This window comes from Olleya aquimaris, assembly GCF_003259525.1.
GTDB classification, from domain to species: domain Bacteria; phylum Bacteroidota; class Bacteroidia; order Flavobacteriales; family Flavobacteriaceae; genus Olleya; species Olleya aquimaris.
In genome coordinates, this window is record NZ_QLLO01000005.1 from 57,672 (window position 1) to 173,014 (window position 115,343).

A 115,343-nucleotide genomic window follows, 5' to 3' on the forward strand; every position below is an offset into this window, starting at 1 on the left:
CACATGGCTTAGGATACTTTTTTACAAAATCGCTTACTAACATAAAAGATCCATTTAAAATACCTACAAAAACAGGTACTTCATCTCCTAAATCTTTTGCTACTTGATCAGCCATTTTGGACACAGCAGCATCAATCTCTTCTTCAGAAATAAATGGCTTAAATTGTTTGTCGTGAAGCGTAATAGTTTGCATTTGATAATTTTAAAGCGCAAATATAACCAATTACAAGCGCTTATTAGATATTTGAATTCGATTTTTAGGTGCTATTTTGGTTTTAAAATGTATTTTTGTTGCTAACAAGTTTTGTGACTAATGAATTATTTTTCTTCTGATTTTAAATTAGGTATACTTGGTGGTGGCCAATTAGGTAAAATGCTACTATATAATACCAGAAAATTTGATATTTACACCTGCGTCTTAGACAATAGTAACGAAGCTCCAAGCCGATTGGCATGTAACAAATTTGTTAAAGGCGATTTAATGGATTTTGATACGGTGTATAATTTTGGAAAACAAGTAGATGTTTTAACCATAGAAATTGAAAACGTCAATGTGCAAGCACTTGAAAAACTTGAAAAAGAAGGAGTAAAAGTTTATCCATCTGCTAAAACTTTACGTGGTATTCAAAACAAAGCCACACAAAAATTATTTTATTTAGACCACAATTTACCGACTGCTCCTTTTAGCAGATTTGCATATTTATCCGAAATTGAAGACGCTATTGATAATGGTGGTTTAAGCTTACCTTTTGTTTGGAAAGCTGCACAATTTGGTTATGATGGTAATGGTGTAAAAATAGTTAGACAACTATCTGATTTAAACGATTTGCCTAAAGGCGAATGTATTGCAGAACAACTTATTCCTTTTAAAAATGAGTTAGCAGTCATAGTGGCTAGAAGCAGTAGAGGAGAAACCAAAACTTATCCTGTTGTCGAAATGGAATTTCACCCTGAAGCCAATCAAGTAGAATATGTCATTTGTCCTGCTAGAATTAGTCCAGAAGTGGCTAAAAAAGCACAAGAAGTAGCTTTAAAAACATCTGAAGCATACAATCATATTGGGTTGTTAGCAGTAGAATTATTTCAAACGGAAGACGACCAAATTTTAATAAACGAAGTTGCTCCTAGACCACATAATTCTGGTCATCAAACTATTGAAGCAAGTTACACCTCTCAATTTGAACAACACATTAGAGCCATTTTAGGGTTACCCTTAGGAAACACCCAAAATAAAGTTGGCGGAATTATGGTAAATCTTGTAGGTGCAGAAAATCATACAGGTCCAGTTAAATATGAAAACATAGAAACCATAATGGCAATGGAAGGTGTAACACCACATATTTATGGTAAAAAGGAAACACGTCCATTTAGAAAAATGGGACATGTCACTATAGTGAATGAAAATTTAGATACAGCAAGACAAATTGCTGAAGAGGTAAAAAATAGTATTAAAGTAATAAGTCAATAAAATGAGTAAAGTAGCAGTAATCATGGGAAGTATTAGCGACATGCCAGTCATGCAAGACGCTATAGATATTTTAAAAGGTTTTGATATTGAAGTAGAAGTTGATATTGTATCTGCACATCGTACTCCAGAAAAATTATTCGACTTTAGTAAAAACGCACATAAACGCGATATTAAAGTTATTGTTGCTGGTGCTGGTGGTGCAGCTCATTTACCAGGAATGGTAGCATCATTAAGCCCACTTCCAGTAATAGGTGTACCTGTAAAAAGTAGTAATTCTATTGATGGTTGGGACTCTGTATTATCAATATTACAAATGCCTGGAGGTGTACCAGTTGCTACGGTTGCATTAAACGGAGCAAAAAATGCTGGCATTTTAGCTGCTCAAATTATAGGCACATCAGACACCTGTGTTTTAGACAAAATTTTAGCGTACAAAGAAGGCTTAAAACTTAAAGTTGAAGCTGCTGCAAAAGATTTAAAATAGTAATTATTATAAATTAAGAAAGCCCCAACACAGTTGAGGCTTTCAATCGCTATTAATCTTTCTATATATGAGGTATTCTCACATCAAAAAAACTGATACAAATTTCTTAATTAGATATTTATTTTGGTTTTTTAAAGAATGGAAAATATTTTAATTCGACAAAAAGCATAAAAAATCGACAAAATACATAATTAGTAACGAAAAAAGCCCCAAACCAAAGTTTGAGGCTTCCATCGCTATTATTGTTCTATTATATGAGTACTATACTCACATCAAAAAAACAGTTGCAAAAACGTTACTTTTAAAATAAAACTATATCTGTAACTGTCGAATAATTTGAATATTAGATAAAGTGCAAAGTATTTTCGATTAAAAGCAATATTAAATACAAAAAAAGCCTCAGAAAATTCTGAGGCTTTTTATCGCTATTAATCAATAATTTTTAAGTGAGTAACCAACTCACGGGAAAAAATCACCACAAAAATAATCATTTAAATAATTAATATGCAATTAAAATGCTAATTTTAACACCAAAAAATTACTATAACGTTATAATGAACCCACTATTTAAGAATTTTACTACAGAATTTAACACAGCACCTTTTCAATCTATTAAAAATGAAGACTTTAAGCCTGCTATTTTAGAACTTATTAAACAAACTAAAATAGAAATTGACACTATAGTTTGTAATTCTGAGCCTCCAACATTTAAAAACACCATCGAAGCTTTAGAGTTTTCTGGACAACAATTGGATCGAGTGACAAGCATTTTTTTTAATTTAAATTCTGCAGAAACTAATGATGACTTACAAAAAATTGCTCAAGAAGTCTCTCCTATTCTAACCGAATTTGGTAATGATATCACCTTAAATGAAGGTTTATTTAAACGTGTTAAACATGTTTATGACAATAAAAACATGTTTAATTTAAACACAGAACAAAACACGTTATTAGAAAAAAAATACAAAAGTTTCACCAGAAATGGTGCTTACTTACCAGATAATAAAAAACAACAACTAAGAGAAATAGATAAGCAATTAGCCACTTTAAAATTAAAGTTTGGCGAAAATATTTTGGCTGAAACCAATAATTTTGAAATGCTAATAACAGACGAAGCTGACTTGTCTGGATTACCTGAAGGCGCTATAGAAGCTGCAAAACAATTAGCTGAATCTAAAAACAAAGAAGGTTGGTTAATCACCTTAGACTATCCTAGTTATATACCTTTTATGACCTATGCAGATAATAGAGCATTACGTAAAAAATTAGCATTAGCATTTGGAAGTAAAGGATTTAATAACGATACATTAGACAATCAAGACAACGTATTACAAATAGCAAATCTAAGATTTCAAAGAGCCCAATTGTTAGGGTATAAAACACATGCTCATTTTGTTCTGGAAGAGCGTATGGCAGAAACACCAGAAAAGGTTACCTCGTTTTTAAATGAGTTATTGGAAAAAGCAAAACCAGCAGCAGAACGCGAGTTTGCAACTCTTCAAAATTTTGCTAAAAAACTAGATGGTATCGAGCAATTAGAGAAATGGGATTCGGCTTACTATTCTGAAAAATTGAAGCAAAAGTTATTCAATTTAGATGACGAAAAATTAAAACCTTATTTTCAGCTAGAAAAAGTAATTGATGGTGCTTTTCAAGTGGCCAACAAATTATTTGGACTTCAGTTTAAAAGCATTGACACGATTGATAAATATCATGAAGATGTCATGACTTATCAGGTTTTAGACGACAATAATAAACTTGTTTCTATATTCTATGCAGACTTTTTTCCAAGACCAGGAAAACGTAATGGTGCTTGGATGACCTCCTTTAAACCACAATACATTAAAGATGGAATTGAAGAACGTCCACACGTATCTATAGTCTGTAACTTTACTAAACCCACAAAAAGCAAACCGTCTTTATTAACCTTTAATGAGGTAACCACTTTGTTTCATGAGTTTGGACATGCACTTCATGGGATGCTTGCCAATACAACCTATCCTAGTTTGTCCGGAACTAGTGTCTATTGGGATTTTGTTGAGTTACCAAGTCAAGTGTTAGAAAATTGGTGTTATGAGAAAGAAGCGTTAGAGTTATTTGCAAAACACTATAAAACTAATGAAGTAATACCAATGGAATTAGTAGAAAAAATAAAAGAAAGCGCAAGCTTCCATGAAGGTATGCAAACCTTACGTCAAATTAGTTTTGGACTTTTAGATATGAGTTGGCATGGTACTAATCCGACAAATATAAAAGACGTTAAGGCTCATGAAACAGAAGCGTTTAAAAATACACGTCTTTATCCTGAAGTTAAAGAAAACTGTATGAGTACTGCTTTTGCACATATCTTTCAGGGTGGTTATTCGTCTGGATATTACAGCTATAAATGGGCAGAAGTCTTAGATGCAGATGCGTTTGAATATTTTAAAGAACAGGGTATTTTTAACAAAACAGTAGCGTCAAAATTTAAAGACCATGTCTTATCACAAGGTGGAACAGACAACCCAATGGAACTTTACAAGCGTTTTAGAGGTCAAGAACCTAAACCAGAAGCGTTGCTAAAACGTGCTGGATTAATTAAGTAAATCATGTATTAATTCTATTTTACTATTTTTATAGTGAAAAAGAAAAACACAAATAGGTATGCCCAACCATAAAATTAATCCAAACCAATGGATAGATTTGTATAGCGACTACCTCTTTAATTACACGATTACGCGTGTAAATGACAGAGCAAAAGCACAAGATCTAATCTCCGAAACTTTTTTAGCTGGTTTAAATAGCATGAAAAATTTTAAAGGAGAAGCAAGCGAACGCACATGGTTAGTGTCTATATTAAAACGAAAAATTATTGATCACTACCGTAAAACTAATTCTAACAAAGGAAAAGCCGAAGTTAGAATGTCTTACAACAGTGATTCTGAAACAGAAGGCGATTGGTTAGAACAACGCGTTGCAGATCCTTTTGATAAAACTGCAGAAGACCAAATAGAAAACACAGAGTTAGCTGATGCTATAAATGAATGTTTGTCAAAACTCCCCAAAAAACAAGCAAAAATATTTGAAATGAAAACCATTTTAAATTATGAAACAGAAACAATTTGTAATGAATTAGAAATTACAGCGTCTAATCTTTGGGTAATCATTCACAGAGCACGTGTAGCTATGGCAAGTTGTTTAGAAAAAAACTGGTTTTAATTATGATGAGTAAATTTATGATGTCTTGTGAGGAATCAAGACATATCTGCGATAAAGCACAATACCAAGAAGCTTCTACTTGGGAAAAAATTAAATTTAAGTGCCATCTATTTATTTGTAAAGTGTGTAAACAGCACACCATTACTAATTCTAAATTGACATTATTAATAGATAAAATCAAGACTAGCACCTTAACTTCTAGTGAAAAAGAACAATTAAAATCTTCTTTTAATAAAGAGCTACAAAATCATCAATAACAGCCAAAAAACAGGGACAGCTTCAACCCAAAACGTTGTAAAATAAGCGCTTCTTTTTTGATTAGAAAACATCAAAAAAAGTGCTAAAACAACACAAACTACTAATTGTACTATTAGATAATTGGTTTGGGTTTCGTCTTTAAAAAACTCAATTAAATAAAAAATTAATAATAAGATTAAGCCTAAAGATTTAGTATGCTTCACTCCTATTTTTTGAGGAATTGTTGCCAATTTCAAACTGTCATAACGCAAATCTCTAATCTCAAAAGGTAACATTAGTATAATGACTAGTGTAAAATTTTGCAATAGTGTTAAAACAGCATCTGCATGAATAAGCACCTCATTATTTATTAAAGGTAACGCAACTGTTACTCCACTCCACACCAAAGCAATAACATATACTTTTAAACCACTAATATCCCTTAGGTTTTGCTGCGTATCTAGATACCAATTTTTAGGTAAAAAGGGTATAGCATACAAAAAGGTAATTACGCCAAATCCTGCAATAACTAAAAGTGTTTTCAATTGTAATGTAGAAGCGTAGTAACACATTAACACAAAGCATAGCAATGAAAATACTTGTATAATCTTTAACCACTTTGCTAAACTACGATGGTGCCATTTAGCTATTCCAAAATACTTCACAAAATTGTAGCCAGTTATAGTTGCATAAAAATTAAAATACAATATGTTTTCATCGTAATTAATGTTGAACTTTTTTAAAGTAATCCAACTTAATGCATAGACAGCTAAAGCAACGTGAATACTGCTATTTATATAAAAATCTAAAAGCTGTTTAATAACCTTCATTAAACAAAAATAATTAATCTGTTAATAAAGCAGTCGTTTCGTTGAAAACTTTCAATTTTTAACAAAATATTACTATTAGTTTTCGTTAATTTTGCAATCATTAAAAAAGCCACTTTAATTCATGTTTTTTAATATTTAAATTAAAAAACTAACACCACATTTTAAATGAATACAAACGCTTTCGCATTACGACACATTGGTCCAAGAGAAGACGACCAAAAACAAATGCTTAAAACCATTGGAGCAGATAGTATAGAGCAATTAATCTACGAAACTATTCCAGATGATATTAGATTAAAAAAAGACTTAGATTTAGACGAAGCTATGAGTGAACAAGAGTACTTGGTTTACTTAAATGATGTCGCTAAAAAAAATAAAGTCTATAAAACTTATATTGGTTTAGGTTATCATCCAACCATATTACCTGCAGTTATACAACGTAACATTTTAGAAAACCCAGGTTGGTACACAGCTTATACACCTTACCAAGCAGAGATAGCTCAAGGACGTTTAGAGGCACTTCTAAACTTTCAAACCATGGTAACAGACCTAACAGGTATGGAGTTAGCAAATGCATCTTTGTTAGACGAAAGCACAGCTGCAGCAGAAGCCTTAAGTTTGCTATTTGCAGTTAGAGAGCGAGACCAGAAAAAAGCAGGAATCAATAAGTTTTTTGTTTCAGAAAACATTTTACCACAAACACTATCTTTATTACAAACTAGAGCTAATCCAATAGGCATTGAATTAGTCATTGGTAATGAAGAAACCTTTGATTTTTCAACTGAATTTTTTGGAGCTATCCTTCAATATCCAGGAAAAAACGGTCAAGTTACAGATATCAAATCTTTTATAGAGAAAGCTAATAGTAACAATATTAAAGTAGCAGTAGCAGCAGATATTTTAAGCTTAGTAAAATTAGAAGCGCCAGGTAAATTTGGTGCAGATGTAGTTGTTGGTACTACACAACGCTTTGGAATACCAATGGGTTATGGTGGACCACATGCAGCTTATTTTGCAACTAAAGAAGCTTACAAACGTGATATTCCAGGTCGTATTATTGGTGTAACTAAAGATGCAAATGGGAACAGAGCGTTACGTATGGCTTTACAAACGCGAGAGCAACACATCAAACGCGATAAAGCAACTTCTAATATCTGTACAGCTCAGGTTTTACTGGCTGTTATGGCTGGTATGTATGCAGTGTATCATGGTCCAAAAGGATTACAAAACATAGCAGACAAAGTACATAATTGCGCAACTACACTAGCAAAAGCATTGGAACAATTAGGGTTTAAACAAATTAACACCTCATATTTTGATACGTTACAAATCAAAACTGATGCTAAAACAATAAAAAAGGTTGCTAAACAGAAAAAAGTAAACTTTTTCTATCCAGACGCTGAAACCGTAACTATTGCTTTAAATGAAACTACTTCTGTTAGAGATTTAAATTATATCATTTCTATTTTTGCTGAAGTTGCCAATAAAGAAGCACAAACAATTACGTCTATTACTGAAGACACTGCTATAGATAAAACCTTAGAAAGAACAACAGACTTTTTAACTCTTGACGTCTTTAATACCCATCATTCTGAAACTGAATTGATGCGTTACATTAAAAAACTAGAGCGTAAAGATTTATCGTTAAACCACTCTATGATTTCTCTTGGATCATGTACCATGAAACTTAATGCTGCAGCAGAAATGTTGCCATTAAGTTGGTTTAAATGGGGAAACATTCATCCTTTTGCTCCTTTAAAACAAGCTAGAGGATATGCTCAAATATTAAAAGAACTAGAAGACCAATTAACCGAAATAACAGGTTTTGCAGCAACCTCTTTACAGCCAAATTCTGGAGCACAAGGTGAGTTTGCAGGACTAATGGTGATAAAAGCGTATCACGAATCTAGAGGAGACCATCACAGAAACATTTGTTTAATACCTAGTTCTGCTCATGGTACTAATCCAGCTAGTGCAGTTATGGCTGGTATGAAAGTGGTGGTGACAAAATCTACAGAAGAAGGAAATATTGATGTAGACGATTTACGTGAAAAAGCAGAATTACACAAAGAGAATTTATCTGCTTTAATGGTAACATATCCATCAACGCATGGTGTATATGAAGCGTCTATAAAAGAAATTACACAAATCATTCACGATTGTGGTGGACAAGTGTATATGGATGGTGCCAATATGAATGCTCAAGTAGGGTTAACCAATCCAGGAAATATTGGTGCAGATGTTTGCCATTTAAATTTACATAAAACCTTTGCCATTCCTCATGGAGGAGGTGGTCCTGGAGTAGGCCCAATATGTGTCGCTAAACAACTAGTTCCATTTTTACCAGGCAATCCAATTGTTAAAACTGGAGGCGAAAAAGCAATTACAGCAATCTCTGCAGCTCCTTTTGGAAGCGCATTAGCTTGCTTAATTTCTTATGGATATATTAAAATGCTTGGTGCAGAAGGTTTAAAAAAATCGACTGAAATCGCCATTTTAAATGCCAATTACATCAAGCACAGATTACAAGGTGCATTTGAAACGCTATACTCTGGAGAACGTGGTCGTGCAGCACATGAAATGATTATAGATTGTCGTCCATTTAAAGCCCATGGGATTGAAGTAGTAGATATCGCAAAACGATTAATGGATTATGGTTTTCATGCACCAACTGTTTCTTTTCCAGTAGCAGGAACAATGATGATTGAACCTACTGAAAGCGAAAGTAAAGCAGAAATGGATCGTTTTTGTGATGCTATGATTTCTATTAGAAAAGAAATTGATGCAGCAACAAAAGATGACGATAATAATCCATTAAAAAATGCACCACATACTTTAGCAATGTTAACATCAGACGAATGGTTACTACCTTATTCTAGAGAAAAAGCAGCCTATCCATTAGACTATGTTGCTGACAACAAGTTTTGGCCTTCTGTACGTCGTGTAGATGATGCTTTTGGAGACAGAAACCTAATATGTACTTGTGCTCCTATTGAGGAATATATGGAAGCATAAAACAATCTGAACATCGTATTTTTTTATCAATACAAATTGCCTTTAATTTTTTACTGCTTATCTTAGCAAAGTAAACAAATTAAAGGCAATTTCTTTTTTTATGAATATCAAGATTACAGGAACAGGAAGCTATATACCAAAGGGAATCGAAAAGAATGAAGACTTTTACAGTCATGAATTTTTAAATGCGGACGGAAGCACTATAAATCATCCAAATGAAGTTATTGTTGAGAAGTTTAAAGCAATTACAGGAATTAGTGAACGTCGTTATGCAGATAAGCAATTAACCTCATCTGATTTAGGTTTTTTAGCTGCTCAAAAAGCTATTGAAGATGCCAAAATCGATCCTGAAACTATAGATTATATTATTTGTGCACACAACTTTGGTGATGTAAAATCAGATACTATACAAACCGATGTGTTACCATGTTTAGCGTCTAGAGTAAAACACAGTTTACGCATAAAAAACCCTAAATGTGTTGCTTATGATATCTTATTTGGTTGTCCTGGTTGGGTGGAAGGTGTTATACAAGCTCAGGCATTTATTAAAGCTGGAATGGCCAAAAGATGCTTAGTAATTGGTAGTGAAACCTTATCTAGAGTTGTTGATAAACACGATAGAGATAGTATGATTTACAGTGATGGTGCTGGAGCAACTATTGTAGAAGCAACAGACGAAGAAGGTGGTATTTTAGCTCACAATACTGCAAGTTTCACCTTTGATGAAGCCTATTATTTATTCTTCGGAAAATCTAATAATCAAGACTTAGAAAAAGACACAAGATATATTAAAATGCATGGTCGTAAAATCTACGAGTTTGCGTTAAATAATGTACCATTAGCCATGAAAGAGTGCTTGGACAGTAGTGGTGTTGACATCAAAGATGTTAAAAAAATATTGATCCATCAAGCCAACGAAAAAATGGATGAAGCCATTATAAAACGTTTTTATCGTTTATATAAAACTCCAGAACCAGAAGGTGTTATGCCAATGAGTATTCATAAATTGGGTAATAGCTCTGTAGCAACAGTCCCTACATTGTTTGATTTAATTAGAAATAATAAATTAGAGAATCAGCACATAGAAAAAGGAGATGTTATTATATTTGCTAGCGTTGGTGGAGGAATGCACATTAACGCTATAGTTTATAAATACTAATCCGCTTACGCGGAAAGACTAAGATGTACGAACAAACATTTCCGCATAAAAGATTTAAACTCACTTATCAGTTTTTAGAAAAACATATCTCAAAATCTGAATCTATTTTAGATTTAGGAGTAGATAACCCTTTTTCTAAAATTATGAAAAATCAAGGGTATACTGTTGAAAACACTAATGGTGAAGATTTAGATGTGGATACCTCAACTATAAAAAATTCTGATGCAACTGTTGTTACTGCTTTTGAAATTTTTGAACACCTCCTCTCCCCTTTTACCGTTTTACAAAGTATACAAGCAAATAAATTAGTAATTAGTGTTCCGCTTAAATTATGGTTTGCTTCAGCTTACAGAAGTAAATCCGATAAATGGGATAGACATTACCACGAGTTTGAAGATTGGCAATTAGAATGGTTACTTGAAAAAACAGGTTGGAAAATTATTGATAAACAACAATGGACTAACCCAGTAAAAAAACTGGGAGTTAGACCTCTTCTAAGATGGTTTACACCAAGGTATTTTATTGTTTATGCGGAAAGAATTTCAAATAAATAATTTATGAGATTCTCAATTATCATACCTGCACATAACGAAGCTTCTTCCTTAGGATTAACCTTACAATCTTTAGTGGATCAAACGTTACTCCCTTATGAGATTGTTGTGGTTAATGATAATTCTACAGATAATACTCAAAATATCGTAGAAGACTTTCAGCAAAAATTTGATTTTATAAAATTAGTTAATGTTACGTCTTCAAATAAACACTTACCTGGCACCAAAATAATTAATGCTTTTTACAAAGGTTTCGGTGTTTTAAAAAACGACTACGATGTGATTTGTAAATTTGATGCAGACTTAATTTTTCCAAAACAGTATTTAGAAACGTTAGCTTTTCATTTTAATACCAATAAAAACATTGGGATGGTTGCTGGTTACTGCTACATTCAAAAAAATAACCAATGGGTTTTAGAGGATATTACCAGTAAAGACCATATTAGAGGTGCTTTAAAAGCTTATAGAAAAGACTGTTTTGAGGCTATTGGCCAATTAAAAAAGTCGATGGGTTGGGATACTGTGGACGAGCTACTTGCTAAATATAATAATTGGGACATTGTGTTGGATGAGTCTTTACATGTCAAGCATCTTAAACCAACTGGCATCAGTTATAACAAATCTGCTAAATACTTACAAGGCGAAGCCATGTATAAAATGCGATATGGTTTTATATTGACACTAATTACTGCTATTAAATTGGGTTTAAAAAAGAACAGCTTTAGGTATTTTAAAGATTATGTTATTGGTTATTATAAAGCTGTTTTAAACAAACCTAAACAAGTTGTAACTGTTGAGGAAGGTAGATTTATTAGACGTTTGCGTTGGAAAGGTATTAAAGAGAAATTATTTTAAAACAATTAGATTCCTCCTTGTTCCTCGTTCGGAATGACATAAAACCTAAATTAGGTTATTAAAAACTCCAGTTTTTGTAGTCGCTTGAGGCTTCCAATTTATTTTCAATTGCATCATCTAATTCTGAGAAAAAATCTATTCCTGTTAATCTTTCAATAGTATCTACAGAAGTCACAAATTTGTAAAGTGGCAATTCAGAATCTTGATAATCCATCAAAAAAGCAATCATTTTAGTTTTACCAGTATTGTTATCTATTAACACTTTATAAAACTGGTTTGGTACTGCTACTTTTTCTTCTCCTATTGTTTTTAAATTCCCTTTTAAAACACCTCCAGAAATCACAAATACACCATCATACTTACTTGCCCAATAGCGTGTTTTTTGTTCTAGCCTATTCCATATTCCTGCATTAAATTCGTGTTTTTGAGGAGAGATATTACTAGTTAAAAACGTTTCGTCATGCGCTGCTTGACTATATTTTCTGTCACCTGCAGGACATAAATGTCCACGATCATAACCTGATTGTTTGTAATTACGCCAATGTGCTGCACCTGTTTTTACTGCTTCATCTATTTCAAAATAAGGACGCTTAAAATTAGCGTTACTTAAATGAGATTTTTTAAGCTCATAAGCCACCCATTCTGCTTGCTCATGAGGTTCGCTATAACTTAAACTATAACCTTCATGGTGCACAATTTGACCTGTGGTACTAGTTGGCAAAAAGTATTCGTTGGTATTTACTTTTACAGTTGTACCACCAGCAACTACCTCTATTTTTTCTTTTTCAATTAAATAGTCTTTAATTAGATAGGTCCCAATTATTACAACTGCAGTAAGTATAGAATACTTTGTTTTGTTTGACATTTTGATTTACTTTAAACTCTCTAAACTAGATTTTAAAGTTTCAATCTTAGCCAAAGCGTCTGCCTCCTTCTTCTTTTCGGAAGCTACAACTTGTTCTGGTGCACCAGCCACAAAACGCTCGTTAGACAGCTTTTTTTGTACTGATTTTAAGAAGCCTTCAGTATAATTTAACTCTTCGGTGAGTTTTTTAATTTCTGCTTCCACATCAATTGCACCATCCATAGGTATAAAATACTCGTTAGATTTTACTCTAAACGTCAATGCGCCTTCCACAGGTTCATTAACGTAATCAATAGCTTCAAGGTTACCTAGTTTTGCTATAATGGTATCAAATGTAGTTGTTGTATTTTCATTATTTATAACAGAAAATCCTATAGCATCTTTAAACGCTATGTTTTTTTCTTTTCTAACGGTTCTGATACCAGAAATAACTTCTGAAGCAAATTCAAACTGCGTGATTAAGTCTTTATTAATTGGCTTTACTTCTGGCCATTTAGCAATAATCAAGGCGTCTTCTGGAGTTCTTTCAGAAATATATTGCCATATATCTTCTGTTAAGAATGGCATAAATGGATGTAGTATTTTTAAGTTATCCTCAAAAATGGCCATCACTTTATTATATGTTGTTGCATCAATAGGTTGTTGATAGGCTGGTTTTACAATTTCGAGTAACCATCCACAAAAATCGTCATAAATTAATTTATAAATAGCCATTAACGCATCACTCAACCTGTATTTACTAAAGTGATCTTCTATTTCTACCAATACCGTATTAAACTTAGCTTCGTACCAATCTATTGCTATTTTACTAGAATTAGGTTGCTCGATCGTTTCACTAACTTCCCAAAGGTTGGTTAATTTAAAGGCATTCCATATTTTGTTTCCAAACCCTTTTCCTTGTTGACATAAGGCTTCGTCAAACATTAAATCGTTACCAGCAGCACTACTTAACAGTAATCCAACACGTACTCCATCTGCACTATAATCTTCTATTAATTTTAACGCATCTGGTGAGTTCCCTAAAGATTTACTCATTTTTCTGCGTTGCTTATCGCGAACTAACCCAGTTAAGTATACATTATTAAAAGGTCTTTCATTTTTATATTCGTAACCTGCAATAATCATACGTGCTACCCAAAAGAATAAAATGTCTGGACCAGTTACTAGGTCGTTTGTTGGATAATAGTATTTTATGTCTTTGTTTTCTGGATTACGTATACCATCAAACACAGACATAGGCCATAACCAAGAAGAGAACCATGTATCTAAAGCGTCAGTATCCTGACGCAAATCTTCTTTTGTTAGAGACTTCTCGACTGCGCTCGAAGTGACATTAAGTTTCTTATTTGCTTTAACAACAGCTTCCTCAATATTTTCTGCAACTACAAAATCCTCTTTCCCATCTCCATAATAGTAGGCAGGAATTTGTTGCCCCCAAAGTAATTGACGTGAGATATTCCAATCTCTGATATTTTCCATCCAATGACGATAGGTGTTCTCGAACTTCTTAGGAAACAATTTAATTTCTGAATCGTCGCCTAAAACAGCTTCTATTGCTGGTTTAACCAATTCTTCCATTTTTAAGAACCATTGGTCGCTTAATCTTGGTTCGATAACTGCTTTAGTACGTTCTGATGTACCCACTTTATTAATGTGTGTTTCGGTTTTAACCAATGCACCTATAGCTTCTAGCTCTTTAGAAACATTTTTTCTAGCCACAAAGCGATCTTGACCTTCAAACTGTAATCCGTAGCTATTTAAGCTAGCATCTTCATTAAAAATATCAATTACGTCAAGTTTGTGTCTATCACCTAAAACTTTATCATTTTCATCATGAGCAGGTGTTACTTTTAAACAACCTGTACCAAATTCGACATCAACATAATCATCTTCTATGATTGGAATCACTCGATTGCAAATAGGTACAATTGCCTTTTTTCCACGTAAGTGAGCAAAGCGCTCATCTTCTGGATTAATACAAATAGCTGTATCACCAAAAATAGTTTCAGGACGTGTGGTTGCAATAGTTAGCACATCCTCAATACCTTCAATTTTATAATTTATATAATAAAGGTTTCCTTGACGTTCTTCATGGATAACTTCTTCGTCAGATAACGTGGTTTTAGCTTCAGGATCCCAATTTACCATGCGGTAACCTCTGTATATCAATCCTTTTTCATATAAATCGATAAACACCTTAATTACAGCTTCTGACATATCGTCATCCATTGTAAATTTTGTTCGGTCCCAATCGCAAGAACAGCCTAATTTTTTTAATTGCTCAAGGATTACGCCTCCATATTCTTCTGTCCATTCCCATGCGTGTGCTAAAAACTGGTCTCGTGTCAGATCATTTTTATCTATACCTTGCTCTTTTAATTTAGCAACAACCTTAGCTTCTGTAGCAATAGAGGCATGGTCTGTTCCTGGAACCCAACACGCATTTTTACCTTGCAATCGTGCACGACGTATTAATACATCTTGTATGGTATTGTTTAACATGTGTCCCATATGCAAGACTCCTGTTACGTTTGGTGGCGGAATAACAATGGTGTAAGGCTCTCTGTGGTCTGGCTCTGAATGAAAATAGTTGTGTGTCATCCAGTAGTCATACCACTTGTTTTCTACTTGTTGCGCATCATATTTAGATGGAATTTGCATACTTTGGAATAGTTTTTGAAATATAGTTTACAAAAGTACTTATATTTCTGTTTTTGTGAAATTTTATAGATGAATAATGTACAGTTAAATATGTTATAAGTATTTGCAAGAGTGCATTACATCTAATAATTTTGCAGGAGGAATAAAAAGTAATTAAATTTACGAACCATTAAAATAGATATAAAATGAAAAAATTATTTACAATATTATTTATCGGATTGATTAGTCTATCTGTAAATGCTCAAGAAAAAGTAGCTAAAATTGAGTTTAAAGAAACAACGATAGATTACGGAGTTATTGAAAAAGGCGCTGATGGTGTTAGAACATTTGTATTTACTAATACTGGAGACGCACCTTTAATTATATCTAAAGTTAGTTCTAGCTGTGGTTGTACAGTGCCAAAAAAGCCTGAAGCACCAATTATGCCAGGAGAAACAGGAGAAATTGAGGTAAAATACGACACTAATCGTGTGATGCCTATTAGAAAAACTATTACTGTTTTATCTAACGCAGACACACCAACAGTTTCATTAAAGATTAAAGGAGAAGTTATTGACCCTTCAAAAACTAGTGTCTTAGAGAAAAAGTCTAAAAGTGTGATGGAAACTAAAAAAAGTTAACACCACAACTACTTATACTAAAAGCCGAAAACTAACAGTTTTCGGCTTTTTTATTTGATAGGAGATTGTAATAAAAATTCAAATTTCATGGTTTTCCCATTTCTATCCACTAGTAATTTAATTTTGGTTCCTTCTTTTTGGTAAAAATGTCCTACTAAATTCTTTAAAGTCATATCCTGAGTACCATTTCCATTAATTCTATAAATAATGTCTCCCTTTTGAAGACCTGCTAAATCTGCAGGAGAATCTTTAATGATATTATAAATAACATAAGAAGGCTTTATAGTATACTTGTAAGCATTAGCAATAACACTTTTAACTTCTAATTCTGAAGTGGCTTTATTTTGATTTATAGTGGCGACATTATTGGACATATCAATTTCCATAACTAACCTAACGCCATCATGCTCGACCTGCAAACCACTTTTATTATAGCTGAATTTTTTATTAAAAAAATGATTAGGTTTTAAGGTAAGTTTAGAATTTGTATAGTCTATAATACTATTAAATCGTTTTAAGATTTCTCCTCCCAAGGTACCATCTCTATCTTTAAATTTTTTAACTGAAGCTATTGTGACAGAGTCTGGAAAAGCTGCTTTTGGATTTTCTAACATAAATCGTTTTAGTTTTAAAGCGTCTATTTTGGTGCGTTTACCATATACATTACCGCTTAAACCAGAACCTAAAAAATCGTAAAAATAATTTTTAGAGAGCGTTAAATTTTTTTCAGCATCCTCAAATAACCAAATGGCATCACTACTTCCTGTATCTATTAACATTTTTACAGAAATCTCATGACCATCAGTTAATACTTCTGCATTAACATAGGGTTTGTTGTTATTAAATTCTAGATTAAAAGTTTCGCATTTTTTGCAGTCTTTATAGCTATATTTATCTGGTTTGTGTAGTCTAATAAATCTGTTAGAATAATTAATTTCAACTATAAAATCTTTAAACAAATCATAACCAATAATTCCATCTATAGCAATTCCTAATTTAGGCGCAAAATTGACACTTGGATCAAAAATTGCAAAAAATGTTTGATCTGTATTTACAGCATTTCCAATTTTAAATGTGTTATGACTGGATCGTAATGCATCAATATAATCTCCATCACCTAAGCCTTTTAATTTTATTTTTTCTGCATGTAATACTTTTAAAGAGTCTGATGCTTTTAAAAAATTAAAAACTATTGGCTTACTAACACCTGTATCTAAAAGAAATTTAAGTGGTAACCCATTAATTTCAACTGGAATAATTATAACATTATTGACTAGCTCAAAACGAATTTTTTGAGAGGTAACACCTTTATCTAACACATAAATACTTTGTGCTTTAGAGAAAAAGCAACAGATTAAGAATAGAAAGAAACTTAATTTAAGTAAACGCATTCATACTTATAAAAATGATGTCTGTTATCAATTTACAAATCTTTTAGGTTTTACCATTCTTAAAAGGTAATTTTTAAAGAAACTTTACAATTATTTTTTGCAAATTTGTACCCTAAACTATTTATAATGCCAAAAATCTCTCAAAAAGGGCAACAAATGCCCCAATCTCCAATACGAAAATTAGTCCCTTTTGCAGAAAAAGCCTATAAAATGGGCAAAACTGTGTATCATTTAAATATTGGACAACCAGATATTAAAACACCACAATTAGCATTAGATGCAGTTAAATTACATGGCTTAGATATATTAGCTTATACTAGGTCTGAAGGTTCTGAAGAATACAGAAAAAAAATCGCAGCCTATTACGCTAAAAATGAAATACAAGTTAATCACGATAATATTATAGTTACTACTGGTGGTAGCGAAGCTTTATTATTTGCTTTTGGAAGTATTATGGATGTGGATGATGAAGTAATTATACCAGAACCTTTTTATGCAAACTATAACGGTTTTTCAACCGCATCTGGTGTTAAAGTCGTTCCGGTAATATCTAAAATTGAAGATAATTTTGCATTACCTCCAATAGAGGAATTTGAAAAATTAATCACACCTAAAACTAAAGCAATTTTAATTTGCAACCCAGGAAATCCTACGGGTTACTTATATTCTAAAGAAGAAATTAAAAAACTAGCAGATATTGTAAAAAAACATGATTTGTTTTTAATAGCAGATGAAGTATATCGCGAGTTTGCTTACGATGGTGCAAAACACTACTCCATTTTACAAGAAGCAGGTTTAGATAATCATGCTATAGTTATTGATTCTGTTTCTAAACGTTACAGCATGTGTGGTGCTAGAATTGGATGTTTAGTATCTAAAAACAATGAGGTTATTGCAACTGCTTTAAAATTTGCACAAGCACGACTGAGTCCTCCAACTTTAGCACAAATTGCTAGCGAAGCAGCATTAGAAACCCCTCAAAGTTATTTTGATGATGTCATTGAAGAATATGTAGAAAGGCGTAATGTGCTAATAGAAGAATTAAACAAAATTGAAGGTGTGCAAGTAGCCAATCCTAAAGGTGCGTTTTATTGCATAGCACAATTACCTGTTAAAAATAGTGATGCGTTTGCACAATGGTTATTAGAATCTTTTGATGTGGATGGAGAAACTGTTATGGTAGCTCCTGCAGCAGGTTTTTACAGCACACCAGGAGTAGGCTTAAACCAAATACGTATAGCTTATGTATTAAACAAAAAAAGCCTAATAAAAGCTGTAAATATAATTAAGGAAGCACTAAAAGTGTATCAAGATTAGTGCCTGTTTTAAATAACATATCACTTAAGCCTTACAATACCTTTGGTATAGATGTCAAAGCGAAGCATTTTATTTCGGTTAACTCTGTAGACGAGTTAAAAGACCTCTATGCTTCAAATAAATATCCAAATAAATTTATACTTGGTGGAGGTAGCAATATGTTATTGACAAAAAATGTAGAGGCATTAGTAATTCATATAAACTTAAAAGGAAAATCAATAGTTTCTAAAACTGATCATGAAGTTTTAATTGAATGTCAAGCTGGCGAAAACTGGCATGATTTTGTTCTTTGGACATTAAAAAACAACTATGGTGGATTAGAAAACCTATCCTTAATACCAGGAAATGTTGGTACAAGTCCTATACAAAATATAGGTGCATATGGTGTAGAGTTGAAAGACACCTTTTATTCATGCAATGCCATAAATTTAGACACCTTAAAAGAAGAAACTTTTTATAATAAGGATTGTAAATTTGACTATCGCAACTCTATTTTTAAACAAGAAGCTAAAGGACTATATATTATTACAAGTGTAACCTTTAGATTAAGCACAAAAAATCATGTTTTGCATACTAACTACGGAGCTATTTCTACTGAGTTAGAAAACATGAATATTAAAAACCCTACCATACAAGACATTTCTAAAGCAGTAATCGCTATTCGCGAGAGCAAATTGCCAAACCCTAAAGAGATTGGTAATTCTGGTAGCTTCTTTAAAAATCCTGTTATTTCTGTTTCAGAATTTAAAAAGCTACAGCAAAACTTTCCAGAGGTGCCACATTATGTTGTATCTGAAAATGCTATTAAAGTACCAGCTGGTTGGCTAATAGAAACTGCAGGTTTTAAGGGTAAAACTTTTGGGAATTATGGCGTGCACAAAAAGCAGGCATTGGTATTAGTAAATTATGGTGGCGCTAGTGGACATGATATTTTAAAACTTTCAAAATTAATTCAAAACACTATTTATCGTATCTTTAAAATTACTATCGAAGCAGAAGTCAATATTTTTTAATTAAAATAATAACTTTGGTTTAAATTAGTTAAACTAACAACTATATCAATTAACTTGGAATTTTCTTTAGAACAACATATTGTAAGACATCTAAAAAATGGCGACAAACAAGCCATTACTTTATTATACGAGAATTATTCTGATGCATTATATGGAGTAATTAAAAAGGTGATTTCTGATGATGACTTAGCGCAAGATGTACTGCAAGAGACCTTGATTAAAGTTTGGAAAAAAGGAAAAAGCTACAACCCAGACAAAGCAAAATTATTTACTTGGCTATATCGTATTGCTTATAACTCTGCAATAGATAAAATTAGATCTGTAAACAATAAATCTAATAAAGAAATCCAAATTGAAGAATCTAACGTATATAAACTGACAACCAATAGTTTAAATGAGGATGTTTTAGATATAAAAAAGCATTTAAACACATTAGATTTAAAGTATCAGGTAGTTATTAATGCGCTCTTTTTTGAAGGAATGACGCAACAAGAAGCGAGCGAAGAATTAGATATACCCTTAGGTACAATAAAATCAAGATTAAAAATTGCGTTACGTGAATTGAAAAAGATTTACAACCCTTAATTGTAAAAGTGATGAATGATAAAATAAATACATTTTTAAACTCTGGCTTATTAAATAAGTACTTAATAGGTCAAACCTCAGCTTCTGAAACATTAGAGGTTGAACATTATATTTCTGAATATCCAGAAATAAAAAAAGCTTACGAAACGCTACAAGATAAACTAGAATTTACCGCTCAACTTAATGGTGTTAAAGCACCTAAGTCTGTTTTAAATTCAGTATTAGAAGCAATAGATGATAAACCAGTTATAGCACTTAAACCAAAACGCTCTAAAAAATGGTATAGTTATGCAGTTGCTGCTAGTGTAGCAGCACTACTATTTGCCGGAAGTTCTGCATACCTATTTAATCAGAATCAAAAATTATCTGATGAAAACCAAGTAATTGCTGATGAAATTTTTGACTTAAGAAGCGATATAGCAAATAATAACAATACATTAAATCAGTTATTAGAACAGTTTAAACAACTTAATAATCCAGAAACTGAAAAATACATATTAAAAGGAAATAGAAGAGCTAAAAATCTTAAAACAGTAGCTTATATTAATCCTAAAGAGAAAAAATCCATGATTGATGTGGTTTCTTTGCCACAACTACCTGATAATAAGGTATATCAAATATGGGCAGAGTTACAAGATAAAATGGTAAGCCTAGGTGTTTTAAGTGAAGCAGATAGACGCTTACAAGAGATACCTTATACAGAAGATGCTTTAGGTTTAAGTATCTCTATAGAACCAAAAGGCGGAAGTCAAATTAGATCTAATGACACTCCAGTTGCAGAGATTTCGTTAAAACTTAATGATTAATCATTGTTTAAAAGTTTTTCATCTCTACATTTCATTTACTAAAATCCATAATTTTTTTCTTTAAAAATTAGTATCTTTGCAGTATAAAAAAAGGAACTTATTTTGAAACTTTTATTACTTACTTTAGGTCTTTTAGCACTAGGTTTTGCAGGAATTGCAATTAAAATATGGGCTAAAAAAGACGGTAAATTTGCTGGCACATGTGCAAGTCAGAACCCAATGTTAAATACAGAGGGAGAATCTTGTGGTTTTTGTGGTAAAACTCCAGACCAGTTTGATAGTTGTAACGAAACTCAACATTCTTAATACATGCTTATACTTGAAGTATTGTTCTACAGTTTTGTAATTGTAGTAGTTATTCAAGTATTGTACTATGGTGTACTTTTTGGAAGCTTTGCTTTTTCTAAAAGTGAAAATACCACCAATAAATCTTTGCCAATTTCTGTAATTATTTGCGCTAAAAATGAAGCAGAAAACATAAAAAAAATTCTTCCGTACTTATTAAAACAAGACTATCCAACTTTTGAAATTGTTTTAATAAATGATTCCTCTAATGACAACACTTTAGAAGTCTTTGAAACATTTGCTACAAAACACTATAATATCAAAATTGTTGATGTTAAAAATATAGAAGCTTTCTGGGGAAATAAAAAATATGCCTTATCGCTTGGTATTAAAGCAGCAAAATACAATAACCTACTATTCACAGATGCAGATTGTCAACCAATATCTAATCAATGGATAAAAGAAATGAGCAGTCATTTTTCTAATAAAAACACTATAGTTTTAGGTTATGGCGCTTACAATAAAATAAAAAACTCGTTACTAAATTCACTAATACGGTTTGAAACCCTTTTAACAGCAACTCAATATTTTTCTTATGCTAAAATTGGACTTCCATATATGGGAGTAGGACGTAATTTAGCGTACCACAGAGATGAGTTTTTTAAAACCAATGGTTTTATAAAACATATGAAAATAAGATCTGGAGACGATGATTTATTTATTAATGAAGCCGCAAATGCTAAAAACACTTCCATTTGTTACTCTAAAAATAGTTTTACAACCTCTTTTCCAAAAACAACTTACAAAGATTGGTATAAACAAAAACGCAGACATATCTCTACAGCTAACCATTATAAGTTTAAACATCGCTTTTTGTTGGCCACTTTTTATATTACACAAGTGTTATTTTGGCTGTTAGGTATCACTTTATTAATAACAACTTTTTTATGGCCTTTTGTTTTAGGCTTAATTATATTAAGGTTTTTAATCCAATATCTAAGTTTAGGATTTTCTGCTAAAAAACTAAATGAACTTGACACCATTTTACTACTTCCCATTTTAGAAATTATATTGATTGTATTACAATTTAGTATCTTTATAACCAACCAAATTTCAAAACCAAATTATTGGAAATAGAAGAAGCCATAAAAAGAGCAAAACAAAACGATCAAAAAGCGTTTAATTATCTGCTCCATAATTATTGGGACAAAGTGTATGGGTTTCAGTTAAAACGTATTCAAAACGAAAACGATGCTGAAGATATTACCATTCAAACCTTCTCTAAAGCGTTTGACAAAATAGACACCTATGACAGTAAATACGCCTTTAATACGTGGTTAATTACCATTTCTAAAAACATCCATATAGATATTGTTAGAAAAGAAAAAAACTCTATTAAACAGGCTATTTCAAAATCTGATGACAATGAAGTTTATCAAGTTTTAGACGAAACCCCTTCTGTTGAAGACAAACTAATTACAGAACAAAATCTAGCCAAATTATTACGAGATATTAAAAAACTTAAACCTCATTATCAGGAGGTTATTAATTTAAGATATTTCCAAGAGTTAAGCTACAAAGACATTTCTGAAGAACTTAATGAACCCATAAATAACATTAAAGTCAAGTTGCTTCGTGCTAAAAAACTATTAGCAGAAATAATTCAAAAAAAGTAATGCTAACCTCAATAAAAAAATTAGGTCCAGGTTTATTATTTGCTGGTGCTGCAATTGGCGTCTCACATTTGGTACAATCTACACGTGCAGGTGCTGATTTTGGTTTGGGACTACTTTGGGCTTTATTGTTGGTTAATTGCTTTAAATTTCCTTTTTTTCAGTTTGGACCTAGATATGCTTCTGCAACTGGAGAAAGCCTTTTAGAGGGTTATAAAAAGCTGGGTAAACCTGTTTTATTTGCTTATTTTATTTTAACATTTGCTACTATGTTTACCATTCAAACAGCGGTTACAATTGTAACTGCAGGTTTGGCTTCTACCCTATTTGGAGATTTTATTACGGTTAAAGGATGGACAATCATTATTCTAGTCATCTGCTTAGTTATTTTATTTTTTGGTCGCTATAAACTATTGGATAGACTTATTAAAATTATAATAGTTACCTTATCCATAAGTACAATTTTAGCAGTTATATTCGCATTTACTAATAATAAAACTGAGATATCATTTCTTCAAATTTTACCAAAAAACACATTAGAATTAACATTTTTAATCACATTTATGGGTTGGATGCCTGCACCTTTAGATATTTCTGTTTGGCATTCCCTTTGGACTATTGAAAAACAAAAAGACAATACAAACCTTACTCCACAATCGGCTTTATTAGATTTTAATATTGGTTACATTACAACCATTATTTTGGGTATTGGATTTGTACTATTAGGTTACTTAGTCATGTTTAATAGTGGTGAGACCTTTAGTGATTCTGCTGGACAATTTTCTAACCAATTAATCACCATGTACACCAACAACTTAGGCGAATGGACCTATATAATAATTGGTATTGCTGCTTTTACCACTATGTTTAGTACAACATTGACTACGCTAGACGCATCACCAAGAGCCATGCACAAATCGTTAGAACTTATAACCAATAAAACATTTAGTAAAGGCTATTTGTTTTGGATACTGCTTCTAACCTTTGGCACAATATTTATCTTTTTTGTATTAGCTTCAGAAATGGGATTACTAATAAAAATAGCCACAATTTTATCGTTTTTAACTGCTCCTTTTTACGCCATAGTCAATTATATTTTAATTAGTGGAAAACATACACCAAAAGATTGGAGACCATCAAAAGGTCTTCATATTTTAAGTATTAGTGGTATTATCTTCTTAATTGGTTTTAGCATTTGGTTTTTAAAAACTTTATAGAATACTTCGTATCTTTGTCATCAGAAAATGGCATCTATGAATAACGACACAGCATCTGTAATCTTACCTTCAGAAAGACAACCAAAACCTAAATGGTTACGTGTAAAATTACCAACTGGTAAAAAATATACCGAGCTAAGAGGATTAGTTGATAAATACAAATTAAATACCATTTGTACCTCTGGAAGCTGCCCAAATATGGGAGAATGTTGGGGAGAAGGTACTGCTACCTTTATGATTTTAGGAAACGTTTGCACCAGATCTTGTGGATTTTGTGGTGTAAAAACTGGTCGTCCAGAAGATGTCGATTGGGACGAACCAGAAAAAGTGGCTCGATCTATTAAAATCATGGGAATCAAGCACGCAGTTTTAACTAGTGTAGATAGAGACGATTTAAAAGATATGGGCAGCATTATGTGGGCAGAAACCGTTAAGGCTGTTAGAAGAATGAATCCAGAAACAACTCTTGAAACCTTAATACCAGATTTTCAGGGTGTAGAGATGCATATTGACCGCATTATTGATGTGGCACCAGAAGTTGTGTCACATAACATTGAAACCGTAAAACGCTTAACTAGAGAAGTCCGCATCCAAGCTAAATACGAACGTAGTATGGGTGTTTTAAAATATTTAAAACAAAAAGGACAACGCAGAACTAAATCTGGAATCATGCTTGGTTTAGGTGAAGAACGAGAAGAAGTTATACAAACACTTCACGATTTACGAGAAAACGATGTAGATGTAGTGACCATAGGTCAATATTTACAACCTAGTAAAAAACACTTACCTGTAAAACGCTTTGTTTTACCAGACGAGTTTAAAGAATATGAGGAAATTGGACTAAAACTTGGTTTTAGACATGTAGAAAGTAGTGCATTAGTACGTTCTTCTTATAAAGCTCAAAAACACATTAATTAATATGATTACTGTTGCAATCAACGGTTTTGGTCGTATTGGAAGACGTGTTTTTAGATTACTTCATAACAACAAACACATAAAAGTAGTGGCAATTAATGATTTAGCAGACGCTAAAACATTAAGTCATCTATTAAAATACGACAGTATACATGGTGTCTTTCCTGCTACCATAACTTCTAAAGCACAAACTATTATAGTAGATAATAATGAAGTGCCATTATTAAATTGTAATCATCCCAAACATTGTAATTGGAGTGCTTATTCACCAGATTTTGTTATTGAAGCTACAGGAAAATTTAAATCTAAATCAGAGCTTCTCTTTCATATTAAAAATGGAGCAAAACGTGTTATTTTAAGCGTTCCACCTATTGAAGATGATATTAAAACTATAGTTTTAGGGGTTAATCAAGATGAGCTTGATGGTACAGAAGCAATCATTTCTAACGCTTCCTGTACAACTAATAATGCAGCTCCTATGATTGATATTATTAATGAGTTGTGTGGAATAAACCAAGCCTACATTACAACAATCCACTCCTACACCACAGATCAAAGCCTACATGATCAACCACATAGAGATTTAAGACGTGCTAGAGCAGCAGGACAAAGTATTGTTCCTACTACAACAGGAGCAGCAAAAGCGTTAACTAAAATTTTTCCTGACCTATCAAATGTTATTGGTGGATGTGGCATTAGAGTACCTGTAGCTAATGGATCGTTAACAGATATTACCTTTAATGTTAAGCATACAGTAGATATTAACACTATTAATGAAGCCTTTAAAAAGGCATCTCATGGAAAATTTAAAGGTATTTTAGAATATACAGAAGACCCAATTGTATCTATAGATATAGTCGGAAATACTCATTCTTGTATATTTGATTCGCAAATGACTTCGGTAATTGGAAACATGGTAAAAATTATAGGTTGGTACGATAATGAAACAGGATATTCTTGTAGAATAATTGACCTTTTATACAATTTATCGGAAAAAAAGCAACTTTTATCGGATAAATAACTATATTTGTCGTTATAAATGTAAATAATGAAGTCCCTAATAATTAAGTTATCCTTCTGCTTAGTTACTTGTTTACTAGGTTTTAACCTACATGCTCAAGAACTTTCAGAGAAAGAAAAGGAAATCATTCAAGGCAAAATTAATTATAATATTAGTTTAGCCCAGAAAAACATTGATTCTAATGAGTTCTACAAAGCACAAAGCGATTTAGACGAAGCTCTTAAGCTTGCCAATCAAATAAATGACAATAAAAGTATAGGTTTAATTTACTCTAAAATTGGTAAAATTGAATTTATTACCGAAGAACATACAGAAGCCTTAAAAACTTTAATAAAAGCTGTTGAAAAACAGCGTTTTGCTAAAGACAATATTAACATTGCCGAAACCTACAAAACCATTGGTAATGTGTATATGAGCAAAAAAGACTACAACAGGGCTTTAGATTATTTTAATTCTGCAGAACGTTTATTTGAAAATGAAGATTTACACGACTATGAAGCTGAGACAATCCTTCATAAAGGAGAGGCATATTTCAAACTTGAAAAATACGAAGAAGCTCAATCAGAATATGAAACTGCTATTAGCTTAGCAAAACGCTATCAGAATACTAAAATCTTAAGTAGTGCTTATATAAGTCTTGGTATAACTCAAGCTAAACTAGGTCTTTTAACACTTGCAGAAAACACAGCTATACAAGGTCTTGACCTTGCAAAGCAAAATAATTACGCTAACGTTATTAATACTGCGTATGCAGCACTTAGTGATATTTATACCGAAAAAAGAGATTTTAAAATTGCCAATGATTACCTAAAAAAGCACATCAAGCTTAACGATTCACTATTACAAGTAAAACGAAGCTACCTTTCGCCAGAAAAAAGATTGGATAAGCTATACAGTAACCCAATAGAGTATCAAAAAGAAAAAGAAGCCGATTTAGAAAAAGAAGCAAGTTCTACCTGGTTAGAAAAATTAACTACCATTTTAAGTATAGCTTTAATTACCATTCTGTCTTTACTAACACTCTCTCTATACAAAAACAATAATATTAGATTAAAATCTAATAATATTTTGCATAAAAAAAATGCAGAATTAACTATTGCAATGGAAAAAGCAGAATTAGCTACTAAAACTAAGGCTAACTTTTTATCTACAGTAACACACGAGCTTAGAACTCCGCTATATGCTGTAACGGGATTGACAAATATGCTTTTAGAAGAAAATCCAAAACCAGAGCAAGTACAACATTTAAAATCGTTAAAATTTTCAGGAGATTATTTATTGACGTTTATTAACGATATCCTTCAAATTAATAAAATTGAAGCTAATAAAGTAGATATTGAACCTGAAGTATTTAATTTAAAAAAGAAAGCCGAAAATGTTATTTCAGCTTTAAACAATTCTGCTTTAGATAATAACATACAACTACATTTAGAGTATGACAAAGATTTACCAACTAACTTTAATGCAGATCAATTAAAAATATCTCAAATACTTATAAACCTAATTGGTAACTCGATTAAATTTACAAAAGATGGAGATATTTGGGTAAGAATTAAAAAACTAAATCAAGTTGGAGATAATTTTGAAATCCGATTTGAAGTAGAAGACAATGGTATTGGAATTAGCGAAGAAAAGCAACAAAACATGTTTGAAAGCTTCTCTCAAGGATCCATACAAATTAACAGAAAATATGGTGGTACTGGTTTAGGACTTTCTATTGTCAAAGGATTAATTGATATTTTAAAAGGAAAAATTTATATGAAAAGTGAGCTAGGTAAAGGCACAACGTTTTTCTTTGAAATACCAATGAAAAAGAGTAATGAAATTATAGTCGAGAAAAAAGCTAATTACTTTAATGAAGTAGACGAATTGGAATTAAGTAACATAAAAATATTAGTCGTTGAGGATAATAAAATTAATCAAATGATTACCAAAAAAATCCTTAATAAAATGAAGCTATATTGTGATGTAGTTGATAATGGTGAAGAAGCAGTAGATAAAGTTAAAACCATCAATTATGATGTTGTTTTAATGGATATCCACATGCCAGGAATTAGCGGAATTGAGGCAACAAAAATTATCAGAACTTTTGATAAAGAGCTAACCATTTTTGCATTAACAGCAGTTACCATTGAAGATAAAATGCAAGAGTTTGAAGATGCTGGTTTTACAGATATTATTCCAAAACCATTCAAACAAGAAGACTTTGAGAAAAAGTTATTTAATGCTTTAATGCTAAATGAAAAAACCAATGCTACAGCTTAGCAAAAGAGGTTACTTCACTATTAAATTGTTTTGCATTATCTATCTCTAATTGTATTGGAAGGTAATACAACTTACCTTTTAAAGCAGGCTTATCTTTTAGTCGCATATAATCCTTTTCTGTAGTAACAATACAATCAAAAGTTGATAAATAATCGATTTCTTTGATGCTAAAAGCATGGTGATCTTTAAACTTTATATGCTCAAAATTAAGCGCATTGCCTTTTAAAAAATCAATTAAAGGTTTAGGGTTTGCAATCCCAGTTACTAGCTTAAAATCCTTTAAATCTGTTAGTTTGATGGTGTTATATTCAGAAACCACTTCATCACTATAAGCAATAGTACTAAAAAACACCTGCTGATGGTCTAGTGGTTGTATTTCTGCTATAATGCTTTGTTTTTCAGTTGCACTTAAATCTATTGGACACTTAGTTACAACAATTAAATCTGCGCGTTTAGCACCACTTTTAGGTTCACGCAAATTTCCAGTTGGTAGTACAATATCTCTTGTATATAAATTGGTATAAGTGGTTAATAAAATATTTAATCCTGCTTTTACTTTTCTATGCTGAAAGGCATCATCTAACAAAATTACTTCAGGCTTCGTGTTAGTATCTAATAATTTACTTATCCCTTCTTGCCTATTGGCATCAACTGCAACTAGAATGTCTTCAGAAAATTTATGGTAAAACTGATATGGTTCATCACCCAAAATTTCAGCATTTACGTTAGCATCTGCCAATATAAACCCTTCACTTTTTCTACCATAACCTCTACTTAATGTTGCTAATGTAGTTTTGTCTTTTAATACTCTAATTAAATATTCTACCATAGGTGTTTTTCCGGTACCTCCAGCACTTAAATTACCAACACAAATTACAGGAAAATCATATTGTTTAGACTGTTTCCAACCTTTGTCGTACATTACATTTCTTATCCAAGTCACGATATAGTAAATGGGTACAATTGGGAATAAAATAATGCGTAATAATTTCATTTTAGTTAGTTATATAAAAAAGCTTCCTTTCATTTTATAAAATGAAATATAGCCAACTTTAACAGTAACGAAAGTAAATATTTTATATTTGTTTTAAATAATAAAGACAGAAAAGTATGTTGGTAAAAGACCTGATTAATCATATTCAAGACATTGCTCCACTTAATTATGCAGAAGATTTTGATAATGTAGGATTACTTGTTGGTGATAACAATAGTAAGGTTACAGGCGTTTTAGTAACACTAGATACTTTAGAAGAAGTTGTTGATGAAGCTATAGCTAAAAACTGCAACTTTATTTTAAGCTTCCATCCTATTATTTTTAAAGGCTTAAAAAGTATAACAGGTAAAAATTATGTCGAGCGTACTGTACTAAAAGCCATAAAAAACAACATTGCTATTTATGCTATCCATACTGCATTAGACAATCATATAAGTGGTGTAAATGCAATGATTTGCAATCAACTTAATCTTAAAAACCAACGTATTTTAATTCCACAACAACAAACCATAAAAAAATTGGTGACCTATGTTCCAAAAAAAGAGGCCAAAACATTAAGAGAAGCCTTATTTAATGTAGGCGCAGGTGACATTGGCAATTATAGTAATTGTAGTTTTAATATGGATGGAACAGGAACATTTAAAGCTAACGACAATGCCAATCCTACTTTAGGTAAAAAAGGCGAAACGCATGTTGAAGAAGAAATACAACTTAGTGTCATTTTTGCTAAACATTTAGAGTCTAAAATATTAAAAACCCTGTTTGAAACACATTCTTACGAAGAAGTTGCTTACGAGGTAACAACCCTAGAAAACACCAACCAAACTATTGGTATGGGTATGATTGCAGAATTGGAACAACCACAACCAGAAACCGAATTTTTAAACTATCTAAAAGAAAAAATGAAGGTGTCGCACATTAGACACTCTCAATTTTTAAATAAACCTATTAAAAAAGTAGCAGTTTTAGGTGGCTCTGGAAGTTTTGCCATAAACGCTGCAAAAGCAGCAGGAGCGGATGTTTTTGTGACCTCAGATTTAAAATATCACGATTTTTTTACTGCAGAAAACACTATACTTTTAGCAGATATAGGACATTATGAAAGCGAACAGTTCACAAAAAATGGTTTAGTAGCCTTACTTACAAAAAAAATTCCTAATTTTGCAATCGTTTTATCAAACACAAATACCAATCCTGTTAAGTATTTTTAAAATATGGCAAAGACAAAAGAAGCAACAGTAGAAGAACGTCTAAGAGCGTTATACGACCTACAATTAATAGACTCTAGAATTGACGAAATTAGAAGTGTAAGAGGTGAATTACCACTAGAGGTTAGCGATTTAGAAGACGAAGTTGCAGGATTAAAAACTAGATTAGAAAAACTAGAAGATAGTTTAAGCGCTGTAGATTCAGAAATTAGCTCTAAAAAAAATTTGATTGAAGAATCTAAAGCATTAATCAAAAAATACTCTGAGCAACAAAAAAATGTTAGAAATAACAGAGAGTTTAACTCGTTAACCAAAGAGATCGAATATCAAGAACTTGAAATTGAGTTAGCTGAAAAACACATCAGAGAATTTAAAGCGCAAATCGAACAGAAAAAAGAAGTTATCGCTCAAACTAAAGAGCATAACAAAGAGCGTGAAACGCATTTAAAACATAAGAAAAGCGAATTAGACGCTATCTTAAAAGAAACTGAAAAAGAAGAAAAAGCGCTTATTGAAAAGTCTGAAGACTACAAGAAAAAAATTGAAGAGCGTTTAGTAAAAGCTTACAACAGAATTAGAACTAATGTAAAAAACGGATTAGCAGTAGTACCAATTGAAAGAGGTGCATCTGGAGGTTCTTATTTTACTATTCCACCACAAGTACAAATGGAAATTGCTGCTCGCAAAAAAATTATTACAGATGAGCACAGTGGACGTATCTTAGTGGATGCAGCTTTAGCTGATGAGCAACGTGCAAAAATGGAAAAAATGTTTGCTAAATTATCTTAAGCACATTTAATACTATATAAAAAAGCCTTTACTATGTAAAGGCTTTTTTTTTTGCTCATATCTAAACATTTAAGATATATTTATAACATTTCAAATTAAGGTTTTCTAATTTTAAACGTCTATTAGAAAAAGAAAACATAGTTATGAAAAAATTAATACCACTTATCACCTTGTTGTTTTTGTTTAGTTGCAATAACCACGCACAAACTAATCCTAAACAAGAGGCAGTTAAAACTGCAAAACCAATAGAAGTCCCTTTAGAAGACGGAAAAGCCAAAGCTTATTTTGCAAGTGGTTGTTTTTGGTGTGTCGAAGCTGTATATGAAAGTGTAAAAGGTGTGGACCAAGTTATTAATGGTTACTCTGGTGGACATACAAAAAACCCAACATACGAGAGTAGTAATACAGGTACAACTGGTCATGCTGAAGCTGTAGAAGTTATTTACGACCCAGAAGTTGTAAGTTTTGAAACCTTAGTTGATGTTTATTTTGCATCACAAAATCCAGCACAAGTAAATGGTCAAGGTCCAGACAGAGGTAGCCAATATCGTTCTATTATTTTTTATCAAAACGAAGCTCAAAAAAACATTATAGAGTCTAAGAAAAAAGCTTTAGCTAAAAAATTAGATATTACAATTGCAGCAGAAATCTATCCGTTTCAAAAGTTTTGGATAGCAGAAGATTACCATCAAGATTACGAAAAATTACATCCAGACAATCCTTATATACAAAACGTATCCATACCTAGGTTAAATAAATTTAAAGCGAAAATGCCTGAGGTGTTAAAAGACGATCATTAAATCTTAGTCGCTTTTATCTCAAAAATTAAAGGATACAATTTATCTTTAGTAGCGTACATTCCAGATTTGGTTTCAACTAAATCTGGTAATACGTTATATGGACTTTCATCATATTCATTTAAATAATCAATATGTAATCCAGCTTCAATTAAAGCATTAATTACTTCACTTAAACCATGATTCCAACCATATTCTTTGGTTATCATTTTAGAGTTGGTATCTGCATAAGTCCCTTCATATTCTTCATAAATAACCTCGTTTTGCATATAACCATATTTCATAATAGGCTTGCCTTCTAAGTAATCAAACATCCAAACAATGGGATGAAATTCTGCTAAATAAAAAACACCTCCTTTTTTTAGTTTTTCTGCAATCATTTTTCCCCAAGGTTTTAAATCTGGCAACCATCCAATTACACCATAACTACTAAAAACAATATCAAATACCTGTTTTACATGCTCTGACGTATCCAAAACATTACAACACACAAACTTTGCATCCTGGTGCAACTCTGTATTTAATGTTTTAGCAAGTTTAATACCTTCATTGCTTAAATCTACACCTACGCACTTAGCGCCTAGTCGGCTCCAACTTAATGTGTCTTGACCAAAATGACATTGCAAATGCAAAAGTGATTTTCCGGATACGTCTCCAAGCGCCTTCAATTCATAAGTCATTAAAGAGTTTTTCCCTTTTTTAAAAGCCTCTAAATCATACATATCACTTTTGGCATGCACCTTCACTTTATCATTCCAAGTTGCTTTATTAGCTTCAAAAAAATCTTTATTAGATAACATAACTATATTTTGATGTGTAAGATAAAATTTCTTTTCTAATGTTTTATACCTTTACTAAAATTCAGAATTATGAAAAACCAACTACTTACTGCACTTATAATATGTTCTTTAATTTCTTGTAAAAATAATGCAGAAAAAAAATCACAATCTGTTCAACTCACTACAGCAGAAAAGATAGCAAAAGCTCACGGGATTGACCATTGGGCTAATGTTAGTCAACTTAATTTTACATTTAATGTAGATAGAGATACTGTTCATTTTGAACGCTCATGGATTTGGAAACCCAAAACCCAAGACGTTACTTTAATAACATCAACTGATACAATTAGCTTTAACAGAACAAAATTAGATAGCACATCAATAAAAGCTGACCAAGGTTTTATAAACGACAAATATTGGCTTTTAGCTCCTTTTCAATTGGTTTGGGATAGCGGAACAACTATAACAGATTCTATAAATAGTATGGCACCAATTAGTAAAGCGACTTTAAATAAACTAACCATAACTTATGGTAATGATGGTGGTTATACACCAGGTGATGCTTACGATTTTTTCTATGACGACAACTATAAAATTAAAGAATGGATTTTTAGAAAAGGTAATACGCAAGAACCGTCCATGATAACAACTTTTGAAAATTATGAAGAGTTTAATGGCATAAACATAGCAAAAGACCACAAAAAACCAGATGGTAACTGGAAACTTTATTTTACAAATATTTCAATAAAAACAGAATAGCAAACATCTAAAACTAGGGTTTGACTCGTATATATAATAATTCCGCTTTACGCGACAACATAAACTTTGAAAGGGCTTCGTAAACCAAAAATACGAAGCCCTTTTTTTGTAAATATTAGAACTTTCTTACTAACCTAATTATTCTTATTTTTGTTGGACACCGTAAAACAAATTCACCTTGACCAACTTTAAATTAGGTTTAGATTTTGCTAAACAATTAGATAAAAACGATTCGCTAGCTAGTTTTCGTCATCAATTTCATATTCCTAAAGACCAACATGGTAATGACGTAATATATTTATGCGGAAACTCATTAGGATTACAACCTAAAATAACTAAAGACTATATTAATCAAGAGCTTGAAGATTGGGCAAATTTGGGTGTAGAAGGTCATACAGAAGGTAAAAACCCATGGTTACATTATCACGAGTTTTTAACAGAAACTATGGCTAACATTGTTGGCGCTAAATCTTCTGAAGTTGTAGTGATGAATTCCTTAACAGCCAACCTTCATTTTATGATGGTAAGCTTTTATCAACCAACACCAAAACGTTACAAAATTCTAATTGAAGCTGATGCTTTTCCTAGTGATAAGTATGCAGTAGAATCTCAGCTACGTCATCATGGATTTGATGACAAAGAAGGTTTAATCCTTTGGAAAGCAAGAGAAGGTGAAGAATTAGCTAATTACGACGATTTAGAAGCCATTTTAAAAGAACAAGGTGACGAGATTGCTCTAATTATGATTGGTGGAGTTAATTATTACACAGGTCAATTTTTTGATCTTAAACGCATTACAGAATTAGGTCACAAACATGGATGTGTTGTTGGTTTTGATTGTGCTCATGGTGCAGGAAACGTTGCATTAAATTTACACGATTCAGGCGCAGACTTTGCAGTTTGGTGTAGTTACAAGTATTTAAATTCTGGTCCAGGTAGTTTATCTGGTGCTTTTGTACATAATCGTCATGCTAACCGTAAAGATTTAAACCGATTTACAGGTTGGTGGTCTCACAATAAACAAACACGTTTTAAAATGCGTGACGAGTTTGACCAACTTCCAGGAGCCGAAGGTTGGCAACTCTCCAATCCACCAATATTATCTATGGCTGCCATAAGAGCATCTCTTGATGTTTTTAAAGATGCTGGATTTGAAAATTTATTACATAAATCAAAACAATTAACTGGTTATTTCGAGTTTTTAATTAACAAGTTAAACCATTCAGACATTAAAATAATAACACCAAGTAACCCATCAGAACGTGGTTGTCAACTCTCTATCCAAGTTAAAAATGCAAACCGTAGTTTACACGATAAATTAACAGAAGCTGGAGTGATTAGCGATTGGAGAGAACCAGACGTAATTAGATGTGCTCCTGTACCATTATACAACTCTTTTGAAGATGTTTATAATATGGTTGAACGGTTAAAAGACATTTTATAAATAATGAGCAAACAACAAAACATACTAATTATTGGTGCAGGACTTTGCGGAAGCTTACTCGCTTTAAGACTTGGTCAAAGAGGTTACAACGTAACCGTTTACGAGATGCGTCCAGACCTCAGAAAAACAGATATTTCTGCTGGTCGATCTATTAATTTAGCGTTTTCAGACAGAGGTAATAAAGCCATGAAATTAGTAGGTATCGAAGACAAAGTTAAAGCCTTGTGCATACCTATGAATGGACGTATGATTCATGATAAAGAAGGCAATACGTTTCTGTCTAATTATAGTGGTCGTGATCATGAATACATCAATTCTATATCTCGCGAGGGACTTAACTCGTTATTATTAGACGAAGCCGAAAAACATAACAATGTTACCATTCATTTTAATAAAAAATGTAAGTCTGTAGATTTTGAAAACACAACAGCACTATTTCAGGATTATAATACCAAAAAGGAATTTATAGAAGATGCAGATTGCATCATCGCTACAGATGGAGCAGGTTCTGCGTTGAGAAAAAGCTATTATTTAGGTAAAAAATTCTTATTTAGTTTTTCTCAAAATTATCTAAACCATGGTTATAAAGAATTAAGTATACTTCCAACCAAAACGGGTGATTATAAAACTTACAAAAATGCTTTACATATTTGGCCAAGAGGCGATTTTATGGTCATTGCATTACCAAATTTAGATGGTAGTTTTACAGTAACTTTATTTTTAAGTTATGACGAAGGCGAATACAATTTTAATAATTTAACCACACCAGAACGGGTTACTGAGTTTTTTCAAAAAGAGTTTCCAGATGCTTTAACATTGATGCCAAATCTTGTTGATGACTTTTTTAAAAACCCAACAGCTCCTTTAGGTACTGTAAAATGTTCTCCTTGGCATTATAAAGGTAACACCTTACTAATGGGTGATTCAGCACACGCAATTGTCCCATTTTATGGACAAGGTATGAATGCTTCTTTTGAGGACGTTGTCGAGTTTGATGCTGTTCTAGACAAACATGAAGGTAATTGGGAAACGGTCTTTTCAGAATATGAAAAAACAAGAAAAAAAGATACCGATGCTATTGCAGATTTAGCTATAGATAACTTTCATGAAATGAAAGATCATGTTGGACAAGAAATTTTTCAAGAAAAACGGAAAATTGAAATGGCTCTTGAAAAAGAATTTCCAAATGAATATTCTTCTAAATATAGTTTAGTAACTTTCAATGAGCATATTGGATACCGTGAAGCCATGCTACGTGGTCGTGCACAAGACAAAGCCATTTTAAATATGTTGTCTGATGGAATTATTAAACCCTCAGATAATTTAAAAGATATTTTAAACAAAGTAAAATTAGAAACCGAAGCCATTCTTGAAGACGACAGAATTGCTGGGTTGAAATAGTTAACAGTTAGTAAATATGTAACTAACTTAGGACAAACAAAAATTAAAAAAATTGAATGTCCCAAATCAATTCGCAGAATTGATAGCCAAGGCGAAGAATAGATGCAGAAAAGCTCCGAAAGACAGGAGAACGCAGTTCGACGCGGAGTTTTCAAATTGGTTTTCAGTTTGTAAAAACTGAAAAAATCCTTGGCTTGGATGTCCTTTTTTGATTCGTTTTTTGGACAAGCAAAAAATGAATAAAATTAAAAAAAGATAAAAATATGAGTAACGTTAAACCAAGAGGAGCCTATCCACATGTAAAACAAGTTGGCGATTTCATTTTCGTTTCAGGAACCAGTTCTCGAAGAGCAGATAACAGTATTGCTGGAGTAGATATTATTGACGAGATGGGAACTAAAAAACTAAACGCTTACACACAAACGCAAGAAGTTTTAAAAAACATAGATACCAATCTTAAAAAAGTTGGCGCTAGTTTAAAAGACGTTGTAGATGTTACTTCCTTTTTAGTAAACATGAATGACTTTGCAGATTACAATAAAGCATACGCCGAATTTTTTGACAAAGAAACAGGACCAACCAGAACCACAGTTGCTGTGCACCAATTACCTCATCCAGATTTAGTGGTTGAGATTAAAGTGATGGCTTATGTTGGAAATTAATCACTAAATTTAGGTCTCCTCGAGCGCAGTCGATAGGTCAATTAATAGGTCTTAACTGGACTCGACCAGACAAAAAATCATGAACATCAAAAACTACATAAACGGAAATTTCCACAATCCCATTGAAGACCAATGGATAGATAACTACAATCCATCAAATGGTGAAGTTTACGGACAAATTCCAAATTCGACAAAAGCAGATGTAGAAAACGCCTACATCGCTGCAAAATCTGCTTTCCCTGTATGGTCACAAACCACATTAGAAGAACGTAGTAGAATATTAATAAAGATTTCAGAGTTATTAGAAACCAATTTACAACGTTTTGCTGAAGCAGAAAGTAAAGACAATGGTAAACCAATAAGCTTAGCAAAAGCTGTAGATATACCTAGAGCAGCCAGTAATTTTCGTTTTTTTGGAAATGCCATTACACAATTTGCTAGCGAAAGTCACGAAAGTGTTGGACAACAAGCAGTAAATTATACTTTACGACAACCTATTGGTGTTGTTGGTTGTATTTCTCCTTGGAATTTGCCACTCTATTTATTTACATGGAAAATAGCACCAGCAATTGCAGCAGGTAATTGCGTGGTAGCAAAACCCAGTGAAGTCACTCCATTTACAGCTTATTTACTAGGCGAAATCTGTAACGAAGCAGGTTTACCAAAAGGTGTTTTAAATATTGTTCATGGTTTAGGAACAACTACTGGACAAGCTATAATTGAACATGAAGATATAAAAGCGATTAGCTTTACAGGAGGAACAGCAACAGGAGCACATATTGCTAAGATTGCAGCTCCACTATTTAAAAAACTATCTTTAGAATTAGGTGGGAAAAACCCAAATATCATCTTTGCAGATTGCGATTATGATGATATGTTAGACACTACTGTACGTTCATCTTTTGCTAATCAAGGTCAGATTTGTCTTTGTGGAAGTCGCATTTTTGTCGAAGCATCTATTTATGAAAAATTTAAAAAAGATTTTGTAGCTAAAGTTAGAGCATTAAAAGTTGGTCATCCATCTGAAGCCTCAACAAATATTGGAGCTTTAGTCTCAAAACCACACTTAGAAAAAGTAAAAGAATATATAAATATCGCTAAAGCAGAAAACGGGACCGTTTTATGTGGCGGAAATGAAGTCACTGTAAAAGGTTATGAAAATGGATATTATTTGGAACCAACTGTTATTGAAGTACAAAGTGATGACTGTAGAGTCAATCAAGAAGAAATTTTTGGACCAGTGGTTACCATCATGCCATTTAAAACAGAAGACCAAGTCTTACAAATGGCAAACAAAGTAAAGTATGGATTATCTGCTACGTTATGGACAAACGATCTTAAACGTACCATGCGTATGAGCAACCAACTACAAGCTGGAATAGTTTGGGTTAACACTTGGATGATGCGCGATTTACGTACGCCTTTTGGTGGTGTAAAAGCTAGTGGTGTTGGTCGCGAGGGTGGATTTGAAGCATTACGCTTTTTTACGGAAGCTAAAAATGTTTGTATAAAATACTAATTCCTGCGCAGGCAGGAATATTATATATTTAAAGTAACTGTCTCCTCGAGCGCAGTCGAGAGGTTAATTATGAAATCATATTTTGTTTACATATTACAATGTTCAGACAACCTAACTTATACTGGTGTAACTACAAACTTGGCTGAATGCAGAAACACAACCCATTCAAAATATAATCAAGAAAACTAAATAGGTCTCGACTAGGCTCGACCCAACAAAGAACTAATATCTTATGAACTTAAACTTAAACAACAAATACGCATTAGTTTGTGGTAGCACAGCAGGAATAGGTAAAGCAACTGCTTTAGCTTTAGCTGAAGAAGGTGTACAAGTAACACTTATTGCCAGAAACGAAGACAAGTTAAAAGCAACCTTAGCAGAATTACCTCAACATAGAAATCATGACTATATAGTTGCTGATTTCTCAAATCCTTCAGACTTAAAAACTAAGGTTTCAGAATATATTGCTAACAATCATGGGTTTCATGTACTAGTAAATAATACAGGAGGTCCAAAAGGAGGACCTGTCTTTTCTGCAGACTTAGAAGAATTTGAAAGTGCATTTACACAACATTTAAAATGCAATCATGTATTAGCTCAATCGGTTGTTCCGTTTATGAAACAAGAAGGTTATGGTCGTATAATTAATGTCATTTCAACCTCTGTAAAACAACCCTTAGATGGACTAGGCGTCAGTAATACTATTCGTGGTGCAGTTGCTAACTGGAGTAAGACTTTAGCTAATGAGTTGGGGCAATTTGGCATTACAGTTAATAACGTATTACCAGGAGCAACAGGAACAGAACGATTAACAGAAATTATTAAAAATAAGTCTGCTAAAACAGGAAACTCTGAAGAAGAAGCTGCTAATGCTATGAAAAATGCTGTACCAGCAAAACGTTTTGCAAAACCAGAAGAGTTAGCAGATGCCATCACTTTTTTAGCTAGTGAACGTGCAAGCTACATTAACGGAATTAATCTTCCTGTTGATGGCGGAAGAACAAAAAGTTTGTAACTTTATACAATGACACAATTTAAAATATTTTAACCATGAGTAAATTATTTCCGCCAATAAATTTTAAAGAATGGATTGAAGAAAACAGACACCTTTTAAAACCACCTGTTGGTAATAAAGTGGTCTGGAAAGATGGTGATTTTATTGTCATGGTTGTTGGTGGTCCAAATAGCAGAAAAGATTATCATTACAATGAGACTCCTGAGTTTTTCTATCAAGTAGAAGGTGATATCGTATTAAAAGTTATTGATAATGGTACTCCAAAAGACATTCATATAAAAGAAGGAGACATTTTTTTGCTACCTCCTAAAGTACCACATTCACCACAACGTGGAGCAAATACTGTTGGATTAGTGATTGAATATCCAAGAGAAAAAGGTGTACAAGATGCTTTGCTTTGGTTTTGCGAAAATTGTACAACCAAGTTATATGAAGAAGATTTCACCCTAGATAATATAGAAACAGATATGCCTAAAATATTTGATAAATATTATGGTGACAACGATAAACGTACTTGCCCAAATTGTGGAGAAGTCATGCAACCACCAAAAAAAGTACAGGTAGAATAAAATTAAAGTCGTCATTAATAGGACGTATGACGAAGTAATCGCTTTATAAAAAGATTGCCACGCCAAAAGGCTCGCAATGACAGTAAATATGGAAAAACGTAAATTAAGAATAAACGGTCACTCTCACCTCCTTCCCTATCCTGAGGAAATCCCTCAGTTTATGAAGGACAAAGGTATTTTTTGGGTAGATAAAGATCGAAAATTTATGCTTCAAAAAGATTGGAATAGACCAATTACAGATTCCTCTTTCTTTTTAAATGAAAAGTTAGCATGGATGGAGCGTTTCAATATTGACCATGCAGTCGTTTTAAACTTGTCTCAACTATATGGTAATGGTTTGCGCGTAGAAGAAATGAAGCAAGCCTTACGTTTTCAAAACGATTTTAATGCTAAAGTACAACGCGAAAACCCTAGTAAATTTACTTGCGGATTTGTAGTACATCCTGGTTTTGTACGTGGTGCTTGCTGGGAAATTGAGCGTTGTGTAGAAGAACTAGGTATGCAACTATTGTGCTTACCTACACACTATATGGATACCATTGGGACTTGGCGTTGTATTTTTGATGAAGAAAACGAACCTATTTTTGAATTAGCTAACAAGTATAATTTAGCTGTAGAAATCCATCCTTACGATGGCGAAAAATTTATAAAATTAGAAAACACGTCTTGGCGTTTTCATCTTATTTGGATGTTAGCACAATGTGCAGATGCATATCATTTTTTAACACTAAATGGTTACCAAGATAAATATCCAAATATGCGTACGTGTTTTGCCCATGGTGGACAATTAGCACAAATTAACTTAGGACGACGTATTCAAGGGTTTGATGGACGACCTGACTTGTTTGAAGGTAAAAGTCACCCAAGAAAAGCTGTGGGACATAAAAATATCTTTTTTGATACCTTAGTCCATGACACAGGTGGATTAGAGCTATTGATTAGAAATCAAACCTCTAAACAAGTGTTAATGGGATTAGACGATCCATATCCTTTAGGAGAAATGGAAAGTGAAAAACAATCCTCTTATCCTGGAAAAATACTTGATTTAGCAATGGAACGAAAAATTATAACCGAAACTGAACGCGATGCAATCTGGGAAGATAATGTGATCCAATGGTTGTGTGGTGATGATCAAGCTGCTAAAGACAAACTTGTAAAACGGATTATAGGATAATTTAAGGTCTCCTCGAGCGCAGTCGAGAGGTTTAAAAGAAATAATATTTTATTAAATGTACTTTTTACCAGAAAAATTAGACGAGTATGTTGTTGCGCACTCACAAGAAGAGCCAGAGTTATTGCAGCAACTAACAAGAGAAACCTACCAAAAAATATTACAACCAATTATGCTATCTGGACCATATCAAGGTCGAGTGTTAAGCATGATTTCTAAATTAATAAGACCAAAAACTATTCTAGAATTAGGGACTTTTACAGGTTACGCTACATTGTGTTTAGCAGAAGGTCTGCAATCTGAAGGCGAGATACATACCATTGATGTTAATGAAGAATTAATCGATTTTCAGCGTAAATATTTTGATCAATCTGGTTTTGGATCTCAAATACATCAGCATTTAGGGTCTGCAATAGATATTATTCCTACGCTTAATAACACTTTTGATTTGGTTTTTATAGATGCAGACAAGCCTAATTATGTTAATTATTTTCATTTAATTATCGATAAATTAAATCCTGGTGGTATCATCTTGTCTGACAATGTATTGTGGCACGGAAAAGTTATTGAACCAGTAGATAAAAAGGATATCTCAACACAAGCGGTATTAGAATTTAATACACTTTTAAAAAATGACAAACGTATTGAAACTGTTGTTTTACCTATACGTGATGGGTTAACGATAAGCCGAAAAAAATAAACCTAAGTAATTAAAATACTTAAAAGTTTAAACTAGATTTTATAACATAAAAAAAGCGATTTGAATGTCAAATCGCTTTTTTACTATAATTAATTAAATTAATCTGCAAGCAGTTCTAATTTTGTAATGGTTAGATATTCTAACTCTTCATCTTCGTCTTCATCAGTTTCAATTATTTCTACCGATGCTTCGTAAGTTATCTTAAAGACTTTACCAACGTTTTCATCAGAATCCAAATCGAAGTTTTCAAATACGTCTTCTGCTAAATAGTTAAAAATCATTTTTTCTTTACCCTTTTTTGTGGTAATAGTAAAAGCGTAGTTGGTATCTTCTAAGCCATCATACACACCTGTAACTGTTGTTTGTGTTGGGTTGGTGGTAAAAGAACTTAAGGTTGCACTTAAACATGCGATTGCAAGTATGATTAATTTTGATTTCATAATCTTAAATTGTTTTAAAAAAGTAAATAGGTAAATGTTGTGTTTCCGGAAGTTTACCACCTCAAGTCCGAAACTGCTTTTAGTGTTGTAATTGTTACAACCACACGTGGTCTAGTATGCTTTATATACGTTTACTTTACGGGTTTAGATTACGTCATCTTTGTGTTAAAAATCGTCGTCTTGTTCTTCTGAAGGTTCTATAGGATCTTGTACAGCATCTGGATCGTCATCTTCAAAATCTTCATAATCATCTTCGTCATAGTTTTCCATTGTTTTAACCAGTTTAGTGCTGACTTTTACTAAATATTTAGTATCATCAGTGGTTACTTCTACTGCTTCAATCAATTCATTTTTAGCATTTCTAAATTCAATGATATGATCTTCATCATAACCATCTGGATATTTATCGACTAAAAGTTTTAAAATTTCTGGTGTTAATTTTTTAAAATCAACAATGACGCGTTTTAAGTTGTCAGGTTTTTTCATTTTCAATAGTTTATTTTTTATTTACTCTAATAACATCGTAAAAATCTTTTCTTCGGTCTTTTAAATTTTTAACTGCTCCAAACGTATGTAACTCGCGTAACAAACTTAAATCTACGTCTGCAACTAAAATCATTTCTGTATTTGTGGTTGCTTCTGCTTTAATTCCATTACTTGGGAATGAAAAATCGCATGGTGTAAATACTGCAGATTGTGCGTATTGGATATCCATGTTATTTACATTAGGCAAGTTACCAACGCTTCCAGCAATTGCTACATAACATTCATTTTCTATAGCTCTTGCTTGAGCGCACAAACGCACACGAGAATAGCCATTTTGGGTGTCTGTTAAAAATGGGACAAATAGGATGTCCATCCCTTCGTCTGACAATAAACGTGAGAGTTCTGGAAATTCTGAATCATAACAGATTAAAATGCCTATTTTACCTGCATCTGTCTGGAAAGTTTGTAGTTTATTACCTTTTTGCATTCCCCAAACTTTAGCTTCATCTGGAGTGACATGAATTTTCTCATAACGTTCTAAACTACCATCTCTACGACATAAATAACCAACATTATACAACTTGTTATCAATAACTTCTGGCATGCTTCCTGTTATGATATTTATGTTGTACGATATGGATAACTGCTGCATTTTTTCAACAATTTCTTTAGTGTATTTTGCTAACTCTCTAATCGCATCAGGCTCGTGCAAATGGTTAAACTTAGCCATTAAAGGCGCGTTAAAAAACTCTGGAAACAACGCAAAATCTGAACGATAAGCTGCTACACTATCTACAAAATACTCGACTTGTTGCATTAACTCTTCTAGGCTATGGTACGTTCGCATTTGCCACTGTATAAGACCTAAACGCACTACCGTTTTTACAGTACTTGCTTTTTTACTTTGCTTGGTATAATAAATATTATCCCATTCCATTAACACTGCATACTCGTTAGACGCTGTATCACCTTCTAAATAGCCTTTTATAACTCTTAATGGGTGAAAGTCGTTAGAGATTTGAAAATTTAAAACAGGGTCATGGATTTCTTTACGCTTTACTTTTTCAATGTATTCTTTAGGCGATAATTTGTCTTGATATTTATGAAAATTTGGCATTCTTCCACCAAAGACAATACCTTTTAAGTTTAACTCTTCGCAAACTTCTTTTCTGTAATCATAAAGACGTCTTCCTAATCTTAACCCTCTGTATTCTGGTTTGATAAACACATCTATACCATACAGCACATCACCATTAGGGTCGTGATTTTTAAAATCGTCACCTTCAATAATATCTGCATAGGTGTGGTTGTCCTCAATCTTATCGTAATTAACAATTAAGGACAAGGCGCATCCCGCGATATTGCCATCAATTTTAATAACCACTTGACCTTTTGGGAAAATAGAGGTCAAACGCTCTATGTGATGTTTTTTCCAATACGAATTAAGCACACCTCCATAAGACTCTAAAGTAGCCGATTTAAGCTCTTCATAATCACTTACAGTTAAGTATTTTAATTCGATATTTTCAATTTTCTGCTCTTCCATTACAAGCCTAATATATAAGCAAATATTAAGGGTGCAACAATAGTTGCGTCACTTTCTACAATAAACTTAGGTGTGTCAATATCCAGTTTTCCCCAAGTAATTTTCTCGTTAGGGACTGCACCAGAATACGATCCGTAACTAGTTGTTGAGTCGCTAATTTGACAGAAATAACTCCAAAACGGAGTATCTGTACGTTCCATATCTTGGTACAACATAGGTACTACACAAATTGGAAAATCTCCAGCAATACCACCTCCTATTTGAAAAAATCCGATACCATTAGCCGAGTTTTCTGTGTACCAATCTGCTAAAAAGGTCATGTATTCTATACCAGATTTCATAGTGCTTGCTTTAAGCTCGCCTTTTAACACGTAGCTTGCAAAAATATTACCCATAGTACTGTCTTCCCATCCAGGACAAACAATTGGTAAGTTTTTTTCTGCTGCAGCATACATCCATGAGTCTTTTAAATCTATTTCATAATACTGTTCTAGCACACCTGATAACAACATTTTGTACATATACTCATGTGGTAAATAGCGTTCGCCTTTTGCTTCAGCTTCTTTCCAAATTTTTTCGATGTGTTGTTGTAAACGTCTAAATGCTTCTTCTTCTGGAATACACGTATCTGTTACACGATTTAATCCTTTTTCTAATAAGTCCCATTCTTCTTGAGGTGTTAAATCACGATAGTTTGGTACACGCTTGTAGTGTGAATGTGCCACTAAATTCATGATATCCTCCTCCAAGTTTGCTCCTGTACAAGAAATAATATGGACTTTATCCTGACGGATCATCTCTGCAAAACTTTTCCCTAATTCTGCAGTACTCATAGCACCTGCTAAGGACACTAACATTTTGGCACCTTTGTTTAATTGGTCTTCGTACCCTTTTGCTGCATCTACTAAAGCTGCTGCATTAAAGTGCAAATAATGGTGTTGTATAAATTGTGAAATTGGTCCTTTAGTACTCATCGTCGTCGTTAAATTTAGAACTGTTGTTTTTTTGTTTGGTGCTATCGTAAGTGTTATCGTATTCGTCTTCTGCTTCTTCATTCATAAACTTATAGCTTAGCATTTTATAATATAATTTTGCTGCTAAAAAGTCTGAAGACTTATCTATTTTGTTTGGGCATAATTCAACTATATCAAAACCTACCACGTTTTTTTCTTCAAATACTTGTTTTAAAAACTCTAAGGTTTCATACCATAATAATCCACCTGGTTCTGGTGTCCCAGTACTTGGCATAATAGATGGATCAAAAGCGTCTAAATCTATAGTAATAAATACGTTATCTGTCATTTGGTCTACAGCACTGTCCATCCAAGTATCGTCCAAAGCCATTTCGTGAGCGAAGTATGTTTTCTCTTCGTCCATTACGGTTTTTTCTATAACATCCATAGAACGAATTCCCACTTGAATTAAATTTGTGGTTTGGCTAGCTTCGTACATCGCACACGCATGATTGCACGTAGAGCCTTCATACGTTTTACGTAAATCTGCATGCGCATCTAATTGCAATACAGTTAGGCTAGGAAACATCTCGTTAAACGCACGAATAGTCCCAATTGATACAGAATGTTCTCCACCAAAAATAGTGACAAACTTATTTTTTTTGATGTACTTTTTAGTGGCTTGGTGTACAGCGTCTACCATTGCTTCTGGCGAAGTATTTTCTGTTACAGCATCTGCTAAAAACACACCTTGTTTATACACTTCGGTATCTGTTTCGATATCATATAACTCCATGTTTGCAGACGCGTCCAAAAAGGCTTCTGGTCCTTTATCTGCACCTTTTTGCCATGTACTAGTACCATCATATGGTACAGGAATTAAAACTACTTTTGCTTGTTCTAATTTTGCTAATTCTTCTGGAATTCCAGCATATGTTTTAGTTTGCATAACCTAAAATTTTAAGTAAGTCTTCACTTTTTTGTTGTTCTTTAAATACTGTTTTAGTGATGTTGCCATCTTTGTCTTTGTCTATTAATATGTGTTTTGGACTAGGTATTAAGCAATGTTGCAATCCTCCAAATCCACCTATAGTTTCTTGATAAGCTCCTGTGTTAAAAAAGCCTATATACAATGGTTTTTCTTTGTTGTATTTTGGTAAATAAATAGCATTCATGTGTTGCTCGCTATTATAATAATCGTCACTATCGCAAGTCAAACCGCCAAGTAACACACGCTCGTAACTATCAAACCATCTATTTATGGGTAACATAATAAAACGTTTGTTAATTGCCCAAGTATCTGGTAATGTGGTAATAAACGACGAGTTTATCATGTTCCATTTTTCGCGATCGTTTTGTTGTTTTTGGTATAACACCTCGTAAATTGCTCCTCCACTTTCGCCTACTGTAAAACTACCAAATTCTGTAAAAATGTTTGGGACGTCTACTTCTTCTTCGTCACAGGTCTGTTTAATTTGATTAATGATTTCGTCTATCATATATTCATAATCAAACTCAAAAGCTAACGAGTTTTTAATAGGAAATCCACCACCAATATTTAAACTATCTAAGCTTGGACAAATCTTTTTTAAGCTGATGTATACTTTTAAACATTTTAATAACTCGTTCCAATAGTAAGCATTATCTCTAATTCCAGTATTGATAAAAAAGTGAAGCATCTTTAGCTCTACTTTTGGATTGTCCTTAATTTGATTTTTATAAAAAGGGACAATATTTTTATAACCAATACCTAATCTAGAGGTGTAAAACTCAAATTTTGGTTCTTCTTCTGAAGCGATACGTATACCAACTTTAAATTTACCTTTAATTTCTTCTGACAGTAAATTTATTTCTTCATAATTATCAATAATAGGAATACAGTTTTTTTGTCCATTATTAATAAGCCTAGCAATGTTTGTTATGTATTGTTCGCGTTTAAAACCGTTACTTATTACATACGTATCATTGGTAATCTTCCCTTCTTTTTTTAGGTTTTCAACAATGTCTATATCAAATGCAGAAGAGGTTTCTATATGAATATCATTTTTTAAAGCTTCGTTTAGAACATGTTTAAAATGAGAGCTTTTTGTACAATAACAGTAATTATATTTTCCGTTATAATCATGCTTTTTTATGGCATCATTAAACCATGTTTTAGCACGTTGTATGTTATTTGATATTTGTGGTAGGTAAGTGAATTTTAAAGGTGCACCATACTCTTCCACCAACTCCATTAAATCTATGTCATGAAATTCTAGCGTTTTGTCCTCAAGTTTAAATTCTGGTTGAGGAAAATCAAACGTTTGACTGATTAAGTCTATGTATTTTGTGTTCATTAAATGTTGTTAGAATAATTATTACTTAAATATAAAACATAATTTGTAGTTATGTTGAATCTGAAAATAATTGTTCTATCAAATTTGAATTCTAAGGTCATAAGTAGGCATAAAGCCATACTGATGCTGACTAGCATATATCGTAGTGAAAGCGGAAGTTAGCTTTAAAATTCGGTTGCTTAATCTGTAAGCTGCTTTTGAATATGACTTCCTAATTTTCAAAAGCCCGAACATAGAAACAGAGTTCAAAGTGTTCAGCTAAATACAATACAAATGAACTACTTTTTTTTGAATTCCAAACTTTTTTTTAAAAAAATTTAATGTTTTTAAATATTTATTTCAAACAACTAACATTCAGTACTTTGTAATAAAAAAAGCGTCTTTATTTACAAGTAAATAAAAACGCTTTAAAGAAAACTAAATGCTGGTTTAATCTAAATCTACTCTAATCCCTAAGGATATATTGTTTTGCTCTACAGCTTGATTTTTAAATATTGGTGACAAATCGTATTTAGCATACAAGCTTAAATCTCCTACTCCAACATAGGCGCTTAAGCCATACACAAACGTATTGGTGTTGTATCCACGTTTTATTTTTTGCTTAACGCGTTCTCCATCTTCTTCATAAACCAGCTTTTGTTGAGATCTTAATGCAACTCCTGCATAACCACCTAGTCCTATTTTAAATTTATCATGATTAAAATATCGCACGCGACCATCTTTGTACTCTTTTTTATTCCATGGACCAAACTCAAAATGCACAGGTACGACTAAATTTGTAGTTCTAAATTTTGCTTTTTTTAAATCTGAAGGAAATGTCTCTAACGTAGTAACATTATCAATTTGTTGAAAGAATTGATTGTCTTTAATATCTAATTTATTCCATTGAAACGAAAACCCATATTTAAAACGTAGTGCGTTAGAATTTTCAAACACTCTAGTATTCCATAACCAACCCAACTCTACAAAACCAGATCCACCTAATTTGTAAGGTGAGTCGTCTAAGCTAACACCATCAATAATAGCGTTATTAAAACCCATTGCAAAGACCAATTGGTTAGAAGTTCTAATGTCATATTTTGGAGGATTTCGACTTGCTTTTACACCTAATATTTCTCTATCTCCTTCTCCAATTTTAATGGATACCACTGTTTTAGAATCGTCACCAAACTCTTCGTTATTACGTTTGTTAAATTCTAATCTGTTGGCTGCTATTGCAATACGGTTTTCAATATTTAAAGCACGTTTTTCTGCAGCGTCTTGTTTTAATTGTTCTGCTTCTTCAAAGGTGATTTGATCTTGTTCTAGCCTGTCGTTTATGGCTTCAATTTCTAATTTTAAAGCATCGCGCTCGTCTGTTTTAATTTGTTCTTTAATGGCTTCTAACTCTTTGTTTATGTTGTTTTCTTGAGCACTAACTTGGCTAACTACAACTAAAAAGAATAAATACGCTAAGTGTTTTGTAATGGTTTGCATAACTGTTTGTTTTTTAATGATTATTAATAATTACGCTCTGCTACTGTAGATTTTAAAGTTTCAAAGCCTGATTTTACAGCATGAAACAATCTATTTTTTAGAGATTTTTCAGAAGTTATCTCTACTTCTTCCAGTAGCGCATTGGCGTCTATTTTTTCTACTTGATATTGGTTATTATTAGCTTTAACCTCTGTGTAAGCTTCTTCTAACAGTAAAGTAGCTTCTTTAGTGGTTCTGTTTTGACTTGTAACAACAGTGTTAACTACTTCTTCTTTAAAAGGAACGATAACCTCTTTATTTTGAATGTTTGGAGTCTCGTTATTAGAAGAGTTAATTTTTTGATTTGTTTTATAAACTTTTTTAATGTTAGCTATTCGTGTTTTTTTGTTAACTGTTTTTACATCTTCTTTTTTAACATCAACTTGTTTTACTACAATTGGATTATTTTTAATGGCATTTGTGGTATTAGGTGTTGATATTTCTTGATTAACTTCGTTTACTATTGATTGAGTTTGACTATTATTTTTTGAAATATAAACAGCTAAACACACGCCTAAAAAAGTAGCTGCAATCCCTAACCACCAAAATGAGTATTTACTTTTAGTTTCTTGTGCTTTCAATGCAGTGTCTAATTGGCTCCAAGCCTTTTGGCTAGGCGCAATTGTACGACCCTCTAAGGTGTCTTTTAATTGCTTTTCAAATTTATTTGGTGCCATATTCTTTGGTATTAATTGTATTAATGTTGTTTTGCAAAAGTTTTCTAGCTTTAAATAGTTGTGATTTTGATGTGCCTTCACTAATATTTAAAAGTGTTGCAATTTCTGCATGCTTATATCCTTCAATTGCATACATAACAAAAACCATTTTGTAACCTTCTGGTAAATTATCTATGAGTTGTTGTAATTGAGCAACATCATATTGTTGAGCGGTTTCGTTTTGGATGTCGACGTGTTCATACTCTTCATAAACAAATTGTATAGTTTTTTTCTGTCTTAAAAAAGAAATAGCTTCTCTAACCATGATACGTCTAATCCAACCTTCAAAGCTTCCTTCGTGCCTGTAGCTTTTTAAATTGGTAAACACCTTAAAAAACCCATTTAACATCACTTCCTCTGCGTGATGTATGTCTTTTATATAATAACGACAAACACTAAGCATTTTTGGCGCATGCAACTCAAACAAGACATGTTGTGCTTGTCGATTGTTTTGAATAGCTTTTTTTATAAGCTTTGTTTCGTTATTAAATAAGGTAATAACTTTCACAATAATGCTGTTTAGTTTAGTGTTCTATTTATAAAGACGCAAAAGTTGTGCAAAGGGTTGCCTAAGGGTGAAAAAAATTATTTTTTTCTTTCAATAACATAGTTTACCATTAACTCTAGGGACTTTTTATAATCAGACTCTGGATAATGTTGAAGTAGTTGTAATGCCTCTTTTTGAAAGCTTTTCATTTTTGAAACCGCATAATCAAGACCACCATGTTGCTTGACAAATTCAATAACTTGATTTACTCTTTTTTTGTCCTTGTTGTGATTTTTAATGGAATTGATAATCCAGTTTTTATCTTTTTTAGAGCAATTATTAAGCACATGTATTAAAGGCAAAGTCATTTTTTGCTCTTTAATATCTATACCAGTTGGTTTTCCAATACGTTGGGTACCGTAATCAAATAAATCGTCTTTAATTTGAAATGCCATTCCTATGAGTTCTCCAAACTTACGCATGCTTTCTACCTCAACCGAGTTGGGTTTGACAGAAGCAGCACCTAAGCTACAACAAGCTGCAATTAGTGTAGCTGTTTTTTGGCGAATGATATCATAATATACGTCTTCTGTTATATCTAATTTTCTAGCTTTTTCTATTTGAAGTAATTCGCCTTCGCTCATTTCTCTTACAGCTATTGAAATGATTTTTAGTAGATCAAAATCGTTATTATCAATTGATAATAACAGACCTTTAGATAGTAAAAAATCGCCAATTAAAACTGCTATTTTGTTTTTCCATAAGGCATTAATAGAGAAAAACCCTCGACGTTTATTACTATCGTCCACCACATCGTCATGAACAAGGGTTGCAGTATGTATTAATTCTATAACAGAAGCACCACGATAGGTACGCTCGCTAACCTCTCCATTAGATACCATTTTAGCCACCAAAAACACAAACATAGGTCGCATTTGTTTTCCTTTACGGTTAACAATGTAATAGGTAATTCTATTTAAAAGAGCAACTTTAGAAGACATGGACAACCTAAATTTTTGCTCAAAAAGTTCCATTTCGTAAGCAATAGGTTGTTTTATTTGTTCTGTTATTTTCAAATTAATTGATTAATTTTTTAGGAAATGTAAAAATACGAATTACAAAAGACGTTTAACCGAAAAAAATAGACTTTTATCTATCTAAAAACCAGTAGTTAACAAAAAGTTAGTACATTAATATGCTATTAATTTTAAAAAACCCTCACTTTATGAAAAAAATTACTTTTTTACTTTTAACAATTTTTGCATTTATATTTAATGCTCAAGCACAAAATACTTGTGCAACTGCTGTTACAGCAATTATTGGAACCAACACTGTCACTACTATCGATGGTGCAGCTCCTACAGACATTTGTGGTTCTCCAAATGGCACAGGACAAACAGCTGGAGAGTGGTTTGTTTTTACTCCTGCATCAGATGGTGCTGTAACATTATCAACCAATCTTCCTGCAAATGATGGTATCACAAATAGTAATGACACAAGAGTTATTATATACGATGGTACATGTTCTGCATTAACGTGTGTTGCAGAAAATGATGATATAAGTGGTGCTAACTATTTATCTGAAGTAACTTTCTCGGCAACTGGTGGCACTACGTATTATATAGTATTTGATGATAGGTGGTCTAATTTAGGTTTTGATTTTACTATTGCATTTGAATCTTGCTCTAGTGCTATTAATTTTAGTATTACAGATTTTACTACTACAACTTGTGATACAGCATGGGATAACACTGGAAATTTTGAAATTGAATACGGGTTATATCCTTATACTCAAGGTTCTGGAGGGACCTCTTTAACCCTTACTGGAGTGAATAATTATCAATTTACAAGTTTAAGTCCAGGAAAATCATATAACGTTTTTATAAGACAAGATTGTGGTGGTTCTTTTTCTACTTGGGAAGAGCATTTTATTGGCACCTCACCAGATACAGTAAACACCTTTCCTTTTTCTGAAAATTTAGAACCAGATGCAGACCAAGCTCTATTATTGAATCTAGGATTGTCTTTTGCAGGTTCTGGATCTTGGAGTTTTATAATTGATGATACAACAGATGGTGATACAACAAACGATTATGCGTTTGATGGTACTGCATCTATATTTTCTAATAATACTTTCACCAATAGTGATGCTGATGCAATAGTGTTTATTGGACCGTTTACACTAAACACTTCAAACCAATATACCTTTAGCTTTCAGCAAAGAAATTTTGCAGCTTCTAGTCCTACAAGACCTAATAAAGATATAGAATTATTGGCAGCGCCTACTAATGATGGTACTGGTACTACTGTAATTGCTACATTTGATGATATGGACAATACAACTTACCAGTTAAGAAGTGGAACTTTTACACCTAGTACCACTGGAGATTATTATTTTGGCATTAGAGATAAATCATCTTTTTTAGCTACTGCTACTGCAGCAAATATAGTTTTTGCAGATGCTTTAAGTGTGTCAAGTATGACTTTAAGTACTGATGAATTTAATGCTAACTCTATTTCTCATTTTTATAATTCAGATTTAAACACTTTAAATCTTGAATCTTCTTCAAAACCTTTGACAAGTATTGAAATATATTCTGCTTTAGGACAAGATGTTTTAAATAAAACTTTAAATAGTCAAACTGCTAATATTGACGTTTCTAATTTTAGTGATGGAATCTATCTAGCTAAAGTTTATGTTAATGGGCAATCTAAAACTATAAAGTTTGTTAAGCATTAGATTATTAAACACATTATTTATATAAATTTAAAAAAGCGACCAAAAGGTCGCTTTTTTATTTAGCACATATTTCTACTTATCCTTTATTGGCTAACTGTCCGCAAGCTGCATCAATATCTTTTCCTCTACTACGTCGAACGGTTACAGTAATATTGTTAGCTTCCAGCACTTGTTGATACATGTCGATTGCTTCAGATTTAGCTTGTTGAAACTGTCCATCGTCAATAGGGTTATATTCAATAAGATTGACCTTACTAGGTGCAAATTTGCAAAATTGCACTAAGGCATCAACATCTTTACGTTTGTCATTTATACCTTCCCAGACAACATACTCGTACGTTATTCTATTTTTAGTTTTTTCGTACCAGTAGACTAATGCTTCACGTAATGATGCTAAAGGAAATGTTGCATTAAAAGGCATGATGGACGTTCTAACCTCATCTATTGCAGAATGCAACGATACTGCTAATTTAAACTTTACGTTATCATCTGCCATTTTTTTAATCATCTTTGGAACGCCTGAAGTAGAGACCACAATACGTTTAGGTGACATACCTAACCCTTCTGGTGAGGTAATTTTGTCTATAGCTTTTAGTACGTTATTGTAATTCATAAGTGGTTCTCCCATACCCATAAACACAATATTACTTAATGGTCTATCAAAATATAGTCTACTTTCTCTATCTATTGCGACAACTTGATCGTAAATCTCATCTGGATTTAAATTACGCATACGTTTTAATCGTGCTGTTGCGCAAAATTTACAATCTAGACTACAACCTACTTGACTAGACACACAAGCTGTTGTTCTGGTTTTTGTTGGAATTAAAACGGACTCGACAATTAAATCGTCATGTAATCGTACCGCATTTTTTACAGTACCATCACTACTACGTTGCATGACATCTACTTTAATGTGGTTTATCACAAAATTGTCCTCTAGCATTTGACGTGTCTCTTTAGAGATATTAGTCATATCATCAAAAGTATGTGCACCTTTATTCCATAACCACTCATAGACTTGATTACCTCTAAAGGCTTTATCACCTTCTTTTTCAAAAAAGTCTCTAAGTTGTTCTTTGGTTAATGCTCGTATGTCTTTTTTCTTAATGTCCATTTGGTGCAAAAATAGTGAAAAATCCTCCCTTAATCCTTCCAAAGAAGGGAAACTATTACTAATAAAATGATTAAACTAAAGCTATAATTTTAGCCAGAACCTTCGGTTAGTGCACTTCGACAAGCTCAGTGTGACACATTAGCGATTGAGGTATTTGTCGAAGCTCTTTTTGTGTTGTTGCGTATATGCAACACAAAAAAGCGACTACCGAAAGCGCGACCCTTGGGTAATGCCATAAAAAAAGCCTCTATAAAAGAGGCTTAAAAATATGTATTAATGGTATTAGATAATTAACATGGCATCACCATAGCTGTAAAATTTGTACTTTTCTTTTACTGCTTCTTCGTATGCTTTTTTAATAAAATCGTGTCCTGCAAATGCTGAAACCATCATTAATAACGTTGATTTTGGTGTATGAAAGTTAGTAATCATTGCATTGGCAATACTAAAGTCATAAGGAGGGAAAATAAATTTATTGGTCCAACCTTCTATTTCGTTTAATGTTCCGCTTGATGATACAGAGCTTTCTATAGCACGCATTGCTGTAGTACCTACTGCGCAAATACGACGCTTTTCTTTTTGCGCGTTGTTTATAGTTTCTACAGCTTTAGCTTCAATTTTAAGCTCTTCGCTATCCATTTTATGCTTTGATAAATCTTCTACTTCTACTGGGTTAAAAGTTCCTAATCCTACGTGAAGTGTTACTTCAGCAAAATCTACACCTTTAATTTCTAAACGCTTTAAAAGGTGTTTAGAAAAGTGTAATCCTGCGGTTGGTGCTGCTACTGCACCTTCGTTTTTAGCATATATAGTTTGGTAACGCTCTTCATCTTCTGGCTCTACCTCTCTTTTAATGTATTTTGGTAAAGGTGTTTCTCCTAACTCTTGTAATTTAATTCTAAATTCTTGGTAAGACCCATCATAAAGAAAACGTAAGGTACGTCCTCTGGAAGTTGTGTTGTCTATAACTTCTGCTACTAGAGTTTCGTCTTCTCCAAAATATAGTTTGTTACCAATACGTATTTTACGCGCTGGATCTACTAACACATCCCAAAGACGTTGTTCTTGATTTAATTCTCTTAATAAAAACACTTCTATTCTTGCTCCTGTTTTTTCTTTGTTTCCAAATAAACGTGCTGGGAATACTTTAGTATTATTAAGTATCATCACATCTTTCTCATCAAAATAATCGATGATGTCCTTAAACATTTTGTGTTCTATGGTTTGCTCTTTGCGGTTTAATACCATTAAACGAGACTCGTCTCTGTTTTCTGCTGGATATTCTGCTAAAAGCTCTTCTGGTAAATCAAAATTAAAGTGTGATAATTTCATGTGTGTTTATTATATGTTTTAATTGTCACGTGTAACATCCTTATTAAGAATGTTTCATTTGTATAAATACTTGTTTTATTAACAAAGTTGCAAATATACAATCTGGAGATAGGCGTTGTCAAGTAAATGAGCAATTATTATTTTTAAATACTGAATTTAAACCCTAATTGGTCCAAATCGTCCCAAAACGTTGGGTACGATTTAGATACCACTTTATAATCTTGAATAGTAATGGGCACTTTTAATGCTAATGGTGCAAACGCCATAGCCATTCTGTGGTCATTGTAAGTTTTAATAGTCACATTTTGGTTGATATTATCTGAGGCTTCAAGTGTTAGACTATTATCTGTTATTGTGACTGTTCCTCCTAATTTTTCAATTTCGGTTTTAAGTGCGACTAAACGGTCTGTTTCTTTAATTTTTAAAGTATGTAAGCCTGTTAAATGACACTTTAAACCTAAAGCAAACGAAGTTACAGCTATAGTTTGTGCTATATCTGGTGCATTTGCTAAATCAAAATTGATTACAGTATTTGGGGATGTATTGTTATTTTTTTGAAGTAGAATTGTATCCTTTTCAAAAGTTGTAGACACATCAAATGCTTTGTATAAATCTGCTAAAACAGAATCACCTTGTAGGCTATTGTTTTTGTAAGAGGATAATTTTATTTGTGTTCCAACTTCTGACAATGCAATTATACTGTAAAAGTATGATGCAGATGACCAATCAGACTCTACTGTTAATTGCTGGTTGCTTGCTTTTAATGGTTGGTTGTTTGGAAAAACGGTTATAAGATTATCTTTAAATGTTGTTTTGACACCAATGTCTTCCAATAAGCTAAGCGTCATTTTTATATAAGGTACAGAAGTTATTTTACCTTCCAATGTCAATTCTAGACCATTTTTAAGTTTTGAGGCTATTAATAGTAATGCCGAAATATATTGGCTACTCACATTAGCTTTTAGGGTGACTTTATGTTTAGTTAGTGTTTTTCCATTAATTAGTAATGGTGGAAACCCTTTGTTTTCTTTATAGGTAATATCTGCACCTAATTGGTTTAAAGCGTCAACTAAAATAGCTATTGGGCGCTCTTTCATACGTTGCGATCCTGTTAACTCAATGGATCTTCCTTCTTGAGTTGAAAAAAACGCAGTTAAAAACCGCATTGCAGTTCCTGCGTGGTGGATGTCTATAACATTACTTTTAGATGCTAATGCTTTAGTCATTAGCACAGAATCGTCGCTATTAGACAAATTTTTAATGCTAATTTCTGGAAATAAGGCTTGTAATAATAACAATCTGTTAGACTCGCTTTTAGATCCAGTTATTTGGATAGCCGATTGTTTATTTATAATTGATTTTTGGAGGTGTAGTTTCATTTAAAAGACGTTTCGACTGCGCTCAACGTGACATAAAGGGTTATTTAAGTTTTTGATTGTTTTGGTGTCTGTCGTGATCGCGTTTAGTTTTTATATCTAACTTTTTATCAAACGCTTCTTGTAAATCAATTCCTGTTTGATTAGCTAAACATAACACTACAAATATAACATCTGCCAGCTCTTCGCCTAAATCTTTATTTTTATCTGATTCTTTCTCGCTTTGCTCGCCATAACGTCTTGCAATAATACGAGCAACTTCACCAACTTCTTCTGTAAGTTGTGCCATATTTGTTAGCTCGTTAAAATAACGAACACCATGGTTTTTTATCCAATTGTCAACGTCTAGTTGTGCATTTTTAATGTCCATAATTTAAACTTTTTTAAGCACTATTTTTTCCGTGTTTTTTTCGACCATCATTTGATAAAACTTTTTAAAGTTTTGATAATCTGCTGGCATAATTATAGTGTTATTAATGTTTAAATTTACTATTAATTGAATATTATTTCCTGTTTGTTTAATTAAATATGAAAAACTGGCAGAACCGTTATTAAAATCTAATGCTGTATTTTCTGGGATAGTTTCTACTTGATAACCCTCTGGAATAGCAACAACAACAGTGTGTTTATCTGCAATTGGGCAAATAAAATCTATGGGGTAATTTCTGGATTCTTGTGTAAACGGATTTTCTTCTTGACCTAAAAACACTAGTGGAGAAATATAAATATTATCACCTATTTTTTCGGCTGAAGTCTCAAAAACATAATCATAAGATTGCGATATTGGCTTAGTTACTAGTTTAGCATTTTTTACTTCTAAGTTGTTTACGGTAAGTCCAGGATTGTCTTTCTCTATATTAAGAACTAAATTATCATTGGATTTGTTGGCATTACTATTTCTGTATCTGTAAGCTTGATAATTAGTTAATACCCTTCTGGTTTTACCTTCTGCAGATAGGTCATCATTTAATTTTACATTGGCAAATACAATCTCTTTTGACACTATATTAGGATTAAGGTTGACCCAAGTTGAGCTACCATCTTCACGTATTAAACGTCCTTGCCAATTAATTGCTGTTAATGGTAAAATGTTAGGTTTAGAATATTGTTGTGTTGCATCTAATAACACTAATTTACCTTCTTGTTCTACTGCACAGATTACATAATTAAATCCTGATCGTGTTGGAAAAAACGGAACACCATTATCTCTAGTACTAACTAAAACTGGATTAGCATTAATATTTGCATGTCTTAGCATAGCTGTTAGCATTAAATTTATATCACCAACATTACCTACGCCTTCATTGTACGCCTTTTTAACACCATTTTCTGTTGTAAAACCTAGATAATCATTCCATTTAACTTTGCTTTTAACATGGTCTAAAATGAGTTGTGTTTTTTCTGCACTACTACTAGCATTAGTTACTAAAGCATCAACATCCTCTTCAAAATAATTTTTCTTGTTTAGTTGTCCACCAAAATCGTCACTTTCATATATGGTCTCAGTTACTTTATCCCAAGTAGTTGAATAGTTTTTAACCTCCATATTTGGTCCTTTGTAAAAAGCATATTCAAAAGCTATAGTTGCTCTGTAGTTATCTATGTTACCTGTAAAGGGTTCTTCTACCAATGCTGGAATATTATTTTCTAAAATTGTTACTACGTTTTCTGTAAAATCGAATTTAGAGGTATTAACCGAACTAGTATTATATGAACCACCTATTCCTAATCCACCACCTCTGTTTGAATTTCTCTCTCTTGAACTAACCTGTTCAATTCTATTTTTTTTTGACTCAGTAATATTAGGTATAAATGAGGATCTAGGATTAACTACTTTGTTGTAATTAAAATACTCTGGTGTTACAATCTCTACTTCTAAAACATTTATTGGTATATCATATTGTAAAATAACATCGTCAATACCTAATGAAGGTGATTTAATGGTATATTCAAATTCTACTATACACCCTTCATCTAATGAAGGCATTGTAAACGTTGATGTGCTCCAATATTTATTAGTTTTTTCATTAAAAACACTTTCACTTTTAAGTTTAGTCTTTTCTATTTTACCATTTACTAGTTTGTATGTATAACCTTTAAGACCCATAATTTTTTCACTATTAGAATTATTTTCATCGTATAATCCTACTTTTTTTGTAGCCCAGTTGTAACCCTCTTTATTGTAAATTTTTATACGTTCGTGCACCTTAGTTTCTTGTGTAAATCCTTCACTATTGGAAAAAGGAAAGGTTGTACGTTGTTTTTTAAATAAAACAACTGCGTTAACCTCTGGGTTTTCTGGATGTACTTTTTCTTCTAATTCTTTTTTACTGACTTTTCCAAACTTAAAATCTTGTGCATTTGAAACAATAGTAATTAGTGCAAACGTTAATAGTAATAGTGATTTTTTCATAAAAATTAATTGGTTATTTGTAATACAATTTTAGACTTGTCATGCTTGACCACATCAAGTCTAAATTTTCTAAAATCTTTATAGTCTTCTTTTGAAAACTGTCCTTTATTGATTATTATTTTTCGGTAAAACTCTAAGGTGTTGTCGTCTACTTTTTTTATTGTAAAGTGGTATTCTCCAAATTTGTTTTTAATAACAACATCGTCCTGCAACGCTTCTACTTTAACATTGTCAGGCAGTATGATTTTATATTGGTCAATGTCTATAAATCCTCTATCAATTTCAAAAGGTAGTTTTCTGTTTGGATATCTTGGTGGTGCTTTAGTAAATTTGTTAAACACATTAGGCTGAAATAATAATCTTTTACCTGCTTTAGTCGCATATCCGTCTGACTTAAGCTCTAATTGTTCTTCAAATACTATTGCTTCTTTGTCATTAACAAAGCTCATATTATCTATTTTAAGACTATTTATATCTGAAAAATAATCTTTGTAGTATAGCTTGTTTTCTTTTTCTGTTTGAGTTTCAAATCTACTGTACTTGCCATATTGCGTTCCTTTAGATTTAATGTTTAATTGTGCGGTAAATCCTCCTGAAGCGTTTAAATGTATTGTGGCTTCACTGTTTTGGGTGTTTTCTTCTTTGGTGTATACTTTTGTATGTATAATTTCACCACCAGTTGGTGTTACAATTAGCACATCTCTATCATCAGTAAAATTGGCATTGTAACCAAAAGGTGTGGTCTGATTAGTGCATTCTAGTGTGATATAATTTTCATTATCTGGAATAGTCAAAATAGCATGATTACCTTGTAATGAAGAGAAGGTTGGATCGATATCATTTATATCATATCCACCAAATACAATAGTGTAATACGATTTTACACCAACCTCATCCAATAACGCTTTGGTGTAATTGGACAACCCTTTACAATCTCCATATCCTAACCTGTCTACATCACTTGCAAACATTGGTTTCCAACCACCAATCCCAACTTGCACGCTGATATAACGAGTTTTGTTTTGCATGTAGTTATAAACAATTTTTGCCTTTTCTAAGTCTGTTTTAGCGTCACTAGTTAAAGCTTTAATTTCTGTTTTCACGGTTTCTGGAAGTGATTGGGTACCATCAATTAGTTTATCACTCATCCATTTACCTAACGAATTCCAATTGGTGTTTTCACCCTCTACGCCAAGCATATTAAATTGTTTGAGTGCAAATTTTACTGATGGTGCAAAATTTGTGAAAGACGGACTATAAGCTTCTCTTTTTATAGCTTTTAAATTATGAGCTTCAAATTGAAAATCTGTAGGGTCTTCAATATTGTATTCCTCTAAGTTATTAGCCTTATAAACTAATTCTATATCTGTTTGATTTTGAATGCGGTATGAGGCATGCTCTACACTAACATAGTAATTATCAATAGGAAACCACTGTGGTATAAATGCTGTATTTGTAGAAATAGTTTCTAAATTAAAAACCACTGTGTAAGGGTAAGAATTTGGAGTGTGGTCTAGATATTTTGCTCTGTTATCATTAAAAATAGAAACTCCATCTGCAACACTAACGTCTAAGAAATCTCTTTTTTTATAGGTTTTGATTTCTTTTCCAAAAGCATTGTAAATTTCTGCTTCAAGTGTTTTAATGGATTTTGAATCATCATAATATACTACAGCTCCTATGTGTCTTTGACCTGATTCATTGTAAACGGTAACGACTCGTTTTTCTTTAAAAATTAATTGATCTTTAGCTTCTATTACAATATCTATTGTGCTAGATCTTATAACAGCATTAGCATTTTCTTTTAAATCTGAATCAATTAAGATGGATTGAAAATTGTCCTGAGCAAGTAGGTTTGGCGATAGAAAAAGTATAAGAATTATACTTTTTAAGTGTGTTTTTATTGACATTAAATTTAATTAAAATCTAATATAAAAAAATTGTTGGAAAAGTAAAAAGTGTTTTTTTAATTATTGTTAATTACTCTTTATTTTTAGAATCTATTATAATGGTTACAGGTCCATCATTTAATAATTCCACTTTCATATCTGCACCAAACTCTCCTGTTTGTATGGATTTACCTGTAACGGTTTCAAACTGGGATACAAATTGATGGTATAGTGGGATTGCCACATTGGGTTTGGCAGCTTTTATGTAACTAGGTCTGTTTCCTTTTTTTGTGCTTGCATGTAACGTAAATTGACTAACCACAATAACGTCTCCATTTATATCAATAAGTGATTGATTCATGACCTGATTGTCGTCATTAAAAATTCGACAATTAGCTATTTTATTGACTAGCCAATTAATGTCTTCTGTGGTGTCCTGGTCTACAATCCCTAATAATACTAACAATCCGTTTTTGATGTTAGCAACTACCTTTTGGTCAATAGTAACACTAGCTTTTGAGACCCTTTGAATAACTGCTTTCATTTATTCTTGATTCCAATTATCTGTTCTGTAATGCTCTTCGTCTCCTTCAATAATTTGCACATAGCTTCTGTATCTTGATGCTGCTATTTCATCATTTTCCAATGCTTCTTTAACTGCACATTTAGGCTCTTCTATATGCAAGCAATTATTAAATTTACAGTCTTGTTTTAGCTTAAAAAATTCTGGAAAATAATCGCTTATTTCTTCTTTTTCCATATCGACCACTCCAAATCCTTTTATTCCAGGAGTGTCAATAATTTTAGCGTCAAAACTTAAATCAAACATCTCTGCAAATGTTGTGGTATGTTGACCTTGCATGTGTTGCATAGATATTTCTTTGGTTTTTAAATCTAAGCTTGGCTCTATAGCATTTACCAATGTAGATTTTCCGACACCAGAATGTCCAGTAAACATACTTACTTTACCTTCCATTAACGATTTAACTTTATCAATATTTTTCCCTGTTATTGCAGAGATACCAATACATTCATAACCTATTTGACGATACACATGAGCCAAATACCTAACCTCGTCTAAGGTGTCGTTATCGTAGGTATCTATTTTATTAAACAACAAAATTGCTTTAATATCATAGGCTTCTGCTGTAACCAAAAACCGATCTATAAAACTGGTAAATGTAGGAGGATTATCTATGGTCACTAACAAAAACACTTGGTCTATATTAGAGGCAATAATATGAGTTTGTTTAGACAGATTAACAGACTTACGGACAATGTAATTTTGTCTGTCATGAATTTTATTAATAACACCAGTTTCTTGATCTGATTTGGTATCCAATTCAAACTCAACAAAATCTCCAACAGCAATTGGATTGGTGCTTTTAATATCTTTTAGTCTAAATTTTCCTTTTATTCTGCACTCGTAAGTTTGACCTAATTCGGTCTTTACGGTGTACCAGCTTCCTGTAGATTTATAAACGCGTCCTGTCATTAATTTAAATAAGCTACAAAATAACGATTTTTTAAACAAAGTAAATTGTTAACTTAGTAACTTAATTTAAAATTTTTATAATGAAAAAAAACTATTTAATTTTTGCTTTAGCCATAGCTGGCTTTATTTCTTTCTCATTTATTAACAAACCTGCAGAAAGTGCTCCTGTTGAGTACAAGGTGGTTACTGTTGTAGAATCTATTGTACCTAATGGATTGGGACGTTCTAGAATGATATCTGCTACAGAAGATAAAGACTACAAAGAATTTACAACCTTAAGATCTGATGATAAAGATAAAGACGAAAAAAATAAATCTAAAAGAGATGAGCTTAGAATTAAAAATTACGAAGAAACTAAACTTTTAAATTTTTATAACCTAGGTGGAATTAGATTTCAAAACATTGCAACTAATGATGCTATTATGACTTCTAAAATAAATACTATGATTGCTGAAGGTTGGGAATTGGCTTTTATCAATACAGGAGTAGAAAGTGAAGGTGGAAAAGGTGACGGAAAGGGTATATACATTACTAGATATACATTTAAACGATAACTAAACTCAAAAAAAAGCCACTTTAAAAAAGTGGCTTTTTTTATATTAGCTTTTTAATATTTTTTCTTGATGATTAATCGATTCTTGGTGAATAGCTTTAAAAAGTTTTAAAATAAACTCTTCGCTTAATCCTTTTTGCTCACCTTCTAAGACCATTTTTCCTAAAATCTCATTCCAACGTTTGCTTTGTAAAACTGCTACGTTTTTTTGCTTTTTTAATGCACCAATTCCGTCTGCAACTTTCATACGTTTTCCTAACAATTCGATAACTTGATTATCTACCACATCTATTTGCGCTCTTAAATTAGCCAACTCGTTATTGTACTCTGCTTCAGGATCTGTTTCTTTTCTAATCTTTAAATCCTTCATCATTTGTATTAAAGCTGTAGGAGTTACTTGTTGTGCAGCATCACTCCACGCATTGTCAGGATCTGTATGCGTCTCAATCATTAATCCATCAAAGTTTAAATCTAATGCAGTTTGTGACACATCAAAAACCATATCTCGTTTTCCTGTAATGTGTGATGGGTCATTAATTAAAGGTAAATCTGGAAATCTATTTTGAAACTCGATTGCTAGTTGCCACTCTGGTATATTTCTATATTTAGATTTCTCGTAAGTAGAAAATCCTCTGTGGATGGCTCCTAAGTTTTTAATTCCAGCAGTATATAAACGCTCTATACCACCTAACCATAATGCTAAATCTGGATTAACAGGGTTTTTAACCAAAACAATTTTATCTGTTCCTGCTAATGCATCTGCTAGCTCTTGCATGATAAACGGGCTAACCGTTGAGCGTGCACCTATCCAAAGTAAATCCACATCGTTTTCTAATGCTAACTTAACATGTGCAGTATTTGCAACTTCTGTACAGGTTTTCATACCTGTTTCTTCTTTTACTTTTTTAAGCCATTTTAATCCTAAAGCACCAACACCTTCAAAATTTCCTGGTCTGGTACGTGGTTTCCATATTCCAGCTCTGTAATAACTAACGTCTGTATCTTTAAGCTCGTGAGCAATTTTTAATACTTGTTCTTCAGTCTCTGCACTACATGGTCCTGCAATTACCAATGGATGGTCCAACTTCATGTCATCCAACCAGTTTCTCATTTCTTTTTTGTTTTCCATTTTATTTTTGTTTAATTCTCTGTAAGGTCTCGACTGTGCTCGACCAGTCAGTTTTCTGTTATTGTATTCCGTTTAATATTTGTTTGATGTAATTCGTGTCTTTCATTTCGTTATACACGCCTTCAAAATCGTCGTTTTCTATAAGCGTTTTAAAATGAGTTAAATTGGCTATATAATCTTCCAAAGTGTCTACCACATTGGCTTTATTTTGTTTAAAAATAGGTGTCCACATGGCTGGACTACTTTTTGCTAATCTTACTGTGCTTTCAAAACCTGAACCTGCCATATCAAAAATATCGCGTTCGTTTTTTTCTTTAGCTATTACTGTTTTACCTAACATAAATGCGCTAATGTGTGATAAATGCGATACATAAGCAATGTGTTTGTCATGAGATTCTGGATTCATGTAACGCATACGCATTCCTAAATCGTTAAACAGATTGACTGCTTTTTCTTGCAATTTGAAGGCTGTTTTTTCTACTTCGCAAATAATATTTGTTTTATGCTGAAACAAATCTTTGACTGCTGCTTTTGGTCCAGAAAACTCGGTTCCAGCAATGGGATGCATTGCTAAAAAATTACGACGTTTTGGATGGTTTTCTACCACTTTGCAAATATCTACTTTGGTTGACCCAACATCTGCTACTAAAGCAAAGTCTGTAATAGTATCTAAAATTTTAGGTAACAATTGTACTGAAGCATCTACAGGAATGGCTAATACCACTAAATCTGCTTGATCTAAATCTTCTAAAGTTGCTTTTTGGTCAATGACACCTAATTCTAGTGCTTGATTTAAATGGTCTTGAGAATTATCTATACCAAATACCTTGACTCCTGGACGTTTATTTTTGATGTCTAAAGCCAAACTTCCGCCAATTAATCCAACACCTATGATGTATATATTTTGTATCATACTCTTGCTATTGCTTCTTCAATATCTTCATCAGATGCACATAATGAAAACCTTACATAACCTTCACCTTGTGTTCCAAATATAATTCCTGGTGTTATAAACACGCTTTTTTCTATTAATAATGTATCTATAAAAGCTTCTGAAGTCACTCCTTCTGGTGCTTTTGCCCATACAAATAATCCTGATGCCTCTTTACTAAATGTACAATTTAATTTGGTGGCTAATTGCCATACTAATTGTCTTCTTTTTTCATAAATACTATTAAGGCTAGAGTACCATAATTTAGTACATTTTAAAGCAGCAATTGCTCCTTTTTGTAACCCGTAAAACATTCCAGAATCCATGTTGCTTTTTACTTTTAAAATGGCTTGAATATGTTGACTACTTCCTAAAACCATACCTACTCGCCATCCTGCCATATTAAAAGTTTTGCTTAACGAGTTAAGCTCTAAACAAACCTCTTTAGCTCCTTTTACGCTTAAAATACTTAAAGGCGTTTCATTTAAGATAAAGCTATACGGATTATCATTTACCAACAATATATTGTGCTTTTTTGCAAATGCTACCAACTGCTCTAAATCTGCTCTTGTTGCTTTGGCACCAGTTGGCATATGCGGATAACTAATCCACATAAGTTTGACGTTGCTTAAATCTTGTTGTTCTAGCTCTGCTATATTAGGCAACCAATTATTACTGCTGTCTAAATTATAAGTTATAGGATTAGCTTGCACTAATTTAGTGACTGCTGCATAAGTTGGGTAGCCAGGATTTGGGATTAACACACCATCTCCTTGATTTAAAAAAGCTAACGATATATGCATGATACCTTCTTTACTTCCCATTAAAGGTAACACCTCTGCATCTGGATTGATGTGTGTGTAATAGTGCGCTTTATAAAAATCTGCAATTGCTTGACGCAGTTCTGGCAAGCCTTGATAGCTTTGGTATTTATGCGCTGTTGGATGTGTTAAGCTGTCCGTTAAGGCTTTAACCACCTGACTTGGTGGTGGTAAATCTGGACTACCTATTCCTAAGTTAATAATAGGTTTACCTGCTGCTTGTAAAGCATGGACTTCTTTTAACTTTTTAGAAAAGTAATATTCTTGTACGCTATGTAATCTGTCTGCTACCTCCATTATAGTTTAGCATTTTTATATTCTCCAATCACTTTAAAATGGGTTGCCATAATATCCATAATGGATTTTGCTTTTTTAAAATCTTGGTAGTCCTGAAACGTGACATCTACAAAAAAAGCGTATTTCCAAGGGGTTTCAATAATTGGCAAGGATTGTATTTTGGTTAGATTTAGCTTACAGTCACTCATCACATTTAATATGGTGGCTAAGCTTCCTCTTTTATGGTCTAATTCAAATTTTATCGAGGCTTTGTTAATGTCCTGTTCTGGTATTTCAGAATTTTTCTGTTTAACAATAACAAAACGTGTCTCGTTATGTTTTATAGTTTGTATGCTTTCTGCTAAAATAGTCAGCTCAAAAATCTCTGCAGCTAATGTACTAGCAATTGCTGCTACGTTTGGTAACTGGTTGTTTTTAATACGTTCTGCAACCTCAGCAGTATCTTTATCTTCAATTAATTTGATGTGTGGATATTGCTTAAAAAAGTCTTTACATTGTAACAACGCCATAGGATGTGAGTAGACTTCTTTAATATCTTTTATACTTTGATTTGGCAACGCCATTAAGTTGTGCTGAATATCTAAATAATACTCTCCAACAATGTGTAAATTATTGTTATCAATTAGCGCATAATTAGGTATGATTGAACCAGCTATCGAGTTTTCTATAGCCACAATTGCTGCGTCAGATTGTTTAGACAGGACACTGTCTATAGTTTGGTCAAAGGACAAAAACGGAAACACCTTTATGTCTGTCTCAAAATAATGTTGAGACACAATATGGTGAAACGACCCTTTAATACCTTGTATGGCTACTGATGTTATCAATGGTTAACTTTAAAATTTTTATAAAAAAAAGTCTCGATAATTATCGAGACTTTTTAAATACATATATTGTTAAATTACATACATAACGTCTCGCTCTTTTTGCTAAAAAAGAAATAGAACCAGTTATAATATGTAGTGTTAAAATTGCTCATATTTGAAATACTGATGCTAAAGTAAATAATAAATTGACAAATCAAAATACTAAGTCTCTATTTTTGTGGTTTTTAATAAAGAATTAAAGATTTACCATTAAACTATGGAATAAATTACAGAATGTCTATTTTTGAATACAAATTTTATCCATGTCAATTAAAGTTGAAAATATCACGAAAGTTTATGGCCAGCAAAAGGCTTTAAACAATATTTCTTTTGAAATTAGCAGACCAGAAATTGTTGGTTTTTTAGGCCCAAATGGTGCTGGAAAATCGACGATGATGAAAATTTTAACCACTTACATCCAACCTACAGAAGGACAAGCCCAAGTTAATGGACATGATATTTTAACACAAACCCAAAAGGTCCAACAAAGTGTAGGGTATTTACCAGAGCATAACCCGTTATATTTAGAGCAATACGTTAGAGAATATTTAGCCTTTAATGCTAGTGTCTATAAAGTAGATAAAGCTAGAGTTGAAGAGGTAATTACATTAACAGGTTTAACACCAGAAGCCCATAAAACTATAGGTCAACTCTCTAAGGGTTACCGTCAACGTGTTGGGTTAGCCAATGCCTTATTGCATGATCCAGAAGTTTTAATTCTGGACGAGCCTACTACAGGTTTAGACCCAAACCAATTAATAGACATTAGACAGTTAATTAAAAACTTAGGCAAAGACAAAACCGTGTTTTTATCCACACACATCATGCAAGAGGTAGAAGCCATGTGCGATCGTGTTATTATTATTAATAAAGGCGAAATTGTAGCCAATAAAAAACTACAAGAACTACGCGACGGTCAAGAACAAATTGTTATTGTCGAGTTTGATTACCGAGTTGAAGATGCTTTTTTACTAAAGTTACCACACGTTAAAAGCGTTAAAAACACACACGATTTTATTTACGAAATCACCTTTTCTACCACAGAAGACATGCGTAGTCATGTGTTTGATTTTGCTCATGATAACGAGTTGAAAATCTTACAACTGAACCAGAAAAATGCGAGTTTGGAAAGTTTGTTTAGAGAATTAACAGCTTAATTATTATATTTAATTACTGTAATTGATGCATCCTTAAGTTATAGGATGACAGTAATTAAAATAACTATAACCAGAATTATTTTCGGGATATGGTTAATAAAAAGTTGTTTTATAACGAGTTGTGTATAATTATGAAAAAACTGAAGAATACATATTTGATAATATTTTGCAGTCTTATGACTTGCGGAATTAATGCGCAATCGGAAAAAGATTCAACCGAATTGAAAAAACCGATTTTTACTCATACGGTAAAAGTTGAGTTTAAATCTGATTTTAATATTGAAGGTGCTAAAAAAGCTATTAAGGAAGAAAATATTCGGATTTTATTTCCAGGTGGCTTTGGTGGAATGCCTGATTTCGACAATGAAATAGATATTGCTTTTCAAAAGAAATATTCGGTCGAATTCTTTAGTCAAGGTTGTATTAGAATGGGAGAAGATGAAAACGAAGAGGAATATAACCAAACCATTTTTACTTATTTGGATAAAAAGTACGGTAAAAAATGGCGTAATGAAATCAGAGATGGCGCAATCGGAATGAACTAACTATACACAACAACGTTGTGCATAATATAAACCTACTGCTATGAAGAATAAATTGATTTTTATTTTGTCCCTTTTTTCACTTCTATTAATAAGCTGTGAAAAAGAACCAATTCCTGCAAATATTGAGACATTGGTATATGGTAAAATTTATGATTCAACGAACGATATACCAATAGTAAATGAAAAAATAAAGATAGGCGAATACAAAACTATAGGAGTGCCTTCTGGAATCAGTTATATTTTTCAAGGATTTGTTGATTCAACAACAACTGACATAAATGGAGAATATAGTTTACCATTTAATACAACTGGAAATGGCAATCTATATCAAATACAACTTGATTTCAACGAACAAGTACATATACCTAATTTAACGGAATCTATTCAAGAAGAAAATATTGGAACCCAAAAAGAACAAAATTTTGAAGCTTTAAGACTTTATCCAATAGATTTAAGAATTATTACTTCTGATGAAATAAATCAAGAAATACACATACATAAGCAACATCCTTCGAGACAAATTGACCCAATACCAGCATTAAATCAAAATTCTGTTAGAAGAATTTGGGTCGATAAAAATGTAGAGAATGAAATTAATTTTCAAATTCTTACTACGAGTCCATATTTGAATCATTCTATCACAATTCCACTAAATAATACGTCGGAATTATATGAATATCAAGTAGAAATAAGTTCAACTGATTTTCAATAAATACTATGCACAACAACGAGTATAATTAATTGCTTTGGTCGTTGCTTATTTGGAAAATTCCTTCGGAATTTTCTCGCGTTCGTTTTTGTTTACTAAATTAGTTGCTTAAACACGCAACTAACCATACACAAACACGTTGTAAACAATTATGAACGAACACGAAGATTACTTCCGAATTTCGAAAAATGGACACGTTCATACTTTAAGTGACCGAATTCCATTTAAGTGGAAAGAACTAATTGTATGGACTTCAGCTTCATTCCTACTGTTGATTTGGTTACTCGGAATTGGAATCGGAATTTTTGTGGCGATTTTGACTTTAATTGGATACATTCTTTATCGATTTGCATCGTGGATTTATTATTCGGAATTAAAAATTGACGCGAAAAGTGGAAAAATAATTCGACTGAAAAAAATACTTGACCGAACTCAAAAAACGGAATTGATAACCGAAAAATTTGACCCAAACCGATTTGAATACTCGGAATTGACTCGTAGCGGAAAAACGAAATTCTTAATGAATTATCGGACACATAAAAACAACGAATTATTAATAATAAAAAATAAAACGGACAAGGAACTGATTGAGAAATACATTTCTAAAAAAATAACTGTCTTGTAAATGCTGTATTTCAGAATTGTATTTTTCGTTTTATTTCTATTAGAGTTAAGGTTTTTAAATTTTAAGTACAAACGAGACAAATATATTTGGATTGGGATAGTTTTGATATTCAGCTACATTGGCTATTTTTTCTTTTTAATTCATAAGAAAAAATTAATTATCAAAAGAAAATTTGAACCAAACTTTAATCGGAATAAATAACTGTGGGCAACACCGTGTATAATTAGTTGCTTATTTACTGCCGACTTACGAACATTCTCGCAGATTTTCTATCTATGATTTATTTGCTAATTTTAGTACTTAAACACGCTACTAACCAATTCCAAACACGTTGGCAATAATATGAAAAAACACGTCAGAAAAATAACCGCGTTTCTCCTTGTTACAATCTTTTTGCTTAATAGTTTCTATTTATTGCCGAATGAGTCAGAATTATATTTAAAAAGCGATATAAGGAATTTCACAAAATCAATAATGCCAATTTCGATAATTTTGAGCATAGCAATTACCTTCAGGGGAATATTTGAACAAACTAAATATGAGGGAAAAATCTGGAATAAAATATCTCACCTTTTATACATAGTGTTGATGTGTATTATTATTTATCCTCTTATTTCTGACTTCGTTTTAGCTATTGGACTTAAAGTAAATAGAATTTCAAGTAATGAGTCTATAAATGAAAATTTTACTGTAACTTATAAGAATAGTAGTGATACGCAAAATTTTGCTTATGGTATAATTCCGAACAGAAAATATGATGGGCCAATTGACAAATTATATTTGAACAAAAAAGAGTTTGAATTAATTTATGATAAACAAGAAATTAAAATAGAAATGCAAAATGGTTTATTTGGAATACCATTTAATCCAATTATAAAAGAATAAATTCTTTTACCAACATTATATATAATTATTTACTAGTTCGAGCCTACTTACAAAAATCCTCGCGGATTTTCTATTCGCATTTTATTTGCTAAATTAGGTGTTTTACCATGCAACTACTAATAGCCGAGACCGATGTGGTGCATTTTCCAAAACACTTCGAAGGTGAGAAACTAACTAAAACTTGAACAGAAATTTTAATGATTTTAGCAAGACATTGTAATTTATGCGAGAACGAAATGACTAGTCTTGAAAAAGGTTTAACCTGTAAACTGACCAATAAAAATCCTGACTTTAATAACACTTGTTCTAAAATTATTTTTGACAAAAAATTTAAAGAAAAATTAGAAGTTGCAAATCTCGAATTGGATATAATACGCAGAAATAAAAAATCTAAACATTTGACTTTTTACACAACTATAATTATTGGTTTTTCTTTAATAGTTGGCGGATATTTATTTCCTAGTTGGACTATATACAGCCTATTCCTTTGGACTGCAAAAATTGGAATAATTGCAAGTGGATTTACATTCCTAATAGTTGCTTACTCGAAACTGAATAGATTTAGAAAAAAGAATAAAAAAGCGCAATTGGAAAAAAGAAAAATAGATGAAGTACTAGAAAAGTACGGAATTAAATACTCAACAACTTTTGATTATAAAGAAAAAATTCACGGAACTCAAGAAGTGTCTGTAAATTTAGAATTTGAAAATTGGGCAAAAAAACAAACAACAAACACCTATAAATTTGATTATTAATAGAAGTAAAAAACGCACTACAACACCATAAAACAAATAAAATCTAATAAGATTCCTGCCTGCACTTCGACAAGCTCGGTAAACTCGCAGGAATGCTACTCAAAAATTACACGTCCATCAAACTGCTCTGTAATATCAATACTTAAAGGTGTATTAACAGCAATAACGTCTCCTGTACTTACTAAATTAGCTGTTAGGCTTAGTTGTGGATTAACGATAATATCATTACTACCACGATGAAAAATAGTTACCTGTTGCGCAATAAGTTGTCTGCCTTCAAAACGTCCATCTCCAGATGCATGTGTGACCCTTAAATTGTCCACTGTTCCAGAAATGGTTGTGGTCGTCAAATTGTTAATGACCACCAATAAATCTGTACAATTGACTTGGATATTAAAATTACCAACGTTATAAAAATCTCCAGAATAATCTTCGGATAGAAGTTTTAAATTCTCAAAATTTAAAATACCTAAACTGTGGACGTCTAAGGTACTACTGTTTCTAATTTCGGTAAGGTTTGGTGTGGTTACATACACTTTGGTGATTCCGTAATCTCTAGTTAGGTTACAGGTGTTATTGTCTTTAATAAGCAGTCTATCGTCTTCGACTTTAATGTCTATATCATCTATTAAAAATTCGCCTATTTCAACTACAACACTTTGTGTGACGCCTTGAGAGACAAATAATTCGACATTTTTAAAACTAGTAATTTTTGTAAACTCTGGTACAACCACTTCCTGCTGAATAATATCTCCTGCATTTTGGAAGCAGTCTGGAGCGTTACTAGAATTGCATCCTAATAAAATAACTACAGTTAGTATGTATATTATGTTTTTCATGTTACAGTCTTATTCCTAGTCCTATTTCTACCGCTTCAGCTTTAGCACCATGAGATTTAAGGGTTAATGCACCAAACCATTTGTTACTAAAATAACGTTTTAATCCTATTCTGTTATACACACGTCCCTCAAAATCAAATGGATAATACACATAATATCCTAATTGTGTAATTAACGAAGTCTTGCTAATAAATAATTCGTGACCAACAAACACACCAACACGTTTATAATCCTCGTCTCCAGACACATTATCTAACGGAAACGCTACCGATTTGTACCTAATATGTGTCTTTAAAAAATTGGAGAAAAACACATCTGTACCCAACTGTATAGCACTTTTCTGGTTTAAACGTTTGTCTGCATAAGCCGACAGGATGTAAAACGCATACTGACCAGAATCTATAATATCACTCTCGTTAACTCCTGTTCTAAAGGCTAGATTGTATTTGATGTTTTCGGTATATTTTTCATCTACATGCTTAATGTATTCTGGAGTGTTGTCTGCATCTAAATTATAATTAACACCCAAATTAAACGTGATGCTATTTATAGAACTATTAGGTGCTTTAATATTGGCATTGGAATAATGGATTAAAGACAATCCTGTTTGCAGTCCAAAACCATTAAACAGATTTTCTTTTTTATAATTAAGCATCAAGTAGGTACTACTTAATAATCTAGTCCCAAATGCATTGTTACGATAATTATCTACTTTGTGGTAAGGGTTAGTATTATAAGCTAAACCTTGACCAATTCTAAACATAAGATGACGTTTAAAAAAATAGAAATTATAGTGTGCATATACACCTAAATTATCGCCTAAAAACTGATTTTTTAAATCTTGATAAATAAATGAAACGCCATAATCCGGAAAATTATATCGGCTTTGCCAAGCTTGATTCCCAAAGGTTTTTTGATTGTAACTTAAAATAAATCCAGAAGGGTGACCCGTAATTAAATGAGAGATATCACTGTTATGTTCTGTAATGTTACCTTGAAAAAAATTTAAATCAAAAGATGAAAAAGCTTTTTCCTGAGAAAAAACTAAGTTAAAACTAAAACATAAAATGCAAACTAGTAGTTGCTTCATGGAGATAAAATATGAAGCAAAAATATGTAAATAATTTAACTAAAGATTACTTAATTTACTATTGAATGAAACCAGCACCAACAGTATTGTTTGACTGTGTGTCTATTAAAATAAAAGATCCATTTGTTCTGTGTTTTATGAAAGAATCATAATAAATGGCTTTATTTAATTTAAAAGATACCGATGCGATATCATTCATAGTTAAAGCCGATACATTATCTTCTACTCCAGAATAATCTGGATTAATTTTATGATTAATAGTCTCTACTCTAGCTAACACTTTGTGTACACCATGCTGCAAAACATATTTATTTCCTGTTCTTAGGCTTTGAGAATCCATCCAAGATATGGTTGCAGTAAATTGCTTATCTATTGTAGGCAAATCATTCACTTTAACCAACATATCGCCACGACTTACATTAATATCATCTTCTAATGTAATAGTCACTGAAGATCGTCTAGAAGCAGTTTCATACTTTTGGTCATACACATAAATGTCTTTAATTGTAGAAGTTGTTTTAGAAGGTAATGCCACAACTTGATCACCTACACTTAATTGACCACCATAAACTTTTCCTGCATAGCCTCTAAAATCATGAAATTGTTCTGTTTTAGGACGAATTACATATTGCACCGGAAACCTTGGTGTTCCTGTATTGAAAACATCGTCATGATTTAATACTTCTAAATGTTCTAACAAGGTTTGTCCTTTGTACCAAGGTGTGTTGATTGATTTATTTACCACATTATCCCCTTTTAAAGCACTAACAGGAATAAAAGTAATGTTTTGGTCTTTGTAATCTCGTTTTTGCATTAATTGAGAAAAATCTGCTTTAATTTGATTGTATTTTTCTTCTGAAAAATCTACCAAATCCATTTTATTTATAGCAACAATAACATCTTTAATCCTTAATAAATTATTAATAAAAAAATGACGATTGGTTTGCTCTATCACACCTTTTCTAGCATCTATTAAAATAATAGCAGCTTGTGAGGTTGACGCACCAGTAACCATATTTCTGGTATACTCTACGTGACCTGGTGTATCTGCAATAATGTAACTTTTGGTTTGTGTAGAAAAGTAAATATGAGCAACATCTATAGTGATACCTTGTTCTCTTTCTGCTACTAATCCATCTGTAGCTAACGAAAAATCTAAGTAATCGTATCCTTTTTGTTTGCTTGTTTTTTCTATAGCTTCTAATTTATCTGATGTTAAAGATTTTGTATCGTAAAGTAATCGTCCTATTAAAGTACTTTTACCGTCGTCTACACTTCCTGCTGTTGCTATTTTTAAAACTTCCATTTTTTATTGGCTTTAGCTTTTTGTTAATAATTAGCTAATGGCTAGAAGCCTATAGCTATGAGCAAAATTTGCAAGGCAAATTTCTAAAAATACCCTTGTTGTTTACGCTTTTCCATTGCTGCTTCAGAACGTTTATCGTCAATTCTAGCACCTCTCTCGGAAATAGTCGAATTTTTAATTTCCTGGACTACAGTTGCAATATCATCTGCATCAGATAGCACAGCAGCTGTGCAACTCATATCACCAACCGTTCTAAATCGAACTAATCGGTTTTCAACAACCTCATCCTCTTCTCTATAAACTACCTCATCATCTGCAGACCAAATAAGTCCATCTCTTAAAAATGTTGCTCTGGTATGTGCAAAATAAATGGAAGGAATTTCTATGTTTTCTTTTTGGATATAAGACCACACATCTAATTCTGTCCAATTAGAAATAGGAAACACACGTACGTTTTGACCCAATTCTATTTGACCATTAAGCATATCGAATAATTCTGGACGTTGGTTTTTTTCGTCCCACTGACCAAAATCATCACGCACAGAAAAAATACGTTCTTTAGCTCTTGCTTTCTCTTCGTCACGTCTTGCGCCTCCAATACAAGCATCAAATTTAAATTCTTCAATAGCATCTAAAAGCGTAGTGGTTTGTAGGCTATTTCTACTAGCATATTTACCAGACTCTTCTTTAACCTTACCTTCATCTATAGAATCTTGTACGTGTCTTACAATTAATTCTAAGTCTAATTCTTTGACTAGACGGTCTCTAAATTCAATCGTTTCAGGGAAATTATGACCTGTGTCTATATGCATTAATGGAAACGGAATTTTTGCTGGATAAAATGCTTTTTGTGCTAATCTAACTAGCGTAATTGAATCTTTTCCTCCCGAAAACAACAACACAGGTTTTTCAAATTGTGCTGCAACCTCTCTAAAGATATAAATAGCTTCATTTTCTAAGGGATTGATGGTTGAAGTGTCTTTTTTCATAATCTATACATTAAGCATGTAAACCACACTCTCTATTTTCTAATTGCTTAGTTGGGTCAAAGTAGACAAACTCATTTGGTAAATTATATTTGTTTAAATAAGCATCTAGTGCTGCGTCTGTGTAATGATAAAACGGGCTTACTTTTAAAACTCCATTAGCCCCTTTAGATACAATGTCAATACTGTCTCTAAAAGCGGTTTGCCCTTTTCGTAAATTAGTAAACCAAACATCTGGATTATGCTCTTGCATTGCGCGATTAAAAGGTTCTAGTTTAACCTGTTCTGTAAATAATTTATGTTCTGGCTGGTTAACAGACGGAATACCCAATACCACATCACGATGTGCTGCTGTTTGTTTAGGTACATATAATTTAATATTTAACTGTAACTGTTTTATTAATACTTCTGCATGCTTATAAGTATTTGGAGTATTGTAACCTGTATCACACCAGATAACAGGTATCTCTTTGTATTCTGAAGAAACAGCATACAATATTGCAGCTTCATAAGGTCTAAAATTAGTAGTAACAACAGGTTTAGAAGCCACACTTAATGCCCAGTTTATAATTTGTTGTGGCGTTTTGTTACTTAACTCTTTATTTATTTTTTCAATATCTACCATTTTATTTTCCCCATTTTATTTTTCCCCAAGCACGCTCATGAAAAAAATACAGTACCATTTTAGACACTAATTCTATTCCTCCAATTGAAAATGCTAAAGCCAACGTCCCAGTAATTAGATAAGAAATGACAATTGTTGCAAGTGTACCAACAACTCTCCAACTTATCGTTTTAACAATACTTCTTTTAATTTTTTCTTCTGAAACTTCACCCTCTTTTTTTAAGCTAATGTCAGAATGTATTACGCTTTCCATATATAGAAATATTTTATTAATCTTTTTACCCTATCGATTTAATAGGATAAATGCAAACCTATTGATTTATATATAAAAAACCACTATTAATAATTAAAAAATTAGACGAAAAAAATGAGAATTTATTAAATAGATAAATCTGCTAAGGTTGTATTTCTAAAAATTTGCAGCGTATTATCTCTTACTTTTAGCATAAGCATATGAACTGCGCAAGCATTTTCATCTGGACAATCTGCGCATTTTTCGTAAAAATTTAAACTCACGCAAGGTATCATAGCAATTGGACCTTCAAGGACACGCATTACAGTAGTCATTGGGATATCTTTTGGATCTTTTAATAGATAGTAACCACCACCTTTTCCTTTTTTAGACCCTAAAAAACCATTTTTACGAAGGGTAAGTAAGATACTTTCTAAAAATTTAAGTGAAATATTTTCGCTTTCTGAAATCGTCGCTATTTGTACTGGTACATTTCTATCCTGTTTAGCCAAATAGGTTAGTGCTTTAATTCCGTATTTTGTTTTTTTAGAAAGCATAATACAAAAGTAATCTTTTATTACTGACTTAAACTTAAAAAACCTGACTAGCTATTGTTTGAATATTATCGCTTTTTCCCATTGAATAATAATGCAACACCGGAATTCCTGCAGCTTTTAACTCTTTAGACTGTGCAATGCACCACTCTATACCAACCTCTCTAATTGCTTTATTATCCTTGCATTTAATAATTTCTAAAATTAAAGCTTCAGGTAAATCTACATGAAAACGATGCGGAATTAGATTGAGTTGTTTTTTTGTTGCAATGGGTTTTAAACCTGGAATTATAGGTACTGTAATACCTTCTTCTCTGCATTTTTTGACAAAGTCAAAATACTTTTGATTGTCAAAAAACATTTGCGTGACTATATATTCTGCACCATTTTTAATTTTCTTTTTTAAAAAGTGAATATCACTATCCAAACTTGGTGCCTCCATGTGTTTTTCTGGGTAAGCAGCTACACCAATACAAAAATCGGTTACCGAGCAGTTTTGTAAGTCGTCATCTAAATACACACCATTATTAAGTTGACTGATTTGAGTTACTAAATCGCTTGCATAACTATGTCCTTCTTTTTCCGATCTAAAATACGTTTCGGTTTTAACAGCATCACCACGTAACGCCATCACATTATCAATATCTAAAAAATCTAAATCTATTAAGAAATTCTCAGTATCTTCTTTAGTAAACCCACCACACAAAATATGTGGTATAGCATCTACATTATATTTATTCTGGATAGCAGCACAAATACCAACGGTTCCTGGACGTTTTTTTACCACTTGCTTTTTTAGTAAACCATTGCCAAGGTCTTTATAAACATACTCTTCACGATGATAGGTTACATCAATAAATGGTGGCTTAAACTCCATTAAAGGATCTATATTATCAAAAATAGATTGAATATGTTGTCCTTTTAATGGTGGTAAAATCTCAAAGGAAAACTGCGTGTTTCCGTTTGCGTTTTTTATATGTTCTGTTACTTTCATCTATTAATCTGCTAAATTTGGGTTTAGCCATTTTCTGGCATCATCTAATGTTATGTTCCGTCTGTTAGTGTAATCTTTTAATTGGTCTTCAGTTATTTTTCCAAGCCCAAAATACTTAGCTTCTTTATTACCAAAATAATAGCCACTAACACTAGCTGCTGGCCACATGGCTAAACTATCTGTAAGTTCTACACCAATGTTTTCTTTAACATTTAACAATTCCCAGATGGTTGTTTTTTCTAAATGGTCAGGACATGCTGGATAGCCAGGTGCAGGTCTAATACCCTTATAAGCTTCTTTTATTAAATCTTGATTGTTTAAATTTTCATTTGCTGCATAAGCCCAATGTTTTGTTCTTACTTCTTTGTGTAGGTATTCTGCAAACGCTTCGGCTAATCTATCTGCTAAAGCTTTAATCATAATAGCATTATAATCGTCGTTTTCTGCTTCAAACTTTGCTGCTAATTCTGCAGTCCCAAAACCTGTCGAGACACAAAATGCACCAATATAATCTTGAATACCTGTTTGTTTTGGTGCTATAAAATCTGCTAGTGCGTGGTTTGGAACATGGTCTCTTTTTTTAAGTTGTTGACGTAGTGTTAGGAACGTTAGTTTTTCTTTTTGTGATGCTTCGACAGGCTCAGCATGACAACCCATAGTTGTCACCTCAATGTCGTCATCATTAATCGTGTTGGCTGGAAACAATCCAAAAACAGCTTTTGCTTTTAATAACTGTTCTGAGAAAACTTTTTGCAATAATTGTTGTGCATCTTCGAACAAATCGGTTGCTTGATTACCAACTACATTATCTGTTAGAATGTCTGGATACTTACCATGTAAATCCCAACTTCTAAAAAATGGAGTCCAATCGATAAAATCTTCTAGTTTGGTGATATCAAAATCTTTAATTACCTGAATCCCTAGAGTTTTAGGCTTCACAATTTCTGATTTATTCCAATCTATTTTATACTTTTTTTCTCTAGCGTCTTCAATAGAAATATATTCTTTTTGTTGGGTTCTATTTAAAAACTGGGTTCTAAACGTATCGTATTCGGCTCTAATTTCTTCTTTAAAAATCTTGTTATTGTCATTTAGTAAATCACCTACAACTGTTACTGCTCTAGAGGCATCATTAATATGCACAACCGTATTGTTGTAATGTGGTGCAATTTTAACTGACGTATGAGCTTTTGAGGTTGTTGCACCTCCAATAATTAAAGGAATATGTAAGTTGTTTTTCTCCATTTGTTTAGAGACATACACCATTTCGTCTAATGATGGTGTTATCAATCCGCTTAACCCTATAATATCTACTTGTTCTTTTATGGCAGTTTCAATGATTTTTTCTGGTGGCACCATAACACCCAAGTCAATGATTTCATAGTTATTACAACCTAATACGACACTTACAATATTTTTACCAATATCGTGCACATCACCTTTAACAGTAGCCATTAAAATTTTACCAGCAAACTCTTGTTTTCCGTCTTTTTCTGCTTCAATAAATGGTTGCAAATAAGCAACCGCTTTTTTCATTACTCTTGCCGATTTTACGACTTGAGGTAAAAACATTTTTCCGCTACCAAACAAATCACCAACCACATTCATCCCAATCATTAAATGACCTTCAATAACATCAATAGGCTTGTTTGATGCTAGTCTTGCTTCTTCAACATCTTCAATAATAAAGGCATCAATCCCTTTTACTAAACTGTGTGTGATACGCTCTTGTAAAGGCGTATTTCTCCATTCTTGGATAGTAATATGTTCTTCTTTTTTATCACCTTTTACGGTTTCAGCATACTCAATTAAACGCTCTGTAGCTTGGTCATGTCTATCAAACAATACATCTTCTACCAGTTGTAGTAATTCAGAATTAATCTCGTCGTAAATTTCCAACATGGTTGGGTTTACGATGCCTAAATTCATTCCGTTTTTAATGGCATGGTATAAAAAGGCAGAGTGCATCGCCTCGCGAACAATATTATTTCCTCTAAACGAAAATGAGACGTTACTTACTCCACCAGATACATTTGCATATGGTAAGTTATCTCTAATCCACTTGGTTGCATTAAAAAAATCTAGTGCGTTTTTACGGTGTTCTTCCATTCCTGTAGCCACAGGAAAGATATTTGGGTCAAAAATGATGTCTTGCGGTTTAAAACCCACCTCATTAACCAAAATATCATAAGACCGTTTACAAATGTCTATACGTCTTTGGTATGTGTCTGCTTGTCCGTCTTCGTCAAAAGCCATCACAATTACTGCAGCTCCATACCGCATAACTAGTTTTGCTTGACGCTTAAATTCGGCCTCGCCTTCTTTTAAACTTATAGAATTTACGACGCATTTTCCTTGTGCGACTTTCAAGCCAGCTTCGATGATGTCCCATTTGGAACTGTCAATCATTAATGGGATTCTTGAAATATCGGGTTCTGAAGCAATGAGGTTTAAAAACGTTGTCATAGCGTGTACACCATCTAACATCCCTTCGTCCATGTTGACGTCTAAAATTTGCGCACCACCATCTACTTGGTCTCTAGCGACTTCTAAAGCTTCTTCGTATTTTTCTTCTTTTATTAATCGTAAAAATTTACGAGATCCTGTTACGTTAGTACGTTCACCAACGTTTATAAAATTACTTTCAGGAGTTACCACTAAAGGTTCTAATCCAGACAAGGTTAAATATTTTTGACAGTCACTCTCCATTATGTTAGGGCTAATATTTGTCTAGGTTTATATTTTGCTGCTACTTCTGCTATTGCTTTAATATGCTCTGGACTTGTACCACAACAACCACCAATAATATTTATTAAGTCATCTTTTAAATACGATTCGATATAACTTTGCATTTGTTGTGGAGACTCATCATACTCTCCAAAAGCATTTGGCAATCCAGCATTTGGATGTGCTGATGTGTAAAACTGTGTTTGGTCTGATAAGCGTTTTAAATACGGTTGTAATTGTTTGGCACCAAGCGCACAATTAAACCCAACACTTAATAACGGGATATGAGAAACAGAAGTTAAAAACGCTTCAACCGTTTGCCCAGATAAGGTTCTACCAGACGCATCTGTAATGGTTCCAGACACCATAATTGGAATATCTATATTACGTGCTTCTTTAACTTCTTCAATAGCAAATAATGCTGCTTTAGCATTAAGTGTATCAAAAATAGTTTCGACTAACAAGACATCAACGCCACCATCAATTAAAGCTTCCACTTGTTGCTTATAAGCCACTCTTAATTCATCAAAAGTAACCGCTCTAAATTCTGGTCTATTTACATCTGGACTTAAACTAGCTGTACGATTTGTTGGCCCAATACTACCTGCTACAAATCGTGGTTTATCTGGATTTGCATTGGTAAATTCGTTAGCTACATATCTGGCAATTTGAGCCGATTCGTAATTAAGCTCATACACCAAATCCTCCATATTATAATCTGCCATAGCGATTGTTGTCCCAGAAAACGTATTGGTTTCAACAATATCTGCTCCAGCTTCAAAGTATTTTCTATGCACATCTGCAATAGCATTGGGTTGTGTAAGAGACAACAAATCGTTGTTTCCTTTTAAAGGTGATGGATAGTCTTTAAAACGCTCGCCTCTATAATCTTGTTCTTCAAAATTATATTGTTGCAACATGGTTCCCATAGCTCCATCGAGTACGAGAATACGTTTTTGTATTTCTTGTTTTATGCTAGCCATGTTAGTTATTTAAATATAAGATTCTACATGTTGCCAAGGACCTCCATTAATAACATCAATCCCGTTTTCTTCTAAAATATCTTTAGCTTTTTGGCTTCTAGCTCCACTTCTGCAGCACGTTATTATTGGTTTTTGAAGCGCTTTTAGTTGATCTATTTCATATTCTAATTCGTCTAAAACAATATGTAATGAATCTTTCACATGTCCTTCATTATATTCTGCTTCTGTGCGGACATCTAATACCAAAGCTTCTTTTTCTAGGTATTCTTTAACGTGTTTGAATTCTGTTATAGTTGTACTCATAATATTTTCTTATTAAGCGTCTAAAGCTTGACTTAAATCGTTTATAATATCTTCTACATGTTCTAATCCAACTGAAACCCTCACCAAACCCGGTGTAATACCAGCTTCTAGACGGTCTTCTTCCGTTAGTTTTGCATGAGTTGTTGATGCTGGATGTGTTACAATTGTTCTGGTGTCTCCAAGATTTGCAGAAAGCGATACTAATTTTATGGCGTTTAAAAACGATCGACCAGCATCAATGCCTCCATTAATTTCGAATGCTACGACGTTTCCGCCTAATTTCATTTGCTTTTTTGCTAATTGGTATTGTGGATGTGATTTTAAAAAAGGATATTTTACAAGATTGACTTTAGAATGTGTTTCTAAAAACTGAGCTACTTTTAAAGCGTTTTCACAATGCCTATCCACTCTAACAGGTAATGTTTCTAAACTTTTAGATAATACCCAAGCATTAAATGGTGATAATGCAGGACCAGTATTTCTTGAAAATAAATATATTTTTTGAATCAACTCTGTAGGACCAACCGTTACACCTCCTAAAACACGACCTTGACCATCTATTAATTTTGTAGCTGAATGAATTACTAAATCTGCACCAAACTTAATAGGTTGCTGTAAATAAGGCGTTGCAAAACAATTATCTATAATTAATAGCAGATTATGTTTTTTTGCAATTTGACCCAACAATTCTAAATCTAAAATATCTACTGCAGGATTGGTTGGGCTCTCTGCGTAAATCACCTTTGTATTTGGTTTAATAAGACTTTCTATAGTTTCAATCTCATTAAAATTGAAAAAGCTTGTGGCTATATTCCACTTTGGAAAAATATTATTAAACATGGTTTGTGTAGAACCAAAGATACTTTTAGAAGATAGTATATGATCGCCTGCGTTTAACAATGCTGCAAATGTTGAAAACACAGCAGACATACCTGATGCAAAAGCATAACCGCTTTCTGCACCTTCCATTTTACAGATTTTGTATATAAACTCTGTGGTATTTGGGTTAGAATAACGACTGTAAATATTACGGTCTTTCTCATCTGCAAAAGAAGCACGCATATCTTCAGCATCCTCAAAAATATAACTGGATGTTAAATATAAAGGCGTAGAATGTTCTAAAAATTGTGAGCGCTCTGTTTGAGTTCTGATAGCGTCTGTTTCAAAATGGTTTTTCATGTTTAAATCGCTTTTTTCAAAACATTACTACTAACATTATCTGTTTTAAAAACAGGTGTTAATAATCTTGATAATTGCTCAAACTCTATCAAAAATGCATCATGACCATGGATAGATTTTATTTCGCCAATAGTTACATTTTGCTTTACAGCTTTTAAATCGATGTAAGTCTCCCAGTTTTCTTCAGCTTTAAAAAACAAATCACTATTAATGGTTATGATATGTATTGATGAATTTATTCTTGAAGCTACTTCTTTAAATGATCCTCTATCTCTAGTTATATCAATAGTTTTTAATACTTGATTCATTAACTTGTAAGCCGATAGTTGAAAACGATTACTTAATTGGTTTCCATGATAATTTAACCAACTTTCTACTTTAGTAATCGTATCTGATTGTTGCTCTCTTTGAAACTTTCTAGACAACGATTCTGGTGTACGATACAATGTCATAGCATGCATCCTAGCGTCTTCTAGTGGTTTGCTTGAATTATTTAAAATAGCGTCTTGGATATGGCAATTAGCAATCAACCAATCTGTAGCTTTCCAATCTGTAGCAATAGGTATTATATGCTGAGCCAATTTTGGTTTTAGTGCTGCCATTTCCCAAGCAATTCCACCACCAACAGAACCACCAATGATAGCATATAGATTATTAATTTTTAAATTGTTTAATCCTAAAGCAAATAATTTAGCCACATCTTTAGTGGTGTAGTTTTTATAATCCTTAATGAGGTGTTCTGGATTATTATCATAACCATTTCCAGGAATATTAAATGCTAAAATGGTATATTGAAGAGTATCAATACATTTATTGTCTCCAATTAAATCAGACCACCAACCCTCTTTACCTACAACATTAGAATTACCTGTTAATGCATGATTAACTAATATTATTGGCGCTGTATACAGCGGTTTTCCAAAAACTTGGTAAGACAGTTTAATATTAACTGTCTTACCGTTTTGGAGGTTATAATTAAAGATGTTTATATATTGTAAACTGCTCATTTATTTAAGATTATATTCTTTTTCTACAGAAATTTTTATTGGTGTTTTGTTTGACAAATTATCTCTAACTGGACAACGTACCTCAACAATTTCTAACCATTTTGCCAAAGTTTCGATACTAGCATCCGTTTCTGGAATTAGGTTTAATTGTATACTTTTAAACCTAGCACGATCTGTATCTGAAGCCCCTAAAAACTTATTAGGATTAATCTCTCCAGAAACTTCAATATTTAATTTGTTAATAGTAAAACCTAACTCTTTTGCTACTAAATGCCCAACAACGTTGACACATCCAGCAAAGCCTGCAAGTATATATTCAACTGGATTTGCATCTTCGTCAGTTCCGCCTAAAGCTTCAGGCTCATCAACTATTAATGTGAAATGTCTTGTTTTTCCTATAAATTGAGTTGCAGAAGTACTTTCTCCAGCTACAGTAAATTTTAAATCACTCATCTGTTTTTTAAATTTGAAATAAGCTTCACACTTAAAAATGGCATTTAAAAATGTGAAGCTATTTTGGTTAAATAACTAAAATTAAACTATGCTAAAACTGTTTTCTTAACAACTGCAAATGCCTCTTTTAAATCGGCTTTTAAATCGTCAATATTCTCTATTCCAACAGACAATCTTATTAAGTCTTTGGTCACTCCTGTAGTTTCTTGTGCTTCATCACTTAATTGTTGATGCGTTGTACTAGCTGGATGAATAATTAAAGATTTTGTATCACCAATATTGGCTAATAATGAAAATAGTTTAGTTGTGTCTGCTATTTTTTTTGCAGATTCATAACCACCTTCTACGCCAAAAGTGACGATTCCGCTTTGTCCATTTGGTAAATATTTTTTAGCTAAATCATTGTATTTACTAGATTCTAAGCCTGGATAATTTACCCAAGTTACTTCAGGTTGTTGTTGTAACCATTTTGCTAATTCTAAAGCATTTTGAGAATGTTTTAAAATTCGTAATTCTAACGTTTCTAATCCTTGAATAATTTGAAACGCATTAAACGGACTTAAAGCACCACCATAATCACGTAAGCCTTCAATTCTAATTTTTGCAATAAAAGCTGCTGGTCCAATTGCTTCGCTATACACTAATCCATGGTAACCTGCAGATGGTTCTGTAAACTCTGGGAATTTCCCATTGGTCCAATCAAAGGTTCCAGCATCTACGATAATACCTCCAAGCGAGGTTCCGTTACCGTTAATGTATTTTGTTAATGAATGAATAACTATGTTTGCTCCATACTCAATTGGATTTAACAAGTAAGGTGTTGCTACTGTATTATCCACAATTAATGGCACTTTGTGCGCTTTAGCTTCTTTTGAAATGGCTTCAATATCTAACACATCCAATTTTGGATTCCCTAAAGATTCTACAAAAATAGCACGTGTATTTTCTTGAGCTGCTTTACTAAAATTCTCTGGATTAGAAGGATCTACAAATGTTGTAGTAATACCATGTCTTGGAAGCGTAACGCTAAGTAAATTATATGTACCTCCATACAAACTACTTGAAGCAACAATATGGTCTCCAGCTTTTAACAAGGTTAACAATGTAGTAGAAATAGCTGCTGTACCAGATGCTGTAGCTACTGCTGCAATACCACCTTCAAGAGCAGCAATACGTTGCTCTAAAATGTCATTAGTTGGATTGTTTAATCTGGTGTAGATAAATCCTGGTACGGATAAGTTAAATCGTCCTGCTGCATCGTCTGAATCGTCAAAAACGTAAGCTGTAGATTGGTAAATTGGCACTGCTCTGGTTCCTCCAGTTTTAGCTGTGTCATGTCCTGCGTGCAACGCTTGGGTTGCAAATTTTTGTGTACTCATTTTTCTAGTTTTTTGAGTTAATTAAAAGATTAAAACAAAAGTCAAATAAGCTTCTTTAGAAGCATACTTAATAGAAAAATGTTATAAGAAATTAACCTAATTACAGATGAGTAATTACGTGTTAGTTATCTATCCGAAATTGCGAAAAATGACTCGCGCTTTCAAGTAGAATTTAGCACCTTCTTAGTAAGTCTAAGGGTTGCTAAGGTTTCAAAGGGTCTAATCCCTCCACCTTTCTTGATAACATTTCAATAAAGTTTTGAACTTTGTGAGCACAAATATTGCAAATTATATTTTTTACAAACAAGTAAAACCGAATATTTTTCATAATTTTTATAAAATCATTAATAAAACAGAATAAAAATTGGTTATTAATAATTAAACGAAATAATTTTCGGTTATAATTAAAAAAGCAAGTCTGAAATTTTCAAACTTGCTATCTTATCAATTCTAATAATGTATTGTATAGTATTAAGCAGAATTTCGGCTTGCATTAATATTTCCAAATAGGGATCTGGTCACCAATTTTTCATACACTGCAATTAAATCTGCATCCTTAGTTTCAGATTTTTCTAACTCTTGAATCTGCTTTAAGGCATATTGCTGAATGGTCAATAATGGCAACACAATGGATTCTCTAACTCTAATAGATGCTTTTCCAGAAGGTTCTTCTTGCATTAACTCGTCAAAACCAGTAAGCTTTAAAATAAGTCGTTTTGTGGTTTTATATTCGTTATAAATAATATTCCAAAACTCGCCATATTCTGGGTCGTCACTCATATATTTGGTCAAATCAAAAAACGATTTTGATAGAGACATCATACTGTTTTCAATCAGGGTTTTAAAGAAGCTTGACGTTTTAAATAGTCTTTGTGCTTTTTCAAATTCGCCTGCATCTTCATAATATTTTAAAGCTGTGCCTACACCAAAAAACCCTGGTACATTTTGTTTTAATTGACTCCAAGATCCAACAAATGGAATGGCTCTTAAATCTTCAAACACCAAGCCTTCTGCTTTACCACGTTTAGAAGGTCTACTTCCAATATTAGTTTTTGCATAATACTTTAACGTGCTCATATGCTCTAAATACGAAATAAACTTAGGATGACTTTTAAAATCTACATACGCTTGATAACTAAGTTTAGCTAAATTATCCATAACCACTCGGTTTTCTGGCACCATACGCAAATCTGCATCACTTAAACTATTATAAATACCTGAACTTATTAGTTGTTCTAGGTTATATTGAGACGAGTCTAAGGTCCCAAAATTAGAACTAATAGTTTGTCCTTGAATAGTTAATTGCACTTCTTTATCTTCAATTGTTGGTCCTAAAGAAGCATAAAAGTTATGTGTTTTTCCTCCACCTCTAGCTGGTGGTCCACCACGACCATCAAAGAAAATAACGGTAACATCATATTTTCTTGAGATAGCAGTTAAGCGTTCTTTAGCTTTGTAAATAGCCCAATTAGCCATTAAATAACCACCATCTTTAGTACCATCGCTAAAGCCTAACATAATAGTTTGCCTGTTACCTCTTGTTTTTAAGTGCTTTGCATATGCTGGATTAGTATACAACTCTTCCATTACTATATGTGCATTTTCTAAGTCGGTAATGGTTTCAAAAAGTGGTCCAATATCTACCGTTAATTTATCTTGAAATGCTACTAATTTTAGCATTGCAAATAACTGCATAACATTTAAAGTAGTTTGGTTGTTACTTATTATATAGCGGTTTGCAGCTGCTTCACCATTAGTGTTTTGGATAGTTTTAATAGCTTTAATGGTATTTAAAGCTTTTAAAGTCTCTTCATCTTTTATTAGTGATAAATCTACTGTTCCAGATACTTCAGATAAAATTTTAACTTGTTCTGTTTCTGATAAATCATGGTAATTTTTAGGAATATCCTTACTACCATGTTCTATCATAACATTTACCATATCTGTAAATACTTTATGGTGTGCACGACTATCTTGACGTATATCTAAACTAGAAAAATGAAAACCGAATAAGTGAATTTTATTAAGTAAGCTTGTAATTTCAGAAACGTATAAAGATTGATGATGATCTATTACAATTTGTCTTATTTGCTTTAATTCTGAATCAAAATCATGTAAGGTTAATTCTGAAGGTTCGTGCAATATTTTTTTATACAACTGACTTTCTAATCTAGACATTCGTTCTTCTACCCCTTGAAAAGTCAGCTTACGCTTTAATTTTCTGATATCTCTGTAATAATTTTTTATGATGGTTTCATGTAATCGCTGAGCTACTTTTACAGTAATTTCTGGAGTTACAAATGGGTTTCCATCTCTGTCTCCTCCTGGCCAAAAGCCTACGTTGATAATATCGTTATCAATATGTTGACCATCAAAAATATTTTGTTGGATGTAATCGTAAATCTTTCCAAAAGACTCATAAAATACATTTTCTAAATACCAAATTAAACTTACTGCCTCATCATAAGGTGTAGGTTTTTCATGTTTAAAAAAGGGTGTTTTTCCTAATTGAGCCAATAAATCATTAATACGCAGTAAATCGTTTTCTTTAACCGCTTCTGTTAAATCTGTAATAATACCTAAAACGGTTCCTGGATAAAACTGTGTGGGATGTGCTGTTAGTACAATTCTAACCTTAAATTCTTCTAAATACTGACGTAATTTATCCAGTTTTCCTTCTGCAGTAGCACTTTCTTTTAAACTACGTAGTGTCCCGATACCATCCATGTTATTAACAACAGGAAATGCAGCATCTTCAATAGCATCAAATAACACCACTTGTCGTTCTATGTATTGAATAAAACGAAACAGTAAATCTATTTTACTTTTATCCGATCGTCTGGCTTGATATTTTTTAAAAAAAGTATCTACAATTACTGTAGGATTATCTCCATTATCAAATCCTTTTTTACAAGTCTCATGAAACAGAGGAAGTAAGACACCTGTTTTTGTTATAGTATCAAAAGGAAGTGTCATAAAAATACCATTGTAAATCTGATATTTTGACAACACATTTTGATTAAAACGAGTTAATTTAGGCTGTAAAGGCATAACATTTTTAAATTTATATAAGCTATAAAGTTAATGAACAATCTTTTAGTAAAAGCATCAAGCTTAAGAATTTACGAATTGTCATACTAAATCGTTTTCTTAATAAGAATTACATAATTTAAAAGTCAAATTTTGATTTTAATGAATCAAAAAATCGCCTCATTCTGCCTTTTTATTTTTTTTAACTCAAAGTCGCTTTTTTAACTACTTTATTTTCTTATTTTTGTCGCTCGAAAATTAAGAGGACGGATTTGACTGATTGCAACCTCTGAAGCTAAAACATCTAGCTGAAACAAAAATGCTAAAGGCAGTGCAAACTTCCTTAGACGTTGTCGTCAAATCTCAACATAACATTATAATTTAAACAAATGGCGTATTTATTTACCTCAGAAAGTGTGTCTGAAGGACACCCAGACAAAGTTGCAGATCAAATTAGTGATGCACTAATCGACAATTTTTTAGCTTTTGACAAAGACAGTAAAGTGGCTTGTGAAACTTTAGTAACTACTGGACAAGTTGTATTAGCTGGAGAAGTTAAATCTAACACGTATTTAGACGTACAAAAAATTGCAAGAGATACCATAAATAAAATTGGCTACACTAAAAGCGAATATATGTTTGACGGAAATTCTTGTGGTGTATTTAGTGCAATTCATGAACAGTCAGACGATATCAATCGTGGAGTGGACAGAGCGAGTAAGGAAGAACAAGGAGCAGGTGATCAAGGTATGATGTTTGGTTATGCTACTAGAGAAACAGAAAACTATATGCCACTTGCATTAGATTTGTCTCATAAAATTTTAATAGAGTTAGCAGAATTACGTCGTGAAAATAAGGACATCACTTACCTAAGACCTGACTCTAAAAGCCAGGTAACTATTGAGTATAGTGATGACAATGTCCCACAACGTATTGACGCAATTGTGGTATCTACACAACATGATGATTTTGATGAAGAAGAGAACATGCTTGCTAAGATTAAAAAAGACATTGTTGAAATTTTAATACCAAGAGTGGTTGCTAAATTACCCGATAACATAAAATTGTTATTTAACGACGATATTACTTACCACATTAACCCAACAGGAAAATTTGTTATAGGTGGACCACATGGTGACACTGGATTAACTGGTCGTAAAATTATAGTGGATACATATGGTGGTAAAGGTGCCCATGGTGGTGGTGCTTTTTCTGGGAAAGACCCAAGTAAAGTAGATAGAAGTGCTGCATATGCCACAAGACACATTGCTAAAAACTTAGTTGCAGCAGGTGTTTGCGACGAGGTGTTAGTACAAGTTTCTTACGCGATTGGTGTTGTAGAACCTATGGGAATATTTGTGGACACTTATGGAACTTGTCCATTTAACATGACCGATGGTGAAATAGCAGAAAAAATATCTAAAGTCTTTGACATGCGTCCTGCTTCTATAGAAGAGCGTTTAAAATTACGTAACCCTATGTACAGTGAGACTGCAGCTTATGGACATATGGGACGTAAAAACGAAACAGTGACTAAAACATTTTCTCAGCCTAATGGTGACGATGTCACATTAGACGTTGAGTTGTTTACGTGGGAAAAATTAGACTACGTTGATAAAGTAAAAGCAGAATTTGGCTTATAATTTTATATAAATTCTAAAAAAAACCGAAACTTTAAGTTTCGGTTTTTTTTTATGCTTTCCATTTAATTGGTAAATGGACTACTTTTTTAGTTTCAAAGAAATCTTCTTCGTAAAAATCTGAAATATTATAGATTGTAGTGGTTTTGTAATCTTGTAACTCTTCGGTTAAATCACCTCCTTTTAAATATAAAATTCCATTTTTCAATTCGTTTTGTTGTTTTTTAGCCACTTTACCTTTAATCCAATGTACAAAAGTTGGCATTGCTGCAACTGCACGACTAATAATAAAGTCGTAGGTGTCTTTAATCTCCTCTACTCGACTATGTGTGACTTTTACATTTTCTAACTCTAAACCAGCAACAACCTCTCTAACCACATTTAACTTTTTGTTGATACTATCTACTAAATGAAAATTACATTCTGGAAATAAAATAGCTAGAGGTATCCCAGGAAAACCTCCACCAGTACCAACATCCATTAAAGAGCTTCCTTCTTTAAATTGGATAACTTTAGCTATTGCTAAAGAATGCAACACATGACGTAAATACAACTCGTCTATATCCTTTCTTGAGACAACATTAATTTTCAAGTTCCAATCTTTATACAAATTCTCTAGTTTTTTAAACTGTTCGATTTGTAAAGGGGTTAAATCAGGAAAATACTTTAAAATTAGCTCCATAGTTGGTATTAAATTTCGGCAAAAATATACATTTTAACATAAAAAAGGGAGCTTCTGTTTTAGTTAATTAATTATCTTTACGCCATATATGAAATTTCGCTATTTTGCGTTATCATAAAAAATTAAATAGTATCAATGACAAAGCAAACACTTTCTTTTTCAAGAACAGACTCTGCAAAATTTTTCAGAACATTAAATAAACGTGTAAACGATTATTTTAAAGACAACAATATTAAACGTACAGGTGATTGGCGAATTTGGCTAAAAACCATTATCATGTTTACCATTTTCTTAGCACCTTACTTCTTAATCATGAGTTTAGATTTACCTGGTTGGGCACAATTACTATTAACAATTGTTATGGGAATTGGTATGGCTGGAGTAGGAATGAATGTGATGCATGATGGTAATCACGGATCGTTTTCTAATAAAGAATGGGTTAACCGTTTAATGGGAAGTAGTATTTATATATTAGCAGGAAATGCTTATAACTGGAAAGTACAGCATAACGTATTACACCACACGTATACTAATATACATGGACATGATGAAGATTTAGAAGCTGGAAGAATCCTTCGTTTTTCTAAACATTCAGAATGGAAAAAACACCATAAATTCCAACACTACTACTCTGTGCTATTATATGGTTTATTAACTATTAACTGGGCTATCACAACAGATTTTCAGCAAATGAAGCGTTATATGAAACGTAAATTAGCCTACGGAAAATTACCAAATCCAGTAGTAAATTGGAGTAAGTTGGTAATTTCTAAAATTATTTATGTAGCTATTTGGATTATTATACCAATTTTATTTTTCGATTTAGCTTGGTGGAAAATTTTACTTGGCTTTTTTATCATGCATTACACTGCTGGTTTAATTTTAAGTGTTGTGTTTCAATTAGCGCATGTTATGGACGAAGCAGAAATGCCTTTACCAGAAAAAGATGGTACCATGAAAAACACTTGGGCTATCCATCAATTAAAAACAACTGTAAATTTTGGTGCTAAAAGCAAGATTATCAATTGGTTTACTGGTGGATTAAATCATCAAGTAGAACACCATATTTTTCCGCATATTAGTCACATTCACTATGGAAAAATAGCAGAGATTGTTAAATCTACCGCTAAAGAATTTAATTTACCTTACAACGAATATAAAACCACACGTAAAGCTATTGCTGCCCACTTTAAATATTTAAAAGAAATGGGAATGAAACCAGCAACGCTACAAGCCTAATTACATGAGCCAACCACTTTCTGACCGTATTTTAAATATGTCCACTTCTGCAACTTTAGCTATGGCTGCCAAAGCTAGAGAGTTAAGAGCAGAAGGTAAAGACATTATTGGATTAAGCTTAGGTGAGCCAGATTTTAATACACCTGATTTTATTAAAGACGCTGCAATCCAAGCTATAAATGACAATTATAACTCTTACACTCCTGTTGATGGTTATGTCGAGTTAAAAGAAGCTATTATCACCAAATTTAAACGTGATAATAATTTAACCTATACATTGCCACAAATAGTAGTCTCTACTGGTGCTAAACAAAGTTTAGCTAATGTAGCAGCTGTGATGTTAAACAATGGTGACGAAGTTATTTTACCTTGTCCATATTGGGTAAGCTACTCTGATATTGTTAAACTAAACGATGGTGTTCCTGTAGAAGTAAAAACAACTATTGATACAGATTTTAAAATGACTCCTTCGCAATTAGAAGCAGCCATTACACCTAAAACTAAAATGATTTGGTTTAGCTCTCCTTGTAACCCAAGTGGTTCTTTATATAGTAAAGCAGAATTAGAAGGCTTAGCTAAAGTATTAGAAAATTATCCAAATATTTATGTGGTCTCTGACGAGATTTACGAACACATCAACTATACTGGAAAGCCCCATGCAAGCATGGCGCAAATACCAAGTATGTATGATCGTACCATTACAGTTAATGGTGTATCCAAAGCGTTTGCTATGACAGGTTGGCGTATTGGTTATATTGGAGCACCAGACTGGATTGCTCGTGCTTGTAACAAAATGCAAGGTCAAATTACAAGTGGTGCTAATTGTATAGCACAACGCGCAGTAATTACTGCTTTAAAGGCAGATTCTAGTGTGGTAAACTATATGATAGACGAGTTTAAAGTACGTCGTGATTTAGTTTTAAAACTATTAAATGATATTGAAGGATTTAAAACCAACACTCCAGAAGGTGCGTTTTATGTATTCCCTAATGTGACTCACTTTTTTGGTAAGACCTTAAGAGGAAAAACTATTAATAACGCTACAGACTTTTCTTTATATTTATTAGAAGAAGCTTTAGTTGCAACAGTAACTGGAGATGCTTTTGGTAATCCTGATTGTATTAGAATAAGTTATGCAGCTTCACAAGACAATATTATCGAAGCTATCAAGCGAATAAAAGAAGCTGTTAGCTAATAAACATCTTTATTAAATACAAAAAAAGCCTCAATGTTAATTTGAGGCTTTTTTAGTTTAAGATATTATTTAACCAGATTAATAAACCAATAAATAGTATAATGAAGACTATTAACCTTTTATAAAATAGTAGCTTATTTTCTTTGTTTAATCGTTTTCTTAAGTTGTCTTGATATTCTGTATTTAAAACTACATGGTCAAATTTCTCCTTTTTAACAGGTTTGAATTTCCCTGGGATATGGACAAACTTCTTCCTTTTAGGATTTTTCAATAAATCTCTATTATTCTTTAATACACCACGAGGAGACCCGCTATACATAATATTGAAATAAAACCAATTAAACATTAAACTACTGTATAAATATGTAGTCTAATAACATAAAATGTTACAAAAAAAAGGACATAATATTGTACTAATATTAACTATTAAAATATACAACCTAAACACATTATCCTTAATTTAGTTGACTTAAAAATCAATAGTATAATTGAAATTATTTAATCCAAAATATTATATACTTGTTACTATAGTAACTTTGCTTTGTTTTGTTTGTAACGCACAAAACGAAACCAACAATTGGTATTTTGGAAACCATTCTGGTATCGATTTTAATAATGGGCAATTTTCTACATTAAATGATGGAAGCATGTCTACTCCTGCTGGATGCGCAAGCATGTCAGACAGCAATGGTGATTTATTATTTTACACCAATGGTCAAACGGTTTGGAATAAAAACCATGAAGTTATGACCAATGGAAATGACTTAAATGCAGAAATAGACAATAATCAATCCTGTATAATTATTCCAGATCCCAGTGACACGAATAATTACTATATATTAACCACCAGAATTAACGCAGATTATGGAGGTATTTTTTATTCTAAAGTTGTCTTTAATGCTCAAAACCCATTAGGGCATATTTACACCAAAAATAATAGGATTACTACCACCTCAACACAAAGGATTACTGCAATGTATTCGCCCGAAACTAATTCTTACAAAGCTGTTGGATTAGGTAAAATTGGTGGATCTGCAGAGCAAACATTTAATGCATTATTTGTTATAAATGTTGGTACTTTAGGTACTGCACCTTTAAATAATATTACTTTAGAAAATACTATTACACTACAAGAAACTTTTTTTAGCACTTTAGGTACCATTAAATTTTCACCAAATGGACAAACAATAGCAATTGGAGATAGCAGTAGCAACTCTAGTGTTTATATTTATAATTTTAATGCTTTAACCAATTCTGTTTCGTTTCAACAAAGTTTTAATGCAGGTTATATTTTTAACCCAATCCCTATAGAAGGACTAGAGTTCTCTGCAGATTCCGAATTTTTATACATTACAGGAAATTTATCTGGCACTGCTTTTCTTCATAAATATATTGTTAATTCTTCAGCATCATTTAATGAGAAAATTTTATTAGCTACTTCGTCTTCAATTAATTTTGGTGCTTTACAATTGGCAACAGACTCTAAAATTTATATGGCTAATTATGCAACAGATTCACCTTATCATTTAAATACATTAGGCGTTATACATAATCCAGAAGACCCTGAGGAAATAAATTTTGAGCCATCAAGTATCCCACTTATAAACTCTGCAAGTACTAAAGGATTACCTAATTTTGTGACCTCTTATTTTAGAAATAAAATTATTGCTAAAGACGATTGTTTTTATGAAGCTATAGATTTCTCGTTAGATGCTTATGGACCAATAACTACTGCTAACTGGGAGTTTGGTGATGGTAATACTGCTATTGGATTAAACCCATCACATCAATACGCACAATCTGGAACTTATACTGTTAGAGCATTGATAACTGTTGGTTCTAATCAAATAGAACTTTTCAAAAAAATTAAAGCTCATCCAGTGGCGACCATGACAGATGGTTACACGTTATCTCAATGCGATATTGATAACGATGGAATATCAAATTTTAACTTAACAGAAGCTTATAACGGTTTAGAAAATGGTGTTAGAGATAATTATCAATATCAATTTTATGAAACACAACTAGATGCAGATAATGACACTAATCCTATTACTAATCCAGAATTTTACACCAATACCTCAAATCCTCAAGAACTATTTTTAAATATCACTAATGAATTTGGTTGTGTAAATACAGATTCATTTTTTATAGAAGTACAAAGTCAAGACTTAGTGGTTTTAGATCCCTATATAGTTTGTGAAGGCTCAAATGACATATTTGGTGATTATATAGGTCGATTTAATATCGCCAATAAAATTGAAGAATTAAGCACCTATTTTAATCTTGCAGATGATGAATATATAAGATTTCATAGTACTTTAGAAGATGCTTTAGCTAACACTAATCCGTTGTATTTTGATTATGATAGTGCTAGTACAACGCTTTGGATAATTGTAAGAAAAAATAATGGTGATTGTGGTACAATAGCATCTATGGAATTGGTTGTAAATCAATCTTTAGAATTTGACATAGAAGACAGTTACCAACTATGTGTACTACAACCTAACCCTGTTTTAGATGGAGGAATATCCAATGATTCTTGGGAATGGCAAGACACTTCTACTGGTGCAATACTATCTACACAACGATTTTATGAACTATCAAATCCAGGCACCTATCAACTTACTGTTACCAAATTAGAAAATGGATTACTGTGTACAAAATCTCAAGTATTTGAAGTATTAGCACCTGTTATACCAACTTTTGAAGAAATTGAAATTGATGGTACTAATCTTTATATTTCTATAAATGGAAATAGTCAGTATGAGTTTTCATTAGATAATCAAGATTTTTTTGGTCAACAAACTGCTTATACTTTTTACGGAGTAGAACCAGGTATTATTGAGATTTTTGTGAGAGATGTTAATGATTGTGAGCAGTCTATACAAACGGAAGTGTCTTTTATACATTATCCTAAATTTTTCACTCCTAACGATGATAACAAAAATGACCAGTGGTCTGTTTTTGGTGTTAACGAGAACCTATACAAACAAGCAGAAATTACAATTTTTGACAGGTTCGGAAAAAGACTTTATGGCTTTACACTAAAAACTATCCATCGAGGTTGGGATGGTATGTATAACAATGTTCCGTTACCAAATTCTGATTATTGGTTTAAAATTACGTTAGTAGACCAAAACGATCAAGTCATTGAAAGTTCTGGGCATTTTACCCTAAAACGATAACCACATTTTTAATTTAAAGTTTACAACTTAGCAATTATCTTAATAATTTCTACATAATTATCTATTACGCCAAAAGAAAGGCGTAAGTAAAATCAATACCGTAAATAATTCTAAACGTCCAATAAGCATTAAAAAAGCAGACCACCATTTACCAATTGGTGGTAAAGACGCGTAATTATTGACTGGTCCAAAATCACCTAAAGCTGGACCAACGTTTCCTAAACTAGATGCTGCAATACCAATAGAGGATTCAAAATCAATTTGCATCATTGAAAAACCTAATGACCCTATAATAAAAGCAATCATATACAAAATAAAGAATCCTAGTATATTAAATACAATGTCTCCAGACACTGCTCTTTTATTATATCGAACAGGTAATATGGCATTAGGATGTAAGGTGCGTTTAAACTCTAAAAACCCATTTTTAATTAACAATAAATGACGAACGACTTTAACACCTCCTGCAGTACTTCCAGCCGAACCACCCAAAAACATGAGTCCAAAAAAGAATACCACTAAAAAGGGTGTCCACATGGTATAATCTGCAGTTACAAATCCTGTAGTTGTAATTATAGCTAATACTTGAAATAGCCCATGTCTAAATGCGCTTTCACCTTCTCCTAAAACTTGTGGATGAGCAATACTTGACGCAGATACATCTGCTCTAAAATAGATTAACAAAGCAGCAACTAAAGTGAAAATAGCTATAAATTTAAAGTAGAGTTTAAACTCTTCATCTTGAATTATTTTTTGCACTTTTCCTTTAAAAGCAAAATAACTAAGTACAAAGTTTGTACCTGCTAAAAACATAAAAACAATAATAATATATTGTATCATTGGTCTATCGTTCCAAAACGCAACACTTGCATTTTTGGTAGAAAATCCGCCAGTAGACAAGGTACTCATAGAATGGTTAATAGCATCAAAAAACGACATTCCTGCGACCTTTAGCAAAATTGTTTCTGCAGCTGTGTAACCAAAATAGATTAACCATAAACGTTTTGCTGTATCTGTTATACGTGGATGCAATTTATCTGCATTTGGTCCTGGTGCTTCTGCAGCAAATAACTGCATACCTCCAATTCCTAAAAGCGGAAGAATAGCTACAGCCAATACAATTATTCCCATTCCACCAATCCAATGGGTTAAGCTTCGCCAAAATAAAACACCGTTGGGCAAGACTTCAATATCATTTAAAATTGAAGCTCCTGTGGTAGTAAAACCTGACATTGTTTCGAAAAAAGCATCTGTAAAACTAGGAATACTTCCTGTTGCTAAATACGGTATAGCACCTGATAAAGACATAACAATCCATCCAAAAGATACAACAATGTAACCTTCACGTTTATTCATCTCTTTGTTGTGATTGCGATGATGTAACATCCCAAACAAACCAAAAATTAGCACACCTAAACCAGACAAAAACAACTGTAAGGTAACACCATCTTGATACAATAAACTTACTAGTGCAGATAGCAGGATAAATCCGCCATTAAAGACTAACAGTAGTCCAAAAAAGTATAATATAATTTTGTAATTAAGACGCAGTCTTTTTCCCATTATAAAAATAGTTTTTCAACCTCTTTAATAGATCGAGGTAAACAACATACTACTATATAATCACCTTCTTCTACTTTAAAATCTCCAAGCGCTATTAAACCTTCTTCATTTCTAATAACACCTCCTACAATTGCAGATCGTGGAAACTCGACTTCTTTAATTAATCGATTACAAATTTTAGATGTTGCTTTTACTTTAAACTCTAACAACTCTGCATTCATGTTGTTAAGCTTAGTCATTGCTACCACTTCTCCTTTTCGGATGTATCTAAATATATTGTTGGCAGCTAATAACTTTTTATTAATTAGTGTATCTATACCTATGGATTGAGACAATTCAAAGTAATCCATGTTTTCTACTAAAGCTATGGTCTTTTTTACTCCTTTGGATTTTGCCATTAAGCAGGACATGATATTAGTTTCAGAATTACCTGTAACAGATATAAACGCATCCATTTCGCTAATACTTTCTTCTTCTAAAAGCTCTACATTACGTCCATCTCCATTAATAACTAACACATTTGGTAAATCGTCTGCAAGGTCAAAAGCAATGTCTTTATTGCTTTCTACAAGTTTTACATTAAAATTGCTAGCAGATAAATCTCTTGCAGTTTTAAATCCAATTTTACTACCACCCAAGATCATAACATCTTTTATTGGTGTATTGGTTTTTCCTGTCATTTTACACAATTCATCATCACCACCAGCACTAGTTACAAAAACCACATGATCACCTTCTCTAAACTCGGTATCACCTCTTGGAATTATTGTGTATTGGGTTCCAAATCGTTGTATAGCAATAGGTACAAAATGAATTTCTGAAAACAACTGCGCAGCTTCTTTTACTGTTTTACCTACAAAACCGGCAGTTCTGGATAAACTTAAACTAACCATAGTTAAAGCACCTCCTTCAAACTCGTAACTATCCTTAAAAGCAGATTGATTTAACAATAATTGAATCTCTGAAGCAGCTAAACTTTCTGGCGAAATTAACTCGTCTATTCCAAATCTGGTAAAACCAACTTCATCTTTATGTGTAATAAATTCTGTGTTTGATATCCTAGCAATTGTACGTTTTGCACCTAATTGTTTAGCCAAAACGCAAACTGTAATGTTAGTAGTTTCTGATGCAGTAACACCAATTAGTAAGTCTGCTGAATCAATTCTAGCATCTTTTAAGACACTAATTGACGTAGCATCGCCTTTTATAACTTTAATATCTAAATGGTTTTCTGCGTAGGTTAGACTGTCTCTATCAGTATCAATAAGTGTAATTTCTTGAGACTCGTAAGACAATAATTTTGCTAAATGAAATCCAACTTCACCAGCTCCAGCAATAATTATTTTCATATATCTTTTTAAGTAAAGGGAATACAAAGATAATTAATTTAAAGATTTAAGTCTCAATTATTTATTCTTTTGAAGTTTTACAGACTATACTTAATGCATTATCTTTGCAAAAAAATCGATTTTGACAAAAGTAAATCCTTACAAAAATAGCGACTTAGGTAAAAAAGAGCAGGTCACCAAAATGTTTGATACCATTTCTAAAGAATATGATGGTTTAAACAGAGTTATCTCTTTTGGAATAGATATTAAATGGCGAAAAAAAGTTGTTGAACTAGTCAAAGCAACACAACCAAAAAATATTTTAGATATAGCTACCGGAACTGGTGATTTAGCAATTAATTTAGCTGAAACTAGCGCTGAAAAAATAGTAGGTTTGGATATTAGTAGCGGAATGCTAGAAGTTGGTAAGCAAAAAATTAAAACCAAAAATCTAGACAATAAAATTGAAATGATTATTGGTGATTCCGAAAATATGCCTTTTGATGACAACACCTTTGATGCTATTACTGTTGCTTTTGGTATCCGTAATTTTGAAACTTTAGAAAAAGGATTAAAAGACATATTACGTGTACTAAAACCTGGAGGTATTTTTGTGATACTAGAAACTTCTGTCCCTACAAAATTTCCTTTTAAACAAGGGTATCAATTTCATTCTAAAGTTATCTTACCAACGGTTGGTAGATTATTTTCTAAAGACAAAACTGCTTATAAATATCTAAGCGAAAGTGCTAACGTTTTTCCTTATGGAGAGGCACTAAACAATATTTTACGTAATATTGGGTTTATAAATGTTACAGATATGCCTCAAACATTTGGTGTAGCTACAATTTACAAAGCATCAAAATAATAATGAATACAAAACATATTTACCTTTTACTGTTTGCGCTATGTTTTACAACTGCTTCTCAGGCGCAGCTATTTTCTAAAGAAAAAGTAAAAAACTTAGAATCTGTGGATAAAGCCACCCTAAGTTGGGGTTATTACTTAGGTTTTAATAACCTAGATTTTAAATTTGATTACAATAATAATTTAGGAGACATCCAAACAGAACGTACCATTGGTTTTAATGTTGGTCTTTTAGGTAATTTACGTATCAACGATTATTTTGATTTACGTTTTGAACCAGGTTTGGTTATATCACAACGTAACTTAATGTATCAAGAAAATTATTTTGCAGATTTTGACGAAGACATCTCAGACTCGGATTTGTTACGTGAAGTCAAATCGACATATATCTATTTTCCTTTACTTTTAAAAATATCTACAAAGCGTGTTAATAATTTTAAACCGTTTATCTTAACTGGTATTTCTACTGCAATTAACTTATCTAGTAACGAGCAAAACCCTGACGATAATTATGCAGGAGAATTTAGGATGGTTAAAAATATGCAGTTTTTTGAGCTTGGTTTTGGTATGGATTTTTACTTAGATCGTTTTAAGTTTACACCATCCATTAGAGGTGTTTTTGCCATGAAAGACGAGATTGTAAGAGATAAAGACCCAAATAGTCCTTGGACCAGTAACATTAGCTTGATGCAAACGCGTGGGATTTTTATTAATTTTACGGTGCAGTAATTAAGTTGGAAGTTGTAAAGTTGCAAGTATTTAAATTTTTAAAAGAGACTGGTTACTGATAACTGATTACTACTTACTTTAAACACCTCTTCTAAACTCGCTTAACAAAATAGCACCTGCTGTAGCAACATTTAAACTTTCTGTTGCTTGAAGTTCTCCAAACCTTGGTATACTAATTTTATCGGTAACACAAGCTTCTATTGGTTTAGAAACTCCGTTTGCTTCATTGCCTAAAATTAAAATTCCTTCTTGTGGTAAGTTAGATTTGTATACATTGTTACCATCCATAAAAGCACCAAAAACAGGTAATTTAGTTTCCTTTAAATAGTGTTCTAAATCTACGTAATGCACGGACACTCTAGTTAAAGAGCCCATAGTAGCTTGCACAACTTTAGGGTTATAACAGTCTACAGTTTCTTGACTACAAATTAATTGTTTTACACCAAACCAGTCGCATAATCGTATAATTGTTCCTAAATTTCCTGGATCACGAATAGCATCTAAAGCCAAGATCAACCCTTGATCAATTAAAGGTTCAGTTTCTGGAATTTTAAATACAGCCAAAGCAGTATTAGGTGTTGTTAAACAACTAATTTTTTTTAATTCGGCTTCAGAAATTAGTGTTTCGTATTCAATATTAAAAGACTGTGTAGTCATTAAATCTACTAGCTTAAAACTAGAGTTCAAAAACTCTTTTATAACTTTAACGCCTTCAGCAATAAACAATTGATCTTGTTGTCTGTATTTTTTTTGCTTTAAACGGTTTATATTTTTTATTTGATTTTTTGAGAGCACAACTTTAAAATTTTTATAAAGAAAATGAAAAAAAAGCAGTTATCATTTGTGGGATTCTAATTATTTAAAATTTGTTTGTTCAATAAATAGTGTATTTTTGAATCTACAGTTTTTGTTAGGCATTATATTTGTAATTAACAGCGTTAATAGTTAGCAATCCATTTGAAACATTTTAATAATAAAATACTAGTTTTAGTAGCTTTAACCATACTTCTTTGTGGATGTAACTCGGTTAAACGTGTTGCAGATAACCAATATCTGTTAACTAAAAACCACATTACAATTAATGATAAAAAAGTAACTAACGATACGATTTCAAATCTACTATATCAACAACCCAATACTAGATTACCAATCCCATTTACAACTATTCCGTTAAGACTATATATTTATAATACTGCACGACCAAACATCGATTCTATTTTAAATGCTAAATATTATAGTCAGCCAGATAAAATGGCTAGACAGTCTAGATTTTTATCCAGAAAACAATTAGAGAAAAAAATACAAGCAAAAGCTAATTTTAATAAATGGTTAAAAAGTATTGGTGAAGCTCCGGTAATAATTGATACTGCTCTAACCAAAAAATCTATTACACGACTAGAAAACTATTACAAAGTTAATGGTTGGTTTAATGCAGAAGCAGACTATAAAATTAATGTTGTAGAGGATAAAAAAGCAACCATAGATTATTTTATAAATACTGGTAAGCCATATATTTTAGACACTATTTCATCTAAAATTAGCTCACCAATGGTTGAAGACATTTACAATCAACACAAAGAGGAAAGCTTATTAAAATCTGGTAAACAATATAGAATTAATAATGTTTATGGTGAAGAAGACCGAATTGTAGAGCTAATGAGAAACAATGGTGTGTATCATTTTAGTCAAGATTATGTACGCTTTGTTGGAGATAGTATTTTAGGCAACAATAAAATTAACATCGAAACTATTATTGATGACCGATTAATTAGAGAGGACGAAACCTCCAGACGTGAGCCTTTTAAAGTTTTTAAAGTTAAGGATGTAAATATCTACACCAATAGTTCGTTTAAAGACAGAAATCAAACTATTAATGACACTACTGTTTATGATGGCTACAATATTTATAGCATAGGTAAACTTAAATACAAACCTAGAGCGTTAACTAATGCGGTTTTTATAACTCCTAATACTATTTTTAAAGACAAAAACAGACCACTAACCTCCAGAAAAATTAGTGATTTACGCACTTTTAAATATCCTAATATTGATTATGTAGAAAATCCTGACACAACGTTAACTGCTAATATATTCCTAACCCCATTAAAAAAGTTTGAATTAGAATTTAGCGCAGAAGCCTTACAAAGTAATATCCAAACTATTGGTTTTTCTGTTAACCCAAGCTTGCTAATTAGAAATGTATTTAATGCTGCAGAAACATTAGAAATTTCTGGCTTTGTTTCTGTTGGAGCTTCAAAAGATGGTAATAATAGTCAAGATCAATTTTTTGATATTAATGAGACTGGAGCCAATTTAAAATTGACCATTCCAAGATTATTTTCTCCTTTTAATACCGAGAAAATTATCCCTAAATCCATGTTTCCAACTACCAGATTAACCGTAGCCACCTCCAGTCAAACCAATATAGGTCTAGACAAGCAAACATTTACTGGCTCTTTTAATTATAGATGGTATCCTAATAATACTGTGACTAATAGGTTTGATTTATTTAATATACAGTTTGTAAAAAACTTAAATACTGCTAATTATTTTAATGTTTATGAAAACTCTTACGACTCATTAAATGGTATTGCTCAATCTTCAGGATTTATAAATGCTTCAGAAGATTTAAGTATTCCAACAGGTGCAGATACTTTTTTAAGTTTAGTCCAAAATGGCACCTATAATAGTATCCTGTCTGAAGACGATTTAGACACAGCCAATGCAATAAACGAGAGAAAACAAAGACTAACAGAAGACAACCTTATCTTTTCTTCAAACTTTAATTATGTTAAGGATAAAAGAGATAACATTACAGATGAAGACTTTTCTATTTTTAGAGCCAGGTTAGAATTAGCAGGAAATGTCTTTGCAGCAACTTCCAAAATATTAGGCTTAGAAAAAAATGAAAACGGTAAATACGAGCTGTTTAACGTTGCGTTCTCGCAATACGTAAAAACAGAGTTAGATTATATTAAACATTGGAGCTTAGGCTATAAAAACGTACTAGCAATTAGAACATTTTTTGGTATTGCAATCCCATATGGCAACTCTACAAACATCCCATTCTCAAAAAGTTTCTTTGCTGGAGGTGCAAATGATAACAGAGCGTGGACAGCCTATAATTTAGGACCTGGACGTTTAGAAACTTCTAACGAGTTTAATGAAGCCAATTTAAAAATAGCATTAAGTGCAGAGCAACGCTTCAATCTTTTTGGACCATTAAATGGTGCCATTTTTGTTGATGCAGGAAATATCTGGAATGTTTTTGACGACATAGAACAAGATGAAGCCACCTTCTCTGGTTTTGAATCTTTAAAAGACATAGCTGTAGGTTCTGGTTTTGGGTTACGTTACGACTTTAACTTTTTTGTACTACGTGGTGATATAGGCTTTAAAACCTACGACCCTTCCTACCCTATGGGAAACCGATGGTTTAATGATTATAATTTTTCTAACGCAGTTTATAACATTGGTATTAACTATCCTTTCTAGTTATTTTTTAACAATTTAGCTAAAACGTTTGCGTGGTTTTATGAGTATTTCCTCATAAAATATTGCAATTTTCATTACTTTTGGAGCTATACAAATTCAACTAAAAAAAATAAAAATGGCTCATAATATCAAACCAGGAGTTGCAACCGGAAAAGAAGTTCAAGAAATTTTCAAACTAGCAAAAGAAAAAGGATTTGCCCTACCAGCAGTAAATGTAATTGGCTCTAATACAATTAATGGAGTACTAGAGACTGCTGCAGCATTAAATGCTCCAGTAATCATACAATTTTCAAATGGTGGCGCACAATTTAATGCTGGAAAAGGATTAAGTAACGAGGGTCAAAAAGCAGCAATTGCAGGATCTATAGCTGGTGCAAAACACGTGCATTTAATGGCAGAAGCCTATGGTGTACCTGTAATTTTACATACAGACCATTGTGCAAAAAAATTACTTCCTTGGATTGATGGATTATTAGACGCAAGCGAGCAACATTTTGCAGAAACTGGTAAGTCATTATACAGTTCGCATATGATTGATTTAAGTGAAGAACCACTTGAAGAAAACATAGAAATATGCAAACAATACCTAAAAAGAATGAGCAAAATGGGTATGACCCTAGAAATAGAATTAGGGATTACAGGAGGTGAAGAAGATGGTGTAGATAATAGTGATGTAGACGAGTCTAAATTATACACACAACCAGAAGAAGTAGCTTACGCCTATGAAGAGCTAATCAAAGTTAGCGACCAATTTACAATAGCAGCAGCATTTGGAAATGTGCATGGTGTTTATAAACCAGGAAACGTAAAACTAACTCCAAAAATTTTAAAAAATTCGCAAGAGTTTTTATCTAAAAAACACAACTTGCCACACAACCATATAGACTTTGTATTCCATGGTGGTTCAGGATCTACTCTAGAAGAAATTAGAGAAGCAATTGGTTACGGAGTCATAAAAATGAACATCGACACAGACATGCAATACGCATTTATGAGTGGTGTTAGAGACTATATGGCAGACAAATCAGACTATTTACAATCTCAAATTGGTAGTCCAGATGGTGCAGATTCTCCAAACAAAAAATACTACGACCCACGCGTGTGGTTACGTAAGGGAGAAGTAACGTTTGTAGAGCGTCTTAAAAAAGCGTTCGAAGATTTAAATAACGTCAATACTCTATAACATAATTTTGGCGTTACCCAAGGGTCGGGCTCTCGCAAGTCGCAATCAAAGATGTGCTCCAACAATTGCTCCATCCCTAACGCAAGCCAAGGTAAATTCATAAATTAAAATTCCGTTTAAACACTGTAACAATAGTGCGTAAACGGAATTTTACATTTCAAAAAAAACCATAACTACAGATAGCTATCACAATTTTTGAGATTGATTAATAAAAAATGTAATTTTGTACGCTTGCATAAAGCAAACAAAAAACTAACTAATAGCAATAACGGTATTAAATTAAACAATAATATACTACCGTAAATCTAAAATCATAAATCAAATGGCTTGGTTTAAAAGAAAAGAAAAAGGTATACAAACCGCAACCGAACAAAAAAAAGACATCCCTAAAGGATTGTGGTATAAATCTCCCACAGGTAAAATTGTAGATTCTAAAGAATTAGAAAAAAACTTTTACGTAAGCCCAGAAGACGGTTACCACGTACGTATTGGAAGTAAAGAATATTTTGAAATCTTATTTGACGACAATAAATTTAAAGAGCTAGACGCTAACTTATCCTCAAAAGACCCATTAAAATTTGAAGACACAAAAAAATATCCAGACCGTTTAAAAGCAGCAGAAGACAAAACAAAACTAAAAGACGCTGTACGTTGTGCAGTGGGTAAATCTAAAGGAAAAGATTTAGTTATAGCTTGTATGGATTTTGCTTTTATTGGAGGATCTATGGGTAGTGTTGTAGGCGAGAAAATTGCAAGAGCAGCAGACTACTCTTTAAAAAAGAAACTACCCTTTATGATTATCTCTAAATCTGGAGGTGCACGTATGATGGAAGCTGCATTATCATTAATGCAATTAGCAAAAACCTCGGCTAAATTAGGACAATTAGCAGATGCTGGCATCCCATACATCTCATTATGCACAGACCCAACAACTGGTGGTACTACTGCCTCTTTTGCAATGTTAGGAGATATTAATATTGCAGAGCCTGGTGCTTTAATTGGATTTGCTGGACCACGTGTAGTACGCGATACCACAGGACAAGAATTACCAGAAGGCTTTCAAACTTCAGAGTTTTTATTAGAACATGGCTTTTTAGATTTTATTACACATCGTAAAGAATTAAAAAATAAAGTCAATCAATATATAGACTTAATCACTAATCAGCCTTTAAGAGCATAAAAAAAGCGAGCCAAATGGCTCGCTTTTTTTATATCCTATTTTTAACTTAATTTAAAGTTATAGTTACAACTTGTCCATTTGCAAACGTAAATGTTGCTTGGTCATCGCATGTGCCTTCACCATAATTAAACACTCCAGAAAAATTGGTTCTTACAACATCTACACTTCCGCTTACAAAGTAACCACATCCTGCTTCTCTTCTTAATGGGATATCTACAACATAACTATGTGAATTACCATTTACAAATGTTGTTGTCCAATCACCTGTAATTTCAAATACATTATCACTAAAAGTTCCACTTCCAAAACCTTGAATCCATTCTCTAATTTTTGTTCCAGTTCTACTTGCTTGTAAACCATTTGGCCAATTTACTGTTATATCTAAGGTTTTTGTAAATTGTGGATTTCCGTTAACATTCGATAATTCTCGAAGAATAGTTTTACTTCCTACTATGTTTAGGTTATTAATATAAAACTCTTCTAAATCTTTAGTGATAAAAATTTCTTGGGCTTGTGGATTTCTAGTATAAGATAAAATCATTTTTCCTTTTAACACATAATTGTTTACCAAACATCCCTCAGTTCCAAAATCTATTGTTAATTCTCTAAAATTTTGCTCCATAACTAAAGTTACAGTTACACAATCAGGTAACATATAATTAGGTGTACTGGTTCTAGAAGACTCACTTGCTTCTTGTATTTCAAATACTTGGATAGCAATATCTTCCATAACTTCAATATTTCTATCAATTTCAGAAGACATTACAACTTCTGAATAATTTTCGTCTTGTGTATTAAAATCTGCAGATTCATCTTTGCTGCACGACGTAAACAATAAGCCTAAAGTGGCAATTGCTACAATTGTTTTTGATGTTACATTTAAATTTTTCATATTAGTTTGCATTTAATGTTAATATAATGTTAAGACCAGATAGAGTTAAAATGGTTTAATATAACCATCAAAAAAAAAGATAAAACCTATTAAATAACTAAAAATTACTATATTTGCGCCTCGAAAGATAGACTTTCGTGTACATAACAATCATTTACAATAATATTAGCATGTATTTAACAAAAGAAGATAAAGAGAAAATCTTTAAAAAACATGGTAAAAATGCAAAAGACACTGGAACTGCAGAAGGACAGATTGCATTATTTACAGAAAGAATTAACCACTTAACAGAACACTTAAAACAAAATCGTAAAGATTTTAACACAGAGCGTTCGTTAGTAAAATTAGTAGGAAAGCGTCGTTCGTTATTAGACTACTTAACTAAGAAAGATATCTTAAGATATCGTGCAATTGTTAAAGAATTAGGATTAAGAAAATAATCTAAATACAAAGACCACGCTTTTTAGCGTGGTTTTTTGATATATACAACTCGGATTGGACGAGTATAACATCCAATATTGAAGAAGCTAATTACAGTTTTTCATTGGTCAACAACAACTACTACTACCACAACACAACGACCATTGTTTAATTAGAATTAAAATATTTATGATTCCAAAAGTTTTTAAAGAGGTCATAGACCTAGGCGACGGTAGAACTATTTCTATCGAAACCGGAAAATTAGCAAAGCAGGCACATGGTTCTGTTGTTGTTCAATCAGGAAACTGTATGTTACTTTGTACTGTAGTTTCAAATTACAAGCAATCAGATGTAGACTTTCTACCTTTAACAGTAGACTACAGAGAAAAATTTGCTGCTGCTGGACGTTATCCAGGAGGTTTCTTCAAAAGAGAAGCAAGACCTAGTGATGGAGAAGTATTAACCATGCGTTTAGTAGACCGTGTTTTACGTCCATTATTCCCAAAAGATTATCATTCTGAAACTCAGGTAATGATACAATTAATGTCGCATGATGACGATGTGATGCCAGACGCTATGGCTGGACTAGCTGCATCTGCTGCAATTCAATTATCAGATTTCCCGTTTGAATGCCCAATCTCTGAAGCAAGAGTTGGTCGTATTAATGGCGAGTTTGTTATTAACCCAACACGTGCGCAATTAGCAGAGTCTGATATAGACATGATGATTGGTGCTTCTGCAGATTCTGTAATGATGGTAGAAGGTGAAATGGATGAAATTTCTGAAGAAGAAATGACAGAAGCTATCAAATTTGCACACGAAGCTATTAAAGTACAATGTGCTGCACAAGTAAGATTAGCTGAAGCTTTTGGTAAAAAAGAAGTACGCGAGTATGAGCCAGAAAGAAATGACGACGAGTTAGCTAAGAAAATCCATGATATGGCATACGATAAAGTATATGCTGTAGCTAAAGCTGGATCTGCTAAACATGAGCGTGGAGCTGCATTTGCAGAAATTAAAGAAGAAATAAAAGCCACTTTCTCTGAAGAAGAATTAGAAGATTTTGGCGGATTAATATCTAAATATTACAGTAAAGCTGAAAAAGCTGCTATTAGAGACTTAACCTTAAATGAAGGGTTGCGTTTGGATGGTCGTAAAACGGACGAAATCAGACCAATTTGGTGTGAGATTGATTACTTACCATCTACACACGGATCGTCAATCTTTACCCGTGGAGAAACTCAAGCATTAGCTACTGTAACTTTAGGAACCTCTAGAGAAGCTAATCAAATAGATATGCCATCTTTTGAAGGTGAAGAGCGTTTTTACTTACACTATAACTTCCCTCCTTTTTCTACTGGAGAAGCAAGACCAATTCGTGGAACCTCTCGTAGAGAAGTTGGACATGGTAACTTAGCACAACGTGCCTTAAAAGGTATGGTACCAGAAGATTGCCCATACACAGTACGTGTAGTGTCAGAAGTTTTAGAATCTAACGGTTCTTCTAGTATGGCAACGGTATGTGCAGGAACTATGGCGCTTATGGATGCTGGTGTACAATTAAAAAAGCCAGTTTCTGGTATAGCAATGGGATTAATTACTGATGTAGAATCAGGAAAATATGCTGTTTTATCGGATATTTTAGGTGACGAAGATCACTTAGGAGATATGGACTTTAAAGTAACTGGTACTGCAGATGGTATTACTGCTTGCCAAATGGATATTAAAGTAAAAGGATTATCGTATGAGATTTTAGTAAATGCACTAAAACAAGCACGTGATGGTCGTTTACATATCTTAGGTAAATTAACTGAAACTATAGCAGAACCTAAAGCAGAAGTTAAAGAACACGCACCAACAATGGTAACAAGACGTATTCCAAACGAGTTTATTGGAGCATTAATTGGACCAGGTGGTAAAGTCATTCAAGAATTACAGAAAGAAACAGATACTACAATAGTTATTAACGAAGATCCTGTTACAGAAGAAGGAATTGTTGAAGTTTTAGGTGTTGGTAAAAAAGGTATTGATGCTGTTATGGCTAAAATAGATTCTTTATTATTTAAACCTGAAGTTGGTAAAGTTTACGAAGTAAAAGTAATTAAAATGCTAGATTTTGGTGCAGTCGTAGAATATACACAAGCGCCAGGAAACGAAGTATTATTACACGTAAGCGAACTAGCTTGGGAGCGTACAGAAAACGTATCTGACGTAGTAAATATGGGAGATGTTTTTGAAGTGAAGTACTTTGGTTTAGACCCAAGAACTCGTAAAGAAAAAGTATCACGCAAAGCTATCTTACCAAAACCTGAAGGTTATGTAGCAAGACCACCAAGAGACAATAACCGTTCTGGTGGACGAGACAACAGAGGTAGAGATAACCGTCGTGACGACCGTAAACCAAGAGAAGACAAGAAGGAGGATTAATTCTTTTTAACTTTTAATATATCTAAAAGCCCATCAAATATTGATGGGCTTTTTTTATACATTTATTACAGTAAAGTAAGATTAGAGGACATAAAAAGCCCTTTAGATTATGCAATAAATAAATTATCTTTACGGGATAACGACAATAAAAAAATTTCCATATCCTGATATATTTACGGGATATAGACAATAAAACTTACTATATAACGAGTTACCTGCAAGCTGAAAAAACCACGAATGAAAAAATATATTAATCTGATTTTAATATTAGTTACAGCATTAAACTGTAAAGCACAAGATAATTTAAAGGACTTTTATTATCCGTTTTCAAACAAAACAGAAACTAAAGTATATAAATACGTTGACAAAAATGATTCTACAAAAGTTGAATATTGGAAAGTCATAGCAATCACAGAAACAAGTGAATTAAAAACAGTTTCTTACGATTCTGACTTCAATATTTACAACACATTTGACGAAGTGATATCCGAAAATGGTGCTGAACTAGTTGCTTACTCTGACTTTGAAGTAAATGAAAAAGGAGAAAGAAAAGAAATTGAAGCCGAAGTAATAGACAAGGATGTTTATAAATGGAATGGTGATAAAGTATATACTTATTCGGTTAAATACGTAAATAAATATGGTCGCTTTGATTTTAAAAAGAAAAGAACAGAATTTGGACTTGAAACAATTTCTGTAAACGGAAAAGAATTTCAAGCAATAAAATTTAGAGACGAGTATATAGTTTTAGCTCTTGATCACGATGTGGAACAAAGGTTTTATCAAGACACATATTACGTGAAAGACATTGGAATGATAAAATATAAAAGAAAAATCCCAATTCAACACGAACTAATCGAATTAGAATTAGCGGAAATCCTAACAGAAAAGGAATTTGAAAAATTAAAAGCCAGCAGGTAACACCGTGTATAATTAATTGCTAGGTCACTGCCGACTTACGAACATTCCTGCGGAATATTCTATTTGTGATTTATTTGCTAAATTAGGTGCTTAACCACGCAACTAACCATACACAAGACCGTTACTCATCGAACTCAAAGAATGAAATTAAATTCAAAAAAAATAGGCAGATTATTGATTTTTAAATATTTGGGAATTACAGTTCTGATATTAATTTTATTGTTAGCCTTATTTAATTCTTTATCGACTGAAATGAATGAATCTATAAATCGGAATTTAATTCATCCATTTTCAAGTGAGCCGAAATATTTCACAGTTCAAATAGTGTTGAATTTAATAATTATTTTTTTCATCTCTGGGAATATAGGAAAGTCTATCATTGAAAAAAATAAAGACCCATTTTGGACAACATTTTTTGGTTATTTAAAAATGTCGATTGGAATATTTTTCATAGCGATGTTATCTGAAATGACTCTAAGAGCATTTGAATTTGGAATTGACTTTAAATTATTCGGACTTGGATTTTTGATTTGGGTTTTTACTGGTGCACCAATATTTTTAATAATTGGAGGAGTTTATGGAGGAATAACAAGTTGGTTTATCGGAAAAGAAATTTTGAACAAAAAAACGCATTACAACAACGTGTATAATTAATTGCTTTGGTCGTTGCTTATTTGGAAAATTCCTTCGGAATTTTCTCGGGTTCGTTTTTGTTTACTAAATTAGTTGCTTAACCACGCAACTAACCATACACAACAACGTTGGCAATAATATAGCCGAACGCAAAAAAACGGACAAATAATTAAATGAAATACAGCATTCCTGATAAAAGAGAATTAACCAAATCCGAAATTGAATTTCTGACTTATTTGTTTGAAAAAGAAAAGGCAGAATGGACTAATTTAATCGGAAATCTGAAAGTTATTGCGAGATGTGGTTGCGGAAATTGTCCGACTATAATATTTGGAAAAACATTAGAATCGGAAATTCAAAAAGGAAATTTAATAATAGATTACGTTGGAAAAGGTAAAAGCGGAGAATTGATTGGAATATCTGTGTTCGGAACTAACCAAATGCCTACTGAATTGGAATTCTACTCAATAGACGGAGAATCTGAAATTATAGAAATGCCAAAAATTGAAACGCTAAAATCTATAAAGGAAAATCTAACTGAATAAAAAATACGTTTGCCAACATCCGTGTATAACAAATAGAAATCGACGAAATACATTAAATCAAAACTTTAAAAAACTTAGCAACACAAAAAAATAAATAAACTTTTTTGTAACAAAATGTGTCTTTTGTGCGTATAACCATTGATAGCAATTTATTCATACCCTATTTTTAGGATAAAATCACAACTTATTTAGATGAGACAACTTAAGATTACCAAACAGGTAACCAACCGTGAAACCGCGTCTTTAGACAAATACTTACAAGAAATTGGAAAAGTTGACTTAATTACCGCAGACGAAGAAGTAGAATTAGCACAACGCATTAAAGCAGGAGACCAATTAGCTCTTGAAAAATTGACTAAAGCTAATTTACGTTTCGTTGTTTCTGTAGCTAAGCAATATCAAAACCAAGGGTTAACGTTACCAGATTTAATTAATGAAGGTAATTTAGGACTAATTAAAGCTGCACAACGTTTTGATGAAACGCGTGGTTTTAAATTTATATCCTATGCTGTTTGGTGGATTAGACAATCTATATTACAAGCGTTAGCAGAACAATCTAGAATTGTGCGTTTACCGCTTAACAAGATTGGATCTATTAATAAAATAAACAAAACGTTTGCCTTTTTAGAGCAAGCACATGAGCGTCCTCCAAGTGCAGAAGAGATTGCTAAAGAATTAGACATGACCATTAACGATGTTAAAGAGTCTATGAAAAATTCTGGTCGTCACGTCAGTATGGATGCGCCTTTAGTAGAAGGTGAAGATTCTAATTTATATGATGTATTAAACTCTGGAGAGTCACCAAATCCAGACCGAGAATTATTACACGAATCATTACGTACAGAAATTGAGCGTGCTTTAGAAACACTGACACCTCGTGAAGCAGACGTTATTAGATTATACTTTGGCTTAGGAAACCAACACCCAATGACATTGGAAGAAATAGGTGAAACCTTTGACCTAACCAGAGAACGTGTAAGACAAATTAAAGAAAAAGCGATTCGTAGATTAAAACATACGTCTAGAAGTAAAATATTAAAAACTTACCTAGGGTAAGTTTTAAATTCCAAAACACAAATTTAAATTCCAACAGTAAACAGTTTGGATTTTAGATTTGAAAATATTGGAATTTTATCCCAACAAACAGTTAATCATAACTGTTCGTTTTTTGATTGAT

At 32.4% G+C, this 115,343-nt stretch carries 106 protein-coding genes and 1 riboswitch (1 of these 107 only partly in view); of the genes, 56 read left to right on the forward strand and 50 right to left on the reverse strand.

What is annotated here, in order from left to right:
- A protein-coding gene (locus tag LY08_RS08155) for an adenylate kinase (RefSeq protein WP_111659963.1) crosses the window boundary here: on the reverse strand, window positions 1–193 show its beginning. It extends 923 nt beyond the left edge of the window; 193 of the gene's 1,116 nt are visible here — the first part of the coding sequence; it begins with the start codon at window positions 191–193; its stop codon lies beyond the left edge, outside the window.
- Window positions 194–313: 120 nt separating this feature from the next.
- Here LY08_RS08155 and LY08_RS08160 point away from each other — a divergent pair, with 120 nt between their 5' ends.
- The 5 genes from LY08_RS08160 (at window position 314) to LY08_RS08180 (ending at window position 5,407) form a co-directional block, all read left to right on the forward strand.
- On the forward strand, window positions 314–1,468 hold the full coding sequence (locus LY08_RS08160) for a 5-(carboxyamino)imidazole ribonucleotide synthase (RefSeq protein ID WP_111659964.1): 1,155 nt from the start codon (window positions 314–316) through the stop codon (window positions 1,466–1,468).
- A gap of 1 nt (window position 1,469) precedes the next feature.
- The gene (gene purE / locus LY08_RS08165; RefSeq protein WP_111659965.1) at window positions 1,470–1,952 is read left to right on the forward strand and encodes a 5-(carboxyamino)imidazole ribonucleotide mutase; all 483 of its coding nucleotides are present in this window, start codon (window positions 1,470–1,472) and stop codon (window positions 1,950–1,952) included.
- Between the two features lie 554 nt (window positions 1,953–2,506).
- Entirely contained in the window at window positions 2,507–4,537 is a 2,031-nt protein-coding gene (locus LY08_RS08170) for a M3 family metallopeptidase (RefSeq protein WP_111659966.1), read from the forward strand.
- Between the two features lie 58 nt (window positions 4,538–4,595).
- The gene (locus LY08_RS08175) at window positions 4,596–5,150 is read left to right on the forward strand and encodes a sigma-70 family RNA polymerase sigma factor (protein WP_111659967.1); all 555 of its coding nucleotides are present in this window, start codon (window positions 4,596–4,598) and stop codon (window positions 5,148–5,150) included.
- 2 nt (window positions 5,151–5,152) lie between these two features.
- Window positions 5,153–5,407 carry a hypothetical protein gene (locus LY08_RS08180; RefSeq protein ID WP_211305923.1) on the forward strand — a complete coding sequence of 85 codons (255 nt, stop codon included), beginning with the start codon at window positions 5,153–5,155 and terminating at the stop codon, window positions 5,405–5,407.
- On the opposite strand, the gene LY08_RS08185 is transcribed toward LY08_RS08180, so the two are convergent.
- Window positions 5,390–6,217 (reverse strand): UbiA prenyltransferase family protein, encoded by an 828-nt coding sequence (locus tag LY08_RS08185; RefSeq protein ID WP_111659968.1) that lies wholly within the window; start codon window positions 6,215–6,217, stop codon window positions 5,390–5,392. The two genes, LY08_RS08180 and LY08_RS08185, sit on opposite strands and share 18 nt — an antisense overlap.
- Before the next feature lie 165 nt (window positions 6,218–6,382).
- Between LY08_RS08185 and gcvP the strand changes: the two genes are divergently transcribed.
- The 4 genes from gcvP (at window position 6,383) to LY08_RS08205 (ending at window position 11,797) form a co-directional block, all read left to right on the forward strand.
- Window positions 6,383–9,232: an aminomethyl-transferring glycine dehydrogenase gene (gene gcvP, locus LY08_RS08190; protein ID WP_111659969.1), complete on the forward strand. Its 2,850-nt coding sequence runs from the start codon at window positions 6,383–6,385 to the stop codon at window positions 9,230–9,232.
- 100 nt (window positions 9,233–9,332) lie between these two features.
- Window positions 9,333–10,391, forward strand: coding sequence for a 3-oxoacyl-ACP synthase III family protein (locus LY08_RS08195; RefSeq protein WP_111659970.1), 1,059 nt, complete (start codon window positions 9,333–9,335; stop codon window positions 10,389–10,391).
- 23 nt (window positions 10,392–10,414) lie between these two features.
- Window positions 10,415–10,945, forward strand: coding sequence for a class I SAM-dependent methyltransferase (locus LY08_RS08200; protein ID WP_111659971.1), 531 nt, complete (start codon window positions 10,415–10,417; stop codon window positions 10,943–10,945).
- A 3-nt stretch (window positions 10,946–10,948) separates the two neighbouring features.
- Window positions 10,949–11,797 carry a glycosyltransferase gene (locus LY08_RS08205; protein WP_111659972.1) on the forward strand — a complete coding sequence of 283 codons (849 nt, stop codon included), beginning with the start codon at window positions 10,949–10,951 and terminating at the stop codon, window positions 11,795–11,797.
- Window positions 11,798–11,855: 58 nt separating this feature from the next.
- Here LY08_RS08205 and LY08_RS08210 read toward each other — a convergent pair whose 3' ends face one another.
- Window positions 11,856–12,662, reverse strand: coding sequence for a DNA/RNA non-specific endonuclease (locus LY08_RS08210; RefSeq protein WP_111659973.1), 807 nt, complete (start codon window positions 12,660–12,662; stop codon window positions 11,856–11,858).
- Window positions 12,663–12,668: 6 nt separating this feature from the next.
- Window positions 12,669–15,323 (reverse strand): valine--tRNA ligase, encoded by a 2,655-nt coding sequence (locus LY08_RS08215; protein ID WP_111659974.1) that lies wholly within the window; start codon window positions 15,321–15,323, stop codon window positions 12,669–12,671.
- 185 nt (window positions 15,324–15,508) lie between these two features.
- Here LY08_RS08215 and LY08_RS08220 point away from each other — a divergent pair, with 185 nt between their 5' ends.
- Window positions 15,509–15,943 carry a DUF1573 domain-containing protein gene (locus tag LY08_RS08220; protein ID WP_111659975.1) on the forward strand — a complete coding sequence of 145 codons (435 nt, stop codon included), beginning with the start codon at window positions 15,509–15,511 and terminating at the stop codon, window positions 15,941–15,943.
- Window positions 15,944–15,993: 50 nt separating this feature from the next.
- Here the strand turns inward: LY08_RS08220 and LY08_RS08225 are convergent, their stop codons facing one another.
- Window positions 15,994–17,334, reverse strand: coding sequence for an aspartyl protease family protein (locus LY08_RS08225; protein WP_111659976.1), 1,341 nt, complete (start codon window positions 17,332–17,334; stop codon window positions 15,994–15,996).
- A gap of 126 nt (window positions 17,335–17,460) precedes the next feature.
- Between LY08_RS08225 and LY08_RS08230 the strand changes: the two genes are divergently transcribed.
- The 11 genes from LY08_RS08230 (at window position 17,461) to LY08_RS08280 (ending at window position 28,431) form a co-directional block, all read left to right on the forward strand.
- Window positions 17,461–18,651, forward strand: a complete 1,191-nt coding sequence (locus LY08_RS08230; protein ID WP_111659977.1) for a pyridoxal phosphate-dependent aminotransferase — start codon at window positions 17,461–17,463, stop codon at window positions 18,649–18,651.
- On the forward strand, window positions 18,651–19,664 hold the full coding sequence (murB, locus tag LY08_RS08235) for a UDP-N-acetylmuramate dehydrogenase (protein ID WP_111659978.1): 1,014 nt from the start codon (window positions 18,651–18,653) through the stop codon (window positions 19,662–19,664). The genes LY08_RS08230 and murB overlap by 1 nt, the downstream gene beginning before the upstream one ends.
- A 54-nt stretch (window positions 19,665–19,718) precedes the next feature.
- A complete protein-coding gene (locus LY08_RS08240; protein ID WP_111659979.1) occupies window positions 19,719–20,249 on the forward strand; it encodes an RNA polymerase sigma factor in 531 nt (176 codons plus the stop codon).
- 11 nt (window positions 20,250–20,260) lie between these two features.
- Window positions 20,261–21,055, forward strand: a complete 795-nt coding sequence (locus tag LY08_RS08245; protein ID WP_111659980.1) for an anti-sigma factor — start codon at window positions 20,261–20,263, stop codon at window positions 21,053–21,055.
- A gap of 102 nt (window positions 21,056–21,157) precedes the next feature.
- Entirely contained in the window at window positions 21,158–21,361 is a 204-nt protein-coding gene (locus LY08_RS08250; RefSeq protein ID WP_111659981.1) for a membrane or secreted protein, read from the forward strand.
- Between the two features lie 3 nt (window positions 21,362–21,364).
- Window positions 21,365–22,477 (forward strand): glycosyltransferase, encoded by a 1,113-nt coding sequence (locus LY08_RS08255; protein WP_111659982.1) that lies wholly within the window; start codon window positions 21,365–21,367, stop codon window positions 22,475–22,477.
- Entirely contained in the window at window positions 22,468–23,016 is a 549-nt protein-coding gene (locus tag LY08_RS08260) for an RNA polymerase sigma factor (protein WP_111659983.1), read from the forward strand. Before LY08_RS08255 ends, LY08_RS08260 begins: the two co-directional genes overlap by 10 nt.
- Entirely contained in the window at window positions 23,016–24,230 is a 1,215-nt protein-coding gene (locus tag LY08_RS08265; protein ID WP_111659984.1) for an Nramp family divalent metal transporter, read from the forward strand. The genes LY08_RS08260 and LY08_RS08265 overlap by 1 nt, the downstream gene beginning before the upstream one ends.
- A gap of 36 nt (window positions 24,231–24,266) precedes the next feature.
- On the forward strand, window positions 24,267–25,148 hold the full coding sequence (gene lipA, locus LY08_RS08270; protein WP_111659985.1) for a lipoyl synthase: 882 nt from the start codon (window positions 24,267–24,269) through the stop codon (window positions 25,146–25,148).
- A gap of 1 nt (window position 25,149) precedes the next feature.
- A complete protein-coding gene (gap, locus tag LY08_RS08275) occupies window positions 25,150–26,166 on the forward strand; it encodes a type I glyceraldehyde-3-phosphate dehydrogenase (RefSeq protein ID WP_111659986.1) in 1,017 nt (338 codons plus the stop codon).
- A gap of 27 nt (window positions 26,167–26,193) precedes the next feature.
- Entirely contained in the window at window positions 26,194–28,431 is a 2,238-nt protein-coding gene (locus tag LY08_RS08280) for an ATP-binding protein (protein ID WP_111659987.1), read from the forward strand.
- Here the strand turns inward: LY08_RS08280 and lpxK are convergent.
- Window positions 28,421–29,425, reverse strand: coding sequence for a tetraacyldisaccharide 4'-kinase (gene lpxK, locus LY08_RS08285; RefSeq protein ID WP_111659988.1), 1,005 nt, complete (start codon window positions 29,423–29,425; stop codon window positions 28,421–28,423). The two genes, LY08_RS08280 and lpxK, sit on opposite strands and share 11 nt — an antisense overlap.
- 116 nt (window positions 29,426–29,541) lie before the next feature.
- On the opposite strand from lpxK, the gene LY08_RS08290 reads away from it, so the two are divergent.
- From LY08_RS08290 to msrA, 3 genes are all read left to right on the forward strand, one after another.
- A complete protein-coding gene (locus tag LY08_RS08290; RefSeq protein WP_111659989.1) occupies window positions 29,542–30,636 on the forward strand; it encodes a Nif3-like dinuclear metal center hexameric protein in 1,095 nt (364 codons plus the stop codon).
- A gap of 3 nt (window positions 30,637–30,639) precedes the next feature.
- Complete coding sequence (locus LY08_RS08295) at window positions 30,640–31,422, forward strand: zinc ribbon domain-containing protein (RefSeq protein ID WP_111659990.1); 783 nt, start codon at window positions 30,640–30,642, stop codon at window positions 31,420–31,422.
- A 143-nt stretch (window positions 31,423–31,565) separates the two neighbouring features.
- Window positions 31,566–32,222 carry a peptide-methionine (S)-S-oxide reductase MsrA gene (gene msrA, locus LY08_RS08300; RefSeq protein WP_111659991.1) on the forward strand — a complete coding sequence of 219 codons (657 nt, stop codon included), beginning with the start codon at window positions 31,566–31,568 and terminating at the stop codon, window positions 32,220–32,222.
- Here the strand turns inward: msrA and LY08_RS08305 are convergent.
- Window positions 32,219–33,019: a class I SAM-dependent methyltransferase gene (locus tag LY08_RS08305; RefSeq protein WP_111659992.1), complete on the reverse strand. Its 801-nt coding sequence runs from the start codon at window positions 33,017–33,019 to the stop codon at window positions 32,219–32,221. The genes msrA and LY08_RS08305 overlap by 4 nt on opposite strands.
- A gap of 69 nt (window positions 33,020–33,088) precedes the next feature.
- Here LY08_RS08305 and LY08_RS08310 point away from each other — a divergent pair, with 69 nt between their 5' ends.
- The 9 genes from LY08_RS08310 (at window position 33,089) to LY08_RS08350 (ending at window position 42,238) form a co-directional block, all read left to right on the forward strand.
- Complete coding sequence (locus tag LY08_RS08310) at window positions 33,089–33,757, forward strand: hypothetical protein (protein ID WP_111659993.1); 669 nt, start codon at window positions 33,089–33,091, stop codon at window positions 33,755–33,757.
- A 178-nt stretch (window positions 33,758–33,935) separates the two neighbouring features.
- Entirely contained in the window at window positions 33,936–35,201 is a 1,266-nt protein-coding gene (gene kynU, locus LY08_RS08315; RefSeq protein WP_111659994.1) for a kynureninase, read from the forward strand.
- 3 nt (window positions 35,202–35,204) lie between these two features.
- The gene (locus LY08_RS08320; RefSeq protein WP_111659995.1) at window positions 35,205–36,602 is read left to right on the forward strand and encodes an FAD-dependent oxidoreductase; all 1,398 of its coding nucleotides are present in this window, start codon (window positions 35,205–35,207) and stop codon (window positions 36,600–36,602) included.
- A 263-nt stretch (window positions 36,603–36,865) separates the two neighbouring features.
- The gene (locus tag LY08_RS08325) at window positions 36,866–37,264 is read left to right on the forward strand and encodes a RidA family protein (protein WP_111659996.1); all 399 of its coding nucleotides are present in this window, start codon (window positions 36,866–36,868) and stop codon (window positions 37,262–37,264) included.
- A 79-nt stretch (window positions 37,265–37,343) separates the two neighbouring features.
- On the forward strand, window positions 37,344–38,783 hold the full coding sequence (locus tag LY08_RS08330) for an aldehyde dehydrogenase (protein WP_111659997.1): 1,440 nt from the start codon (window positions 37,344–37,346) through the stop codon (window positions 38,781–38,783).
- Between the two features lie 232 nt (window positions 38,784–39,015).
- Window positions 39,016–39,798 (forward strand): SDR family oxidoreductase, encoded by a 783-nt coding sequence (locus LY08_RS08335; RefSeq protein ID WP_111659998.1) that lies wholly within the window; start codon window positions 39,016–39,018, stop codon window positions 39,796–39,798.
- 35 nt (window positions 39,799–39,833) lie between these two features.
- Window positions 39,834–40,367, forward strand: a complete 534-nt coding sequence (locus LY08_RS08340) for a 3-hydroxyanthranilate 3,4-dioxygenase (RefSeq protein ID WP_111659999.1) — start codon at window positions 39,834–39,836, stop codon at window positions 40,365–40,367.
- Between the two features lie 88 nt (window positions 40,368–40,455).
- Complete coding sequence (locus tag LY08_RS08345; protein ID WP_111660171.1) at window positions 40,456–41,541, forward strand: amidohydrolase family protein; 1,086 nt, start codon at window positions 40,456–40,458, stop codon at window positions 41,539–41,541.
- A 55-nt stretch (window positions 41,542–41,596) separates the two neighbouring features.
- Window positions 41,597–42,238 (forward strand): O-methyltransferase, encoded by a 642-nt coding sequence (locus LY08_RS08350; protein WP_111660000.1) that lies wholly within the window; start codon window positions 41,597–41,599, stop codon window positions 42,236–42,238.
- Window positions 42,239–42,336: 98 nt separating this feature from the next.
- Here the strand turns inward: LY08_RS08350 and LY08_RS08355 are convergent, their stop codons facing one another.
- The 10 genes from LY08_RS08355 to LY08_RS08400 form a co-directional block, all read right to left on the reverse strand.
- The gene (locus tag LY08_RS08355; protein WP_111660001.1) at window positions 42,337–42,678 is read right to left on the reverse strand and encodes a hypothetical protein; all 342 of its coding nucleotides are present in this window, start codon (window positions 42,676–42,678) and stop codon (window positions 42,337–42,339) included.
- Window positions 42,679–42,843: 165 nt separating this feature from the next.
- Window positions 42,844–43,164 carry a hypothetical protein gene (locus tag LY08_RS08360; protein WP_111660002.1) on the reverse strand — a complete coding sequence of 107 codons (321 nt, stop codon included), beginning with the start codon at window positions 43,162–43,164 and terminating at the stop codon, window positions 42,844–42,846.
- 10 nt (window positions 43,165–43,174) lie between these two features.
- Window positions 43,175–44,710: a bifunctional GNAT family N-acetyltransferase/carbon-nitrogen hydrolase family protein gene (locus LY08_RS08365; RefSeq protein WP_111660003.1), complete on the reverse strand. Its 1,536-nt coding sequence runs from the start codon at window positions 44,708–44,710 to the stop codon at window positions 43,175–43,177.
- A complete protein-coding gene (locus LY08_RS08370) occupies window positions 44,710–45,684 on the reverse strand; it encodes a deoxyhypusine synthase family protein (RefSeq protein WP_111660004.1) in 975 nt (324 codons plus the stop codon). The genes LY08_RS08365 and LY08_RS08370 overlap by 1 nt, the downstream gene beginning before the upstream one ends.
- The gene (speB, locus tag LY08_RS08375; RefSeq protein ID WP_111660005.1) at window positions 45,674–46,612 is read right to left on the reverse strand and encodes an agmatinase; all 939 of its coding nucleotides are present in this window, start codon (window positions 46,610–46,612) and stop codon (window positions 45,674–45,676) included. The genes LY08_RS08370 and speB overlap by 11 nt, the downstream gene beginning before the upstream one ends.
- Entirely contained in the window at window positions 46,602–47,999 is a 1,398-nt protein-coding gene (locus LY08_RS08380; protein WP_111660006.1) for an arginine decarboxylase, read from the reverse strand. Before LY08_RS08380 ends, speB begins: the two co-directional genes overlap by 11 nt.
- A gap of 429 nt (window positions 48,000–48,428) precedes the next feature.
- Window positions 48,429–49,475 carry a coiled-coil domain-containing protein gene (locus LY08_RS08385; protein WP_111660007.1) on the reverse strand — a complete coding sequence of 349 codons (1,047 nt, stop codon included), beginning with the start codon at window positions 49,473–49,475 and terminating at the stop codon, window positions 48,429–48,431.
- A gap of 23 nt (window positions 49,476–49,498) precedes the next feature.
- Window positions 49,499–50,191 carry a hypothetical protein gene (locus LY08_RS08390; RefSeq protein ID WP_111660008.1) on the reverse strand — a complete coding sequence of 231 codons (693 nt, stop codon included), beginning with the start codon at window positions 50,189–50,191 and terminating at the stop codon, window positions 49,499–49,501.
- Window positions 50,178–50,738 (reverse strand): RNA polymerase sigma factor, encoded by a 561-nt coding sequence (locus tag LY08_RS08395; RefSeq protein WP_111660009.1) that lies wholly within the window; start codon window positions 50,736–50,738, stop codon window positions 50,178–50,180. The genes LY08_RS08390 and LY08_RS08395 overlap by 14 nt, the downstream gene beginning before the upstream one ends.
- A 77-nt stretch (window positions 50,739–50,815) precedes the next feature.
- On the reverse strand, window positions 50,816–51,793 hold the full coding sequence (locus LY08_RS08400) for a polyprenyl synthetase family protein (RefSeq protein WP_111660010.1): 978 nt from the start codon (window positions 51,791–51,793) through the stop codon (window positions 50,816–50,818).
- Window positions 51,794–51,942: 149 nt separating this feature from the next.
- On the opposite strand from LY08_RS08400, the gene LY08_RS08405 reads away from it, so the two are divergent.
- Window positions 51,943–53,457 (forward strand): T9SS type A sorting domain-containing protein, encoded by a 1,515-nt coding sequence (locus LY08_RS08405; RefSeq protein WP_158526729.1) that lies wholly within the window; start codon window positions 51,943–51,945, stop codon window positions 53,455–53,457.
- 76 nt (window positions 53,458–53,533) lie between these two features.
- Here the strand turns inward: LY08_RS08405 and rlmN are convergent, their stop codons facing one another.
- From rlmN to rsgA, 8 genes are all read right to left on the reverse strand, one after another.
- The gene (gene rlmN / locus LY08_RS08410) at window positions 53,534–54,574 is read right to left on the reverse strand and encodes a 23S rRNA (adenine(2503)-C(2))-methyltransferase RlmN (RefSeq protein ID WP_111660012.1); all 1,041 of its coding nucleotides are present in this window, start codon (window positions 54,572–54,574) and stop codon (window positions 53,534–53,536) included.
- 282 nt (window positions 54,575–54,856) lie between these two features.
- Window positions 54,857–55,906, reverse strand: a complete 1,050-nt coding sequence (queA, locus tag LY08_RS08415; protein ID WP_111660013.1) for a tRNA preQ1(34) S-adenosylmethionine ribosyltransferase-isomerase QueA — start codon at window positions 55,904–55,906, stop codon at window positions 54,857–54,859.
- A gap of 143 nt (window positions 55,907–56,049) precedes the next feature.
- Window positions 56,050–57,285, reverse strand: a complete 1,236-nt coding sequence (locus LY08_RS08420; RefSeq protein ID WP_111660014.1) for a 3-phosphoshikimate 1-carboxyvinyltransferase — start codon at window positions 57,283–57,285, stop codon at window positions 56,050–56,052.
- Window positions 57,286–57,325: 40 nt separating this feature from the next.
- Window positions 57,326–57,652 (reverse strand): nucleotide pyrophosphohydrolase, encoded by a 327-nt coding sequence (locus tag LY08_RS08425; protein WP_111660015.1) that lies wholly within the window; start codon window positions 57,650–57,652, stop codon window positions 57,326–57,328.
- 3 nt (window positions 57,653–57,655) lie between these two features.
- Window positions 57,656–59,695 (reverse strand): DUF3858 domain-containing protein, encoded by a 2,040-nt coding sequence (locus tag LY08_RS08430; RefSeq protein WP_111660016.1) that lies wholly within the window; start codon window positions 59,693–59,695, stop codon window positions 57,656–57,658.
- A 5-nt stretch (window positions 59,696–59,700) separates the two neighbouring features.
- Window positions 59,701–61,605, reverse strand: a complete 1,905-nt coding sequence (locus tag LY08_RS08435; protein WP_111660017.1) for a DUF3857 domain-containing protein — start codon at window positions 61,603–61,605, stop codon at window positions 59,701–59,703.
- A gap of 70 nt (window positions 61,606–61,675) precedes the next feature.
- Window positions 61,676–62,128, reverse strand: a complete 453-nt coding sequence (gene dtd / locus LY08_RS08440; RefSeq protein ID WP_111660018.1) for a D-aminoacyl-tRNA deacylase — start codon at window positions 62,126–62,128, stop codon at window positions 61,676–61,678.
- Window positions 62,129–63,079, reverse strand: coding sequence for a ribosome small subunit-dependent GTPase A (rsgA, locus tag LY08_RS08445; RefSeq protein ID WP_111660019.1), 951 nt, complete (start codon window positions 63,077–63,079; stop codon window positions 62,129–62,131).
- Window positions 63,080–63,159: 80 nt separating this feature from the next.
- On the opposite strand from rsgA, the gene LY08_RS08450 reads away from it, so the two are divergent.
- The gene (locus LY08_RS08450) at window positions 63,160–63,633 is read left to right on the forward strand and encodes a hypothetical protein (RefSeq protein ID WP_111660020.1); all 474 of its coding nucleotides are present in this window, start codon (window positions 63,160–63,162) and stop codon (window positions 63,631–63,633) included.
- A 45-nt stretch (window positions 63,634–63,678) separates the two neighbouring features.
- Here the strand turns inward: LY08_RS08450 and LY08_RS08455 are convergent, their stop codons facing one another.
- Genes LY08_RS08455 through LY08_RS08470 form a run of 4 tightly spaced genes read right to left on the reverse strand, consistent with a single transcriptional unit; the run spans window position 63,679 to window position 67,637 of the window.
- Window positions 63,679–64,761 (reverse strand): bifunctional 3-deoxy-7-phosphoheptulonate synthase/chorismate mutase type II, encoded by a 1,083-nt coding sequence (locus tag LY08_RS08455; RefSeq protein ID WP_111660021.1) that lies wholly within the window; start codon window positions 64,759–64,761, stop codon window positions 63,679–63,681.
- Window positions 64,762–64,819: 58 nt separating this feature from the next.
- Window positions 64,820–65,674 (reverse strand): prephenate dehydrogenase, encoded by an 855-nt coding sequence (locus LY08_RS08460; RefSeq protein WP_211305924.1) that lies wholly within the window; start codon window positions 65,672–65,674, stop codon window positions 64,820–64,822.
- Window positions 65,671–66,813, reverse strand: coding sequence for a pyridoxal phosphate-dependent aminotransferase (locus LY08_RS08465; protein WP_111660022.1), 1,143 nt, complete (start codon window positions 66,811–66,813; stop codon window positions 65,671–65,673). The genes LY08_RS08460 and LY08_RS08465 overlap by 4 nt, the downstream gene beginning before the upstream one ends.
- Window positions 66,810–67,637: a prephenate dehydratase gene (locus tag LY08_RS08470; RefSeq protein ID WP_111660023.1), complete on the reverse strand. Its 828-nt coding sequence runs from the start codon at window positions 67,635–67,637 to the stop codon at window positions 66,810–66,812. Before LY08_RS08470 ends, LY08_RS08465 begins: the two co-directional genes overlap by 4 nt.
- A 302-nt stretch (window positions 67,638–67,939) precedes the next feature.
- Here LY08_RS08470 and gldA point away from each other — a divergent pair, with 302 nt between their 5' ends.
- The 6 genes from gldA to LY08_RS08500 all read left to right on the forward strand — a co-directional run bounded on the left by gldA (window position 67,940) and on the right by LY08_RS08500 (window position 72,352).
- The gene (gene gldA, locus LY08_RS08475) at window positions 67,940–68,833 is read left to right on the forward strand and encodes a gliding motility-associated ABC transporter ATP-binding subunit GldA (protein ID WP_111660024.1); all 894 of its coding nucleotides are present in this window, start codon (window positions 67,940–67,942) and stop codon (window positions 68,831–68,833) included.
- Window positions 68,834–68,964: 131 nt separating this feature from the next.
- On the forward strand, window positions 68,965–69,378 hold the full coding sequence (locus LY08_RS08480; protein ID WP_111660025.1) for an FEKKY domain-containing protein: 414 nt from the start codon (window positions 68,965–68,967) through the stop codon (window positions 69,376–69,378).
- Window positions 69,379–69,418: 40 nt separating this feature from the next.
- The gene (locus LY08_RS08485; protein WP_111660026.1) at window positions 69,419–70,090 is read left to right on the forward strand and encodes a hypothetical protein; all 672 of its coding nucleotides are present in this window, start codon (window positions 69,419–69,421) and stop codon (window positions 70,088–70,090) included.
- A 148-nt stretch (window positions 70,091–70,238) separates the two neighbouring features.
- On the forward strand, window positions 70,239–70,712 hold the full coding sequence (locus LY08_RS08490; RefSeq protein ID WP_111660027.1) for a hypothetical protein: 474 nt from the start codon (window positions 70,239–70,241) through the stop codon (window positions 70,710–70,712).
- A 342-nt stretch (window positions 70,713–71,054) separates the two neighbouring features.
- Window positions 71,055–71,597 carry a hypothetical protein gene (locus tag LY08_RS08495; RefSeq protein WP_146603206.1) on the forward strand — a complete coding sequence of 181 codons (543 nt, stop codon included), beginning with the start codon at window positions 71,055–71,057 and terminating at the stop codon, window positions 71,595–71,597.
- A gap of 197 nt (window positions 71,598–71,794) precedes the next feature.
- Window positions 71,795–72,352, forward strand: coding sequence for a hypothetical protein (locus tag LY08_RS08500; RefSeq protein ID WP_146603207.1), 558 nt, complete (start codon window positions 71,795–71,797; stop codon window positions 72,350–72,352).
- Between the two features lie 95 nt (window positions 72,353–72,447).
- On the opposite strand, the gene LY08_RS08505 is transcribed toward LY08_RS08500, so the two are convergent.
- The 16 genes from LY08_RS08505 to LY08_RS08580 form a co-directional block, all read right to left on the reverse strand.
- The gene (locus LY08_RS08505; RefSeq protein WP_111660030.1) at window positions 72,448–73,191 is read right to left on the reverse strand and encodes a head GIN domain-containing protein; all 744 of its coding nucleotides are present in this window, start codon (window positions 73,189–73,191) and stop codon (window positions 72,448–72,450) included.
- 1 nt (window position 73,192) lies between these two features.
- Window positions 73,193–74,281, reverse strand: a complete 1,089-nt coding sequence (locus LY08_RS08510) for an acyloxyacyl hydrolase (RefSeq protein ID WP_111660031.1) — start codon at window positions 74,279–74,281, stop codon at window positions 73,193–73,195.
- 58 nt (window positions 74,282–74,339) lie between these two features.
- Complete coding sequence (locus tag LY08_RS08515) at window positions 74,340–75,587, reverse strand: sulfate adenylyltransferase subunit 1 (RefSeq protein WP_111660032.1); 1,248 nt, start codon at window positions 75,585–75,587, stop codon at window positions 74,340–74,342.
- A gap of 83 nt (window positions 75,588–75,670) precedes the next feature.
- Window positions 75,671–76,576 (reverse strand): sulfate adenylyltransferase subunit CysD, encoded by a 906-nt coding sequence (gene cysD / locus LY08_RS08520; protein WP_111660033.1) that lies wholly within the window; start codon window positions 76,574–76,576, stop codon window positions 75,671–75,673.
- A gap of 10 nt (window positions 76,577–76,586) precedes the next feature.
- Window positions 76,587–77,198: a phosphoadenosine phosphosulfate reductase domain-containing protein gene (locus LY08_RS08525; protein ID WP_111660034.1), complete on the reverse strand. Its 612-nt coding sequence runs from the start codon at window positions 77,196–77,198 to the stop codon at window positions 76,587–76,589.
- 1 nt (window position 77,199) lies between these two features.
- Entirely contained in the window at window positions 77,200–77,451 is a 252-nt protein-coding gene (locus LY08_RS08530) for a DUF2061 domain-containing protein (protein WP_111660035.1), read from the reverse strand.
- A gap of 125 nt (window positions 77,452–77,576) precedes the next feature.
- A complete protein-coding gene (locus LY08_RS08535; protein WP_111660036.1) occupies window positions 77,577–77,987 on the reverse strand; it encodes an RrF2 family transcriptional regulator in 411 nt (136 codons plus the stop codon).
- A 34-nt stretch (window positions 77,988–78,021) separates the two neighbouring features.
- Window positions 78,022–78,978: a methylenetetrahydrofolate reductase [NAD(P)H] gene (gene metF / locus LY08_RS08540; protein WP_111660037.1), complete on the reverse strand. Its 957-nt coding sequence runs from the start codon at window positions 78,976–78,978 to the stop codon at window positions 78,022–78,024.
- 3 nt (window positions 78,979–78,981) lie between these two features.
- On the reverse strand, window positions 78,982–81,687 hold the full coding sequence (metH, locus tag LY08_RS08545) for a methionine synthase (RefSeq protein ID WP_111660038.1): 2,706 nt from the start codon (window positions 81,685–81,687) through the stop codon (window positions 78,982–78,984).
- A complete protein-coding gene (locus LY08_RS08550; RefSeq protein WP_111660039.1) occupies window positions 81,687–82,688 on the reverse strand; it encodes a homocysteine S-methyltransferase family protein in 1,002 nt (333 codons plus the stop codon). The genes metH and LY08_RS08550 overlap by 1 nt, the downstream gene beginning before the upstream one ends.
- Before the next feature lie 9 nt (window positions 82,689–82,697).
- Window positions 82,698–82,991, reverse strand: a complete 294-nt coding sequence (locus LY08_RS08555) for a rhodanese-like domain-containing protein (protein ID WP_111660040.1) — start codon at window positions 82,989–82,991, stop codon at window positions 82,698–82,700.
- 12 nt (window positions 82,992–83,003) lie between these two features.
- Entirely contained in the window at window positions 83,004–84,170 is a 1,167-nt protein-coding gene (locus tag LY08_RS08560) for a trans-sulfuration enzyme family protein (protein ID WP_111660041.1), read from the reverse strand.
- Window positions 84,171–84,172: 2 nt separating this feature from the next.
- A complete protein-coding gene (locus LY08_RS08565) occupies window positions 84,173–85,177 on the reverse strand; it encodes an alpha/beta fold hydrolase (protein WP_111660042.1) in 1,005 nt (334 codons plus the stop codon).
- On the reverse strand, window positions 85,178–85,630 hold the full coding sequence (locus LY08_RS08570) for an OsmC family protein (RefSeq protein WP_111660043.1): 453 nt from the start codon (window positions 85,628–85,630) through the stop codon (window positions 85,178–85,180).
- An 86-nt stretch (window positions 85,631–85,716) separates the two neighbouring features.
- Complete coding sequence (locus tag LY08_RS08575; RefSeq protein WP_111660044.1) at window positions 85,717–87,009, reverse strand: O-acetylhomoserine aminocarboxypropyltransferase/cysteine synthase family protein; 1,293 nt, start codon at window positions 87,007–87,009, stop codon at window positions 85,717–85,719.
- A 122-nt stretch (window positions 87,010–87,131) separates the two neighbouring features.
- A riboswitch (SAM riboswitch) is annotated at window positions 87,132–87,256 on the reverse strand.
- Window positions 87,257–87,480: 224 nt separating this feature from the next.
- Entirely contained in the window at window positions 87,481–90,060 is a 2,580-nt protein-coding gene (locus tag LY08_RS08580) for a phosphoenolpyruvate carboxylase (RefSeq protein WP_111660045.1), read from the reverse strand.
- 368 nt (window positions 90,061–90,428) lie between these two features.
- Between LY08_RS08580 and metK the strand changes: the two genes are divergently transcribed.
- The gene (gene metK / locus LY08_RS08585; protein WP_111660046.1) at window positions 90,429–91,682 is read left to right on the forward strand and encodes a methionine adenosyltransferase; all 1,254 of its coding nucleotides are present in this window, start codon (window positions 90,429–90,431) and stop codon (window positions 91,680–91,682) included.
- Window positions 91,683–91,731: 49 nt separating this feature from the next.
- Here the strand turns inward: metK and rsmG are convergent, their stop codons facing one another.
- Complete coding sequence (rsmG, locus tag LY08_RS08590) at window positions 91,732–92,361, reverse strand: 16S rRNA (guanine(527)-N(7))-methyltransferase RsmG (protein ID WP_111660047.1); 630 nt, start codon at window positions 92,359–92,361, stop codon at window positions 91,732–91,734.
- 135 nt (window positions 92,362–92,496) lie between these two features.
- Between rsmG and LY08_RS08595 the strand changes: the two genes are divergently transcribed.
- The 3 genes from LY08_RS08595 to LY08_RS08610 all read left to right on the forward strand — a co-directional run bounded on the left by LY08_RS08595 (window position 92,497) and on the right by LY08_RS08610 (window position 97,983).
- Window positions 92,497–93,600 (forward strand): fatty acid desaturase family protein, encoded by a 1,104-nt coding sequence (locus LY08_RS08595; RefSeq protein ID WP_111660048.1) that lies wholly within the window; start codon window positions 92,497–92,499, stop codon window positions 93,598–93,600.
- A 4-nt stretch (window positions 93,601–93,604) separates the two neighbouring features.
- The gene (locus tag LY08_RS08600; RefSeq protein ID WP_111660049.1) at window positions 93,605–94,795 is read left to right on the forward strand and encodes a pyridoxal phosphate-dependent aminotransferase; all 1,191 of its coding nucleotides are present in this window, start codon (window positions 93,605–93,607) and stop codon (window positions 94,793–94,795) included.
- Between the two features lie 488 nt (window positions 94,796–95,283).
- On the forward strand, window positions 95,284–97,983 hold the full coding sequence (locus LY08_RS08610) for a T9SS type B sorting domain-containing protein (RefSeq protein ID WP_111660051.1): 2,700 nt from the start codon (window positions 95,284–95,286) through the stop codon (window positions 97,981–97,983).
- A gap of 57 nt (window positions 97,984–98,040) precedes the next feature.
- Here the strand turns inward: LY08_RS08610 and LY08_RS08615 are convergent, their stop codons facing one another.
- Together LY08_RS08615 and trkA are read right to left on the reverse strand one after the other, a co-directional pair.
- Entirely contained in the window at window positions 98,041–99,546 is a 1,506-nt protein-coding gene (locus LY08_RS08615) for a TrkH family potassium uptake protein (protein ID WP_111660052.1), read from the reverse strand.
- Window positions 99,546–100,895, reverse strand: a complete 1,350-nt coding sequence (gene trkA, locus LY08_RS08620) for a Trk system potassium transporter TrkA (RefSeq protein WP_111660053.1) — start codon at window positions 100,893–100,895, stop codon at window positions 99,546–99,548. The genes LY08_RS08615 and trkA overlap by 1 nt, the downstream gene beginning before the upstream one ends.
- Before the next feature lie 121 nt (window positions 100,896–101,016).
- Between trkA and ubiE the strand changes: the two genes are divergently transcribed.
- Together ubiE and porT are read left to right on the forward strand one after the other, a co-directional pair.
- Window positions 101,017–101,742, forward strand: a complete 726-nt coding sequence (ubiE, locus tag LY08_RS08625) for a bifunctional demethylmenaquinone methyltransferase/2-methoxy-6-polyprenyl-1,4-benzoquinol methylase UbiE (RefSeq protein WP_111660054.1) — start codon at window positions 101,017–101,019, stop codon at window positions 101,740–101,742.
- A 2-nt stretch (window positions 101,743–101,744) separates the two neighbouring features.
- Window positions 101,745–102,470: a type IX secretion/gliding motility protein PorT/SprT gene (porT, locus tag LY08_RS08630; protein WP_111660055.1), complete on the forward strand. Its 726-nt coding sequence runs from the start codon at window positions 101,745–101,747 to the stop codon at window positions 102,468–102,470.
- A 78-nt stretch (window positions 102,471–102,548) separates the two neighbouring features.
- On the opposite strand, the gene LY08_RS08635 is transcribed toward porT, so the two are convergent.
- Complete coding sequence (locus tag LY08_RS08635) at window positions 102,549–103,265, reverse strand: TrmH family RNA methyltransferase (protein WP_111660056.1); 717 nt, start codon at window positions 103,263–103,265, stop codon at window positions 102,549–102,551.
- Window positions 103,266–103,427: 162 nt separating this feature from the next.
- Here LY08_RS08635 and tamL point away from each other — a divergent pair, with 162 nt between their 5' ends.
- The 3 genes from tamL (at window position 103,428) to accD (ending at window position 108,328) form a co-directional block, all read left to right on the forward strand.
- Window positions 103,428–105,965: a translocation and assembly module lipoprotein TamL gene (gene tamL, locus LY08_RS08640; RefSeq protein WP_111660057.1), complete on the forward strand. Its 2,538-nt coding sequence runs from the start codon at window positions 103,428–103,430 to the stop codon at window positions 105,963–105,965.
- 115 nt (window positions 105,966–106,080) lie between these two features.
- Complete coding sequence (fbaA, locus tag LY08_RS08645; protein WP_111660058.1) at window positions 106,081–107,148, forward strand: class II fructose-bisphosphate aldolase; 1,068 nt, start codon at window positions 106,081–106,083, stop codon at window positions 107,146–107,148.
- 322 nt (window positions 107,149–107,470) lie between these two features.
- Window positions 107,471–108,328, forward strand: a complete 858-nt coding sequence (accD, locus tag LY08_RS08650; protein ID WP_111660059.1) for an acetyl-CoA carboxylase, carboxyltransferase subunit beta — start codon at window positions 107,471–107,473, stop codon at window positions 108,326–108,328.
- Between the two features lie 46 nt (window positions 108,329–108,374).
- Here accD and LY08_RS08655 read toward each other — a convergent pair whose 3' ends face one another.
- Complete coding sequence (locus LY08_RS08655; protein ID WP_245907573.1) at window positions 108,375–109,220, reverse strand: hypothetical protein; 846 nt, start codon at window positions 109,218–109,220, stop codon at window positions 108,375–108,377.
- A gap of 170 nt (window positions 109,221–109,390) precedes the next feature.
- On the opposite strand from LY08_RS08655, the gene rpsO reads away from it, so the two are divergent.
- The 6 genes from rpsO (at window position 109,391) to LY08_RS08685 (ending at window position 115,222) form a co-directional block, all read left to right on the forward strand.
- The gene (gene rpsO, locus LY08_RS08660) at window positions 109,391–109,660 is read left to right on the forward strand and encodes a 30S ribosomal protein S15 (RefSeq protein WP_111660061.1); all 270 of its coding nucleotides are present in this window, start codon (window positions 109,391–109,393) and stop codon (window positions 109,658–109,660) included.
- A 169-nt stretch (window positions 109,661–109,829) separates the two neighbouring features.
- A complete protein-coding gene (locus tag LY08_RS08665) occupies window positions 109,830–112,067 on the forward strand; it encodes a polyribonucleotide nucleotidyltransferase (RefSeq protein ID WP_111660062.1) in 2,238 nt (745 codons plus the stop codon).
- 237 nt (window positions 112,068–112,304) lie between these two features.
- A complete protein-coding gene (locus LY08_RS08670) occupies window positions 112,305–112,988 on the forward strand; it encodes a hypothetical protein (protein ID WP_111660063.1) in 684 nt (227 codons plus the stop codon).
- A 141-nt stretch (window positions 112,989–113,129) separates the two neighbouring features.
- Window positions 113,130–113,642: a hypothetical protein gene (locus LY08_RS08675; RefSeq protein WP_111660064.1), complete on the forward strand. Its 513-nt coding sequence runs from the start codon at window positions 113,130–113,132 to the stop codon at window positions 113,640–113,642.
- A 152-nt stretch (window positions 113,643–113,794) separates the two neighbouring features.
- Window positions 113,795–114,166 carry a hypothetical protein gene (locus tag LY08_RS08680; protein ID WP_111660065.1) on the forward strand — a complete coding sequence of 124 codons (372 nt, stop codon included), beginning with the start codon at window positions 113,795–113,797 and terminating at the stop codon, window positions 114,164–114,166.
- Window positions 114,167–114,358: 192 nt separating this feature from the next.
- Window positions 114,359–115,222 (forward strand): sigma-70 family RNA polymerase sigma factor, encoded by an 864-nt coding sequence (locus tag LY08_RS08685; protein WP_044402461.1) that lies wholly within the window; start codon window positions 114,359–114,361, stop codon window positions 115,220–115,222.
- Window positions 115,223–115,343 lie beyond the last annotated feature (121 nt).

Excerpts from the sequence above, each read along its gene's own strand:
- purE (WP_111659965.1), top strand. The coding sequence starts at position 1,470 with ATGAGTAAAGTAGCAGTAATCATGGGAAGTATTAGCGACATGCCAGTC.
- rlmN (WP_111660012.1), bottom strand. The coding sequence starts at position 54,574 with ATGGACATTAAGAAAAAAGACATACGAGCATTAACCAAAGAACAACTT.
- LY08_RS08225 (WP_111659976.1), bottom strand. The coding sequence starts at position 17,334 with ATGCGTTTACTTAAATTAAGTTTCTTTCTATTCTTAATCTGTTGCTTT.
- LY08_RS08495 (WP_146603206.1), top strand. The coding sequence starts at position 71,055 with ATGAAAAAACACGTCAGAAAAATAACCGCGTTTCTCCTTGTTACAATC.
- LY08_RS08580 (WP_111660045.1), bottom strand. The coding sequence starts at position 90,060 with ATGCCTTTACAGCCTAAATTAACTCGTTTTAATCAAAATGTGTTGTCA.
- LY08_RS08365 (WP_111660003.1), bottom strand. The coding sequence starts at position 44,710 with ATGGAAGAGCAGAAAATTGAAAATATCGAATTAAAATACTTAACTGTA.
- LY08_RS08455 (WP_111660021.1), bottom strand. The coding sequence starts at position 64,761 with ATGGAAAACAAAAAAGAAATGAGAAACTGGTTGGATGACATGAAGTTG.
- LY08_RS08600 (WP_111660049.1), top strand. The coding sequence starts at position 93,605 with ATGAGCCAACCACTTTCTGACCGTATTTTAAATATGTCCACTTCTGCA.
- LY08_RS08305 (WP_111659992.1), bottom strand. The coding sequence starts at position 33,019 with ATGTTATCTAATAAAGATTTTTTTGAAGCTAATAAAGCAACTTGGAAT.
- metK (WP_111660046.1), top strand. The coding sequence starts at position 90,429 with ATGGCGTATTTATTTACCTCAGAAAGTGTGTCTGAAGGACACCCAGAC.
- LY08_RS08525 (WP_111660034.1), bottom strand. The coding sequence starts at position 77,198 with ATGGTAGATATTGAAAAAATAAATAAAGAGTTAAGTAACAAAACGCCA.
- LY08_RS08380 (WP_111660006.1), bottom strand. The coding sequence starts at position 47,999 with ATGAACACAAAATACATAGACTTAATCAGTCAAACGTTTGATTTTCCT.
- LY08_RS08515 (WP_111660032.1), bottom strand. The coding sequence starts at position 75,587 with ATGGAAGTTTTAAAAATAGCAACAGCAGGAAGTGTAGACGACGGTAAA.
- LY08_RS08340 (WP_111659999.1), top strand. The coding sequence starts at position 39,834 with ATGAGTAAATTATTTCCGCCAATAAATTTTAAAGAATGGATTGAAGAA.
- LY08_RS08435 (WP_111660017.1), bottom strand. The coding sequence starts at position 61,605 with ATGTCAATAAAAACACACTTAAAAAGTATAATTCTTATACTTTTTCTA.
- rsgA (WP_111660019.1), bottom strand. The coding sequence starts at position 63,079 with ATGACAGGACGCGTTTATAAATCTACAGGAAGCTGGTACACCGTAAAG.
- LY08_RS08450 (WP_111660020.1), top strand. The coding sequence starts at position 63,160 with ATGAAAAAAAACTATTTAATTTTTGCTTTAGCCATAGCTGGCTTTATT.
- LY08_RS08220 (WP_111659975.1), top strand. The coding sequence starts at position 15,509 with ATGAAAAAATTATTTACAATATTATTTATCGGATTGATTAGTCTATCT.
- lpxK (WP_111659988.1), bottom strand. The coding sequence starts at position 29,425 with ATGAAATTATTACGCATTATTTTATTCCCAATTGTACCCATTTACTAT.
- LY08_RS08500 (WP_146603207.1), top strand. The coding sequence starts at position 71,795 with ATGATTTTAGCAAGACATTGTAATTTATGCGAGAACGAAATGACTAGT.
- LY08_RS08420 (WP_111660014.1), bottom strand. The coding sequence starts at position 57,285 with ATGAAACTACACCTCCAAAAATCAATTATAAATAAACAATCGGCTATC.
- LY08_RS08355 (WP_111660001.1), bottom strand. The coding sequence starts at position 42,678 with ATGAAATCAAAATTAATCATACTTGCAATCGCATGTTTAAGTGCAACC.
- LY08_RS08565 (WP_111660042.1), bottom strand. The coding sequence starts at position 85,177 with ATGAGCAGTTTACAATATATAAACATCTTTAATTATAACCTCCAAAAC.
- LY08_RS08670 (WP_111660063.1), top strand. The coding sequence starts at position 112,305 with ATGAAAAAATATATTAATCTGATTTTAATATTAGTTACAGCATTAAAC.
- LY08_RS08160 (WP_111659964.1), top strand. The coding sequence starts at position 314 with ATGAATTATTTTTCTTCTGATTTTAAATTAGGTATACTTGGTGGTGGC.
- speB (WP_111660005.1), bottom strand. The coding sequence starts at position 46,612 with ATGCAAACTAAAACATATGCTGGAATTCCAGAAGAATTAGCAAAATTA.
- LY08_RS08335 (WP_111659998.1), top strand. The coding sequence starts at position 39,016 with ATGAACTTAAACTTAAACAACAAATACGCATTAGTTTGTGGTAGCACA.
- msrA (WP_111659991.1), top strand. The coding sequence starts at position 31,566 with ATGAAAAAATTAATACCACTTATCACCTTGTTGTTTTTGTTTAGTTGC.
- LY08_RS08185 (WP_111659968.1), bottom strand. The coding sequence starts at position 6,217 with ATGAAGGTTATTAAACAGCTTTTAGATTTTTATATAAATAGCAGTATT.
- LY08_RS08555 (WP_111660040.1), bottom strand. The coding sequence starts at position 82,991 with ATGAGTACAACTATAACAGAATTCAAACACGTTAAAGAATACCTAGAA.
- LY08_RS08330 (WP_111659997.1), top strand. The coding sequence starts at position 37,344 with ATGAACATCAAAAACTACATAAACGGAAATTTCCACAATCCCATTGAA.
- rsmG (WP_111660047.1), bottom strand. The coding sequence starts at position 92,361 with ATGGAGCTAATTTTAAAGTATTTTCCTGATTTAACCCCTTTACAAATC.
- LY08_RS08665 (WP_111660062.1), top strand. The coding sequence starts at position 109,830 with ATGATTCCAAAAGTTTTTAAAGAGGTCATAGACCTAGGCGACGGTAGA.
- LY08_RS08290 (WP_111659989.1), top strand. The coding sequence starts at position 29,542 with ATGTTGGTAAAAGACCTGATTAATCATATTCAAGACATTGCTCCACTT.
- LY08_RS08360 (WP_111660002.1), bottom strand. The coding sequence starts at position 43,164 with ATGAAAAAACCTGACAACTTAAAACGCGTCATTGTTGATTTTAAAAAA.
- LY08_RS08570 (WP_111660043.1), bottom strand. The coding sequence starts at position 85,630 with ATGAGTGATTTAAAATTTACTGTAGCTGGAGAAAGTACTTCTGCAACT.
- LY08_RS08200 (WP_111659971.1), top strand. The coding sequence starts at position 10,415 with ATGTACGAACAAACATTTCCGCATAAAAGATTTAAACTCACTTATCAG.
- LY08_RS08210 (WP_111659973.1), bottom strand. The coding sequence starts at position 12,662 with ATGTCAAACAAAACAAAGTATTCTATACTTACTGCAGTTGTAATAATT.
- LY08_RS08655 (WP_245907573.1), bottom strand. The coding sequence starts at position 109,220 with ATGAAAAATTTAAATGTAACATCAAAAACAATTGTAGCAATTGCCACT.
- LY08_RS08460 (WP_211305924.1), bottom strand. The coding sequence starts at position 65,674 with ATGATACAAAATATATACATCATAGGTGTTGGATTAATTGGCGGAAGT.
- metF (WP_111660037.1), bottom strand. The coding sequence starts at position 78,978 with ATGAAAGTAACAGAACATATAAAAAACGCAAACGGAAACACGCAGTTT.
- trkA (WP_111660053.1), bottom strand. The coding sequence starts at position 100,895 with ATGAAAATAATTATTGCTGGAGCTGGTGAAGTTGGATTTCATTTAGCA.
- LY08_RS08245 (WP_111659980.1), top strand. The coding sequence starts at position 20,261 with ATGAATGATAAAATAAATACATTTTTAAACTCTGGCTTATTAAATAAG.
- LY08_RS08370 (WP_111660004.1), bottom strand. The coding sequence starts at position 45,684 with ATGAGTACTAAAGGACCAATTTCACAATTTATACAACACCATTATTTG.
- LY08_RS08485 (WP_111660026.1), top strand. The coding sequence starts at position 69,419 with ATGAAGAATAAATTGATTTTTATTTTGTCCCTTTTTTCACTTCTATTA.
- LY08_RS08345 (WP_111660171.1), top strand. The coding sequence starts at position 40,456 with ATGGAAAAACGTAAATTAAGAATAAACGGTCACTCTCACCTCCTTCCC.
- LY08_RS08535 (WP_111660036.1), bottom strand. The coding sequence starts at position 77,987 with ATGCTTTCTAAAAAAACAAAATACGGAATTAAAGCACTAACCTATTTG.
- LY08_RS08560 (WP_111660041.1), bottom strand. The coding sequence starts at position 84,170 with ATGAAAAACCATTTTGAAACAGACGCTATCAGAACTCAAACAGAGCGC.
- LY08_RS08530 (WP_111660035.1), bottom strand. The coding sequence starts at position 77,451 with ATGGAAAGCGTAATACATTCTGACATTAGCTTAAAAAAAGAGGGTGAA.
- LY08_RS08295 (WP_111659990.1), top strand. The coding sequence starts at position 30,640 with ATGGCAAAGACAAAAGAAGCAACAGTAGAAGAACGTCTAAGAGCGTTA.
- LY08_RS08175 (WP_111659967.1), top strand. The coding sequence starts at position 4,596 with ATGCCCAACCATAAAATTAATCCAAACCAATGGATAGATTTGTATAGC.
- LY08_RS08195 (WP_111659970.1), top strand. The coding sequence starts at position 9,333 with ATGAATATCAAGATTACAGGAACAGGAAGCTATATACCAAAGGGAATC.
- LY08_RS08310 (WP_111659993.1), top strand. The coding sequence starts at position 33,089 with ATGAAAAACCAACTACTTACTGCACTTATAATATGTTCTTTAATTTCT.
- LY08_RS08255 (WP_111659982.1), top strand. The coding sequence starts at position 21,365 with ATGCTTATACTTGAAGTATTGTTCTACAGTTTTGTAATTGTAGTAGTT.
- LY08_RS08350 (WP_111660000.1), top strand. The coding sequence starts at position 41,597 with ATGTACTTTTTACCAGAAAAATTAGACGAGTATGTTGTTGCGCACTCA.
- gap (WP_111659986.1), top strand. The coding sequence starts at position 25,150 with ATGATTACTGTTGCAATCAACGGTTTTGGTCGTATTGGAAGACGTGTT.
- LY08_RS08280 (WP_111659987.1), top strand. The coding sequence starts at position 26,194 with ATGAAGTCCCTAATAATTAAGTTATCCTTCTGCTTAGTTACTTGTTTA.
- LY08_RS08390 (WP_111660008.1), bottom strand. The coding sequence starts at position 50,191 with ATGGCACCAAATAAATTTGAAAAGCAATTAAAAGACACCTTAGAGGGT.
- LY08_RS08505 (WP_111660030.1), bottom strand. The coding sequence starts at position 73,191 with ATGAAAAACATAATATACATACTAACTGTAGTTATTTTATTAGGATGC.
- gcvP (WP_111659969.1), top strand. The coding sequence starts at position 6,383 with ATGAATACAAACGCTTTCGCATTACGACACATTGGTCCAAGAGAAGAC.
- LY08_RS08385 (WP_111660007.1), bottom strand. The coding sequence starts at position 49,475 with ATGCAAACCATTACAAAACACTTAGCGTATTTATTCTTTTTAGTTGTA.
- LY08_RS08405 (WP_158526729.1), top strand. The coding sequence starts at position 51,943 with ATGAAAAAAATTACTTTTTTACTTTTAACAATTTTTGCATTTATATTT.
- LY08_RS08180 (WP_211305923.1), top strand. The coding sequence starts at position 5,153 with ATGATGAGTAAATTTATGATGTCTTGTGAGGAATCAAGACATATCTGC.
- LY08_RS08675 (WP_111660064.1), top strand. The coding sequence starts at position 113,130 with ATGAAATTAAATTCAAAAAAAATAGGCAGATTATTGATTTTTAAATAT.
- LY08_RS08320 (WP_111659995.1), top strand. The coding sequence starts at position 35,205 with ATGAGCAAACAACAAAACATACTAATTATTGGTGCAGGACTTTGCGGA.
- gldA (WP_111660024.1), top strand. The coding sequence starts at position 67,940 with ATGTCAATTAAAGTTGAAAATATCACGAAAGTTTATGGCCAGCAAAAG.
- accD (WP_111660059.1), top strand. The coding sequence starts at position 107,471 with ATGGCTTGGTTTAAAAGAAAAGAAAAAGGTATACAAACCGCAACCGAA.
- LY08_RS08215 (WP_111659974.1), bottom strand. The coding sequence starts at position 15,323 with ATGCAAATTCCATCTAAATATGATGCGCAACAAGTAGAAAACAAGTGG.
- LY08_RS08265 (WP_111659984.1), top strand. The coding sequence starts at position 23,016 with ATGCTAACCTCAATAAAAAAATTAGGTCCAGGTTTATTATTTGCTGGT.
- LY08_RS08170 (WP_111659966.1), top strand. The coding sequence starts at position 2,507 with ATGAACCCACTATTTAAGAATTTTACTACAGAATTTAACACAGCACCT.
- queA (WP_111660013.1), bottom strand. The coding sequence starts at position 55,906 with ATGAAATTATCACACTTTAATTTTGATTTACCAGAAGAGCTTTTAGCA.
- dtd (WP_111660018.1), bottom strand. The coding sequence starts at position 62,128 with ATGAAAGCAGTTATTCAAAGGGTCTCAAAAGCTAGTGTTACTATTGAC.
- fbaA (WP_111660058.1), top strand. The coding sequence starts at position 106,081 with ATGGCTCATAATATCAAACCAGGAGTTGCAACCGGAAAAGAAGTTCAA.
- LY08_RS08595 (WP_111660048.1), top strand. The coding sequence starts at position 92,497 with ATGACAAAGCAAACACTTTCTTTTTCAAGAACAGACTCTGCAAAATTT.
- rpsO (WP_111660061.1), top strand. The coding sequence starts at position 109,391 with ATGTATTTAACAAAAGAAGATAAAGAGAAAATCTTTAAAAAACATGGT.
- LY08_RS08490 (WP_111660027.1), top strand. The coding sequence starts at position 70,239 with ATGAACGAACACGAAGATTACTTCCGAATTTCGAAAAATGGACACGTT.
- LY08_RS08575 (WP_111660044.1), bottom strand. The coding sequence starts at position 87,009 with ATGAGTACACAAAAATTTGCAACCCAAGCGTTGCACGCAGGACATGAC.
- porT (WP_111660055.1), top strand. The coding sequence starts at position 101,745 with ATGAATACAAAACATATTTACCTTTTACTGTTTGCGCTATGTTTTACA.
- LY08_RS08510 (WP_111660031.1), bottom strand. The coding sequence starts at position 74,281 with ATGAAGCAACTACTAGTTTGCATTTTATGTTTTAGTTTTAACTTAGTT.
- LY08_RS08325 (WP_111659996.1), top strand. The coding sequence starts at position 36,866 with ATGAGTAACGTTAAACCAAGAGGAGCCTATCCACATGTAAAACAAGTT.
- LY08_RS08425 (WP_111660015.1), bottom strand. The coding sequence starts at position 57,652 with ATGGACATTAAAAATGCACAACTAGACGTTGACAATTGGATAAAAAAC.
- lipA (WP_111659985.1), top strand. The coding sequence starts at position 24,267 with ATGAATAACGACACAGCATCTGTAATCTTACCTTCAGAAAGACAACCA.
- metH (WP_111660038.1), bottom strand. The coding sequence starts at position 81,687 with ATGGAGAGTGACTGTCAAAAATATTTAACCTTGTCTGGATTAGAACCT.
- LY08_RS08230 (WP_111659977.1), top strand. The coding sequence starts at position 17,461 with ATGCCAAAAATCTCTCAAAAAGGGCAACAAATGCCCCAATCTCCAATA.
- LY08_RS08550 (WP_111660039.1), bottom strand. The coding sequence starts at position 82,688 with ATGGCTAGCATAAAACAAGAAATACAAAAACGTATTCTCGTACTCGAT.
- LY08_RS08615 (WP_111660052.1), bottom strand. The coding sequence starts at position 99,546 with ATGGGAAAAAGACTGCGTCTTAATTACAAAATTATATTATACTTTTTT.
- LY08_RS08680 (WP_111660065.1), top strand. The coding sequence starts at position 113,795 with ATGAAATACAGCATTCCTGATAAAAGAGAATTAACCAAATCCGAAATT.
- LY08_RS08480 (WP_111660025.1), top strand. The coding sequence starts at position 68,965 with ATGAAAAAACTGAAGAATACATATTTGATAATATTTTGCAGTCTTATG.
- LY08_RS08685 (WP_044402461.1), top strand. The coding sequence starts at position 114,359 with ATGAGACAACTTAAGATTACCAAACAGGTAACCAACCGTGAAACCGCG.
- cysD (WP_111660033.1), bottom strand. The coding sequence starts at position 76,576 with ATGAAAAAAGACACTTCAACCATCAATCCCTTAGAAAATGAAGCTATT.
- LY08_RS08430 (WP_111660016.1), bottom strand. The coding sequence starts at position 59,695 with ATGAAAAAATCACTATTACTATTAACGTTTGCACTAATTACTATTGTT.
- LY08_RS08205 (WP_111659972.1), top strand. The coding sequence starts at position 10,949 with ATGAGATTCTCAATTATCATACCTGCACATAACGAAGCTTCTTCCTTA.